This window comes from Sporosarcina ureae, assembly GCF_029267015.1.
Lineage (GTDB): Bacteria > Bacillota > Bacilli > Bacillales_A > Planococcaceae > Sporosarcina > Sporosarcina ureae_D.
In genome coordinates this window covers 1-95,461 of record NZ_JARIEA010000001.1, presented here as the reverse complement: position 1 = coordinate 95,461, position 95,461 = coordinate 1, and the positions used below count along the sequence as shown (strand labels likewise).

Annotated in this window: 73 protein-coding genes, 3 pseudogenes and 2 riboswitches; of the genes and pseudogenes, 19 read left to right on the top strand and 57 right to left on the bottom strand. The window is 38.7% G+C overall.

Going from position 1 to position 95,461, the window contains the following annotated elements; translation table 11 throughout:
* From Q7P97_RS00375 to Q7P97_RS00345, 7 genes and pseudogenes are all read right to left on the bottom strand, one after another.
* A pseudogene (locus Q7P97_RS00375) lies at positions 1–238 on the bottom strand (Zn-dependent hydrolase); the annotation flags it as partial.
* A 260-nt stretch (positions 239–498) separates the two neighbouring features.
* A complete protein-coding gene (gene rbsB / locus Q7P97_RS00370) occupies positions 499–1,434 on the bottom strand; it encodes a ribose ABC transporter substrate-binding protein RbsB (protein WP_303964904.1) in 936 nt (311 codons plus the stop codon).
* Between the two features lie 15 nt (positions 1,435–1,449).
* Positions 1,450–2,391: a ribose ABC transporter permease gene (rbsC, locus tag Q7P97_RS00365; RefSeq protein ID WP_303964902.1), complete on the bottom strand. Its 942-nt coding sequence runs from the start codon at positions 2,389–2,391 to the stop codon at positions 1,450–1,452.
* Positions 2,378–3,874: a sugar ABC transporter ATP-binding protein gene (locus Q7P97_RS00360; protein ID WP_303964899.1), complete on the bottom strand. Its 1,497-nt coding sequence runs from the start codon at positions 3,872–3,874 to the stop codon at positions 2,378–2,380. Before Q7P97_RS00360 ends, rbsC begins: the two co-directional genes overlap by 14 nt.
* Before the next feature lie 16 nt (positions 3,875–3,890).
* Positions 3,891–4,280 carry a D-ribose pyranase gene (rbsD, locus tag Q7P97_RS00355; RefSeq protein ID WP_303964895.1) on the bottom strand — a complete coding sequence of 130 codons (390 nt, stop codon included), beginning with the start codon at positions 4,278–4,280 and terminating at the stop codon, positions 3,891–3,893.
* On the bottom strand, positions 4,277–5,155 hold the full coding sequence (gene rbsK / locus Q7P97_RS00350; protein WP_303964892.1) for a ribokinase: 879 nt from the start codon (positions 5,153–5,155) through the stop codon (positions 4,277–4,279). The genes rbsD and rbsK overlap by 4 nt, the downstream gene beginning before the upstream one ends.
* On the bottom strand, positions 5,155–6,132 hold the full coding sequence (locus tag Q7P97_RS00345) for a LacI family DNA-binding transcriptional regulator (protein ID WP_303964889.1): 978 nt from the start codon (positions 6,130–6,132) through the stop codon (positions 5,155–5,157). Before Q7P97_RS00345 ends, rbsK begins: the two co-directional genes overlap by 1 nt.
* A gap of 596 nt (positions 6,133–6,728) precedes the next feature.
* On the opposite strand from Q7P97_RS00345, the gene Q7P97_RS00340 reads away from it, so the two are divergent.
* Positions 6,729–7,058 (top strand): GRAM domain-containing protein, encoded by a 330-nt coding sequence (locus Q7P97_RS00340; RefSeq protein ID WP_303964885.1) that lies wholly within the window; start codon positions 6,729–6,731, stop codon positions 7,056–7,058.
* Positions 7,059–7,186: 128 nt separating this feature from the next.
* On the opposite strand, the gene Q7P97_RS00335 is transcribed toward Q7P97_RS00340, so the two are convergent.
* Both Q7P97_RS00335 and Q7P97_RS00330 read right to left on the bottom strand, forming a co-directional pair.
* Positions 7,187–10,243, bottom strand: a complete 3,057-nt coding sequence (locus tag Q7P97_RS00335; protein WP_303964881.1) for a YhgE/Pip family protein — start codon at positions 10,241–10,243, stop codon at positions 7,187–7,189.
* Between the two features lie 39 nt (positions 10,244–10,282).
* Positions 10,283–10,852 (bottom strand): TetR/AcrR family transcriptional regulator, encoded by a 570-nt coding sequence (locus Q7P97_RS00330; RefSeq protein ID WP_303964878.1) that lies wholly within the window; start codon positions 10,850–10,852, stop codon positions 10,283–10,285.
* A gap of 185 nt (positions 10,853–11,037) precedes the next feature.
* Positions 11,038–11,137, top strand: a riboswitch (TPP riboswitch).
* Between the two features lie 84 nt (positions 11,138–11,221).
* Between Q7P97_RS00330 and Q7P97_RS00325 the strand changes: the two genes are divergently transcribed.
* From Q7P97_RS00325 to Q7P97_RS00315, 3 genes are read left to right on the top strand one after another with little or no spacing between them, the layout of a single operon-like run.
* Positions 11,222–11,992 (top strand): ABC transporter ATP-binding protein, encoded by a 771-nt coding sequence (locus Q7P97_RS00325; RefSeq protein ID WP_303964914.1) that lies wholly within the window; start codon positions 11,222–11,224, stop codon positions 11,990–11,992.
* Positions 11,989–12,741, top strand: a complete 753-nt coding sequence (locus tag Q7P97_RS00320) for an ABC transporter permease (RefSeq protein WP_303964876.1) — start codon at positions 11,989–11,991, stop codon at positions 12,739–12,741. The genes Q7P97_RS00325 and Q7P97_RS00320 overlap by 4 nt, the downstream gene beginning before the upstream one ends.
* Positions 12,738–13,778, top strand: coding sequence for an ABC transporter substrate-binding protein (locus Q7P97_RS00315; protein ID WP_303964873.1), 1,041 nt, complete (start codon positions 12,738–12,740; stop codon positions 13,776–13,778). The genes Q7P97_RS00320 and Q7P97_RS00315 overlap by 4 nt, the downstream gene beginning before the upstream one ends.
* A gap of 66 nt (positions 13,779–13,844) precedes the next feature.
* Here the strand turns inward: Q7P97_RS00315 and Q7P97_RS00310 are convergent, their stop codons facing one another.
* A complete protein-coding gene (locus tag Q7P97_RS00310) occupies positions 13,845–15,359 on the bottom strand; it encodes a S8 family peptidase (protein ID WP_303964871.1) in 1,515 nt (504 codons plus the stop codon).
* Between the two features lie 288 nt (positions 15,360–15,647).
* Between Q7P97_RS00310 and Q7P97_RS00305 the strand changes: the two genes are divergently transcribed.
* Entirely contained in the window at positions 15,648–16,727 is a 1,080-nt protein-coding gene (locus tag Q7P97_RS00305) for a YARHG domain-containing protein (RefSeq protein ID WP_303964868.1), read from the top strand.
* Positions 16,728–16,806: 79 nt separating this feature from the next.
* On the opposite strand, the gene Q7P97_RS00300 is transcribed toward Q7P97_RS00305, so the two are convergent.
* Both Q7P97_RS00300 and grpE read right to left on the bottom strand, forming a co-directional pair.
* Positions 16,807–18,030, bottom strand: a complete 1,224-nt coding sequence (locus tag Q7P97_RS00300) for a tetratricopeptide repeat protein (RefSeq protein WP_303964865.1) — start codon at positions 18,028–18,030, stop codon at positions 16,807–16,809.
* An 84-nt stretch (positions 18,031–18,114) separates the two neighbouring features.
* The gene (gene grpE, locus Q7P97_RS00295; protein WP_303964862.1) at positions 18,115–18,705 is read right to left on the bottom strand and encodes a nucleotide exchange factor GrpE; all 591 of its coding nucleotides are present in this window, start codon (positions 18,703–18,705) and stop codon (positions 18,115–18,117) included.
* Between the two features lie 287 nt (positions 18,706–18,992).
* A riboswitch (Lysine riboswitch) is annotated at positions 18,993–19,170 on the top strand.
* Positions 19,171–19,287: 117 nt separating this feature from the next.
* Here grpE and dapA point away from each other — a divergent pair.
* The 4 genes from dapA (at position 19,288) to Q7P97_RS00275 (ending at position 24,882) form a co-directional block, all read left to right on the top strand.
* Positions 19,288–20,181: a 4-hydroxy-tetrahydrodipicolinate synthase gene (gene dapA, locus Q7P97_RS00290; protein ID WP_303964859.1), complete on the top strand. Its 894-nt coding sequence runs from the start codon at positions 19,288–19,290 to the stop codon at positions 20,179–20,181.
* A 191-nt stretch (positions 20,182–20,372) separates the two neighbouring features.
* On the top strand, positions 20,373–22,094 hold the full coding sequence (locus Q7P97_RS00285) for a sigma 54-interacting transcriptional regulator (RefSeq protein WP_303964857.1): 1,722 nt from the start codon (positions 20,373–20,375) through the stop codon (positions 22,092–22,094).
* 121 nt (positions 22,095–22,215) lie between these two features.
* On the top strand, positions 22,216–23,391 hold the full coding sequence (locus Q7P97_RS00280) for an iron-containing alcohol dehydrogenase (RefSeq protein ID WP_303964853.1): 1,176 nt from the start codon (positions 22,216–22,218) through the stop codon (positions 23,389–23,391).
* 33 nt (positions 23,392–23,424) lie between these two features.
* The gene (locus tag Q7P97_RS00275) at positions 23,425–24,882 is read left to right on the top strand and encodes a CoA-acylating methylmalonate-semialdehyde dehydrogenase (RefSeq protein ID WP_085428241.1); all 1,458 of its coding nucleotides are present in this window, start codon (positions 23,425–23,427) and stop codon (positions 24,880–24,882) included.
* 148 nt (positions 24,883–25,030) lie between these two features.
* Here the strand turns inward: Q7P97_RS00275 and Q7P97_RS00270 are convergent, their stop codons facing one another.
* From Q7P97_RS00270 to Q7P97_RS00260, 3 genes are all read right to left on the bottom strand, one after another.
* Positions 25,031–26,314 (bottom strand): GntP family permease, encoded by a 1,284-nt coding sequence (locus Q7P97_RS00270; protein ID WP_085428240.1) that lies wholly within the window; start codon positions 26,312–26,314, stop codon positions 25,031–25,033.
* Positions 26,315–26,440: 126 nt separating this feature from the next.
* Positions 26,441–27,955: a CoA-acylating methylmalonate-semialdehyde dehydrogenase gene (locus tag Q7P97_RS00265; protein WP_303964841.1), complete on the bottom strand. Its 1,515-nt coding sequence runs from the start codon at positions 27,953–27,955 to the stop codon at positions 26,441–26,443.
* A 33-nt stretch (positions 27,956–27,988) separates the two neighbouring features.
* Positions 27,989–28,897, bottom strand: coding sequence for an NAD(P)-dependent oxidoreductase (locus Q7P97_RS00260; protein WP_303964838.1), 909 nt, complete (start codon positions 28,895–28,897; stop codon positions 27,989–27,991).
* A 246-nt stretch (positions 28,898–29,143) separates the two neighbouring features.
* Here Q7P97_RS00260 and Q7P97_RS00255 point away from each other — a divergent pair, with 246 nt between their 5' ends.
* Both Q7P97_RS00255 and Q7P97_RS00250 read left to right on the top strand, forming a co-directional pair.
* A complete protein-coding gene (locus Q7P97_RS00255) occupies positions 29,144–29,755 on the top strand; it encodes a TetR/AcrR family transcriptional regulator (protein ID WP_303964835.1) in 612 nt (203 codons plus the stop codon).
* A gap of 213 nt (positions 29,756–29,968) precedes the next feature.
* Positions 29,969–30,893 (top strand): annotated as a pseudogene (locus Q7P97_RS00250) (zinc-dependent alcohol dehydrogenase); the annotation flags it as partial.
* Positions 30,894–31,423: 530 nt separating this feature from the next.
* Here Q7P97_RS00250 and Q7P97_RS00245 read toward each other — a convergent pair.
* From Q7P97_RS00245 to Q7P97_RS00160, 18 genes are all read right to left on the bottom strand, one after another.
* Entirely contained in the window at positions 31,424–32,950 is a 1,527-nt protein-coding gene (locus Q7P97_RS00245; RefSeq protein WP_303964832.1) for a lipopolysaccharide biosynthesis protein, read from the bottom strand.
* A gap of 70 nt (positions 32,951–33,020) precedes the next feature.
* Positions 33,021–34,184 carry a glycosyltransferase gene (locus Q7P97_RS00240; protein ID WP_303964829.1) on the bottom strand — a complete coding sequence of 388 codons (1,164 nt, stop codon included), beginning with the start codon at positions 34,182–34,184 and terminating at the stop codon, positions 33,021–33,023.
* A 50-nt stretch (positions 34,185–34,234) separates the two neighbouring features.
* The gene (locus Q7P97_RS00235; RefSeq protein ID WP_303964827.1) at positions 34,235–35,512 is read right to left on the bottom strand and encodes a glycosyltransferase family 4 protein; all 1,278 of its coding nucleotides are present in this window, start codon (positions 35,510–35,512) and stop codon (positions 34,235–34,237) included.
* A 49-nt stretch (positions 35,513–35,561) separates the two neighbouring features.
* Positions 35,562–36,827, bottom strand: coding sequence for an O-antigen ligase family protein (locus tag Q7P97_RS00230; RefSeq protein WP_303964824.1), 1,266 nt, complete (start codon positions 36,825–36,827; stop codon positions 35,562–35,564).
* Positions 36,828–36,914: 87 nt separating this feature from the next.
* On the bottom strand, positions 36,915–38,147 hold the full coding sequence (locus Q7P97_RS00225) for a glycosyltransferase (protein WP_303964822.1): 1,233 nt from the start codon (positions 38,145–38,147) through the stop codon (positions 36,915–36,917).
* A gap of 417 nt (positions 38,148–38,564) precedes the next feature.
* Complete coding sequence (locus Q7P97_RS00220) at positions 38,565–39,839, bottom strand: glycosyltransferase family 4 protein (protein WP_303964818.1); 1,275 nt, start codon at positions 39,837–39,839, stop codon at positions 38,565–38,567.
* 271 nt (positions 39,840–40,110) lie between these two features.
* A complete protein-coding gene (gene wecB, locus Q7P97_RS00215) occupies positions 40,111–41,244 on the bottom strand; it encodes a non-hydrolyzing UDP-N-acetylglucosamine 2-epimerase (protein WP_303964815.1) in 1,134 nt (377 codons plus the stop codon).
* 2 nt (positions 41,245–41,246) lie between these two features.
* Positions 41,247–42,356: a capsular polysaccharide biosynthesis protein CapF gene (locus tag Q7P97_RS00210; protein WP_303964812.1), complete on the bottom strand. Its 1,110-nt coding sequence runs from the start codon at positions 42,354–42,356 to the stop codon at positions 41,247–41,249.
* Between the two features lie 15 nt (positions 42,357–42,371).
* Positions 42,372–43,409 carry a polysaccharide biosynthesis protein gene (locus tag Q7P97_RS00205; protein WP_303964809.1) on the bottom strand — a complete coding sequence of 346 codons (1,038 nt, stop codon included), beginning with the start codon at positions 43,407–43,409 and terminating at the stop codon, positions 42,372–42,374.
* 10 nt (positions 43,410–43,419) lie between these two features.
* Entirely contained in the window at positions 43,420–44,628 is a 1,209-nt protein-coding gene (locus Q7P97_RS00200; RefSeq protein ID WP_303964806.1) for a glycosyltransferase family 4 protein, read from the bottom strand.
* A 28-nt stretch (positions 44,629–44,656) separates the two neighbouring features.
* The gene (locus Q7P97_RS00195) at positions 44,657–45,598 is read right to left on the bottom strand and encodes an ATP-grasp domain-containing protein (RefSeq protein WP_303964802.1); all 942 of its coding nucleotides are present in this window, start codon (positions 45,596–45,598) and stop codon (positions 44,657–44,659) included.
* Complete coding sequence (locus Q7P97_RS00190; RefSeq protein WP_303964799.1) at positions 45,591–46,295, bottom strand: metallophosphoesterase family protein; 705 nt, start codon at positions 46,293–46,295, stop codon at positions 45,591–45,593. The genes Q7P97_RS00195 and Q7P97_RS00190 overlap by 8 nt, the downstream gene beginning before the upstream one ends.
* A 67-nt stretch (positions 46,296–46,362) precedes the next feature.
* Positions 46,363–46,950 carry a sugar transferase gene (locus tag Q7P97_RS00185; RefSeq protein WP_303964796.1) on the bottom strand — a complete coding sequence of 196 codons (588 nt, stop codon included), beginning with the start codon at positions 46,948–46,950 and terminating at the stop codon, positions 46,363–46,365.
* Positions 46,951–46,954: 4 nt separating this feature from the next.
* Positions 46,955–48,172 carry a DegT/DnrJ/EryC1/StrS family aminotransferase gene (locus tag Q7P97_RS00180; RefSeq protein ID WP_303964794.1) on the bottom strand — a complete coding sequence of 406 codons (1,218 nt, stop codon included), beginning with the start codon at positions 48,170–48,172 and terminating at the stop codon, positions 46,955–46,957.
* Positions 48,173–48,252: 80 nt separating this feature from the next.
* A complete protein-coding gene (locus Q7P97_RS00175) occupies positions 48,253–50,085 on the bottom strand; it encodes a polysaccharide biosynthesis protein (RefSeq protein WP_303964911.1) in 1,833 nt (610 codons plus the stop codon).
* A 467-nt stretch (positions 50,086–50,552) separates the two neighbouring features.
* Entirely contained in the window at positions 50,553–51,254 is a 702-nt protein-coding gene (locus tag Q7P97_RS00170) for a CpsD/CapB family tyrosine-protein kinase (RefSeq protein ID WP_303964791.1), read from the bottom strand.
* Positions 51,238–51,972, bottom strand: a complete 735-nt coding sequence (locus Q7P97_RS00165) for a YveK family protein (RefSeq protein WP_303964788.1) — start codon at positions 51,970–51,972, stop codon at positions 51,238–51,240. The genes Q7P97_RS00170 and Q7P97_RS00165 overlap by 17 nt, the downstream gene beginning before the upstream one ends.
* A 414-nt stretch (positions 51,973–52,386) precedes the next feature.
* Positions 52,387–53,091, bottom strand: a complete 705-nt coding sequence (locus Q7P97_RS00160) for a hypothetical protein (protein WP_303964785.1) — start codon at positions 53,089–53,091, stop codon at positions 52,387–52,389.
* 1,165 nt (positions 53,092–54,256) lie between these two features.
* Here Q7P97_RS00160 and Q7P97_RS00155 point away from each other — a divergent pair.
* A complete protein-coding gene (locus tag Q7P97_RS00155) occupies positions 54,257–54,481 on the top strand; it encodes a hypothetical protein (RefSeq protein WP_303964782.1) in 225 nt (74 codons plus the stop codon).
* A gap of 61 nt (positions 54,482–54,542) precedes the next feature.
* Here Q7P97_RS00155 and Q7P97_RS15545 read toward each other — a convergent pair whose 3' ends face one another.
* Positions 54,543–54,695 (bottom strand): YARHG domain-containing protein, encoded by a 153-nt coding sequence (locus Q7P97_RS15545; protein WP_369684277.1) that lies wholly within the window; start codon positions 54,693–54,695, stop codon positions 54,543–54,545.
* A gap of 41 nt (positions 54,696–54,736) precedes the next feature.
* On the opposite strand from Q7P97_RS15545, the pseudogene Q7P97_RS00150 reads away from it, so the two are divergent.
* Positions 54,737–55,212: pseudogene (locus tag Q7P97_RS00150) on the top strand (MBL fold metallo-hydrolase); the annotation flags it as partial.
* Between the two features lie 119 nt (positions 55,213–55,331).
* On the opposite strand, the gene Q7P97_RS00145 reads toward Q7P97_RS00150, so the two are convergent.
* The 4 genes from Q7P97_RS00145 to Q7P97_RS00130 form a co-directional block, all read right to left on the bottom strand.
* A complete protein-coding gene (locus tag Q7P97_RS00145; protein ID WP_303964780.1) occupies positions 55,332–56,258 on the bottom strand; it encodes an LCP family glycopolymer transferase in 927 nt (308 codons plus the stop codon).
* A 463-nt stretch (positions 56,259–56,721) separates the two neighbouring features.
* Complete coding sequence (locus Q7P97_RS00140; protein ID WP_303964777.1) at positions 56,722–57,489, bottom strand: tyrosine-protein phosphatase; 768 nt, start codon at positions 57,487–57,489, stop codon at positions 56,722–56,724.
* A 57-nt stretch (positions 57,490–57,546) separates the two neighbouring features.
* A complete protein-coding gene (locus Q7P97_RS00135; RefSeq protein WP_303964775.1) occupies positions 57,547–58,266 on the bottom strand; it encodes a CpsD/CapB family tyrosine-protein kinase in 720 nt (239 codons plus the stop codon).
* Complete coding sequence (locus Q7P97_RS00130) at positions 58,244–58,990, bottom strand: YveK family protein (RefSeq protein WP_303964773.1); 747 nt, start codon at positions 58,988–58,990, stop codon at positions 58,244–58,246. Before Q7P97_RS00130 ends, Q7P97_RS00135 begins: the two co-directional genes overlap by 23 nt.
* 128 nt (positions 58,991–59,118) lie before the next feature.
* Here Q7P97_RS00130 and Q7P97_RS00125 point away from each other — a divergent pair, with 128 nt between their 5' ends.
* A complete protein-coding gene (locus Q7P97_RS00125) occupies positions 59,119–59,598 on the top strand; it encodes a VanZ family protein (RefSeq protein WP_303964771.1) in 480 nt (159 codons plus the stop codon).
* A 39-nt stretch (positions 59,599–59,637) separates the two neighbouring features.
* Here Q7P97_RS00125 and Q7P97_RS00120 read toward each other — a convergent pair whose 3' ends face one another.
* From Q7P97_RS00120 to Q7P97_RS00070, 11 genes are all read right to left on the bottom strand, one after another.
* Positions 59,638–60,390, bottom strand: a complete 753-nt coding sequence (locus Q7P97_RS00120) for a hypothetical protein (protein ID WP_303964768.1) — start codon at positions 60,388–60,390, stop codon at positions 59,638–59,640.
* Between the two features lie 109 nt (positions 60,391–60,499).
* Entirely contained in the window at positions 60,500–61,726 is a 1,227-nt protein-coding gene (locus Q7P97_RS00115; protein ID WP_303964766.1) for a Zn-dependent hydrolase, read from the bottom strand.
* A gap of 15 nt (positions 61,727–61,741) precedes the next feature.
* Positions 61,742–62,929 (bottom strand): hypothetical protein, encoded by a 1,188-nt coding sequence (locus Q7P97_RS00110; RefSeq protein WP_303964763.1) that lies wholly within the window; start codon positions 62,927–62,929, stop codon positions 61,742–61,744.
* Positions 62,930–63,096: 167 nt separating this feature from the next.
* Positions 63,097–64,530: a YfcC family protein gene (locus Q7P97_RS00105; protein WP_303964760.1), complete on the bottom strand. Its 1,434-nt coding sequence runs from the start codon at positions 64,528–64,530 to the stop codon at positions 63,097–63,099.
* A 195-nt stretch (positions 64,531–64,725) separates the two neighbouring features.
* The gene (locus Q7P97_RS00100) at positions 64,726–65,322 is read right to left on the bottom strand and encodes a pyroglutamyl-peptidase I (RefSeq protein ID WP_303964757.1); all 597 of its coding nucleotides are present in this window, start codon (positions 65,320–65,322) and stop codon (positions 64,726–64,728) included.
* Positions 65,323–65,553: 231 nt separating this feature from the next.
* Entirely contained in the window at positions 65,554–65,940 is a 387-nt protein-coding gene (locus Q7P97_RS00095) for an STAS domain-containing protein (protein ID WP_303964754.1), read from the bottom strand.
* 14 nt (positions 65,941–65,954) lie between these two features.
* Entirely contained in the window at positions 65,955–67,649 is a 1,695-nt protein-coding gene (locus Q7P97_RS00090; protein ID WP_303964751.1) for a methyl-accepting chemotaxis protein, read from the bottom strand.
* Complete coding sequence (locus tag Q7P97_RS00085) at positions 67,650–68,075, bottom strand: ATP-binding protein (RefSeq protein WP_303964748.1); 426 nt, start codon at positions 68,073–68,075, stop codon at positions 67,650–67,652.
* A gap of 15 nt (positions 68,076–68,090) precedes the next feature.
* Positions 68,091–69,215 (bottom strand): fused response regulator/phosphatase, encoded by a 1,125-nt coding sequence (locus tag Q7P97_RS00080; protein ID WP_303964746.1) that lies wholly within the window; start codon positions 69,213–69,215, stop codon positions 68,091–68,093.
* A 255-nt stretch (positions 69,216–69,470) separates the two neighbouring features.
* Positions 69,471–70,238, bottom strand: coding sequence for a hypothetical protein (locus Q7P97_RS00075; RefSeq protein ID WP_303964744.1), 768 nt, complete (start codon positions 70,236–70,238; stop codon positions 69,471–69,473).
* A gap of 487 nt (positions 70,239–70,725) precedes the next feature.
* The gene (locus tag Q7P97_RS00070) at positions 70,726–72,465 is read right to left on the bottom strand and encodes a sulfatase family protein (RefSeq protein WP_303964743.1); all 1,740 of its coding nucleotides are present in this window, start codon (positions 72,463–72,465) and stop codon (positions 70,726–70,728) included.
* A 257-nt stretch (positions 72,466–72,722) separates the two neighbouring features.
* On the opposite strand from Q7P97_RS00070, the gene Q7P97_RS00065 reads away from it, so the two are divergent.
* Positions 72,723–73,607, top strand: a complete 885-nt coding sequence (locus Q7P97_RS00065; RefSeq protein WP_303964742.1) for a DMT family transporter — start codon at positions 72,723–72,725, stop codon at positions 73,605–73,607.
* Positions 73,608–73,911: 304 nt separating this feature from the next.
* Here Q7P97_RS00065 and Q7P97_RS00060 read toward each other — a convergent pair whose 3' ends face one another.
* The 4 genes from Q7P97_RS00060 to Q7P97_RS00045 form a co-directional block, all read right to left on the bottom strand.
* Positions 73,912–75,678, bottom strand: coding sequence for a leucine-rich repeat domain-containing protein (locus Q7P97_RS00060; RefSeq protein ID WP_303964741.1), 1,767 nt, complete (start codon positions 75,676–75,678; stop codon positions 73,912–73,914).
* Positions 75,679–76,042: 364 nt separating this feature from the next.
* Positions 76,043–78,313, bottom strand: a complete 2,271-nt coding sequence (locus tag Q7P97_RS00055; RefSeq protein ID WP_303964739.1) for a YeeR family protein — start codon at positions 78,311–78,313, stop codon at positions 76,043–76,045.
* A 48-nt stretch (positions 78,314–78,361) separates the two neighbouring features.
* Entirely contained in the window at positions 78,362–78,529 is a 168-nt protein-coding gene (locus tag Q7P97_RS00050; RefSeq protein ID WP_303964737.1) for a hypothetical protein, read from the bottom strand.
* Between the two features lie 281 nt (positions 78,530–78,810).
* Positions 78,811–79,230: a hypothetical protein gene (locus tag Q7P97_RS00045; protein ID WP_303964735.1), complete on the bottom strand. Its 420-nt coding sequence runs from the start codon at positions 79,228–79,230 to the stop codon at positions 78,811–78,813.
* 374 nt (positions 79,231–79,604) lie between these two features.
* On the opposite strand from Q7P97_RS00045, the gene Q7P97_RS00040 reads away from it, so the two are divergent.
* Positions 79,605–81,416 (top strand): WG repeat-containing protein, encoded by a 1,812-nt coding sequence (locus Q7P97_RS00040; protein ID WP_303964733.1) that lies wholly within the window; start codon positions 79,605–79,607, stop codon positions 81,414–81,416.
* A gap of 171 nt (positions 81,417–81,587) precedes the next feature.
* Here the strand turns inward: Q7P97_RS00040 and Q7P97_RS00035 are convergent, their stop codons facing one another.
* Positions 81,588–84,146 (bottom strand): S8 family serine peptidase, encoded by a 2,559-nt coding sequence (locus tag Q7P97_RS00035; protein ID WP_303964908.1) that lies wholly within the window; start codon positions 84,144–84,146, stop codon positions 81,588–81,590.
* Positions 84,147–84,362: 216 nt separating this feature from the next.
* Between Q7P97_RS00035 and Q7P97_RS00030 the strand changes: the two genes are divergently transcribed.
* Positions 84,363–86,069 (top strand): Ig-like domain-containing domain, encoded by a 1,707-nt coding sequence (locus Q7P97_RS00030; RefSeq protein ID WP_303964731.1) that lies wholly within the window; start codon positions 84,363–84,365, stop codon positions 86,067–86,069.
* Between the two features lie 135 nt (positions 86,070–86,204).
* Positions 86,205–86,981 (top strand): hypothetical protein, encoded by a 777-nt coding sequence (locus tag Q7P97_RS00025; RefSeq protein WP_303964729.1) that lies wholly within the window; start codon positions 86,205–86,207, stop codon positions 86,979–86,981.
* Between the two features lie 73 nt (positions 86,982–87,054).
* Here Q7P97_RS00025 and Q7P97_RS00020 read toward each other — a convergent pair whose 3' ends face one another.
* Both Q7P97_RS00020 and Q7P97_RS00015 read right to left on the bottom strand, forming a co-directional pair.
* Positions 87,055–90,876: a S8 family peptidase gene (locus Q7P97_RS00020; protein WP_303964727.1), complete on the bottom strand. Its 3,822-nt coding sequence runs from the start codon at positions 90,874–90,876 to the stop codon at positions 87,055–87,057.
* A 405-nt stretch (positions 90,877–91,281) separates the two neighbouring features.
* Complete coding sequence (locus Q7P97_RS00015) at positions 91,282–92,880, bottom strand: WD40 repeat domain-containing protein (protein ID WP_303964725.1); 1,599 nt, start codon at positions 92,878–92,880, stop codon at positions 91,282–91,284.
* Positions 92,881–93,302: 422 nt separating this feature from the next.
* Between Q7P97_RS00015 and Q7P97_RS00010 the strand changes: the two genes are divergently transcribed.
* Complete coding sequence (locus tag Q7P97_RS00010) at positions 93,303–94,400, top strand: integrase core domain-containing protein (protein ID WP_303964723.1); 1,098 nt, start codon at positions 93,303–93,305, stop codon at positions 94,398–94,400.
* Positions 94,401–94,641: 241 nt separating this feature from the next.
* On the opposite strand, the gene Q7P97_RS00005 is transcribed toward Q7P97_RS00010, so the two are convergent.
* Positions 94,642–94,995: a hypothetical protein gene (locus Q7P97_RS00005; RefSeq protein ID WP_303964721.1), complete on the bottom strand. Its 354-nt coding sequence runs from the start codon at positions 94,993–94,995 to the stop codon at positions 94,642–94,644.
* Positions 94,996–95,461 lie beyond the last annotated feature (466 nt).

The window sequence follows — 95,461 nt, the reverse complement described above, 5'->3', positions numbered from 1 at the left end:
AAGCTGGTGCATCATTTGCTAATCCGTCCATTCTGCCAATTAAGTTTCCAAAATGATCAATCGTTGTATGCAATCCTATTCCATCCATATACTTTTTAACATGTAAGACAGCTTGCTTATCTTCAGGTGAATGTGCGAGTCTTGATACCCCTGTCGAACCGATTTTCCCTATCTCTGCTAAACTTTGAAGATTATCATTTAATCTACCTGCATTAATCGACTTTGATAACGCTTTCATTTCAACACTCCTTCAGCCTATAATTCTTTTCCTGCTCTATTATTGATTATATATTCAAATCTGTCTATGCTCACTTGACAAAGTGTAAATATTTCGAATATAAAGGCATACAAATAGTCTAGTCTTTTTATTTTTAAATAAAGTCTATTTTTACAAGTAGAGTAGTGTTTAAGACAGTGAGGGATCAAAGCAGAGATGGATATTTTTTTCGCAAAAAAGCTCCCCAGCCATAATAGCTGAGGAGCTTCTCTACTCTATACTTACTCTTTAATTAACTCTAACTCAACTGGAATGTCCGCGTCTACGTCCTCGCCATTTAGCATAGCAACTGCCGCTTCCATTGCCTTCTTCCCAATTTCCTCAGGCTTCTGTGCAATCGTCGCTGACAACTTGCCATCTTTAACAGACTTGACTGCGTCGTCCGTAGCATCGAATCCAATTACTAGAATATCTTTACCAGCCGACTGAATCGCTTCCAATGCACCTAGCGCCATCTCATCATTATGCGCGAATACACCTTTGATGTCTGGATTTGCTTGCAAAATATTCTCCATAACCGTCAAACCTTCTGCACGGTTAAAGTTTGCTGTTTGTTTCGCAACGATATTTACTTTACCTTCTACCGCTTCGTTAAAGCCCGCTCCACGGTCACGTGCTGCCGATGATCCTGCGATACCTTCAAGCTCTGCTACTTGTGCGTTATCTTCGCCAAGTAACTCCAGCATATATTCTCCTGCCAACACGCCGCCTGCTTTATTATCCGAAGCGATGTGGGAAACTACTTCTCCACCTTCTGCACTACGGTCTACTGTAATGACCGGAATGTTCGAACTGTTTGCTGATTCTACTGCTGATACAACTGCTTCAGAATCTGTCGGGTTGATGATCAGTAAATCTACACCTTGTTGAATTAAATCTTCTACATCACTTGCTTGTTTAGATGCGTCATCTTGTGCATCTACTACTATAACTTCTGAACCTGAATCTTTTGCTTGCTCCTTCACTCCATCACTCAATGTTACGAAGAACGGGTTGTTCAGCGTGGATACGGAAAGACCAATCTTATATGCTTTGTCCCCATCTTTCGCTGTGTCCCCTTTGTCATCTGATGAAGACCCTGAACCCGGCTGATCCAATGAACAAGCTGCCATTACGAACACAACTGCCATAAGCAATAACCATTTAATATTCTTCATACACTTCTCATCTCCTTAAGCTGTTTTTTTGCGATCCAAGAGGACTGCGATTAATATAACTGCACCCTTTACGACCTGTTGGAAGAAAGAGGATACGCCAATCAAATTCAAACCATTGTTCAACACACCAATAATCAATGCACCGACTAATGTACCAACAATCCAACCACGACCGCCAGTCAAGCTTGTCCCGCCAAGTACAACGGCAGCGATAGCATCGAGTTCGAACATATTACCAGCTGTCGGTTGCGCGGAATTCAAGCGTGATGTCAAAATTAATGCAGCAATAGCCGTTAATCCACCTGCCAAAGAATACACATAAATTTTGATTCGATCGACGTTAATTCCAGAAAGACGTGACGCTTCTTCATTGCCACCTACCGCATAGACGCGGCGTCCAAACGTTGTCTTCTTCAAAATGAAATACAGCACCGCAAAGGAGATAGCCATCGTAACGACCGGAACGGGGATACCTAGAATATATCCTTTACCGAGCATTTGGAAAGTGAATGAATCACCAAGTCCTGAAATCGGTCGGCCTTCAGTATAGACCAATGTTAATCCGCGGAAAATTGTCATAGTCGCAAGTGTTGCAATAAATGGTGCGACCTTACCTTTCGCAATGATCAATCCGTTAATTGCACCGAGCAGAACACCTAATAATACACCAAGTAGCATAGCCAAAATCGGATCCATACCGCCCGACATCATACCGGCTGTTACAGCACCCGTCAGCGCGAGAATCGATCCTACTGACAAATCAATTCCGCCTGTCAAAATAACAAACGTCATCCCGAACGCAATTAGAGCGTTAATTGAAACTTGACGCAATACGTTGAACAAGTTGTTCATCGTTAAAAAGCTTGGACTCATAACTGAAATTATGACAATGATTAAAAGTAAACCAATGACCGGACCCAATTTCTGTATGGACGATTTCATATTAGTTTTGGACAACTTTGTCACCTCCTGTTGCAAAATGCATAATCCGTTCCTGTGTCATTTCTTCTTTTGGCAAGTCGGCCATCAACTGGCCTTCGTGCATGACGAGCACGCGGTCTGCCATACCGATCACTTCTGGTAATTCGGATGAAATCATCACAATCGCGACTCCACGCTCAGCCAATTCATTGATGATGCTGTAAATTTCTTTCTTCGCTCCAACGTCGACACCTCTTGTCGGTTCATCCAAAAACAGAATATCCGGCTCAATTCCAAGCCATTTCGCGATCACTACCTTTTGTTGGTTACCACCACTCAGCGACTTGACGCTTTGTTCAGGACCAGACGTGCGAACACCGAGACGTTGAGACATCGTGTCATACAACTGATTTTCTTTCGTTCGTTGAATGACTCCTGAGTTAGAAATTCGATTGAAATTGGTCAGGCACATATTTTCGCGAACGGAAAACTCAAGAATTAATCCTTCAGATTTCCGGTCTTCCGTAACGTATCCGATCCCAAGCTTTTTCGCTTGTAACGGATTCGAAATAACTACTTGCTTTCCATCAATGAAAACCTTGCCTGCAGTTGGCTTCTTAAAGCCGAAAATGGATTGAATCACTTCCGTGCGCCCGGCACCCATCAAGCCGGCAATACCGACGATTTCACCTTTTCGCACTTCAAATGATACATCTTCAAAATAGTCACTGCGCGAAAGGTTTTCTACTTTCAATTTCACATCGCCTATTTCACACGCACGTGCTGGGAATCGTTCACCTAATTCACGTCCGACCATCATCTGGACAATTTCTTCAAACGTCGTATCTTTAATATTTCGCACACCGACGTATTGACCGTCTCGCAAAATGGTAATGCGGTCGCACATCGCGAAAATCTCTTCCATTCGGTGTGATATATAAACGAATGAAACGCCTTCCGCCTGCAATGCGCGAACGGTTTTAAATAACGTTTCGATTTCACGATCCGTCAGTGCTGCAGTTGGCTCATCCATCACAATCAGTTCGGCATTAGAAGAAACCGCCTTCGCAATTTCAATAATCTGCTGTTTACCGACAGATAATTCACGCGTGATGGTACGCGCATCCACATTCAATCCTAACTTTGATAGAATCTCTTCCGCTTGACGATTCATTTCCTTCGTCTTCAAAATCCCGGTTTTACCGAATGTCTTTTCTTTACCTAAATAAAAGTTCTCCGCAACGGTTAAGTCAGGTAAAATATTAAGCTCTTGGTGAATAACCGCAATGCCTGCAGCTTCAGCTTCTTTAGCACTCTTGAACTCCACTTTCTTACCTTTGACATAGATCTCACCTGAATCACGCGTATAAATCCCAGTCAAAATCTTCATCATCGTAGATTTCCCTGCACCATTTTCGCCCATAAGCGCATGGATTTCACCTTTCACCACATCAAACTCCACATTATCGAGTACTTTATTCCCATTAAAACTTTTCGATATTCCGCTCATCGCAATCATCTCTGCTCACCCACTTTCAGAATATGACGCCCGACTGCACGATAATATTGGCGTAAGGTGTCGCTTCTCCTGTACGAATAATTACTTTCGATCGACTTGATTGTTCTTTCAATTGCTCATGTGTCAGCTCATCTATCGGACATTCTATTTGTGTGATTTCATTATAAACTGTAGGGTTCTCTACTTTTATTTCATTAGCAATATATACTTTTTCTGCTTGAAAGTCTTGTAATAGTTCAGTTAAAACCTCAGTGAATGAAGGTTTTCCAAGCGTATAGGAAAGGTCGATACATGGAACACCTTCAGGAATTGGTAGACCGCAATCCGCAATCGTCAATTGATCCGTGTGACCCATCTTAGCGAGCACTGCCGCAATATCGCGATTGATCATACCGTGCTTCTTCATCGACTTTCCTCCAAACGCGCTTTTACTTCTTCAAATGAAGGCATGCCACCTTGCGCGCCAAACTTTTCTACGGAAAGCGAAGCCGCCGCATTCGCGAAACGAACAGCTTGTTCTAATTCCATACCCGTTACAATTCCATGTGCAAGCGCTCCGTTAAACGTATCACCCGCGCCTGTGGTATCCACGACATTGGTCTTAAAGCTCTCTACGATTACATGCTTTTCTCCATCAAAGAACCGCGCGCCGTCACTACCTAGCGTAATAATCAAACGGTTCGGATACTTTTCTAATGCACTCACCATATCCATGCCGAAGATCTGCTCACATTCCGTTTCATTCGGCGTCAAATATTTGATGGATGGCATCATATCTAACTCAAAGCCTCGTGCTGGTGCAGGATTTAACATCACGGGAATATTGAGTGCTTGGCATTTCGCCAACGCATAGACAACGGTCGGAATAGGGACTTCTAGCTGAAGCATCACCAGTTTACTACGCTTGATGAGTTCCTCAATTTCGTCAATATAACCAGGTATCAACGAAGAATTGGCACCCGGAACGACAATAATCCGATTATCTCCTTCCGACAGCAAAATATTCGCAATACCGGAAGCTCCTTCAACCACACGAACACCTATGACACCGACTTTGTTTTGCTCTAGATTATTCAATATACTCGTACCGAACATATCATTCCCAACACAAGCCGCCATATGCGTTTCGCTACCTAGTCGCGCTGCCGCAATTGCTTGGTTCGCGCCTTTTCCACCCGGCACCGTATCGAACACATTTCCAAGAACCGTCTCGCCTTGCTCCGGAAAATTCTCCGTGCCGACTACCAAATCCATATTGGCACTGCCAATGACCGTTATCATCACGTCTCACTCCTTGTCGTCTCACGAATGAGCAACTCTGCCGGAATTAGTACTTCACGCTCCGTCAGCTCGTGCCCTTCAATTAATTTTATAAGCATTCTTGCCGCCATCGCACCAATTTTGTATAAGTCCTGAGCAACCGTTGTTAGGCCTGGCGTCAATTGGCCCGCTAGCATCGTTCCGTCATACCCTACGATTTGAAGCTGATCCGGTACATGCATGCCTAAAGAATACGCAGCCTTCATTGCACCTGCCGCGGTGACATCACTACTCGCAAAAATCCCATCGATCGGCACGTCTTGCAACACCTTCTTCACCATCGTCTCAGCTACTTCAAACTGGAATGGACATTCAATAATATGTGTTTCTATATCTTTCCCGCTCACAGCATCATTGAACCCAGCAAATCGATCATCTGCAGGACCTAATCCCGATGGCCCCCGCATACAAAGAATATTTTTACAGCCACTCTGTAGTAAATGCTCCGTTCCAATGCGCGCACCTTCACGGTTATCCGTCGCAATATACGGAATCGACGAATGAATTCTGCGGTCAATCGCTACGATTGGAACGTCCAAACCGGTGTAATGTTCAGCCTCTACATGACTAGTCGCCACAATAAAACCGGCTACATATTTCTGCTGAAGCGTTCGGACATAATTAATTTCCTTTTCCAAGTCTTCATCTGAATTGCATAGGATGACAGTGTATCCATACGCTAACGCGATATCTTCTATCGCGCGTGCAAGTTCCGGGAAAAATGGATTGACGATATCTGGCACAATCAACCCAATAAACGTCGATTGCTTCGTGCTGAGAGAACGCGCGATCATGCTTGGCTCATAGTTCAATTCCTCGATCGCTTTTGAAATAACTCGTTTCGCTTCTTCACTTATGTATCCTTTATTATTTAAATAACGTGAAACAGTCGCTACTGAAACCCCTGCATGTTGCGCGACATCCCGTATATTAGCCAACTATTCCACCTTCAATCTATTGATGTGTAACCGGTAACATATTTGCATGTGGTACCGGTTACACACAATGATAACAGACAAGGTTTTTTAGTGTCAATAGGGAAGTGGTTGTGGGTTTTTATGGGCGGATGGTTGGTGGGATAGAGCGGTTGTGGACTTTGATAGAGCGGATAACGCGGTGGATAGAGCGGTCGCGGACTCGTATAGAGCGGATAGCGTGCATGATAGAGCGGTCGTGGGCTCGCATAGAGCGAATAACGCGGGCGATAGAGCGGTCACGGGCTCGCATTGAGCGAATAACGCGGGCGATAGAGCGGTCACGGACTCGCATAGAGCGGGTAGCGCGGCGAATAGAGCGGTCACGGACTCGTATAGAGCGAATAGCGCGGCAGATAGAGCGATCACAGACTCACATAGAGCAGATATCACGCATGATAGAGCGGTCATGGACCAGCATAGAGCGGATACCACACCGAATAGAGCGGCTAGCCCCACTCATCTCTTCGCTAAAAGAATCAACATCACTTGTTTATACATATTTATATAGGTAAAATGGAAATGGAGTCTTCGTTACTATCCATAAAGGAGAGGTCGGTATGATAGTTTCTCATGAAAATGAAAATGTCCTATATGAAATCCCGGTAGATTTACGCAAAAGCATAGATTACGTTAGTGGGAACTTATTTATTACAGATCAACGCTTTATTTTCCAGCCAAGAAATATGCATTTCAAAAGAGACGCGATGGAATTTACTATTCAGGATATCAATAATATTGATTCGTCATATGTATTAGGCATTGTACCGAATGGTATTACCGTAGAGTTGAAGGACGGCACTACGAATACGTTCGTGTTGGAGAGCACACTGTTCGTCAAGTGTGATGATATTATCAAAACCGTTTGGAGTTTAATGGAGAACAAGTAAACATGAGGATTGCCGTGCCGATTAGTGGACAACTTTTTAAGAAGTTGCTACTGAATAGCGCGGTTTTTTTATATCAAAAAACCGTACGAAAAGTTAGAATACTAACTCTCCGTGCGGTTACCATTTCATCACATCACAATATTACTTTCCTTCGCTTTCTCAATAAACTTATCACTCGATTTATTAAAGAATTTCTTCAATCCAATTCCCACACCTAGTGATAATGCGAAATAGATGAACAGGTAGAGAATTTGTTTCCAAGCTACTGCCCAAATAATGCCTCCAATGGATTCACGCAATAAAGTGATCGCATGGGTAAACGGCATGAATGCAGAAATGCGTTGGAAGAATTCGGGTGCCATCTGGATTGGGAATGTTCCGCCTGACGCACCGAGCTGCATGACCATCAATACAATCGCGATGACTTTTCCGGTGTTACCAAATACGGATACGAGTGTGTAGACAATAGTAACGAATACAACACTAATAATTACACCGAATATTACAAAGGGCACCTTGTTCACGACGTAGACATTCATGATGAATATCTCTCCTAGCGTGACGATCAATGATTGAATGGTTCCAATTCCAGCGAAGATGATTAACCGTCCAATATACGTTTGGTAGCTCTTGAACCGTGTCTTCTCACGAATGTCCACTTTTAACGTGGAGACCATTAACAACGCACCGACCCATAATGATAGCGTCGTATAGAACGGGCTCATCGCGGAACCGTAGTTCGGAATTGGATAGAGCTCGTGCTCATCCAATACTACCGGTTCAGCGAAAAACTTACTAACACCAGTAGGATCTGTTGCGAGAACATCCAATAATCTATCCAAGTCGCCGTCTTCTTCTAATTTACGGATCTTCTCCGCCATTGTTTCAATCGTTTCACGCGCTTCTGGGAAGTACTTCTCCGCTTTCGCTAAATCCGTTTTCCCTAGCGCAACCCCTGCTTCTGCTTTTTCAAGTGCCGTACGCAAACGTGGAATCCGTCCATTCACTTCATCCAATACGTCGGACACATCATATAACGCATTCGTTGCGTCACGCATCGCCGACTTATACTTTCTTGTCAAATCACTGTTGACGAAATCAATAGCTTCCCCAACCGAGTGATCCAATTCTCCGGATACGCGATCAACTTCAGCTAAATGTTTCTTTCCATTCGCTTTTGATTCATTGATTCGACCAACCAATCCGTCTACAGATGAATTGGCAGATGATAAACTGTCTTGCACCGTTTTGATGCGTTCAATTTCTCCTGAAAGCTTGTCGGAATGAATGAACTTCTCTAAATCTGTTAGTCCACTTGTAATTGATCCAATTGCAGACAGCCCATTATCGATACGATCCACCATCGTTTGAAGTACGCCAATCGTAACCTTTGGATCTTCTGCTGTCTCTAACAATCCTGCAAGCTTCTCGTCAATTTCTGTCTTGGAGGCTTGGAGTTCATTGAATCGATCACGCAATCCTTCATCAAAAATCTGGAGTTGTTCAATTGCATCTGTAATCGCCTTTTGGCTATTCGCATCAAATTGATTTCGCGCATCTACAATCTTTTGCTCGCTAGCTTCCAACTGTCCTTTTAGTTGATTCAACAACTCAAGACTTGGCTTTTCGCCTTTATTGATGGCGGCTTGCACTTTGTCAATGACTTGTTTAGTCGATACTAACTGTTCTCTTAATGAAACAAATTTTTGTCCCAAACTAGCAATTCTATCACTACCGGTTACTTTTCCAGCGGCTTCAAGAACTGAAATCACTGTATCCGTTTTAGCGATTTGATCTTCAATGGCAGTGGACATACTGTCGAGCTGTTCTTGGAATTGGCTGAAATCGATTGACTCCCGCTTATCAATTAAGCCTTGCACAACTTTCTGCGCATTCGTATTTACTTCCGTTGCACGGTCAAGCAAGCTTGTAATATTCACAGAAAGCTCTTTCAACTGCTTCATCAACTTTTCCGTTTGAGGAGACAAGATATTTTCATAATTACCTTTGATTTTATCCATATCTTCAGCGAGTTTGTCTGACAGCGCCTGTGTTTGCGTGATCAAATCCGTCGCTGGATTCTTACCACTCTGTAAATCAGAAATAATAGTTTCCAAGTTCTTTTTCAAACGACTTAAATCCGCCACGCTGTCGCTCAAAGAACTCTGCAAGTCTTTAATATTGGATGAATCTTTTAAATTCTGATCCTGTTTCTTCAAATAATCATAAATATCATCTAATCTAGCATTTGTATCTTCCAATTTACCTTGCTTATCGCGTAGCGAATCGACGATACGATCTACATCTTCCCCTTTACCTGACAGTTCACTCGTCAGATCAGGCACTTTACGGAATGCGGTTTGCGCACTCTCCAAGTTAGATGTAATGACCCGCAATGTATTATCCACGGTCTTTTCATTCTCTTGCAACTTGCTGATCAATCGTGCATTCAGTTTTTTCGCATTCGCATGCACCGCATTGACATCATCCAGCACCACATCCACACGATCAATAGAAGAATCCGCGAAATTCAACCCTTTATCCACTAGCTGCAATTTCGAATAAATGTCAGGAATATCATATTCCAGTTGATAAACTAAATCGCGTAGCTTTTCGATATTGACACGGTTGTTTTCCAGTTCCACTCCTAGATTATTAAATACTTTGATCACGGCTTTGTTCGCTTGTTCAACGAATGTGCTATCGATATTCTCTACTATAGAAGATGCGCCCTTGCCTGCTACTTTTGGAGAAATCGCATTAATCTTTTCATTGATATAATAATCCAATGTCGGTTGTTTAATGTCGTCTGTAACGATACTGCTTAAATTTTCCGAGAAGTTCTTAGGTATGATAATCGCAGCGTAATAGTCTCCGTGCTTAACACCTTTTAAGGCTTCGTCTTTCGTCACGAACTGCCAGCCGAGATCATCATTCTTGGTCAGCGAGACGATTACTTCATCTCCGACATTGAATTCCTTACCCTCAATTTCTGCGCCTTCATCTTCACTGACAATTGCTACTGATACGCCTTTCGTATTGGAATATGGATCCCACGAAGCCAGAATGTTCATCCAGGCATAGAGCGACGGTAGAAATGCAATGGCCGCAATGACGATGAGCGCCGCTTTATTCTTGAATATATTCCGGAGATCTCGTTTGACTATAAACAATATTTTATTCATGTAGTATAAACCCTCGCTCTGTATTCCGACATTCGCACATTACACCAATAGACTAGAGAAAATCGTATAGTTCAACACATCTGTGATTTGCTCCTCAGTCAGCTGGTCATCATGCGTTTTCGACCAATCCACTACTAGCGCCAAATAAGATTTGAATAATAAATACGCGATCAATTCGCTATTACAGGGCTTCAATTCACCTTTGGCAACACCGCGTTCAATCTTACTAGCAATAAACTCCAATATTTCTTTCTCTATAGAAGTTAACACTTCCCCGACAGCGGGTGTGCGTAATTCTTTCTCCTCTTCAATTAGCTTTATGAATAACTGATGCGACTCACGAAACTTCAATAATTGCATAATACGCGCATGGGCATTTTCTTGAAAAGATGCTCCTTCAATGGCCGTTCTTTCCGACGCCTCTTTCATCTCACTCACCATATTCCAAACAATCGAATGAAACAATTCTTCTTTATTCGAGAAAAAAGTATAGATAGTACCTTTCCCTACATTCGCAATTTTCGCCACTTGGTCCATTGTCGTCGCCTTATAACCAAACATCGTAAACGATTTTGCAGCCGCCAACATGATTTCTTCCCTACGATCCATTATGACACACCCTTCGAAATTGACCGTAATACTATTTCGGTCTGATAGTCATTATACTACATAAATTTTCAAAGAAATGCAAGATACTTGTTATTAATGAATGAAAAGAATTGTTTTATTGACATTCAAAATATTTACTGAATTAAAGTTGACTACTTTACTAGAATATGAAACGATAAGACATGGATAAACACTAGGGGTGCTTATGCTGAGAGAGGCTTATTTGCCTTAACCCTTAAACCTGCTCTAGATAATGCTAGCGGAGGGAAGTGGACATATGACCGGTCTTGGCCGAACTATGCAACCGCTTCGCACCAAAGAAGTGGTTTTTTTGTGTGGATTTTTGAAGAAAAGAGAAGTGAAAAGAATATGCCCAATAAAATTTTAGAGTTTATCGATGTATCCTTTCATTATCAAGCAACCAAAGCTTCAAAACCTACTGCTATTTTTGATCAAGTTGATTGGCATGTAAATGATGGTGAATTCGTCAGCATCATTGGACCAAGTGGTTATGGGAAGAGTACGTTGTTCCGATTAGTTACTGGCCTTGAGAATCCTGACAGTGGAGAGATTTCATTGAACGGTAAAGTCGCAACGAAGCGTTTAGGAAAAGTCGGTTATATGCCGCAGCAAGATTTACTCATGCCTTGGCGAACCATTCTAGAAAATGTTCGATTGCCAGTGGAACTCCAAAGTGCCAAAACGACTTCCGATGAGATGATCCAGCTACTTGCGGACTTTGGGCTAGCCGGTGAAGAAAACTCTTACCCTGGCAACTTATCAGGTGGTATGCGTCAACGTGTTTCCTTTTTACGAACGATTCTAACCGGTTCTGATATTTTATTGCTGGACGAGCCTTTTAGCGCGCTCGACGCCATTACCCGCTTGACGATGCAAGAGTGGCTAATTGATCAGTGGAAGAGGCTCGATAAAACCATTGTCTTCATCACCCATGATATCGACGAAGCATTATTCCTATCTGACCGTATCTTTGTACTTGCTGAAAAACCTGTGAGGACCATCCGCGAAGTAGTCGTTCCTCTTGGTCGACCACGTACGATGAGAGACTTAGCACGCCCGGAACTGGTTGAATTAAAGCAGCAACTCATCAGGGAGCTACGTTCGGAGGGGCCACTATGAAAAAGATTACTTCTTATAGTAGCTCCATACTTTTCGTCGCGATCTTACTTAGCATATGGGAAATCGGAGCGCGTCTATACGATAAAAGCTTCTTATTCCCGTCCCCATCTGCGATTCTACTCAGGTTATGGAAACTAAAGTCAGGGCTGTTTATCCATCATTTACCTCCGACAGCAGCAACAATAGTAATTGGCCTAACTATTTCGATACTTATCGGATCGGCACTTGCGATCGCGATGTACAGCAAGAAGCCTATCGAGCAAGCGTTTTATCCACTTTTGATTGCGTCACAGACGATTCCCGTCATTGCGCTTGCACCGATTTTCGTGCTGTGGTTCGGCTACAGCATATGGGGTAAAGTCGCAGTCACTGTACTGATCACATTTTTCCCCATCACTGTCAGTGTATTCGATGGTTTGCGTTCATCGGATAAAAACTTACGTGAATTAATGCTAACGATGGGTGCGTCTGCAAAGGATATTTTCTTTAAACTGGATCTTCCTTCCGCCCTTCCTTCCTTTTTCTCTGGACTCAAAGTGGCGGTCACACTCAGCGTGATCGGTGCTGCAATCGGAGAATGGCTTGGCGCACAGGCGGGTCTTGGATATTTCAGCAGAAGAATGATGACCCAATTCGATAGTGCGGCTGTATTTGCACCAATCGTTTTACTATCTGCTGTAGGCATTATCTTCTTTCTACTTGTCGTTTTATTGGAAAAATACTTTTTACGATGGAGGAACTACGAATGAAAAAACGATTGCTACTTGGCGTGACCTTTCTTCTTTTGCTAGTCGCTGGCTGCAATAATGATGCAACCTCAGTAGATACGGAAGAGTCACAGAACGATGATAAGAAAAAAGTCAGTATTATGCTCGACTGGTACCCGAATGCAGTACATAGCTATATTTATGTGGCACAGGAAAAAGGTTATTTCAATGATGAGGATGTCGAAGTTGATATTCAATTCCCTGCCAACCCAACTGACCCAATGAATTTAACAGCGGCAGGAAAGGTGACACTAGGATTGTACTACCAACCTGACGTCATTTTGGCTCAAGCGAATGAAGATATTCCTATAAAAGCGGTCGCATCTGTCGTACGTGAACCACTGAACTACACGGTCATGCTGGACGACAGTCCCATTCAATCGCCGAAGGATCTAGAAGATCTGACGATTGGTTATCCTGGGATTCCACTCAACGAAGCTTTGATCAAAACAATGATCACAAATGATGGTGGCGATTACGACAAAGTGAAAATGATTGATGTTGGATTCGAACTAGAATCTTCATTAGTTTCTGAACGTGTTGACGCCGTGACGGGAACATTCATTAATCACGAAGTGCCTGTTATGAATGCTAAAGGGTTCAAAACACGCTACTTTAACCCCGTAGAATACGGTGTTCCAAACTACAGTGAAATTGTTTTGTTAACGGGTAACGATACGTGGGAGAAGGAACATGACGCCATTCTAGCCTTTTGGAGAGCCGCACAAAAAGGCTATAAATTCATGGTGGAACAGCCTGAAGAAGCACTGGATTTGTTGCTTAGCAACCAAGATCAAGCGAACTTCCCACTCGACAAAGCCATTGAGAAGGAAAGCTTGAGTATTTTATTACCGAAGATGGATACAGGTGGAGAACCCTTTGGCCAGCTTGATGAAAAGTCATGGGAAGAAGTACGCGATTGGCTTCATGAGATGGAGTTAATCAAAACGAAACCAAATGCGGAAGATATGATCATAGATATCAGTTCTAAAGAAATATTTTCTAACGTAACAAAGTAAAATAAATAAAAGGCTATTGCGTAAGTCTACATGACTTATCGCAATAGCCTTTTTGGGTCTATAGAATTAATCCGGCATGACCGTAAACTTCACAACCACTGATTTCTTCAGCGCCACACCTTTTGTATTCTTCAATCCTTGATCCACGCGTAAATAATGAACACCTAATTGCCATTCATTATGGGGTGTGACAAGTAATTGCTGAGGATCTGTAGGATTCAATTTTGCGGTAAAACCTTCTATGCGTTCTGTGCTATTTGGTAGATGTGTAATATAAATATGCCCGCTGTAGTCTTTGCCAAGTACTAGTTCATTAGTAAATTTGATTTTGAATACCTTGTTCTTTTTCACAACTAAGTCAGGGAAATCACCAACAAAATCCTTTGGCTGATTTGGATTGGCGGCAGTTGGCAACGCATAGCTAAGTCGTTCTAAATTTAATAGTCCTGACCCGAAATAATCATCTTTACCCGGAAGCCCTAAGTCTGTCGCAGTCATTTCAAGTAACTCTCTGATTTCAGTTGGTTTGGCTTCCGGTTGCAAGGACTTCACCAAAGCCGCTGCACTTGCCACCATAGGTCCCGAGAAAGAAGTTCCACTCACTGATTTATACGTGTTATTAATGTACGTGGTAGATATTACCGCGCCTGGCGCAACCAAGCCGACTTGAGAATTAAAGTTTGAAAACGAAGCCCTTTGATTTTTGCTATCGGTTGCTCCCACTGAAATTACGGAAGGATAGGATGCAGGAAACATCACGGAATTGCCTTTTTCAGCGTCGTTTCCTGCAGATGCCACGACTGTGATTCCCGACTCGAGTGCTCGTTGAATCTCTTTCTCTTCTAGTTGGGACGGCTGGCTACTACCATAACTCATGTTGATCACATCGACTTGTTTCATAATCGCATAGTCAATCGCTTTGATACTATCCGATACTTTGCTAGTTCCATTCAAGTGGGAGATTTTCAATGGTAACACTTTCGTGTCGTATGTTCCCGCAAGACCTGCTACACCTATGTGATTCCCTGCCCTCGCAGCAATGACTCCCGCTACAGCCGTTCCGTGTCCATTGACGTCCTGAACATTCGTATTGTTAGCGTAAAAGTTATAGCCTCCTGGCTGAATTCTTCCTTGCAGATCTTCATGTCGGATATCAATACCTGAATCCAAAACTGCCACAACTGTATTCTTCTTTTGTTCTGTCACTCTTGACCAAATTAACTGTGGTCTCAGTTGCGGTATCCACCACTGCTTCACAAAAATAGGATCATTGAGGTCGATATGTGAATAGCGCTCGTAATTTGGTTCAACATGTAACACATTGGGATCCTCAAGTAATTGTTCTTTCATTAAAAGCATCTCTGCGGAATCTGTAAAACTCCATAATTCCACTTCGTCTGATATCGTTTCACGACTTTCAACGGCTGGTAGCCCTTCATCTATAGAAAACGATTGTCGACTTTCTTCGTACTCAACCAATAGTTCATTGGGTACTACATCCGCACTGACCACTCCTTGAAATCCAAGTACCGTTAACCATACGATACAAAAAACCAACACGACATGCCGCTTCCTTCTCATGTGCATCTCCTTCTCTTCCCTGGCCCCTACTTAGCTAATACAGGATTCTTTTATACTATTATAGCTTGTACATTTCTAATTATATACAGCAAACGCTGAATATAGTACTAGATAAAAAACATAACTTGAAATTCAGATTTCCTAAATATGCCATTCGTTCACTATCCTTGTATAACAACTTTCCTTACGTCTAGAATAATCCGGCCAATCATAGTATAATCTTGACTACATTGGTATCTACTCTAGTTTCCAAAAGAGAGAGCCATAGCATGAAGTAGGAGAATTAAAATGAAAAAATGTCCAATTTGTAATGAAATGAATGATAAGCAGCAAGAGTTTTGTACAAACTGTAAAGCATCTCTTGCGTCACGTCGTTTGAATAAAAAACGTTCTATATGGAAAACACCACACTACCCAATTGTATTAATTGTTGTCGTGCTTGTAGCGATCATGGGCTACTACACTATTGAAAGTAAATATGGAAGGCATGCTACAACAGAGAAATTCATTACGGCATTGATCGAGCAGGACCGCGATACATTGAAAGAATTGATTGTACCGAAAGACAGTCGGATTGCGATTAACGCAGATAGTGTGCAAGCATTGCTAACGTTGGTCGAGAAAAACCCTTCCATCGTACAAGTAGTGGAAAACCACTTACACGAAAAATCCGAAGACGGTATGTTTTCCATACGTGCAGCTGGTAAACGATTGGGTCTTTTCCCGCGCTACACAATCAACCCAGTAGGCTATATCGTTAAAGTACAATCGATCGGGGACGAAACGGTATTGTCCATCCATGATGCAGAAATGGGCTATATCAAAAAGCGGAAAGAACATGCTGAATTTGGCCCTTTCATGGCGGGAATCTATCCAATAAAAATGACAACGACTTTGGATGACGATACAGTACGTGAAGAAATTCAGGCGAATGTCTTTGGGGCGAAACAAACTGTTCATCTAGATTTTGATTCCATTAAAGAATTGGCTATCGCGGCCAACACAGATGTAGAAAAGGATAATGATCTGCCCGTTGTTCAAAACGACATTGTAAAAGAAGAACCTGTCGAGACGATCATTGTCAAAGAGATTATTAAAGAAGTCCCAGCTGACGTTCCAAAGGATCATTTCATCATTTCATACAGCGGAGACGTGTACCTCGATAAATCCGATTTAAAAGGATTATCTAAAGACGACTTGCGTTTGGCGCGCAATGAAATATACGCGCGACACGGCTATGTCTTTGAATCAAAGGAATTACAAAACTACTTTGGTTCGCAATCTTGGTATACTCCCGATCCATCGTTCAATGGAAAGATGGCGGAATGGGAGAAGCACAATGTGGAACTGATTAAGTCGCATGAATAAAAACAGGAGCAATCGAAAGAGTCGGATGACTTCCTTGATTGCTCCTGTTTTCCGTAGTTAAGTGCGGACACAAGCCAGTTTAGCTCGCTTGTTCCATGTCTTCACTACTCTCACCTTCTTCTATTAACTTCTTCATCGCTTTCGCTTCATACGTAACCCAATCGACATTCGGTTTGCTAATTAATTCATCTAGAATGACCGTTGCCTCAGCATTCTTATCAAGCTGCCATAATGCGCGACTCTCTTGCAAGCGCATCCCTTCTCGATAAGGGGACTCTTTATAATGCTCACTTTCTTCTTTATAGAAAGCTTTCGCAGCATTGACGACTTGTTCATACTTCTGCTCGCGTAAATAACTTGATGCTAAGAAGTACGACGCATCGTCTGTAAAGTAATCACTATCTTCAGTGCGCACAGCATACTCTAAATAAGCCACTGCCGCAGGGAAATCTTCATTCAGATACTGCTTATATCCTTCGTTATAATACATTCTCGCATCTTCATTCGATACGAATTCAGGTTCAGTTTCCTCTTCAGGTTCTGGTTCTGCAGCAGGCACTTCTACTGGCTCTTCTTTCACCGGTTCAGTCTCTGTTATGGCTGGTTTCTCAACCGGCACAGTAGTCGGCAACTCACTAGCTGTATCGGGCTGCGCCAGTAAGTTGGCAATTAACCATACGACGAAGACTAATAAAACCGTTGCAATGCCGGCGAATAAAGCCGCAGCACCCTTTTTCAACTTGCGTTTCGGCTTCGGTTTTGGCACTGGACGAGCAATATCCGGACGTGGAGGCTCTGCCGCCACGACACGTTTGATGGTCGGATCATCGAGTACATGCAAAGGTAATCCAACCGTATAGCGTGATAGGGTACCTGCTTCATAACGTGCCACCAGAATGGTTTTCATACGATATAATTCAATTGGAATCGGCATTTTTCCTGCCATTTCCATGGCGTTATCTACTATATGTAGGATGTTTTCGGTATAGCCCAATTCAATTTCAGATACAGCGTAGTTATACTCAGCGATCACCTTTGTATAGGTGTCCCAATTACTAAGAATTACTTCTTCTAGCTTAGCAACATGAGGCTCCTCGCTATCGAGTTCTTTCAAGTACGCCAATGCCACATGCAGATTGCCGACTTTACTCTCAAGCAACGCTTTATGCCAGAGTATTTGCTTTCGGTTCACACTCAGCTTTTCAAGTTCTCGGATCGTATCAAGCGCCATCGTGTAACGCTTCTGGCGTATCTCCTGTTGCATTTGCTGAATCAACATAGGAATGTTAGTGAATGAACTCATCGAATCACCTCCACCTACTTAATGGGCAAACGCAGTGACTGAGCCATTGATCGTTTGTATTGCTTGTCATACACGTTCCCCCTTTTACATAACTGTTTTCACGAGTGCATCTTGAATAACTTGTCCTTCTATTGAAAAGGCTCTGCGAAATACAGCCGCTACTTTGAATCGCTCAATCCCTGGTGCATCTTCAGCAGGTATAGTGCCGACCGCTTCCATAAAGCTTTCATCGAAATATTCATCATAAACCGGTAACTCTTGTATACCCATCTCCTCAAGCAAACGATGCGCTTGGTCAATTACGGTATCCAATTGTGAGACTAAATCGATCGACTCCGGGTCCACCGTCTGACGTACATCTTCGAATAATGTAAAGATCTCTACTGCCCGTTTCGCCATATGTACACGGTCTTCAAACGCTTCGTCCTGCAAACGAGTAATCGCTTCATCAACCGGCAAGACGGCTTGATTGCTTTCAAGCAATTCTTCTAGCGACCGGAAACTCGTTGATGTGAATTGCTGAAACTGCTTCAAATCTTCTTGCGTAACCGGCTTCTCAATAGGATCTACTTCAAAATCTTCAATAGTTATTTTCTCCAGCTGCAATAATTCCTTATCCAATATGCGCTGCAACTCTTCCGGCCTGTTATCCGCGGACTCATGTATAGTACTCATCGAATTCCCCTTTTCGAAAAAACATATGTAATTCTCAATCAAGCAAGAAAAGCCCAGTCTACTCTCAGGCTATTATACTGATAAGATAGCACTTTTTAGGGTCTAACACAATACTGGGCCATGAATTGTCGGAGGAATGGGACGTCTTGCATATATGGGGTGACAGGTTGTTACAATATGTTCCATATGTAGACAGGTAATTCAAATAAAAAAGTTAAGGTTGCTATTTCTTCAGATACCAAGTACAGTAGGGGTAATTAAACTTTCACTTATTTCGATAATTCGGAAATAAGGATAGAGGCGCAAAAACCATTAGTACACAATCAGAGAATCATGAGGTTCTGTGAAGATTGTCGAAAGGGGAATTTGCCGAAGCTGCGAGACGCTCATGATCTCCAAGCTGATTCTGGACTGAACAAGTGCAGGATTGTCATATGGGAAACTGTATGGTGGGCTATCTCGTGCAAAGAAATAATTCATTATTTCAACGCAACAGCGAGCCTTCGTTGTTGCTTTTTGCGTTCAATTACGTATCGCCCCCACCTCTATGTTTTTTAATAAAATGATAGGATGTGGAGAATAATGAATTTTGGATCAGTTATGACAGCGATGGTAACTCCGTTTGATGAAAGAGGAGACATCGATTACCCAGCAACGAAAAATCTAATCAATCACTTACTAGCCAATGGAACAGACGCATTAGTCATTGCAGGCACGACTGGAGAATCGCCTACACTTACAGCAGAGGAGAAAGTAGAACTATTCAAGTTCACCGTCCAAACGGTAGCAGGTAGAGCACCTGTCATTGCAGGAACCGGAACGAATAGCACGAGAGAATCTATCGATTTAACGATCCAAGCGGAAGAAACCGGTGTCGATGGAATTATGCTAGTCGTCCCTTACTACAACAAGCCTTGTCAGGAAGGACTGTACCAGCACTTCAAGACGATTGCACAAACTACGACATTACCTGTCATGCTATATAACATTCCAGGACGTAGTGCAGTCAATATGTTGCCAGAAACCGTTATCCGGTTAGCTAACGACGTGTCGAATATTACGTCCATTAAAGAAGCAAGCGGTGATCTGGAAGCCGTTGCAGCCATCATTGAACATACTGGCGATGATTTCTTTGTCTATACAGGAGACGATGCTTCTACACTTCCTGTATTAGCCATTGGTGGAACAGGCATTGTGTCAGTTTCTGCGCACATTATAGGTAACGAAATGCAAGAGATGGTACAGAACTTTAAAACCGGTAACACAAAGCAAGCAGCAAAAATCTATCGTGGTTTATTGCCAATCATGAAAGCAATGTTTGCTGCACCTAACCCTTCTCCAACAAAGGCCGCACTGAATTTACTAGGCGTACCTGTCGGCGGAGTTCGTTTACCGATGATCGCTTTGCCTGAAAACGAAGTGGCGGCATTGAAGGAATTGTTAGCCCTTGAAGACAATGCTACGATTGGATTGTAAAAGTAAAGAATAGAAAATACGCTGCCTCAGAAAACTACTACTTGTGGATTTTCTGAGGCAGCTTTTTGTATCCACAAGTAAAGCCTGTTTAAGATATGTACCTCCCTTCAAACGAACTCAGTACAAACTATGTAATAGATACGCTATACTGTGTAATAATCGATGAAAATAGATACATCATGGAGGCTTTTATGTTTAACGATTCATTTATTAATACACTCATACAGTTAGAAAATGATAAAAAGTGGATGTCTGTAGCAAATTGGATGAATGAAAATCCCCCAGTTATCCAACTAGATCAGACGTTGCTAGAAGCAGCTAAAGTACTGAAAGAATTGAAAATCGAGATTCTCCCTATCGTTGATCCACAATATAAGCCGGTCGGCATCATTACCGCTAACCATATACTCGAAGCATTCGTCAACGGCCGTAATAAGCACACAACACTGGAGCATATAGTACCTATGCAAGTAGCTACAGTAGACGAACATACATTATTGAATGAACTCCCTTTCGATCCAGACCATACAACTGTCTATGTTGTAAATAACAATCAAGGCATCTTCATAGGTCTGTTAACTCAAAAAGAAATCGTCAAAGGGCTATCTGCATTGATCGAAAGTTATATAAAAAATGAAAAGGTCTCTGATATTTTAACGGTCATTCTAGAAAAAGCATATGAAGGAATTGCTGTCGTCGATGAGTTCGGTATGATCATCGAATTCAATGAAGCTTACAGTAAATTCACCGGTATCCCTAGATCTGAAGCAATCGGACGACATGTCACAGAAGTAATTGAAAATACAAATCTACATGAAACCGTGCAAAAAGGTATGCCAGAGAGAGGCGTTCTCCAAAATATTCAAGGGCAAGATATGGTCGTTCACCGCATTCCCATTTGGAAAAACGGTAAAGTAGTCGCAGCAATCGGTATGTTGATTTTCGAAGGTGTTTCAGACATTTATCGCATTTATGAGCGGTTACAACTACAGAAAATTATGGCCGATACTGAACTTCCTCCCCTATCCCCTGAAGGCTTTTCCAGTCTCAATCAAATTATAGGGACGAGCGAAGCGATATCCGACTTAAAGAGAAAAGCACGTACTGCCGCTCGAACACAAGCTGTCGTTTTATTGTACGGCGAAAAAGGAACAGGTAAAAACGCATTTGCAGAAAGTATTCATCAGTTAAGTCCAATCGCATCCAAACCATTTACAACTATATACTGCAAAGTACAAGCATCGCAAAATGTGGAAGAACAACTTTTCGGCCCGCATGGAATCCTCCATTCGGGAAAACCAAGCACGCTTTATTTACAAGATATAGATGCTTTATCTATGAATATACAGATGGAATTATTGGAGTTTCTAAAACAAGCGCCAGAAGATTTCCCTGTCCAACTAATCATTTCGTCTACACAAGACTTACACGAATTAGCCGAAAGAGATGCTTTTAGTTCCGAGTTATATGCCAAATTAAATCCACTGCAGCTCTCTATTCCTGCGCTTCGTAATAGGAACGAGGACATCCCCTATCTACTGTCACATTATATGCAGGAAATATGTTTCACACATAAAATACCCGAGAAGTCATTCTCTACTACCGCTGTAACGTATTTAATGAATTATCAATGGGAAGGAAATATTGAGGAATTGATAGATGTGCTAGAAGACTTAGTAAGCATTGTTGATTCCGATAGTATTGAGGAGGCTGATTTACCGCAACATATTCTGGATGGACAAAATTTAAGTACGTTAGAAGACTTCAGAGAAAAACAAGATGCAGAAGAAAAAAAGATTATAGTAAATTTATTGGATCAAACAGAAGGAAATAAATCCAAGACAGCTGAACTGCTTGGAATACACAGAACTACATTATATAAAAAATTAAGAAAATTTAATATCTTGACCTGAGTGTAGCGTAGGTGCTACACTCAGGTTACAAAATAAAAGTGTAGCCTTAACGCTACACTTTTTCTTGTTCTACTGTAAAAGACACTATAGTACAGGAAATACAATTTAAGGAGCTGACCTAATGGAAACTTGCAAAACGTTTCAAATGCCCCCTACTATTCTGTATCAACAACATTCGTTTGAACAGATTGGGGAAAAAGCCACACTCCTCGGTAAAAAAGCGCTGATCATTAGCGATCAAATCATGCAAAAACTCGGTTACGTAGAAGAATGCCAACAGAAATTATCTTCTCACACTATTGAAAGCGCTATCTTTCTCGGTGTAGCTTCCGAACCGAATGATCAATATGTAGATGAAGCACTTCAATTATATACAGATGAAAAATGCGACCTCATTATTTCATTGGGTGGCGGTAGTTGTATCGATACGGCGAAAGCGGTTGCAGTAGTCGCGACGAACGGTGGGAACATCGAAGACTACGTGGGTTTGAAGAAAGTTGCGCAGATTGCGCCTGTTCCTCACATCGCCATTCCAACTACTGCAGGTACGGGTTCAGAAGCTACGGACGTAACGGTCATTACGAATTCAGCAACTAAAGTGAAAATGATGATCAAACAACCTGCTTTCATGCCAAATGTTGCGATTGTTGATCCATTGCTAACTCTGTCTTCCCCACAAAAAGTAACAGCTGCAACAGGTGTAGACGCACTGAGTCATGCAATTGAAGCTTACATATCCAAAAAAGCACATCCTATGACAGATATCATGGCCTTATCCGCCATCCAATTAATCTCAAAGAATTTATATAGAGCATTCACGGACGGTCAAGACATTGAAGCAAGAGAAGGCATGTCACTCGCTGCCCTTCAAGCAGGAAGCGCATTTTCAAACGCGTCTGTTTGTCTAGTCCACGGCATGTCCCGACCAATCGGTGCGCTCTTTAATGTACCGCACGGCTTCTCTAACGCGATGCTCTTACCTGCCGTTCTAGAGTATAGTAAAGATTCATGTATCGATAGACTGGCAGATATCGGTCGTATCTTCTCTTCCGACGCGACACAGTTGTCAGATGAAGAAGCGGCAGAAGTGGCTGTGCAATCCGTTAAGGACTTATGTAAAGCACTAGACATTCCGAATCTTGAAACATGGGGTATCCCACGCGAAGAATTTGTAAGCGCTCTCGAAAAAATGTCTAAAGACGCGATCGATAGTGGAAGTCCCGGTAACAACCCAAAAGTTCCTTCAGAAGACAAAATCGCAGACTTGTATCAAGTGTGCTATGAATACCAATTTTAATTTGACACGTAATTACACTAGGAGGTCATATACATGACAACAGCTATTAAAACAGTACAAAACTATATTAACGGTGAATGGGTATCCGCTACGACGGACCAGACAGAACCTGTATACAATCCTGCAACAGCAGAAGTAGTGGCACATGTTCCTATTTCAACAAAAGAAGATTTAGATACTGCCATACAAGCAGCGAGTGAAGCATTCGTAACGTGGAAGGAAGTACCTGTTCCACGTCGCGCACGTATCCTATTCAAGTACCAGCAACTATTAGTTGAACATTGGGATGAACTTGCCCGCATTATCACAGTTGAAAATGGCAAAAACTTTACCGAAGCGCATGGTGAAGTGTTACGTGGGATCGAATGTGTGGAATTCGCAGCTGGAGCACCTACTTTAATGATGGGAGATAACTTGCCATCTGTCGCAACGGGTCTAGAATCTGGAACATATCGCTACCCAATCGGCGTGATCGGCGGCATTACACCGTTCAACTTCCCGATGATGGTACCATGCTGGATGTTCCCGATGGCAATCGCAACAGGAAACACATTTGTACTTAAACCATCCGAGCGTACACCGATGCTAGCAAACCGCCTAGCTGAACTACTTGAAGAAGCCGGCTTGCCAAAAGGTGTATTCAATATCGTACACGGTGCACATGACGTAGTAAACGGCATCCTTGATCACGAAAAGATTGCAGCGATTTCATTCGTAGGATCTCAGCCTGTTGCAGAATATGTGTATAAACGCGGTACAGATAATCTAAAACGTGTTCAAGCACTGGCAGGAGCGAAAAACCACTCGATCGTATTGAAAGACGCAAACTTGGACAACGCGGCTACACAAATCATCAACGCAGCATTTGGATCCGCTGGAGAACGTTGCATGGCTTGTTCTGTCGTTGCAGTTGAAGACGATATCGCAGACGAATTTGTTGAGCTATTACTTAATCGAGCAAATGAACTGACAATCGGTAACGGTTTGGACGAGGGAATCTTCCTAGGGCCTGTCATTCGCGATGCGCATAAAGAACGTACAGAACAATACATTGCAACTGGAGAAAAAGAAGGCGCTACAATGATTCGCGACGGACGTACAGATGATGCTGCGAAAGAAAAAGGATACTTTGTCGGACCTACAATCTTTGACAACGTAACGAGCGAAATGAAAATTTGGCAAGACGAAATTTTCGCCCCTGTCCTCTCCATTAGCCGCGTCAAAGACTTAGATGAAGCCATCCAGTTATCCAATAAATCCAATTTCGGTAACGGCGCTTGTATTTTCACAAGAGACGGTGGAAATGTACGCAACTTCCGCGAAAACATCGATGCGGGCATGCTCGGATTAAACATCGGCGTTCCAGCTCCGATGGCATTCTTCCCGTTCTCTGGTTGGAAAGATTCATTCTACGGAGATCTTCATGCGAATGGTAAAGACGGATTGAACTTCTACACGCGTCAGAAAGTACTTACGGGGCGTTGGGAATAAGCAACAGACTACTTGATTCGTTTACAATTAAATAGCACTTCAAAAAGACTTCTAACCCAATTGGATTAGAAGTCTTTTTTCTTTGTGCATTATTAATTAGATAACGATCATACAGAAACCTATTCTGTCCGTACTTCAAGAACTACTATCAATTAATCCCCATAATCCCAAGTGCGATCGCAGGGATCAATGATAGCATAGGGAATACAATTGCAATGACACCCATCTCTTTGTAAGACTCTTTATGCGTCATTCCCGTTACAATTAAAATCGTTATAATCGCTCCATTATGTGGCAAAGAATCTAACCCGCCCGAAGCAATCGATGCTATCCGGTGAAAGGCCTCTGGAGATGGGCCAGTAGTTGTCGCAATTTCATAATAATGCGAGCCTAGCGCTTCCAACGTAATACCGAGTCCACCTGAAGCAGAACCTGTAGCCCCTGCAAGAACGTTTACAGCTATTGCTTCAGATATCAAAGGATTGGCATTAATGCCCAAAATAGCATCGCTCAACTTTTCAAATCCTGGCACCGATCGCACAATAGTTCCAAAACCAACAGCAGCACTCGTATTGATCATCGCCATAACAGAATCACTCGCCCCGCTATTGATTGCTTTCGTAAAGCCTTTAAATTCCTTGAAAGAAATAATTAATATGAGAACAATACCTGTACCTAACGCGAGAACGATATCCCACTTTAAAAAGTTCAACGTCACGATTACAGCTAATAAAGGAAGTAGAGACAAGATGACATGTGGATAACTAGTTCTTTCTTCCATATTCGCATCTTCTTTACGCTCTTCGAATCCTTCCCCCGCTTCTCTCAATACGCGCACACGTCTATTCAAGTACAGTATGGAGCAAACGATCATAACAGCTGATGAAACGAGACCGATAATCGGTGCAGCTGCAGCAGTCGTATTAAAATACTGCGTCGGGATCAGATTTTGGATTTGTGGAGTACCCGGTAATGCCGTCATAGCAAACGTCATCATCCCTGCTACTATCGTTCCTGGAAGGAGTCGTCTACTAATATTTGCTTCCCTGAACATGTTCACTGCCAAAGGGTACACAGCAAATACAACAACAAATACACTAACACCACCATAAGCCAAGACACTTGCTGCGACAATTACGCCGATAATTGCACGCTCTTTACCAAATACACGTGAAATCCCAATAGCTACAGAATGAGCCATTCCGCTAGACTCCATCAGTTTTCCGAATATCGCTCCCAACATAAACACGGGGAACCATTGCTTCGCGAAGTTCACGAAACCTGTCATATATGTATCTGTATACGCATCTAATAAGTTCAATCCACCAAATAACGCGACGATCCCTGCACAAACAGGTGCAATCCAGATGATCGACCAACCTCTATAAGCCAATACCATAAGTAACACTAAGCCTATGAATATCCCTAACATCTTACCCCTCCTCTATTAGGCTATACACTCTACAAGAATTTCGGGCTTATCTTTTCATAACGAATGCATTCTAGAAAGAAAGCAGGATCGGAGTTTAATATTCACTACGATCCTGCTTATGGTTAATTAGCTACTTGGGAAGTCGAAATCTGTTTTGCTTTCTTCATTATAAGCAGTATCAAACCATCTCTCAGAAATAGTTTTTGTTTTCGTGAAGAAACGTACAGTATCCGGACCAAACATTTGCCCTTCTCCGAATCTTGAACGTTTCCATCCGCCAAAGTTATGGTAGCCAACCGGAATTGGAATCGGAACATTGACGCCTACCATGCCTACTTCAATTTGATCTGTGAACATTCGCGCTGCTTTACCACTGTCCGTAAAGATCGTTACACCATTACCATATTCATGCTCATTGATCAGATCAATGGCTTCTTCAAGCGTATCTACTCTAACGACAATTCGTGCAGGCCCGAACACTTCTTCTTTATATACATTCATATCCGTCGTCACATGATCAAGCAATGTCGGTGCCAAGTAATAGCCGTTTTCATTGTCTACTTTAGGGTTACGTCCGTCCGCCGCAATCACAGCCCCCTCTTCTACTGCCAAATCAATAGACTTGATGACACTTGCCTTTGCTTCTGCACTGATCACCGGGCCAAAGTCCGCGTCTTGATCGTCGAACTTTCCGACTTTCAATTCGTTCACTTTTTCCGTCAACTTCGCAACAAATGCATCAGCCGTCTTCTGGCCTACAGGAATTGCAGTGGAAATCGCCATACATCTCTGTGATGCAGCACCGTACGCTGCGCCTAGGAATGAATTTACTGCTGTATCGATATCTGCATCCGGCATGATGACCATATTGTTCTTTCCGCCACCAAATGCCTGTACGCGCTTATGGTGTTTCGTTCCTTTTTCATAAACCGCTTCCGCTACTCTTGTCGATCCTACAAAACTTACTGCCATAACGTCTTTGTTCGTCAGTAATGCATCCACGGCCTCTTTATCCCCATTGACCACATTCCAAACACCCGCCGGCAATCCTGCTTCAGCCCATAGTTCAGAGAGAATCAACGCAGAATGAGGAACCTTTTCTGAAGGTTTCAAAATCATCGAGTTACCAACTGCGACAGCCATTGTACTCATCGCTACAGGTACCATTACTGGAAAATTGAATGGAGATATACATGTCACAACACCTAAAGGTTTGTGCATAGAATAAGAATTAATTTCTCCTCCTACATTCACTGAGTGCTCACCTTTCAACAAGTGTGGAGCTCCAAGTGCAAAGTCCACTGACTCAATTCCACGTGTAATTTCGCCTGCAGCATCAGAAAGCGTTTTTCCGTTTTCTTCACCTATCGCGCGTGTTAATCGATCCGTGTTTTCTACAAGTAGCGCTCGGAACTTATGAAGAACTTCCATTCGCTTGCCGACTGAAATCTTCGACCACTTAGTAAATCCTTCTTTCGCTAATTGCACGGTTTCATTCACTTCTTCTGTCGAAGCTAGTGGTACTTCAGCTATTTTCTCTCCGATAGAGGGATTAAAAACATCTCCAAATCGTCCACTCTTTCCTTCTACCATTTCACCGTTAATAAAATGAGTCAACGTCTTTACACTTGTTTTTTGCATAGTATTATTCCTCCTAGTTTATAGTCAATTTTATTATGAATTTTGTTTTTGTTTAGTTAACTTATCCTGGAGCATCAAGTAAGAAGATGACATATCCTCATGCGCATGACCTTTTTCTACTTCCGCTTCATAGTACTCTATTAACTGTGACGCGATCGGTAACTCGCCATCAAGAGAATCGGACACATGTTTTGCAAGCTTCAAATCTTTTAATAATAACGAAGTAGTGAATGCACCATTATTGTACTCATCTTGTGAAATATACGTTTTGTAATTTCGAGTAAGAATCGTACTTGCACCTGAACTCACATTGACAATGTCATAGACGATATCCTGATCCACACCGGCAAGCTTTGCTAGTGAAAGTGCTTCTGCCACGGCTTGATTGTGAATACCTGCCATCATATTATTAATGAGCTTAACGATTGTACCGACACCTGGATCTTCGCCTACATGGAATACGTTCGATCCAATAGCTTGTAGATAAGGCAACACGGATTCAAAAGTTTCTTTCTTACCACCGACCATGATCGATAGCGTAGCATTCACCGCTCCACTGACACTACCGCTAACTGGAGCACCTAAATATTCTAGCCCTTGCTTCAATGCTTCTTGCTCAATAGTTCTATTTAATTCAGGCGAGATGGTACTCAAATCCACTAAGACCAATGGCTTGATCCCGTTAGGAACAATACCGTCCTCGCCTAAATAAACACTTTCAGCAATAGCAGGAGTAGGTAGACTAGTGAAAACTAGATCTACTTCTTCCAATAGTGAAGCAGTTGTCAGCCCTACATGCCCACCCAGTTCCGCAAATCGTTTTTCAGAATCCTTATTAATATCCAACGCATAGACTGTGTACCCGTTTTTCAATAAATTTTCCGCCATCGGGAAACCCATATTCCCGAGACCGATAAACCCAATCTTTTTTTCGTTCGTCATACATACTCCTCCTTTTAGTTCGCTGAAAATGAAAGCGTTATCATCTAGTGCAAAAAAATATAAAAATCTATTGGACAATATATAAATCTCTAGTACAGTATGAATAGACATTTCACATACCACGGTCACATACTGCAGTCACTTAAGAATACCGATGAATTTCAAAATAGTCAACCAATTCATTGAAATTCTTTAAATATGCTATCATAGTACTAATTAACAAGCATTGTAGAGGAGGATTAGAATATGACAGATCTAACATCTAGACAAATAAAAGCATTAGAAACTAAAAAAAACCTCCTTGAAAAAGGCTTGGAGCTTTTCCATGAGAAAGGTTTTGATAACGTAACGGTTGAAAGTATTGCCAAAGCATGCAATGTTTCAAAAGGGGCATTTTATGTTCACTATAGTTCGAAATACGACATTTTCCTAGAGAAATTTAAAGACATCGATAATTTTTATTTATCCTTTGTCCCTAGCATTCCAACTGAATTAAGCGCTTCAGAAAAAATCATTCATTTTTATAAAGGGCAAATGACGTATTTACGGGATATCCTGGGGAAAGATTTTATTCAAACGATCTACACAAGCGCACTCGCCTTAACAATCGACGACGATCACTATTTAACGAATCAAAATCGTCAACTTTATCAAATCATCCACTCCTTTGTCGTAGAAGGAATAGAACGCAATGAATTCAGACAAGACTTTTCAGCTGATTATATATCCATGCTCGTCACACGTTGCATGCGCGGGACGATTTATGACTGGATTATATTTAGAGATCGTTTGGATCCTGTAGTAGAAATTCAGAGTATGACTTCTGCTGTGTTGGATGGGTTAAAATCTACTAACTAAAACGAGACCTCAAACCATCAATGGTACCAGGTCCCTGTGCAATTTGCACACAATTCTGCTACGACACAATACGTTTTCAACATCTGTACTTATCCCCCTTCCCCAACATATAGATAGTCAGTAAGAGAAAAGGGAGGAATCATTCATGAAGTCAGCAATACAAAAAAAAGCAACGCATGAGGTACTACAAAACAGACCACAACGAAAGCAGCGATCGTTAAAGAATTCCAGACAAAGTTGTATATCAAAGACACACCAAAACCGACACTAGGAGCCAGTCAGGCATTAGTTAAACTAGTGGCATGCGGCTTTTGTCATACAGACTTACACGTAACGAACGGTGACTGGCCTGTCAGGCGTAAGAATAGTAGAAGCTGTTGGACCGAACGTCACTTCTGTAACAATTGAAGACTGTGTCGGTATACCTTGGTCCTACTCTGCATGTGGTGAGTGTGATTATTGTCTACCGGGGAAAGAAACACTGTGCCATAGTCAAGAAAATGGCGGCTATTCAGTAGACGGGGGATACGCAGAGTATTGCATCACAGCTGCAGATTACGTCGCGGAGAACTCTGAAAATCTAAGCTCTGTTGAAGCCGCACCAATTCTGTGTGCAGGCGTGACAACATATAAAGCGCTGAAAGTTTCTGGCGCAAAACTAGATGACTGGATCACGATTTACAGCATTGGTGGATTTGGCCATGTAACGTTTCAGTATGCGAAGGCTACGGGGCTCAATATAGTAGCGGTAGATATTGCAGATGAAAGATTAGATCTTGCGAAGAAATTCGAAGCCGACATTATAGTGAACGGCAAAAATGAAGATCCTGCCGAAGCAATTCAAAAGCAAGTCGGTGGCGTACAGGCAGCTATTAGCGTTGCTGTATCCCAAGTGCTATTTGATCAAGCATATCGTTCAGTTAAACGTAGCGGTACACAAGTCGCAGTTGGACTTTCACACGAAGATTTACCGATTCCTCTCTTTAATACGACTCTCAACGGCATTACTGTAAAAGGTTCTATCGTTGAAACACGAATCGATATGAAAGAAGCGTTGGATTTTGCTGCGCGCGATAAAGTAAAGGTGCAGATTGAAACGGCTCACTTTTCTGATGTGAATGCAGTTCTTGAAAAAGTGCTAGTCCACTGTTTTGATATTCATCGATTTTTGCAGAACAGTATGCTTCTTTTTCTTTTTTCTTCAAATAAACACCCCAAAAATATGTTCTATGGGAGTATCTCACGAATCTACTTCTATTAATATGTGTTCACTGTTTGACGCTTACCTTGAAAAGATGGAAAAAGGGCAAATTAATGATAGTCTTGTGTTGTTGTTATGTTTGATTGATTGTGAGTTGAGTATACGTGCTAATAAACTCTTGAATGATATGGTTACATAGGGAATGAAGAGAATTATTGCTCATTCCTGTCCAAGAATATGAAAACGAATTTCAGCGTCAAAAAAAGACTTCAAACTGATGTTCTGTTTTGAAGTCTTTTAAATGAACAAATTTGTATATTTAATTTACTTAACACAATTTACACAGTTACTTTTATCAAGAATGCAATCAGTTTATTCATTTTTATGGAATACAAATGGTTATACGTAACTCTTTATAAAAGATGATACTTCACCGTAACTAAATCCAACGTGAAGTGTCATCTTTACTACAAATACTTAATTTTCTTTCTAATAAGTAGACTATAGCCACTAAATATAGCTCTCTCTGAACTGTTCAAACCTATTATAAAGAGTAAAATGATATACGTTATAGCCACTAAAATCATTTGTATTAATAACATTAACCAACCTTGTCCGCCCATACTGTTCATAAATTGTCCAAGTACAACGGTTATAATAACAGTTGGAAGTATACCGTTTAATGTTTCTTTAAAGAATCTCCAAACATTAATTCCAATTTTGTATTTATAATACCAATTTATCACTATAATTTGAAAGACAATGATAGAGGCTGCCATAGAAATTCCAATCCCGAGAGGACCGTATATCATTCCTAACCAAATTGATAACGGGATATTCAAGAGCGCCATAACTAGATAGGATTTGGCTTCAAATCTATGCATGCTTTTAACCTGTAATATCACACCCGCAAGAGTTTGGAACATAGGAACTGTCACGGGTATAAAAATTAGTAAAGTAATCCAATATACGTCACGATATTCCCCTCCTGCCCATAATTGTATGAAAGAACGCCCTGTTACCATGAAACCCGATAAGACAATACCCAATATCACAAATTGAATACGCCCAATCCTAATCATTAAATCGGTTAACATCTCTCCACTTGCCCCTTCACTAACCATGTTCGATACTTTTGGCATAAAGACATTCGAGATTGCCAACGATAGTTGTTGATAGTAGATTACAAGAGTGATAGATAAAGCATATATTGCTACCGAAGCAGTACTGCTATAAATACCCAATGAAACTTGACCAATCCTCCAAAAAAGCTGGTTCACAATTGCCGTTATGAAAATATAAAATGAATAATTCATAATTTCTTTAATAAAATCTTTATCGAACACATAAAGTTTGATTTTGAGTTTAAGGTACCTAAAGCAATATATAGCGTAGACAATTCCGATTCCAATATTTAAAATGGTATCTATTATGACAATGGCAATTGATTTATAACCCAACAACAAAAGAGCGATAAGGACACTAATACGTAAAAATATTCTAATAATGCCTATTGTATTCACAAAGACAAATCTTCCATAACCATTGGCGATAAAGTGAAATGCACCCAGGGGAAGTGATAACGTTAAATTAAAAACTAAAATAGCAGCCATGATCTTTGCTTTGGCGAACTCGGATTCCGTAAGCGAATGAGCAAAAAAGATATCCAAATTCATGACCAGTATCGTGCCAATTAGTAGTACCAAAAGAGAAATTACACCATAAATTAAAAATGTAGTAGCTAAGAAATTCTCTTGCTTAATATAATTTTTCTCACTTTGATATTTTGAAATAAATCGATACATAGTATTGTGTAAACCGAAATCCATAATTGCAATATAACCTACGATTGATCCGATTAACATATATAATCCATATTCAGATTGACCAAGTTGCCGTAGCAGGAATGGTGTGAATAACAACCCGCTAAAGGTAGTCAAAATAATATTGATATATGATAGAAGTGCTCCTGATTTTATTTGTTCTTTGGCCATACACACCACTCCTACTTTTTACTGCTTCAGCTCTTATGATTTTTTAGAATAGGAGCTCAACTTATCAAATCTAATATATATACTTATGTGATATTATTTCTGACTGACTGCAGGGACCTTGTTCATATTCAAGTTGCACTCCGTCAAGTAAAGACTCAAACAAAGCTATCAATCGAGTTGTTGCAAATCTTGCATTCCATGTTTCATATAATGTGTTGTATGCTTCAGTGCCCAATTTTTCTGCAAAATAACTATTGTCTAATAAACTAGTAACACATTTGTAAAGATGATTTAAATCACCATTTTTATAAATCAATCCATTTTTATTTTGTTCGAGCAAAAATGGCACGGAACCAATGGCATGACTTGCAACTACGGCACACCCACTATTCATTGCTTCATTTAAAACTGCTCCCCATCCCTCATTAAAGTCACTAGTGAATAAATAGATATTTGCTTTTTCCATATGAATTCTAACTTGTTCAGGCTTCATGTTACCTAGCACCTCTATATGACTAGTAAGTTCATATTTCTTTATCATTTCTTTCAACTCATTTTCCATTTCTCCTGAACCGATGATATCCATGTGAAAAGAATAATCGCTAGCCTTTAACATAGCAGCTATCTTTACAGCCTGTTCTGGATGTTTTAATTCTAATAATCTTCCTACCCATAATATCTTAGGAACTATATTTTTTTTCTTTTCCATTAATATTTTTAAATCATGCTGCTTTACCTCAGGAAAATATCCCCATTTAAAAGCCTTTTTCTTGTATGCCCTAACTAATTTAAAATCTGCAGCAGTATATGCACTGGCACATAGCATATAAACATTTTTATTCATATAACGCGTATGGTCCCTTACTAAAGGAATGAATGACCTTGGACTTATAATTCTATAACGTCCTCTTTTAAAAATCCTCTCAGAGTATCGAAACGTTATTTTGTTCTGTTTCAATCTCTTATTAGTAAAGATAGCTGGCGCGGAACCAATAATAACAATTTCACTGTCTTCTCCTAACTGAAGAGCTTTGTCATAACTTTCTTCATTCGTATAAGCGTTTAAGGAAAAGGGGTACTTTTCACTCATATCTTCATATCCTAACTCTAATCGCTCTTCATGTATCGGCTCTGTCGCAACAAACTTAAAGTCCTTGCCTAGCTTTTCATACATTTCATTGCAAAATGGTAACTGATGATGACTCAAAAAATTTGAGTAGAATGTAACTTTCATATTGTTACCCCATTTCTTATTCGTGGTCTGTGTCAACAATTCAACAAGTACTATTGTAGGTCCATTTCTGTATTTACCATATCTGTATAAATATTAATAACTTTTTTATAAATCTGGCGATGATCATGAAGTTTATTAATCTCTTCTAAGGCATTGATAGATAACCTAGATGCAAACTGTTCATCGCGGAATATTATACTAATATATTCAGCTAGCAATTCATATTCTTCAAATCGATAAAGTAAAGCATTCTTTTCATGTGAAGCATATTCAGGTATCCCTCCAACACTGCTAGCTATACACGGGGTTCCAACCATCATCGCTTCTTTTAATGTACTAGATTGATTTTCTATAGCAGAAGACAATACAAAGACATTCACTTTTGACATTCTTTTAGCCATTTCTCGAGGTGTAACTTTTCCGGTAAATTCAATGTTATCGGAAAGTCCCAGTCTTTCTATTTGTCTCTCAATATATTTCATATAGCCAGACTTTTTCAACTTACCTTTTATGCTTTTATCACTGATCATTGAATTGCCCGGAACAGTTAACCTCACATTTGGATACTCTTGCTTCACCAAATATAACGCCTCTAAAATCATGTGTAACCCTTTTAAGGGATACCCCGATGCATTACACATGATAGTATGGGGCTTAATAGCTTTATGTATCCATCGATACTCACTGAATACGTCATTGATATTTAAAGGACAGTAATAAACTTTGATATCTGAAATAATTTCTTTACAGTTTGCAACTGTCCACAAGTTCTCACTAATTATATTCCCAGAAAGCTTAAGCAACTCTTTCTCGTAATTACTATTCTTCAAGTATTTATTCTTTTGAGAAAGCACTGAATCACCTTTTATAATATCTCTGATCGTCCTATTCTTTTTTAACTCTTTGTAATTAATACCCGCCTCGTAATATTTAGCTATTGCCGCTAATATACCTTGTATAAATATTACTGACGGAATATTTGGAGCAACTCGTAACGCAGCCAATCCATGGGTGTATTCACTTCCCCAAACCTGTATTATATCTGGCTTTTCTTTTTGTATTAACCTCTCCCAGTCCATCATATTTCTTTTGTTTTCATGATTATATTCAAATGGATAACCACCTGGAAAGATATAATATTTAACATTCTTTTTTTCCAAGTAGATATGCTTCTTATTTCTGCCCGTTGTAACTATAAGTAATTCATGTTCTCCTTCACTTATAAAATCTTTGAGTAGTGCGTCCATCCAGAACCCATTGGATGCTCTCCCATATAACATTTGATGAATTGAACCAATAACAATATTTGTAATCCACATGATCTTCATAATCTGAGCCTCCTTTAATATAACAACGTAATTGTATGTTTCTCAGAGATTACAACCATTTGACTGGATAGGCTTCTATAAATTTATCATTAGTAATATTTCTTCTATAACCTAGATTATTTCTTTGCATCATACCGACGATAAAACAAAATATATTAAAGTAGGTAAACCATCCTTGAATAATAGGTTCCACCATGAATGTTATAAAAAACGCAGTAATTATAGTTAATACTAGTCCCTGTAAAATAAGAGGGTGTTTATATTTCTGGAATTGAACTAATGAAATAATAGAAATTATAGTGAAGATAATTAATAAAGCGAATGGGAATATTCCACCTTCAAATGCTACATCTAACCATAAATTATGTGCATATGTTATTGATATCGACGTTTCTTTGCCACCCATAGGATTTACAACCAGCCCATTTAGTGTGTCTAACCAGGTAGTAATTCTAGAATCTGAACCAAGTTCAGCTGATTCTAACCTTGCATAGAGAAGTGTAGTCTCCCATGCTGATCGAATTCCCAATATATCTTTATCAAATCCTATTTTCATAATAAAAAAAATAGTTACAGACGTCGAAATTACCAATATTTTCTTTCCGTTATTGTGGATTAAAAAAAAAGCTACTAAAATGGATAATATAATTATTCCTAATCCTGTTCTATTGCCAAGCTGAATTACACAATACGTTGATGCTAAGAAGCTTAAAAAAGCAATTACTCTTACAATATTACTTTTTTTATTCCCTTTGTCTTTTAAAAATATTATAGGTAACATCGCTAGTCCAAAAGATAAACTGGTATTTATTCCAGTAGCTGAAATGAGGCTGTTATCCCATATATTCATTACTAGTCTTCTTCCTCCAAATGCTTGGATCGCGTTAGTCATGTCACCATAAATTGAAACAGTATTCATCAAGCTCAGAAATCCTACTAAGGTAAAAGAAACAATAATTACAACTAGATACTGGTACATTTTCTTGCTTTCCCCACGTGTCACTATATAACCAAGAACATATAAAGTGATAGGGTATGTCAAATACATAATAATAATACCTTTTGAACTAAAGTGATAAAAATAATGTACGACAGCATAAACGACACAAAACCCTGTTAACGTTAGTAACGTAAGAGTAAATTCCGGGTTGTATTTAAGAGCAAATAAACAAATGAGTATTATAGGGAAAATTGCGAGAGGTATATAAATTCCTTTGTTTAAAAAGTTCATACAATACAACGCTAAAATCAACATGCCTATAAAATCAAAGAAACTATTTCCTCTACCTCTGCCAATACTCTTTTCTGATTTCATAGTATCCCCCCCTTTTCTTAACCTGAATTTACTTGTCTTTAATTTCAGTAAAGAGTGAAAGGTATTTATATTATAAAAACTTGCAATTTATGTTTTTATGCTTTTTAACATTTCTACAATCTTCTTTGCTTGTTTATAACTATTCTTTTCTTCTAATACAAATTGTTTCGCAAGAAACCCTTTTGTATACAATTCTCGTTCAGACTTTTCTAGAGTTTCTTTTAAGACATCAAATAGGCTATCCTCATAATCGTCCACACTATACATGTATCCATAATATTCTTCAGGTATTCCATCTAGTTCATATGAGATGACAGGTGTTCCGGAAGACATATACTCTAGAATTTTTGAAGGAAAGCTGTACTTTGTATATTCTTCATTATTTGGTCTCGGATTAATTAAAATACTGGATGCTTTTTGTAAATCCAATACTTCTTCCCTAGGCAACTGTCCTTTGAAAATGATTCTGTTATCCCTTTTACTGGCTTCAATAAATTCATCCTCTAACTCACCTGTGCCACATATGATCAATTCATAGTTCGGATTATTTAACCTCTCGAATGAACTCAACAAATTGAGCACACCATACCTTTCCATTAAAAGTCCGCTATAAAGAACCGTTTTTCTATTTTGTACTTTTTCACTATATGAGGAATCACCAGATGTTTTAGTAGAGATCCCTTCTACTACTGCACTTGGAACAGTGATTTTTAAAGCTTCACGCATATGTTTTGTCAATAATACATAGCTGTCAATATAGTGCAAATCTTTATTTAATAGATCCATTTCATAATTTTTTAATAAATTATACAAAGCATTATTATTTGATTTTGTTGTATTCATAAATTGAGGAAGATCAGGAACTATTAAGCACGTAACAATATTTTCATCAAGACTCTTTACGTATCTAAGTATTCTAGTGAAAGGCATAGTCATAGCATAGGCAATCACTACTTTCTTTCTATCACTTTTCTGACTAATCCACCTCTTTACTTGAGGTTTCAAAGTTAAGTATCTACTTACATGTTTAATACCCGATAAATTAATAAACCCTATGTTTATATCGTTCGAACCTTTAGAATGAGAGAATTCAAACGTATCAATTTTAATTTTTTTATACCTCTTCGGAAAAGAACCTACGTAATACGAATTTAATATTTTGGGTTTATATACAAGATTGGCATCTAGTCCCTCTACAATGCTCCATTGTAAATTGTTGGCAGCATTCTGGATAGCTCCTTTAGAATTTTCAAGTATCTCTTTTTCCTTTTCCTTAGGAAACAGTCCTGCCAAGAAAAGGATATCTAAGTTATTCTCCATTCCATTCCCCCCAAACATTTCTTTTTGAATAAATTGGTACCTTCAATTAATCCCCATTACAATAGATATATACGTAATATAATCTCTTACTTCTAGATTAACTGTTACACTCAAGTGGATTTTAATTCCACTTACAATAGATTGAATGTTTCCATTATTATACTACACAATATTATTAATACCTACTTTTTTTGTAGTTTGACAACACATTCACAAGATGTGTTGGTATGTTTTATCGAAATATAAGATTATTCATGCTCAAAGTTTTATTTTTTTATACTTTTATTCTTAATAACTATAATATTCATTTTAAAAATGATACTAATCACATATGTTTTGTTAGTATTATTTATCATTCCATCATACTCTCTCTATACCTTTATTAAACAATGTTACTATTATTTTCGGTGTCAAAGTTCAACTCTCTAATATCTCTTCATATATTTTAATAAGTCTTTTTGTGTTTTCGTTTATATTATAAATGTCCTCTGCTTTCCTTCGTGATTTCACGGAGAATTCCAGGGCAATCTTTTCATTTTTAAAAACTTCCGATATATAATGCGCTAACATATATGGTGCATCAGATTGATAAATAAATCCGGTTTCTAAATGCGTTAATAAATCCTTAACCCCACCAACATCTGATGATATACACGGTACGCCAAGAATCATCGCTTCGCCTAATGAATTCGGCAAATTCTCTATGGATGATGGACACACAAATACATTAGACTTCAAATACCTTTCACACATTTGTTTTTCGTCTAATGTCCCTAAAAATACGACATGATTCCAAAGCTTATACTTCTTAATGAGCTCATTAAGATACTTACCATAAGTAGTTATTTTTAATTTCGATTTTATACTGTCTAATTTTGTAATATCAGGTCCACCTATATATACTTTAGCCCTTGGGAAATTTTTAACTAGTAAAGACATCGCTTCAAGCATGTAATGAAGTCCTTTTAATGGATATGCTCCCTGACTGATAAAAATAGAGTGTTTCTCACACTCTTCCAAGCTCCATTTGTTTTGATAAAACTCAGTTCGTAACATTTCATTGCAGTGATAGTATGTCGCATCTGGATTGATAATGAATGTACAAGCTTTATCCCAGGTCGTCCGTCCCATAACATGTTCGACTTTCTTCAATGATTCTATTTCATATTTACCACGTTCAACAAACTTTTTTTGTTGTTGCATTATATTCTCTCTTTTTAGTAAATCTCTAAATGTGGATTGACTTTGTATGTTCGTAGGTAGTGATGCCATATAATGATTAGCAATGAACGATATTAACCCTTGTATCCATATTGTCACATGGATATTCTTTATTCTGCACATATTGACCATAGCAAGCGTATGAATATATTCAGTTCCATAAATATGAACAATGTCTGGTTTTATTAATTCCACCATTTCATTAAAGTCCTTATTCTTTTCTACTTCCTCTTTATCTAAACTCATGGAATTATCTAAATCGGGAAAAGCTATATACTTAACATCTTCCCCCTCAAATACTTCAATATTCCTTAGACCTTTTTGGGGAAAAGCTATCCATAATTCAATATTGGGGTTTGATGAGATCGATTTAGACGCATTAATCAGCCATCCACCAAAAGGTGTAGGTACTTGATTCATTAGTAAACTTGCCTCTGGTAACGGTACATTAGCAAGCCAAAGTATTTTCATCGCATTCCCTCCTCTGTGTATTATTCGATTGGTTAACACAACTATTAGAAATACGATAGCTAGTAATATTTCCTTTCTAGTTACAAATATACTTAAATCAGATTTGACGTTATATTCTACTGGATCACTATTAAATTCAACTACTTATTCAAACATCAAATTAAATATTTACTCAGATTATCGAACATATTTACAACTAATGTTATTTACTTAATTTTTAAATGGAAGTTTATACTCCCCTGAAAGGAAATACAGAGATATCATTACATAATCACGTGTAAAACTTTCTCCAGACAACACGATTCACATAATCCGTATAAGACAAAATAATCCGCAATACCTTATCAGAAACATTCGGCATACTATAATCTTCAACAAGACGCATGCTTCCTTTTTCTTGAGTCTCCAGAACTTCCAAACCCTGTAAAATTCTTTCCTTCTTTAAGCCAACCATCATTACGGACGTCTCTTCCATCGCTTCAGGCCTTTCGTGTGCCTGTCGGATATTGAGTGCTCTAAACGCTAGGATTGAAGACTCTTCACTAATCGTCCCACTATCACTAAGCACTGCTTTCGCATCTTGCTGAAGTTTTACATAATCATTGAATCCTAGTGGCTTGATCGTTTTCACTAAAGAGTGAAATTCAATCACCTTATCTTCAATCATGTTCTTTGTTCGTGGATGTGTACTGACGATCACCGGTATATGATACTTCTCCGCTATCGCATTCAAGCTGTCTACCAAATCTAGAAAATTCACTTCGGAATTGATGTTTTCTTCTCGGTGTGCAGATACCACGAAATAGTTTCCTTTTTTAAGTTCGAGTCTTTCGAGTACATTCGAGCCATCAATATCATCTTTTCTAGAGTTAATCACTTCAAACATTGGGCTACCTGTCTTAATAATTCTGTCAGCCGGTAATCCTTCTTTCAAAAGGTATTCTCTTGCGATATCACTGTAAGTCAAATTAATATCTGCTATATGATCGACAATCTTTCTATTCGTTTCCTCAGGTACTCGTTGATCAAAACATCTATTGCCCGCTTCCATGTGAAATATAGGAATTTGTTTTCTTTTAGCTGCGATGGCACTGATGCAACTGTTTGTGTCTCCTAGAACTAAAAACGCATCTGGTTGTACTTCCTCAATAATAGGATCTATTTTCACCAGTATATTCCCGATAGTCTCCACTGCAGTACCGTTCGCTGCATTAAGAAAGTAATCAGGTTTTTTCAATTTAAAATCCTCAAAAAACACTTCATTTAATTCATAATCGTAGTTTTGTCCAGTATGAACGAGCGTATGTTCAATAGCAACTGAGCTTTCCAACTTGTTGATGACCGCGGATAATCTTATGATTTCAGGTCTCGTTCCAACGACTGTCATAACTTTTAATTTTTTCATCATTAAACCTCCAAAAAGTATGTGTCAGGATTTTCGGGATCAAAGCATTCATTTGCCCACATTACGGTCACTAAATCACTTTCCCCTGTATTCATAATGGAATGTGTATAGCCTGGTGGGATGTCGATGGGCTGGAACTTTTCCCCACTCACTGCATACTCTATAACTTTATGGGAATCCATTCTCCTGAAACGAATAAGCCCTTCGCCACTGACCACTAAGAACTTCTCAGTTTTAGTGTGATGCCAATGGTCCCCTTTTGTAATACCTGGCTTCGATACATTAACAGACACTTGTCCTCGTTCAGTACTTCTTAAAAACTCTGTAAATGACCCCCGGTGATCGCTATGCATGGTCAATTCATAGGAAAATTGATCTTCTGGTAAAAAGCTTAAGTACGTACTATAAAGTGCTTTAGTTAGAGTATCTTCCATATTAGGAATGAGTAAATCCTGCCTACTGTCCTTGAAACTACTCAACAAATCAGCTAGCTCACCAATCCGAATACGATGAGTTACAGGTACTGTATAAAAATCACTGGAGCTGGTTGGACTTCCTTCTAGCGCCCGCATGAACTCATCTACTACATCGTCTATATAACACAAAGTCAACTCTGCACTTGGATCATTGATTTTAATTTCTATGTCTCTGGAAATATTATGACAAAACGTAGCTACAACCGAATTGTAGTTAGGCTTACTCCACTTCCCAAACAAATTTGGGAGACGGTATACGTATACTTTGGCATCCGTAAGATGAGCGTATTGCACTACGAAATCTTCAGCCACCTTCTTACTTTTCCCATAAGGATTGTCTAATTCAGCCTGAATGGAGGAAGTGACCAAAACAGGTGCTTCGTTATGATGTTTCCTTAACATGGTTAGTAACTCTGAAGTCAGGTCTGCGTTGCCTTTCATAAACTCTTCTTCATCTCTCGGTCTGTTGACACCTGCCAGATGAAATACAAAATCACATTCTTTCGTATAGGTAGCAAACTGCTCAGAATTACTATCACGTGTCAATTCAAAGATTTCACTATAGCCATTGTTTCTGAGCTCTGCAATCAAGTTCCTTCCTAGGAATCCATTAGCTCCGGTGACTAAAATTTTCATGTGTCAGACCCCCTTTTAATTCAAAATCGGGAAGGTTCTTTTCCATTGTTCTAACTCAAAACGCACATACTCCAATTCAAGCAACCTTTCCTTAATTTGCTCAATGCTTAAAATTTCTGTATTGTCCGAATTGTATTCTTCAATACTGGAAAGTTCCCGGTCACCTTCTTCAAAATACTTATCATAGTTCAACTCTCTTTTATCCGCAGGCACTCTATAGAAGTTTGGTAAGTCCTCAGACTTCACATATTCTTCTTTAGTTAGCAACGTTTCATACCGTTTTTCTCCATGACGGGTTCCAATGATTTTTATTTCATTGTCTGCATTGAATAATTCCTTAATAGCTTGTGCCAGTTCACCTATTGTGCTCGATGGTGATTTTTGGACCATGATGTCCCCTGCTTCTGCATTATGAAAAGCAAACACTACAAGTTCCACTGCTTCTTCAAGACTCATTAGGAACCTTGTCATACTTGGGTCGGTAACAGTGATAGGTTGTCCACTTTTTATTTGGTCGATGAACAATGGAATAACCGATCCGCGAGAAGCCATTACATTTCCGTATCTTGTGCCGCAAATTAAAGTTTTGTCGGACGAAACGGTTTTTGACTTTGCGACAAACACTTTTTCCATCATCGCTTTAGATATTCCCATGGCATTAATAGGATAAGCGGCTTTGTCAGTTGACAAACAGACTACTTTTTCAACTCCGTAGTCGATTGCTGCTGTTAAGACGTTGTCTGTACCTAAAATATTTGTCTTTACAGCCTCAAGAGGGAAAAATTCACAGGATGGCACTTGCTTTAATGCAGCAGCATGAAAAATATAATCTACACCATGCATAGCATTTTTTACACTAGCTAAGTCCCTGACGTCCCCAATATAGAATTTCAATTTATTGTTTTTATTGAACTTGCGCATATCATCTTGTTTTTTTTCATCACGGGAAAATATTCGGATTTCCTTTATATCACTATCGAGAAATCTTTCCATTACCGCATGCCCGAAAGAACCAGTTCCGCCAGTAATCAATAATGTTTTGTCTTTAAACATAATTCGCACCTCACTTTTTGAAATGGCCTTCTAATATCTCAACCGAACGGTGTACTTTAAAGTTTTCTTCCAAATAGATACGTCCATTTCTCCCCATTACATGTAACCTTTTGGAAGTAGACATTTCCTTCGCCTTATTTATAAAAGTATCTACATCACCAGACCAAACCCATTCACCACAATCCGCGTCTTTTATGAGGTCTTTTAAGTCCGTTACGTCATCCGTAGCTGCAATGACTGGCTTGCCATACTCCATATACGATAGAATCCTAGACGGGAAGTTAGGTATAGAGAAGCGAGGATCCAATACGATTAACCCCACATCACTTTCTTTGGTGATCTGTTCATATTCATTCCTTGGAAGATTTTCAATGATACGCGCATTTTTTATAGACTTTTCTTCTATTTCCTTCTCTAATTTCACTCGGTCAGTCCCCCTGCCGACGAAAAGGAAATACATATTTCCTTCATCTTTACAGCCGTCAATGACTTGGCATAAAAAATCAATATACTGTGGTTTCCCCATGTTTCCTCCAAACAAGAACACGCAAGAATCTTTTGGAATACCTAGCTGCTCTCTCATCGAGTGAGGATGCATTCTGAGTACATTATTTGAATTACTGATCTTTTTAGTATTAGGGAATATTTCAATTCTTGATGATTCAATCCAGGAATTATGTGCACGAATGTATTGCAAGTTTGCATTAGACATACAGCCGATCAAATCAGCCGTTTGTAATAATTTATGTTCTTTGGATTTAAAGAAATGATAAATCAAACTTGTTCTTTTCATCATTCCTAAATCAATTGCATTTTGAGGAAATATGTCCTTGAGCATTAAGTAAGCAGGACAATTAAATTGCTTCTTTGCCCATGAAATCAAGTCTGCATTAGTAACAGGAGGTGCTTCAAATAGTATAAAATCAAATATTCTATCTTTAAGATGTTTAGTGATTCCCCGTTTCATCAAAACAGGAATCTTTAAAGTCGTAATACCTTTTTCTATTAGTCCCACATCATAGTAATTTCCTGTCACGATGCGCAAAACGTCGAAACCTCTTTCTTGCTTGATCTCTGTAATACGCTTATTTTTGGCCTGTTCAGAAACAGCGACTGTAACTTCATGACCAGCCTCATGCAGGGCTTCTGCTAAGTCAGTATATATAGTCGCACCCTTGGATGGTTCTGGAAATGAAGTAGCGATATATAATACTCTCACTATGGTCATTCTCCTTAATAGAACATTTTTAATTTAGCAGAAGAAACTTTTCATTCATTTCTCTTATGCCAATCGCACTTTTATATTCATTTAGATAGGGTTTTACTTCTTTCTGATCAAGAATATCCAACCACCATCGAACATCATCGAAACCTAACATGTGCCTAAAATTTACGGTTCCTGATATTCTCGGGTTAATTTCAAAGATATAGTTTTTCCCATTACTTTTCCTCAATTGAATATTGAAACTTCCAACCAAGCCTAGCCCTTGTGCTGCGATGATGGCATCTCGTGTAATCGATGAGTCGTCCACGAGCCTAACAAATTTTGTATACCCACCTTTGAGTCTCCTTTGAAAAGCAATGACCCTAATTTCATGTCCATCACTGAATACACCGACAGTATATTCTTGATCTGACTCATCTATATATTCCTGGATAATGAGTGGTTCAGAAACACTAGACCTAATTTTATTTAATTCTTTTTGAGTGGTAATAACTGTTAGTAATTTAGATCCACAAGACTTTCTGAATTTCACCATATACTTTCTTCCGTCAGAAACAAATTCATCTTCAGTGAAATAGTCTGGAATATCCAATCCGAGGTTTTCTAATCGTTTCGCTGTAAGATACTTATCTAGACACGTGTCGACTATTTCTTTTGTGTTAATTAATACCTTTACATTCAATCTTTTGAATACATCTAAATGTTTAATTATCTTTTCTATTTCATGTTCACTGACCGGGATTAAGTGAGTTACGTTAAATATTTTACATTTGTTTGCGATTTGAGAAATGTAATCCTCGTTTCCGACTGGAAGTGAAGAGAAAAATTGATCTACCACATCCAATCCAACTGGATGTGAATCTATATCACATCCTATTAATACATCGGACTCGCTAGTAAGACATTTCAATATACTATGACCTACATCTCCACCAATTGCCGTAACCAAAATGACTCTATTCATAATTCGTCTCCTCATTTCTAAACAAAATATCTATCAGTTTTTGATTACCTTTATCATATTTCTCAATATCCCGTATCAATAGTCTTCGATCAAAGATGATTTCATGAAAATCTATTTTTCCATTCGGAAGTGTAAGAGTGGCGAAACTAAAACCATTTTTATCTCTTGGTTGCCCAATAGATCCAGGATTCATAAGGATCGTGGAATCAATATGTCTTACCATTCGATAATGCGTATGCCCATGAATCACGTAATCATATTGTTCATATCCATCTGTCATACATAATTCAGTATCAGGATAAATTCGACCATTAATGGGATTCTGTAAACTTCCATGAAATACGCCAACTGTCTTCCCTTCCAACTCTAGTACCAAGTGATCTGCCATATTTTCTATGAATACTTGGTTCTCGTTTGAAATTTGCTGAGTAATCCCCCTATAGGCATTTCCGTATCGCCTTACTAGCTGATCCTCGTTTTCATTAGTAGAGTAGAGATCTAAATAGTATTGATCATGATTGCCTTTAACCGTGTACAAATTCTCTATGTTTCTTAACTTAGATATAATTTCATTTTGACCGTAATAATAGCCAAAGACGTCTCCGCAAAAGATATATTGATCAATATTCATCTGCTCACTTTGCTTCATGAATTCTTCGAATGCATAGGAGTTACCGTGTATATCGGAAAAAAACAAATTTTCATGCCCTCACCTCTCTCACATACAATTTTCACAATACTTAATAACCAAAAATTCAGTTATTTTATTCGTTGTATACATGCTTACGTTGTGTTAGAAGTAGGATCGTTCTATAAATGATTTTTACATCTAATCGGAAATTTAAGTTGTCGACATAGAACACATCATTTTCAAATCTGTTCTTCATAGAAATCGAATTGCGGAAATATGCTTGGTTATATCCCGTAATGCCAGGCACTATATCTAACTTTCTAGCCTCTTCCCCCTCATAGACAGATAACATTTCCACTAAATCGGGTCTCGGACCAATTAGGCTCATTTGCCCGAATAAAACATTCAATAGTTGCGGTAATTCGTCTATGCTTGTTTCTCTAAGGACTTTACCGATTTTTGTTAACCTTGGATCACTCGCAGAACAAAATGTTGAACCATCTTCATTACGAATGTCTGCAGCATGTACTTTCATCGTTCTAAATTTGAACATGTGGAATGGTGTACCATTCTTTCCTAGTCTGTCAGCTCGATAAAAAACAGGACCTCGATCTTCAAGTTTTATTAGTAGGCCCACGATCAAGATGATTAGTAGTAAAAAAGGTAGTGCCACTAAACTGACTATAATATCGACAATTCTCTTGCATATATGCTTATACATCTGATCACCTACCCTTTAAAGCGTTTTCAAAATGCTTCACAATATAACTGACATCCGTATTACTAAGTGCCGTATGAAGTGGAAGAGTAACTTCATTCTCATACTGGCTATACGCATTCGGGTAATCGTCAATGTCAAATCCTAAATTCTTATACGCTGTAAACATTGGTAAAGGTTTATAATGCACATTACAAGCAACTCCAGCTTCAGCCATCTTTGTAATGATCTTATTTCTTCCTGTTTCACAAATACCAGGTATTCTGACTAAGTACAGATGCCCTGAAGAAGAGAAACCTTCACCGTAATGTTGTAGAATATCGAGCCCTAACGACACTAACGCTTGATCATATAGTTCGATAATCTGCTTACGTCTTCCTAACATACTTTCATAGCGATTTAGCTGAATTAGTCCAAAGCCTGCTGAGATATCTGTCATATTACATTTATAAGCCGGAAAGATAATGTCATATTCCCAGCCACCTATTTTTGTTTTTGACAAGGCATCTTTTGATTGACCGTGCAGACTGTATAGCATGTATTGCTTATAAAGCCATTCGTCATCAAACCCGAGATCATTCCGCCAAACCGCGGCGCCCCCTTCTGCAGTAGTGAGGTTTTTGACTGCGTGAAAGGAGAAACAAGTAAAGTCAGCGACCTGACCACATTTTCGTTTTTTTCTCCTAGCTCCAAAAGCATGTGCTGCATCACTCATGACTGCTATTCTATTTAATTGTGATTGAAGCTTACCGGCAGCTTTAAACAAGTGCTTTTTACTTTCTACAATTGTATAAATCGTGTCATAATCACACATTTTCCCCGCCAAATCCACAGGTATGATTGCTTTTGTTCTTTCAGTTATCGCATCCGCTAGCTGGTTATAATCCATTTCAAACGAATTAGGCGCAGTGTCAACTAATACAATCTTTGCCCCTACATGTTCAATAATAGAAGCAGACGCTGTATAGGTATATGCTGATGTAATAACCTCATCTCCAGGTCCAATTTCTAATATTCGAAGTGTGAGTTCCATTGCTGCAGTTGCGGAATTCAGGCAAACTGCTTTACTCACACCTATATATTCGGCAATTCTTCGTTCCAGCTCTTTTGTTTTGGGTCCTGTAGTAATCCACCCTGATTTCATAATATTCATTACTTCATTAATCTCCTCATCCGTTACATCCGGTGTAGAAAAAGGAATATTTCTATATCTAATATCGACCATGTTAATCCACTCCTAGTCTTCACTTTTTGCTTATCAGATTGATATTGTATGGATCGAGATCTGTGAATATGAATAACTGCTTATACTGCTTCCACTTCTTGTGTTGGAACTTCCGGAAATTTCCGATTTGCTAGTCCGACTAACGTATCTTTTATCTCTATGTTTGTCATATTCAATAACTCATCGAGCACACGACTCTGTTCCATTTCGGGAATAGGTGTAGCTTTTCCGATATGAATTTTTGGGAATACGGAATCTGTTTGCCTTTCACTCTCATTCATCAGTTCTTCGAATAATTTCTCTCCTGGTCTAATACCTGAGTAGTGAATTTCAATATCGTCCTCTTCATACCCGGATAATTTAATAAGGTTTTTAGCCAAGTCTACAATTTTTACTGGTTCCCCCATATCCAGTACAAAAACTTCTCCACCCTTAGCGAGAACACCTGCCTGTATAACTAACCGAGACGCTTCAGGTATCGTCATAAAGTATCTAGTCATTTCTGGATCTGTGACAGTGATCGGTCCACCTGCAGCAATTTGCTTCGTGAATAATGGAACGACACTACCACGCGATCCTAATACATTCCCAAAACGGACAGCTGCAAATTTCGTATCACTATTCTTCGCCAAATTTTGCACAATCATCTCAGCAAACCGTTTGGTCGCCCCCATAATATTTGGAGGATTAACTGCTTTGTCTGTCGAGACGAAAACAAAATACGATACGCCGAATAAGTGTGCGGCTTCTGCAATGTTCTTGGTACCAAATATATTATTTTTTACTGCTTCCATTGGATTGCCTTCCATAAGCGGTACATGTTTATGCGCAGCAGCATGGTAAATGACATCTGGTTTCAATTCGCTAATGATATCGAATATCCTAGTACGATCTTGTACATCAGCAATAATAGGTATAATCTCTATAGCAGGTGAAAGCTTTTGCCGTAGCTCCATATCAATGGTATAGATCGAGTTCTCTCCATGCCCTAGCAAGATCAACTTCTTTGGCTTGAACTCTGCCACTTGCCGACAAATTTCAGATCCGATAGAACCACCCGCTCCGGTAATCAGAATAGTTTTACCTTTCAACTTCCCTTTAATTGCCTGTAAGTCTAGCTTCACTTCATCACGTCCGAGTAGATCTTCAATTTTCACGTCTCGTACATCTTGAATAGATACCTTCCCCATGATCAAATCTTCAATCAGCGGAATCGTCTGTGTAGTGACTCCAGTATTTACACACTTTTTCATTAGTGCAGCCATCTCTCGCTTATCCATTGAAGGAATCGCTATTACTATTTTATCTGCTCTATACATGTCCACATATTGTTGAATACGTTCTGTCCCACCGCACACTCTGATCCCGTAAATTTCCAACCCTTGTTTCATAGGATCATCATCTATAAAAGCGACAGGTTGCATGCCGTGTCTAGGATTATTCATGATTTGTCGAGCAATCATGATTCCGGCCTGACCCGCTCCAATAATAATTGTGCGATTCATCTGTACGTCCCGCGCTTTTACCACCCTAGCACCAACGACTCTCCACGATAACCGTGACCCCCCAATGAGCAAGACATGTAGCATCCAGGTGATAACTAATGCCCGTATTGAAACATTTTGAGTAAGAACATACTGCACAGCAGCCACTACTAAAATGGACAAAGTGACAGCTTCAACAATTGACTTCAATTCACCTATCGAAGCATACGCCCAAGCTTTCCGATAAAGTCCAAAACGCCAAGCAAAAAAGTGATGTGAAACTTGTATAGTGATGGCACTGACCAGTAGTAGCTTGCTGAAGAATATCCCGATGAACGGTGTTAGTATAAAATAACCAATATAGATTGAAAACAATACAATTATTGAATCACTGACAATGAGCATGGTCATTCTTTTACGAATAGTAATATCAAGCTCCCCCTTTCAATAATAGTTATGTGGTTAATTCAAAACTCTATTGTGTAGTTTAACCACACATAATAAGCGTAAGTTCTTCTTTTTCACTAGTATACTACAGGTAGAATAGTATATTCAACACATTTTGTAGTTATACTACACATTAATCCGATTATTCTATTTATTTTGTAGTTTTACAACACATTTTCTTTTGGTTTAATGCATAGTAATTCCAGACCTACGTATTGTTAAGGTCTTTATAACTAAACATCAACACTCATAATTCCCCTCAAAAAATGAACCTTTGGAATTATCTTTTATACATTTGTATTATTATAATGATGATAAAAAATACAAACTATAAAGAAGTAGTTAATAATAGTAATTCACTGTAACGTGCGACTGTTTTCGCACACATACTTTATCCCGGCATTCTTAAAAATGAAAAGACCGAATTCTCTCCACTGTATATTCACATACTATCGATAATAATGATAAGTGTTTTGCACAACAAAGTTGTTAAGGACAGTACCTATAATATTTGCTTGAGAGGAATGCAACGAACTTTTCGCTTTTAGCACACTTTCTTTTTCTGTTTTCCTTGCATTTAACACAAGAATTGTCCCTTGACATTTATGGGACAAAATCTGCGCATCGGTTACAGACAATACAGGTGGTGCATCGAACAAGAGCATGTCGTATTGACTACTTAATTGTTCAATTAGTTGATCCATCAACTTCGATCCAAGTAACTCCGCGGGATTGGGTGGAATAGGACCACTTGTTATCAAATCAAGATTTCTTATACTCGTCTTCTGAATAACGTTATTCACCTCGTACTGACGAGATAGTAGCGTAGATAACCCCTTTGTATTCTGGCAATTAAATGTATAATGTGTAGTCGGTTTTCGCATATCCGCATCGATCAATAACACCTTTTTACCTTGTTGGGCGAAAACGGTTGCTGTATTCGCGGAAATTGTCGACTTTCCTTCACCAGGCGTAGCAGATGTAAACAAAATCGTTTTCAGTTCTTGATCAGGCATAGAGAAGTTGATATTTGTTCGAAGTGTACGAAACTGTTCGGAGACAATAGTATTTGAATCTAAATGAGTAATTAACTTACATGCGATGGATCTTTTTGATTGTCTTTTCTTCTTATTTTTAAACTTCTTTAACATGAGCATCAAACCCCTTTTTTGCAGTATCTACTACAGCTACTTCCTTATCTGATATCGTACTGACTAGCCCTAAAATTGGTAAGTTGAGTAATTCTTCAATATCATACTCCGTCTTCACTGTTGTATCTAAGTATTCAAGCAAAAATGAAATTCCCACGCCGACTAATAAGCCTATAATTATCGCTATAGCCATGTTTAATTGTTTATTAGGCCTTATTGGGGAAGGATTTTCTGAATGCATAGCAGGTGATAAAATATGTACATTATCTACCTGCATGAGATCAACAATTTTCCGTTGAAATACTTGTGCAGTTGTATTTGCAATATCAACCGCTTTGTGCGGTTCTAAATCTTGAACAGTCAGATTCATAACTTGTGAATTCTGCTCACTACTAACAATTAACTGCGAATATAAGTCAGATGGTTTAATTCCCAAATCTAAACTCTCTACCACATCCGATAAGATCACTGGACTTTTAATAATGACGTTATAAGTATTTATGAGTTGTAAGTCTGTTTGTATAGCCAACGAATCTAATTCCGATTCTGCTTGTTGCTGCGTGACTAGTATTTGTGTGGATGCTTGATAAATTGGTGTTAATAAAAAGTGATTTACCATTGCAGTAAATAGAATTGCTATAGAAACAACACCAATAATTAGCCATTTTTTCTTTTTTATTATTGCAAATAATTCCTGTAAGTTAATATTTTCATTCATAATTCTAATCGCCCCTTTTTTATGACTTTATTTATAAAGCAAAGTCACTTCCCTCAATAATTTGATTCATTCGGTATATTAGCATTATTATTTACTGTTATGCTTTACTGAAGTTACCGGAAAACAATTCGCTAGGTCTAACGTATTCATCAATATCATTGATTGACTTATTTTCTCTAGACAAACAAATGAGCAGTAACCGCTCATTTCATCACTGCGATATTTTCCGCCTAACAAGGAAGTTAAGTTTTCAAGTTGGTTCTCAATGTCTAAGGAGACTACCATTTTTTATGATGTAAATAACCATTATTGCCTTTGATCTATTAGGATTTTTGATTGTCTTTATATATTCATTGTTTATCGAATTGAAGATGAGATGGGAAGTATTCAGTAGAAGTCATTTTGAATAATCTTTCATTTTGTAATAGCCTTATTAAGAACTTTCTTACGGCGTAATTCCTGATGTATTTCATATTCATCTCGAAAACTTTTCGAATACGCTTTATTAAAGCCATTAGTTTCCAAACTTTTCTCCAGTGAATCCATGATGCCATTGAACATGATTGAGTTTTGTTCTTCCAAGGCATCTAACGCTTTTAGGTACTTATTGTACATATAAGGGTAGCTGGAACTTTTCCCATTTTGCTTCTTTATACTGTATTCTTCTCTTGCGTGATTGACTAAATAATCCATCTTGTCGTCTATTTTACTTTGGAGCTGCATAATGGCTGGATCATACTTTCCTTTTATTTCGGCAACAGTTACTCTTTCCATGTAATTAGAAGTCGCTGTATTTACTTTCGATGATTTGATATTAGAAGGGGTGTCACTTTTATTGGAATTGAGCATATTCCCTACCTTATCTCCATTTCCACTTAATTTATTTGCTGAAGGTTTAGGGTAGTGTTTAATTAGTTTACTTTTTCCACTTTTTTCATTTTTCATTATCAGACTTGTACCATTTGGCAACTGTATTTCATATGGTGTTTTTATCTTGTTTTCTAATTCATCATCTGTCATATCATACTGTTTCATGTAAAATAAATAGAAGAGATAGCTACTACATAAAAGAAATAGTATAAATATTCCATATAACACCATTTTCCATTCTCGCTTCATATGACTCCACCTCCGAAAGCACTTTGTCGTGTTTCTTGACTCACTGTATATTTCAAAAGAAAATAGCACCTTAAATATATCTAGTATTTTTTCTATTTCTTTCTGTATATTACTTACTAAGAGATAGCTAGAGTTTTAATTCGCCCGCTAAATATTTTAATACAATATATATATTCGAATTTCTATTATGAGTATACGAAGCCATCTTAATAAATTATATTTCCTTCTAGTCAACCCCTTCCTTAATCAATAATTAAAGATTTCATATCCAATTCCACTTCACTGAATAAAACTAAAGTAATATTAAAGCTACATAATTCCCTAACTATTAAGTTAATCTAACGAAAATTCAACTTACCTAACCATACTCTGCACATTTTTCTTGCTTATCAAAACCTTAAGACTTGACCATTGTTTATAAGTTTTAATTGTATGGAAATAATTACATATATACATAGCGTGAAACAACACATTATAACCTATTTGTGAGGTACTACTACACATAAAGTATAGCTGGTATTTTAACGAATTACTAGTCTATTCTCAATTTTCTAACTAAAAAATATTAATATAGCGAAGATTTTTATCTAGCTGAAATATATTGGTTTTCAAGACCCTAGTAATATAGCCGGATATAATAGGGACTAACTAGACTAATCCATTGTTCAGCTATAACATTTGTCTATGAAATGTGAATATATAAATTTTGTTGTTTCCTATTTTCCCTTTCGCCCTAACTTTACCTACAGCAAAAGGTTCTATCATGAATTCATTATTTGATATTAAAGATCTTTTGGTTTTACTATCCATAAAATAAACGCACTAATTAATGGAATTACATTCAAAAAAAAAAAAAAAAAAAGACCGATTATTCACTTGTTATTACTACGTTGAAAAGAAAATTACCGTGTGCTTTCCTTTCATACTGATTATTCATCAAGAATACTATGTCAAAAACTTAAACTGTTTCAAGGGTATCTTTTATTGTATGAAAGCCAAACAACTTTATTCTTTCAATCATTCGCTAAATCAGAGATACCCTCTCCAAATCACTTCCATGCAGCCAAAATATATAGTAAGTATTTTATTATTAACGACAACCGTGTGTATTACATTACATCGTCTTGCTAGTGGTTACATATAGTACAGCAAGGAGGTGAAGTTTATGTCGAAATATGAACATGTAAGCAATGAATGGCTTTTCTTCTTCGGGATTATAGCTGGATATGCTTTGCTCGGCTTGTTTTTGATTGTGCCTAGTTTATTAATGGGTATTGGAAACGTGCTGTTATTAGCCGTTGCCGTGATTATAGTGATCATCATCGTGTTATTCGCCTTGGCGATCATTCTGAAAGGACTGACCCGGCTGTTTCATTGTCGTAAACACTAAGAAATAACTACAGTCGCAACGTTAGAGGTGGCGGCTGTACGTACATATTAAACTATACAACCTACTCTACAGACCGAATCAACGTAACATTATGCTGCTCTACATCTGTTATTTCGCCATCGGATGATTCATTCGCAACATACCACGTCTGTGAATCAAAATAAGCCTGTAGGTCTGCTGATTTGAAAACATATCCATTTCGTGCCAGTCGCAAATCCGACTTCGAAAGACCATTTGGAAAGTGCCCATGTATGAATTAGAGTACCGTTTTTAACCGGAGTATCCAGTTATCCAGACCCTGATACCAGTGTAGAAGGTGGAATGATTTCCAAAATGTTTTCTAGTTTTCCAACTGATCCTATTCAATTGGGAAGTCATATTAAAAGTTTGCCGCCAGAAGGCAGTGTTCCTTTCTTGCAAGAGTTTAAATGGATACACACACCAGTTCATTCACCGGGTCATATATCATTCTTCAGGCAGAAGGATATGGTGTTACTTGTCGGAGATGCATTTGTTACGGTAAAGCAGGAATATCTATATAAAGTGCTTACGCAAGAACAAGAAATAAGTGGTCCGCAACGCTATTTAACAACAGACTGAGAGGCTGCTTTGGAATCTGTAATCAGACTAAAAGCCTTACAACCAGCTATCACGATAACGGGTCAAGATTAGTCAATGAATTTGAACGTATCGCCATTCCGGATTATGGTAAGCTTACTGACAAAAAATAGATATTAAATGTACAATAGGCATCCGTGGATTTCACATTAGTAATAAAAAAGTGTCTACCAGCGCATTATCGCTCATAGACACCTATTAGCACAAAACAAGTAAAATATAATAAAATAACTTATCCACCGTACTCTCGAATCATTTCAGTTGTCTTTGCCTTTTCTTCATCAGGCACTAACAAATACCAAATGCCATCAATCACTTTGTTCTCACCTGTCATTTGATACGACGATACATTACTTCGTACATCTTTATAATTTTTATATAACATCTGAATTTCATCAAACTCTAAATTGGTGACAATGTTTTTCCCAAGTATACCAATCAACTTATTGATTTTCGTAATCGAAGTGATATTCGATCCTTTGTCAAGAACCGCCTGGATCACTTGTCGCTGTCTTTCATTACGACCTACATCACCTTTCGGATCATTTTTACGCATACGTACATACGAAAGAGCTTCTTTACCGTTCAGCGTGATTTCACCTTTTTTAAAGGTTCGTCCTCCTTCAGTAAACTCAAAATTATTGTTAATCGTAATGCCATCAACAGCGTCTACTAAATCCTCTAACCCTTCCATATTCACTCGCACATAATAATCCAAGTCAATATCTAAAAACTTTTCAACCGTCTCAACAGACATTTCACTACCGCCAAATGCGTACGCATGATTGATCTTGTCCTTTACACCTATTCCGACAATTTCCGTCAAAGTATCGCGAGGGATACTCACCATTTGTGCTCTAGAATTGTCCGCATCTAATGTCATGACGATCATCGTATCAGAACGGCCTTTATCTCCAGCTCGCTCATCCACTCCCATTAACAAGACATTCAAAGAATCACGCTTTGCCACTTTTTCTTTCGTCACTTCTGTGTCAATAGCTTTAACAGGCTCATGAGTGTCTTTATTCACGGTAGATTTAACAGAGCCGTACACAGTAAATAAATAAATTCCGCTAGCAGCTACTAGAATTACGATCGTTATGAGGGTAATCCATAACCATTTCAACGTTTTCTTTTCCTTTGTTTTCAATCCACTCATCTCCTAAGCCGATATATTTTACAAAGTATGCATTCTATAAATTTATAGAATGTATGACTCAATTTATTATACTACTATTTGTACTGTTTGATTTATTTCTATTTTCTTAATATTAAAGATGAAAACATAAAACAATTAACATACTCTATTAATTAAAATTTAGTCGAAGACCTTACCAAAGAATTGTTATATTCAGCCATAGAAATAGAAAATGCCCCGAAGAATCTTTATGGACGATTCTTTTGGGGCATTTTCTTTTATGTGAAACAACGTGTTCATTTTTTGACGCTTACTTTTATTAAAGATTATCGAAGTGAATGGATGAAGTATAAAGTATCCGATATAGATCGACAATAATAGAATCGGTTGCTATCAGCATGGTCATTCGTTTGCGTATAGTCAAAGGATGCTCCTCCTTTGAATCTAGATTTCTCTTAGACCTTCGTTCATATGGTGGTTTAACCTACCCAATCACTTGCCACCATTTTTTAGCGACAGGAGTTTCGGGTTCATAGATCGTCAGCAATTTATTATCAATAATTTGTTGATTATTCAACAACAACATATCGACCGTTTCCATATCTACTTTCTTTCCAAGAACTTCTAATCCTTTGCTGAATAAGAATGGACGATTGCCCGTATTATGAGCATCTGATCCGTACGCATGGATCAAGTTCGCTTCTATTAGTTGAAGAGATAACTTTTGAATATTTTTACCGAAGTGACCTGCTAAACTACCTGCTGTCACTTGTGCCAATGCACCGTGGCGTACTAGCTGCTCCAACCGTTCAGGTTTTTCAGCTATACCTTTATTGCGTTCAGGATGTGCAATGATCGGCACGATGCTTTCTTCAAGTAAAGACTGGATGATTCGAACTGTGTAGGCTGGAACGTTTTGTGTAGGCAGCTCCAATAGTAAATAACGAGAGTTCGCTATAGTAAGTATGTCTTGATTTAATAAATTGGCGATGAGATGTTCATGGATTCGCACTTCTTGTCCTGTCAATAGCGTCAGGTTACTATTGGCTGCTTCGATGACATCTCTCATCATTCGAACTTGGCTTTCTACTTCGTCTACAGGTACGTGATATTGCGGGCTATAGGCATGTGGTGTGACGACTAGCTGCGTAATTCCTTCTGACGTTGCCTCTTCTATCATGCGCACGCTACCTTCAATTGTTTCCGGTCCATCATCCACCCCAAACAATAGATGGCTATGTATGTCAACCATGTAGATCCTCCTTACGTTTTACTACACTAAAGAAGAGCGAAAAGGTAAAAGGCCCTTTCACTCATCGTTTCCATAATACTGATAGTAATAATGGTCTTTTGGCAGTATAAAGTTATTTAAAATGGTTCCTAGTATATTTGCTTGAGAGGATAGAAGCGCCTCTTTTGCTTTGAGTATACTATCCTTTTCCGTAGTGCCTGCATTCAATACTAAGATCGTGCCTTCCGCTTTGTTTGATAAAATTTGCGCGTCTGTCACAGACAAAACGGGTGGCGCGTCAAATATGATCATGTCATATATATTTGCTAATTCTTCTATCAGCAAGTCCATCGTTTTAGAACCTAGCAACTCCGCTGGGTTCGGTGGAATGGGACCGCTCGTAATTAAATCGAGTCCTTCTACGTCTGTTTGCTGAATTACGTCTTCTAGTTTCCATTGACGCGTAAGTAAATTCGATAGACCGGTCGCATTCATACGAGAAAATGTATAATGGGTAGTCGGTTTCCGCATATCCGCGTCAATGAGGAGCACTTTCTTTCCTTCTTGTGCAAAGACGACTGCGGTATTCGCTGATGCTGTAGACTTCCCTTCTCCTGGTGCTGCCGATGTGAACAAAATCGATTTCAAATCATGATCCGGCATTGAGAAGTTGATATTCGTCCGTACTGTACGGAATTGCTCGGATACGACCGATTTCGGGCTGATTGCTGTGACTAGTTTACGTGCTACGGATTGCTTATTTTGTTTGTTCTTTTTAAATATGCGCTTTTTTGACATGTGGACTTGACCCTTTCTGCGGTGCATCAGTTGCCGTGTTAACATCTTTTCTGGAGATAGGACTTACTAACCCAAGAACCGGTAAACCGAGCAATTCTTCAATATCACTTTCTGTTTTCACTGTCGTATCTAAGTATTCTAGTAAAAATGCTATCCCTACACCGATCATCAGTCCGATGACTGCCGCGATAGCTACGTTCAGCTCTTTGTTCGGCTTAACAGGCTTCGGATCTTCCACGTAAACAGCAGGCGATAGAATATTTACGTTATCGACTTGCATTAAGTTGACAATTTCTTTCTGGAATACTTCCGCAATGGTATTTGCGATATCGACCGCTTTATATGAATCCGGATTTTGCACAGTCAAATTGACAACTTGTGAATTCTGTTCACTGTTTACCGTAAGCTGATTGCTAAGTTCTGCCGGCGTTGTATCCAAGTTCAAGTTTTCTATAACTTTAGATAAGATGAAGGGCGTTTTAATAATGACATTGTACGTATTAATAAGTTGTAAGTTCGTTTGAATATCTTGAGAGTCAAATGATTGTTTCTCTACTTGTTCTTGATTGACCAATATCTGTGTGGAAGCTTGGTAAGTAGGGGTTAAATAGAAATAACTTATAGCCGCTGCTATGATGATCGCCACTACTGTTGTTCCTATAATTAAACCAAAACGTTTTTTTAACGTTGCGAATAACACTTGGAAACTGATTGTTTCTTCCATATTGTAAAATTGCTCCTTTTCGGAAAACTTGTGCGTATTATAGCATAGCATAACATATATCCAGAATAAAAAGCGCTCGATTTCTAATTAAATCTAGTGTTTTTCCCTATTAATGATATACTTTCCATATGAGAAAAGTCTTAAGTATTATCATTATCCTATGTATAATCGGTAGTTTATTTGTCTCTTCTAGCCAGACATACGAACAACAATCGTTAATCCCTACCTTAGAAAATGTATTACCTAACAAACCATTTGAAGCTGCACTCTCCGCCTTGTATATCCCATACTGGGATACTACGATTTCCATTGAAGGACGTGGATATTATTATTTCGTAGAATTTCTACTACGTAAAGGTGCACACTTTGTATTGTTTGGCTTACTTGCGGTCGGAGTTTTCCTATCCTTACCATCCCGTTTACCTAGATTCATGATTGCAAGTATCTTCACGTTGCTACTTGCCTGTGCAGATGAACTAAAGCAATACCTCACTGGTGGACGGACCGCTACTTTTCGCGACGTCTTATTGGATATGGCAGGTGCGCTGACGTTCTTGCTCATTTTACAATCCATCAGATGGTCTCGTTCCCAAAAAGAAAACGACTAGTCTAAGGGGATATTCTTTTAGATCAGTCGTTTTTTCTAGTTAATTTCCCATAATCTCACTTTGCATACTATCGCGACGAGCACTTTTTTTCGCTTCGTATTCATCACGAAGGCTTTGCGAATTTGATTTGTCATAACCATTGGCCTGTAGATCTTTTTCAAGCGAGCTCATGATGCCATTAAATGTGGAATCCGTCTGCGCTTCTAGTCCTGCTATAGACGACATGTACTTGTTATAGAAATAACCGTAATCCACACTTTCCCCATTTGCTATTTTCGTGCTGTACTCTTTTTTCGCACTATTGATTAGTGAGTTGAGCTCGCTATCCACTTCACTTTGTAGGTTATTGACAGTTAGTTGATATTCACTTTTAATCTTTGCTACTGATTGCTTCTTACCTGGTTTTCCAGTTTGTGCATTATCTGTCACCGGTTTTTTTGTTGTATTTGAATTAGGGTGCTTCACGTCATTCGTTTGCTGATCAACTGACGGCTGGCGTCCCGTTGTACCCGCATCGTTTGCTTTCGTGTTGGAACCGGAAGTTGTCTGTTCACTCCCCTTAGTAGAAGACGATCCACTCGTACCCTTTTGACCTTCCTGATTTTCTTCCCCTTCAATAGTCAGTTCGCTTTCCATAGGTAATGTAGTGTCAGACGGACTTTCTATCGTCTGATTTGCTTCTTTGTTTGCGACCTCTGACTCTTTGATTTGGAAGTGGTACACACTATAGATCCCACCGAAAACAATTACGGATACTGACGTGATGAAGAAAATTTTAAGTTCTTTATTCATATGGACCTCCCTTTCCTTTTGTTATTCACTTTATTTTAAAACAAAACCTCAAACCTTTTATCGGCTTGAGGTCCATTCATCATTCACAAAATCGCTTCTACGCAAAACCTTACATAACCAACCGCTTAATCGTCTCAAACAAAACAGCTGTACCATCCGCCAAATCGCCAGCATCCGACCATTCTTCCGGACAATGACTAAGTCCATCTTTACTCGGAATAAATAACATGCCACACGCTGTAAAATCAGACAGAACCATCGCATCATGTCCTGCCCCACTACTCATGGAACAATACGGGATCGACAACTCATCACTCGCTTCTTTCAACAAACGACGAAGTTCAGGATCCAATTCTTTCGGCTCAATAAACAGCTGCTCTTCAGCAGATATCGTGATACCATCCACTCCATTATGAGCGGATAATAATTCATCTACTTGCTGTCGCGCTTGGCTAATCTGCTCTTCTTTACCCGAGCGAATATCAACCGAAAAGACTACTTTATCCGGAATTACATTGGCGCCGTTTGGAAACACTTGTAGACGACCTGTTGTAATAACCGTTCCATTGCCTGTTTCCTTTGCAATCTGTGGAAACGTTGCTATCAATTTGGCCGCAGCGACAAGCGCATCCGAACGATAATCCATTGGCGTTGTGCCGGCATGCCCCGCACGCCCCTGCACAGTTACTTCTAGATGATTCAGTCCAACGATCGCTTCCACAACACCGATGCGAATTCCTTTCTCTTCTAGAATCGGACCTTGTTCGATGTGAAGTTCAAGAAACGCTTTAATAGTTTCAGGTGATCTCACTTTCTCCTTAGAGTAATCCAGTCCGATCTCGGACATGGCATCCGTAGCGAGAATACCGTCTTTATCGGCTAAATCATAAAAGTCTGCTTCAGATAATAAGCCCATCATGCCCCTTGAGCCCATCAAACCTCCACCAAATCGAGATCCTTCTTCTTCGACCATCGCAATGACTTCTAGTGGATATGTAGGCTTCAGTTGTAACTCTTGGAATAGTGCCGCCACTTCTAGTCCAACGACCACTCCCGCCGTTCCGTCATAAGCTCCTCCGTTAGGTACTGAGTCAAAATGTGATCCGACTATAACGGAAGGCGCGTCTGATAACGTCCCTTCTAACTTTCCAAAAATATTACCAAACCCATCCTCAGAAACAGCAAGTCCATACTCGATCATTTTTTCTTTAATATAATTCCGTGCTTGTAAATCTTCTTTACTGTATGTCAATCTCGTCACACCTTGTCCAGGCGTCGCTGTAAATTGTTTTAGTGCGTCAATATGTTGCTCGATTCGCTCTTTATTTGCTGTCATACTATTTCCTCCTTATTATAAGAATCCAACGAAAAGACCGGCTAAGATCACAGAAACAACCGTTACGCTGACAAATCCTCCGACAAGCATCGGTGGCAGCATATGACTAGTTAACGCTTCTCTCTCTTTTTCATCATCCGTCAATGAATTTATGACTTCATTGGTGATAATATAGTCCGCCGGGAAGCCATACAACGCGGTTAGCGAAACGGCAAACGCCATTTCCTTGCTCACTTTCAGTACTTTTCCAATAAAGAACGAGAAGATATACATTCCGACAACGGCTATTGCGATACAGCCGACAAGCGGATACAAAATCTCCATCATCATTTCAGGTGTTGCCTTCTTCAAGCCATCCAATACATACAAGATCAATGCAAGCATCGCAAAACCAAAGCCATTTCCTTTTTCAAGTACTTGTCTTTCCAAGAAACCTACACTTGTTGCAAGAATCCCAAATAATAAGCAAAGAACATATGGACTGATGATGACGATTGGCGCAAGGAGTGTAGAAGCGCCGTATGCGAGAAAGGCAACAAAAGCTAAGCGGAAAAACTTAAAGTAATTAGTATTATACTTTTCCGGCATATTTCGGAACATTTTCGGTTCAGCATGCGTAATCGGCTCTTCTCCAGGAGAATATTCCTTCATTTCTAGTTCTCCCTTACGATATTTACTAAGCAGCATCTTACCCTCTTTTTTCAACACAACTGAAGTCAAAGGATACCCCGCAAAACCTTGCATGACGTAAATAACTACCGCAAAAACGGACAAAGTAGCTAGGCCTGCTTCAGTTGCACCTTCAGACATGATCAAGGCTGAAACAATTCCTCCAACTAATGGTGGTATTGCGACCAATATTGTTTTTATATCAAATAATAGTAATCCAATAGTGAATAGAAAAACGATAATACCTACTATTCCCGATATCGAAATTAATATCGTCTTCCATTGCTGTTTCAACTGCTGAACAGAGAGCAATGTCCCCATATTTGTAATTAGTAAGTAAATCAATAATGAAGCAACGACTGGCGGTATACCCGCAGTAGCTACCATTTCCTCAGGGAAAAATGTCCAATAACCGAATAACATTAAAACCGCACAGACAAAAATTGATGGAATCCATGCTTTTGTACGAACTGCAATAAAATCTCCGATGAATAAAATCCCTGCTAAAATAACGAAAGCAAGCATCTGTGGCATATCATCCACTCCTCTTTAGTTGTATAGACGTTGACTAGTTTAGTCATAATATTTGTCGAATAGTAGGATAGGTTGTAATAATCTGACTAATTTAGTTAGATCCATTCGTTCAGCCGCCACTATAAAATGGCGGCTGTCTATACATATATCGAATCTATTGCTCGATATTATACCGGTCCCCATCCAATCATGACCGCAAACGTCAACATAATCACAGCGATCACTGTCCAGATCAACAACAGTGGCAACATCCACTTCGCCCATTTCAACCACGCCACACCCGCAACAGCCAAACTTGCCATGAGCGGACCTGATGTAGGGAAAATACTATTCGTGAACCCGTCACCAAACTGATAGGCCTGAACTGCGACTTGTCGAGTTACACCAATCATGTCCGCTAAAGGCGATAGAATCGGCATAGCAATAATTGCTTGGCCACTTCCTGAAGGTATGAAGAAATTCATCACACCATTAGCAACAAACATTCCAAGCGCGCCAAATACAGGAGATAAACTTGCCAATGGCACAGAAAGAGCTTGGACAAACGTATCCAAAATCTGAGCATTTTCCATTACAATCAGAATCGCTCTTGCAACCCCAATAATTAAAGCACCATACACAATATTTTTACATCCATCAAGAAACGTTAACGTAATTTCATTGTAATTCATTTTAGCAATGATACCCGAGCCTATACCGATAATAATGAAGAATGCAGCCATGTGATCAATAGACCACTGGAATTTAATCGTTGCGAAAACAAAGAATGCTAAACATAGGCCAACAAAAGATAAGATTATTTTATGTCTTCCTGTAAAAGGGGCTATCAAATCTTCTGCAGAAGCGTTCGGATCACTATCATCCAGTACACCGATTAGACTCTTCGATGGATCATCTATAATCTTTTTTGCATAACGCCACGTATATAAAATAGTCACACCAACAATTACGACAAACGCTACAATTCGTAAAAGCATACCTGAAAACAGTGGAACGTCTGCAACAGTTTGTGCAATTCCTACTGTATAGGGGTTTAGGAACCCAACGTTAAATCCAGCAAATGTAGCACCGAATGTAATCGCCACCGCTACAATCGCATCGAGCTTTAGCGCTCTTGCGATAATTACACCAATCGCGACAAACGGGATAATCGAGTTGGCAACAGCACCAACTGCTCCCCCAAGCGCAAATAAAATCGAAACGAGCGCAATCAATAAAAACTCTTTACCTTTCGTTTTATCGACCGCTCTCAAAATCCCACCTTTAATCGCTCCGGAGCGCTCTACCACTTCAAATGCCCCACCCGCGAACAATACTAGAAAGATTAAGCCGCCAGATTGAACCATCCCTTCTTGCAACGCCAAAAAGATATCCATAAATCCAGTAGGATCTTTGTCAGCCTGCGCGTACGTATTAGGAATGACTCTTTCCACTCCCTCAATCGTTTCTCTTTCAAATGAACCAGCCGGTACTATGTATGTCGCTGCCACTGCCACTAGTAAGACTAAAAATAAAATTACATATGTATCTGGCATTTCCAACTTCCACTTTTTTCTCTCGTTCGGCTGTGGGTTATGTTCTTTCTCTCTCGATGTCACCATATACAGTCGATCTTCCTTTCTTATACTGAAATTGTATTGCTCCAGTATATCTGATATTGCATACCAATAGTGCACTATGTTCTAAATTTTCTATTTAAATAATAAAAATAGTATAATAGCAATATGAATATTCCGTAAAATTCAAATAAAGCCTTCCTAATCGGTTTATCGATTAGGAAGGCTTTATTTCTTTTTTTACAATGTTTCCAAGCAAATCCGAACACTTTTCACTAGATCATCCAAAGACCAACTCGGTAATTTCTTATTTACTAAGGCTAACTCATGAGAAGCCGGTATATGAATGAAACCTGCGCGATAGGACGTCTCTTGTTTTTGCGCATAATTTAAAGCGGCATACATGATATTATTACATAGATATGTACCTGCAGTATTAGAAATAACAGAAGGTAATCCCGCTTCTACTAGTTGATTAGTCATTTCTCGAATGGGAAGCGTTGAAAATATTCCATCAGCGCCTGCAGGATCAATCGATTCATCAGATGGTGCGTATCCTTCATTATCCAAATCTCCATCTTTTACATTAATCGCGATTCTCTCAGGAGTAATTTTAGAACGCCCAGCCGCTAAACCTAACATCACTACCACATCAGGATTCGTCTCTTCGATTGCTTTTAATAACTCTTTTTCTGAGTGATTAAATCTAACAGATAATATCTTAGGTATAATCTCTAATCCTGTGATTCCTTCGGAGATAATAGCTTTCACTACTTCTTCCGTAGGGTTTATTGGATAATCTAGAAATGGTTCAAAACCTGTTAACAATACTTTCAAGTAATCATATCCTTTCTGTTTAAAAAAAGATTTCCCTTCGTTCCTCTATAGTTGTAAAAGCATTTCCTATGTTAACATACAATCCACTTTATATAATCAAACAAATCTTAACAGTTAGATATTTTTTCCGGAAGACAGTAACTGCCTTCTACATACTGAAGTCTACTTCTATGAAAAACAAACCTCCTGAACTTAATCAGAAGGCTTGTTGAAATTATTTACTAGTAAAACTCAATAATCGTTAACAGACAACTCCGTCTCAACTGACTGCTTAATAACCTCTAATGCCGCTGCTTCGCTGTCGACAATTGGGAATATTTTATCACATTGGGATATAGAGAATAACTTGCGGACGAATTCGTCGACGATAATAATGACGATTTTTTCGTTTTTTAAAGAAACCTTTTTGGCAAAATTGACGATCATACCGAAGCCTGTGCTGTCGATATTTTGCACTTTACTCATATCCAAAATGAAGCTGCGACCTTCTTTAAATGGTGTCGTCTGTAGTCGTTTTTTCAACTCTTCAATCAACGCGTATTGCAAATGGCCCGAGAATTCGAGAATCATATACGTATCTTTTTCCACAACTTGCAATGCTGCTGTTTTCTGTTCCATACTCGTAACCTCCATTACATTTTAAACTTATTTACTTCTTCACGTAAACGATCTGCGACTTCTGCCAAACTGGTTGTATTATCGGCAATTTCAGCCACTGTTGCATACTGTTCTTCAGATGAAGCGGCAATTTGCTCTGTCGCTGCGGCAGACTCCTCAATGATGGCTGAAATGTTTTGGATAGCGTCTTGGACAGTAAGTGAATTGGAATTCACTGCGTTGAATGCATCTTTCATCTGCACGACACCAGACTCTGTCACACTTACTTTCTCTACTATGAGCTTAAGTGCTTCTCCGCCTTGGTTAATGATGACCACTTGTTCCTCTACTGCCGTTAAATTACTTTCCATTGTCCGCACGGTTACTGAAGTCTCTGCTTGAATATCTGTAATTAAATCCGTGATTTGCTGGGCAGCTCCTGTTGATTGTTCAGCTAGTTTACGAACTTCTGCTGCAACGACCGCAAATCCTTTTCCATGCTCCCCTGCTCTGGCTGCTTCAATTGCCGCATTTAGCGCAAGGAGGTTCGTCTGTTCTGAAATTGCGGTAATAACGGTAATAATACCGCCGATTTCTTCCGAACGCATACCTAGTTTTTGAATCGAATCAGTCGCATAGCTTACCGTTTCTGTGACTGTGCCTAAATGTGCAATCGCTTTACTAATTGACTGCTCACCTTCATGCGCTATGACTGTAGATTCCTGTGCATTCTTTAAGCTCTGTTCAACATTGTCTAAATTGCCTTCTACTTCTACGATCGTATCGCGCATCATGCCTGCGATTCGTTCCGCTTGTTCAGATTGATTCGTCACGCCTGACGCAATTTCGTTCATCGTGGAAGCGATTTGACTAGCCGTTTCATTTGTCTGCTGGGAGGATTCTGCCAATGTGACCGATGAATTAGCGATTTCATTGGCATTACGCGCAACGTTTTGCATCGTTTCCGTCAGTTGCTCTTTCATATTCCGAAACGCAACAGATAGTTCGGCAATTTCGTCCGTTCCTTTCGCTTCATATAGCTCGACGTTCAAATTTAAATCAGCCAATTCATTTGCATTATCACGCAATCGATTAATAGGCTTAATCAGCATACGCTGGATGATAAAGCTCACGATGAGAATGATGAGTAGCGCAAGCACTAGCGAAATAATAATTGTCTGCATAGTGGAAGAAGTTGCGATCTTTATGTAAGGCGCTGTCGGAACAGCAACTGCGATAATCCCGATCACTTCTCCGTCTTTATCAAGTATCGGATCATAAGCTGCTTGGAATGGCTTGCCAAGTACATCTGCAGTGCCAAGAAAACGTTCTTTTTTACCGAGTACGACATCTCCCACTTCAGCTGCTACTTGCGTCCCTAAACGTCGTTCCCCATTTTCTATAATATTTGTCGCAATCCGTGTATCGCCTTGGAATATAGACATCGTATTTCCATCTGTCAATTCGCCCAACTGATCGGGAATCGCGTACGCTTCATACATATCCATTTTGCCTTTATGCAATGAATCATTCGTAATGGACCAGTCGCCCGGCACAGAAATTTCCAGCAATTCCAAGCTCAGAGTCAAATCGGAAATGAGCTTAGCTTCTGCTGCCTTCAATAAATTACCTTTTGTCGCATTATAATTCAAGCCACTTAAAATGCCTGATAGTAGTAATATCGCTAGTAAAATAACTGCATTAATCTTTTTCCCAATCGTCCACTTCATTTACTTTTCCACCGCCATCACTAAATTTTTCTTCACGCCGACTAAAAACTGTTGATCAGACAGTTGTTCAAACCACAGCTGATCAACCATATGCTGAATGAACAAAAACCCGCGCCCCCGCTCACAAAAGCTCTCACTGTCTATAGTTGCATCAAGCACCACTGGCCATTGTTCTTCAGGTATCCCTTTCGCAAAATCAGACACTGTAATGTGCAGATGTTGTTCATCATTTCGCATATGTACTTCAATCGACTCTGTCCGTCCTTCTTTCTCCATTGCCTCCACTGCATTAATGACCAGCTCGTGCGTCACAAAACAAATTTCTGTTGCAAATGGAATCGAATACAGTGCCATGTAACTTTCCATTAATTGATCTATCAACTGAATCGACTGTTGATTGGGTGTAATCGTGAACTTAAATTCCATACATACTTCCCTCACTTATAACGAAGTGGTAATCGAAACCACTGTAATATCGTCTTCCAATGGCAAATGTGATAATCCAAACTCTTCCGTAAACTTCCGCAACATGACGCGACTATTTTGTGAACTGTGCGAATGAAAAAAGCTCCAGTCAATTTTCTGATCAGGATATAACGTCCCCAACCCGTCTGTGTACAAAATAATACGGTGCCACCCCGTCAAACGAATACTCTTCGCCTGCACTTGAATCGATGGGAACAAACCGAGAATGGGAGAATTCGCATGCATCATTACAGTTTCTCCATACTTCCCGAACATGACACCTTCTGGATGTGAAGCATTTACATACTGCAGTGTACCGTTTTTCTTATCTATAACCGCATAAATGGCTGTCACTAAAAATGAATCCAGCCCATCAGTAGAAAACAATTCATAAATTTTCCGGTTCACTTCTTTTATTACACTCACCGGATCAATCAACTTCATGATAATCTCCTTGAGTAAGGAACGAATCGACATCGTCACAAGTGACGCCGCCACCCCATGCCCCATCACATCAAACAGCATGACCGCCGTTAAATGTTCATCGAGCTGAAACCAGCAATACATATCTCCGCCAAGAGAGTGGGAGGTGAAATAAATCCCATCCACCTCAATATGCGGTAGCGACAACGCGGGAGTCAACGCACTTTTCTGGACGTTTTTTGCTATCGCTAAATCTACCGCAAGCTGATACTCATGCTCTTTCCGCTTTTTCGTTTCCTCATAATAGGTAAGCGCAATTCGAATTCGCGTCTTGAGCTGAAAAAAGTCAAATGGCTTTAGAATAAAATCAAAAATCCCAACTTCCAGTAAGCGCTCAAAGATAATCGGTTTCTCATAAGACGTCGACAACAAAATCGGCACATCCCGCCATACACACAGTGCCTCAATTTCCCGACAATGCGCTTCACAGTTATCTGCATCCAAATTCGCGTCATAGATGATCAGCTTAATTTCTTCTTTTAAAAACAAATGTTCATATTGAATCGCTGTATAGGCACTTTGAAATACATGAATCGTATACAGTCCCAGTTGTTGCAAGTTTTTTTGAATTTTAAGGACATCATTGCCTACGTCACCGATAATTAGAATCGTCATCATTCAATGTCCCCTTAAAATTAGTAATTTACTGGTTCTTATTGATTATACGATATGACAATGTATAAAGATACAGGCTCTTTTATAGAAAAAAGTCTTTCACATCGTTTTTGCGATTGAAAGACTTTCTCTCTTATTATAATAGGGTTAAATACTTCTCATTACGTTATATCCATTCGTCCTCATTCCCATGTAGTAGAACTGCCTTACTTAATTGTGTATGACCAAGTGCTCTGCCAGGGTAGCATATTAGTATGTCTACTCAATAATGATCGTATCGCTTAATGACCATGGTAGAACGATTCCTTTCTTAGAAGATAGCTCCCCATTAATAGTGATTGTTTCATCTAAATTAATATTTATTAAATTATCTCTCTCTTCCTTTGCTATAAAGGCAACGACATCACTGATAAATGTCGTGTTTTTAATTTTCAATTGAATACTGTCTTTTGTGACTTCCGTAACGGTTCCTGTCCATTGAACACGCTTTCCTTTTACATCTTTCCAGAATGCTTTTTTCTGGATATCTGTCATATCCTCATATGGCTGATCGAATGATACAAAGTCGGTGCTGATTGGTTTTTTCGCTTCGGCTTCTGCTCTAGCAAGTTCTTCAGATTCCGCTTTTTCCTTTGCTGCTTTTTCTTTAGCAGCCTTTTCTCTTGCGATTCTTTCTTTTTCCGCTTTTTCTTCATTTTCTTTCTTAGCTAGAGCTTCTTGCTCTACCTTAACTTTATTCTCTGCTTCGACCTTTTCGGCTTGTTCTTTCCCATGATCTTTACTTACTTCTTCAGTAGGCGCTTTTGTCTTGTCATCAGAAGCTACCGTTTCCACAACGGTGGGTTTGTCCGATGCCACTTCCTCGTCTGAATCTACGAAGTTTCCTGTTATGATAAAAACTAGAAAACATACAACACCTATACTAAAGTTTCTTTTCGCAGTTCCATTCCTCTTAAATAACGACACAAGCCACATTATACTAAATCCTAACCAACCAAACATGGCCAATACAAAAATAACAGACATCATCCTGACCCCCATCACTAGTAGTAAGTGTCATTCATTTTACCTGCACAATAACACCGGTTATACTATTTCTTATTTTATGTTGCAAAATAATAACGGAACATATGCCATGAGTACACTATTGTCTAAGGCGCCTGTAACCAAAATCGGCATAATTCGGCATTCCCTTAAAATTAGCAATTTACTGATTCCAATTAATTATACGATAACGCAAGGTATAAAGATACATAATTGTGTGGGGACCTGTCACCTTCTTTCAATAGATGTTTCTGTTTCTACTTCGAACACATGGATGAAGTGATAATCGCCGTACTCTTTATACAGCACATCCTTGCCCTGCGAAGGATTTTAAAGGTACCAGGTCCCGATACAATTTAGAATTGCGTGGGGACCTGGTACTCTGTTCTAAGGATTATAATGTATAAGTGAAAACTTGGCGGAAACTTCAAACTCTGAGTCCTGCAGTGCACGGCTTCTAGTCATGCACCTACTGCTTTCTTGGAAGTAATCGTTTCTTACCACGCTCATCCGCCAACATCTGTTCCAATTTACAACGGATCAGTTCTGATTTCTCCGATGCATGGGCAGGATCAGCTAAGTTGTTCGTCTCTTGCGGATCTTTTGTAAGATTGTAGATTTCAAATTGATCGCCAACCGGTTCAGTTTTGATGCTTTCTACTAAGCATCCATCTTCCTTAACCAATGTGGTATCACTGACTATTGGATCCGTCCAAAATTGTGGGTTGTCGAAGTATCGGGCGAATTTCCAAATTTCATACTCATTGTTGCATCCCGTTTGAAGTAAGGCAATGACAGCTTCGATTGAGCTTGGTTGGACAACTTGTTCATAAGGACGCCCGGTAATCGGGTTTGTTTGGTTGAGCCCTTTGAAGACATTATCTTCTGTCATGAAATACAACGGTTCATTTGCCCGAAAGAACTGGTCACGGCCGTAAAAGAGCGGTGTTAGATTCCTTCCAACGAGCGGTTGTGTTTCTGTATGATCGCGAGATAGTTTGCGTTGTATAGACACAGTGTCAATTCCGGCTAATCCTAAAAGAGTAGGCAGTATATCGACGTGACTCGTTAGCATGTTGGTAGATTCTGCTTTAGTGAAATGTGTTGGGCTTTGAATGATGAGAGGAACATGAATGGATTCTTCGTACATCGTGTACCATTTCTGATACAAGCCGCCATGTGCACCCAGTTGCTCACCATGATCCGAAGTGAACACGATTATCGTATTATCAAAAAAACTAGACTGTTGGAGAGCGGTCAGGACTTTGAGGAGTTCGTTATCCACTTCTTTTTGAAGACTGTAATAAAGCTGACGGTAAAAATTATTATCATGTATGGGCTGAAGCCCTTTTGGATACGTTTGCCGATAACTTTCCTGTACAGACGGTTTCGACTGCAATGATTCGTTAACAGTTGGGGCGGGAGGGATGAAAGGTAGTGTTGAATCCACTTCGAAATGAAAGTTGGGAGAAATGGCAGAAAACATACCATACAATGCGATATCATGCGGGTTGACGAATGAACATTGAATAAACCAAGGGGTATCCTTTTTATCACAATGTCTATCTTTATCTAATTGTTTAATCAGTTTCACGGTATCCGCTGCATACACTTCATCGCGCCCACTCGTTCCAGTGCCTGCAGATGAAGCTGAATTTCTGGGATCCGCACCATGCGGATCTGGGCCAATCCACTCAGAAAAGCCGTATTCATTCAGTCGGTCTGCTTTTCGATACAATCTCTCGTCTTGTTTATTAGGCACCCCCGTATTTGGATCATAACTGGGCAATGAATTTTTTGTTCCCGGAATGAGGATATCAGGTTCCGACGCATGCCATTTCCCTTTCCAAAATGTTTTGTAGCCCGCAGCGCGGAAGTAATCCCCTGTAGTTGGAACTGTATTCGGATCCAGCCAGAATAGATCCGCGTCGAAAGAGCCCTTTGCAGCACCGGGTGTTTGCGTGACACCATGTAATGAAGGATAGTGCCCTGTATATAATGACGTCCGGCTGGGAGAGCAAGCCGTACTCGCTGCATAATGGTTCAAAAATGAAAGACCATTTTTTCGTAATAGGTTCTGCGCAACTAAATTCTTTCTTCTCCACTTTTGTATCGCCTTGGTTTCATAAACAGGCGGAAATCGATCCTGGTCCACCATTAAAAATAGAATGTTCGGTCGTGACTCTCCATAATGGAATTCGTTTGTCATACATCATTCCCCTTCCTACATTTAGCAATGCTTTTATAGGGTATGTTGGGAATAGGAATATGGGTGAATGAATTCTTTGGATAGGATGAAATTTGATGATGCACTATGTATGGCATGCGATGGATGGATTTGAAAACTACTTGTGTGGCGCATAAGTAAGGTTACCTGAATTGTGTGGGGACCTGGTACTCGCAATGAAGAAAACTAAAAGAAGTTATGGTAACATACATACCGAATACAAAAGATTGGTGGTTACTATGTCAAATCGAAACAAAGGAATTATACTTTTATTACTATCAGCATTCGGTTTTTCTATCATGACATTATTCGTTAAATTATCAGGAGATGTACCGACATTGCAAAAGACCATTTTCAGAAATGGTGTATCGATGGTGATTTCATTTTTCTTTGTAATTTATTTCAAAGAACGTCTTTTTGGTAAGAAAGAAAACCAGCCTCTTCTGCTACTGCGTTCAACCCTCGGCATGATCGGCATCGTTTTACTATTTTACGCAATTGATCATCTAGTTCTTGCCGATGCAGATATGCTCAATAAAATGAGTCCATTCTTCACTATCATTTTTGCAGCATTCTTCTTAAAAGAATATGTGAAGCCTTATCAAATTTATAGTATCATTATTGCTTTTCTCGGCACCCTTTTCATCATAAAGCCTTCTTTCTCGCTGGATATCGTGCCCTATGCAGCGGGAATCTTATCCGCTGTTTTTGCAGGCGCTGCCTATACAGCGCTACGTGCACTTGGTAACCGAGAGCAATTTTACACAGTGGTATTTTACTTCTCAGGATTCACAACAGTAGTACTCTTACCGTTTGTCATCTACGGCTATGAACCGATGACGATGCAACAAACGATATACTTACTCCTAGGCGGCGTTTTTGCGACGGTCGGACAATTTGGCATCACACTCGCTTATAAATTCGCACCTGCGAAAGAAATTTCTGTCTTCAACTATTTCTCGGTCGTGTTTACAGCATTGCTTGGATTAGTATTTCTTGCGCAGATACCTGATCGCTACAGTATCTTAGGCTATTTCATCATTTTCGGTGCGTCATTGTATATGTTTATTAAAAATAAACAAGTAGATAAGAAGCGTGATAATCTGTTGCAGCGACCTCGATAAAAGCACTATATTCTTTTCATAAAACAAAGAGTCATCTAATCACTTTTGGATTAGATGACTCTTTGCTTATAGTTCAATTACTGATTTTCATCGTACATAAAATGTTTTTTGATAGACTTATTTAACGTTTAACCAGGTTTACTCTTAATCGCTTTATCAATAAACAGCGTATATTTCTCGCCTGTTTGATAGGATTGCATCATAATCACTGAAGCCCGTCACTTTTTGCTCGGGCTCTCCCACAAGATCTTCTTCATCTTCCGTTTGCTCTAAGAGTGCATAGACCGCTGCATAAGAATTCTCTTTATTTCATCTTTTGAAGTTGTTGGTCAAAAAACTTTATTCGATTAGGTATGGTGTTTTTAATCACGTCTGCCATTTCCTTATGGATTCGATTTGGATTCTGCCTAATAGCGTAATACAATAAAAACGATTCAGCGACATCCTCCCTGTCAGGAAATTCCTTTGCGTAACTGGAAATTGAATTTTCATCATATCTTTGTGCAGCCTTCCAATCAGGATGATGGCTATATAACGAATCAAGCGATGTATGTGTAGCTTCATGGAATAGAACTTCTTCTAGTACTCCAAGTTCTGTATACTCATCAGCTTGCTCTGTATGAATCAGAATATTGTTATTTCCACCACCAAACAGTTCTGTCCCTTTATGAATCCATACAGTCAAAACATTTTCTCGCAAATAATTAGGTAGTTGCCCAATAGGATGTGCAAAACGAAGCGCTTGCGACTCTGCTTCTGCAATACTTGGAAATTCAGGATTCACTTGAATTTCAATAGGATGACCATCGGAATATTCTGCTTGGAATAAGTATGGAAATGTCTGTATCCAACTTTCACTTCTTCTATCATACATAGTTCGATTACCCATTCCTTTGTAACGTAACGTTGTAAAACTAGAAGAATCATTCGCTGTAATAATATTGGGATCTACGAAAACTGTTCCATGATACGGAGGAATGGTAAAGGAAATTACTTCGTCATGAGAAACACCGACACCTCTTGCTCTAAGTGTCTCTACGACATGATTAGCCCCATACTCCAAAGGGTTTTCAGTTAGCCATAAATACTCAAGACTTTTTGTATTCATAGATAGCAACGAGTCTACTGTAGTAATTTTATTATTTTTCAAACTCAACCAATTAAAATTAGGAATATCCACTAAGGGATCTATATTCGTAATTCGATTACTCTGAAGATCCAATCCTTGTAGACTTTTTAAATTTCTAAGGGCATCTATAATGGATATTTGATTGCGATTCAACCAAAGCAAACTCAATTGACCCATATTAGATAAAGCACTAATATCGCTCAATCGATTATCCTCTAAGCTTAACTCGGTTAAATTAACCAAGCTCTCAAGAGGCTTAATATCCGAAATCAAATTATGTTGCAGGTATAATCTTTTTAGATTGATAGCATATTCTAAGCCAGTCAAACTTCTTATTTGTTCATCTACTCCGACTAAATTTTCTAAACTCAACATATCAGCAGTCGTTATATTTCCAGTCGGTTTACTTAATGTAGTTCGTATTACATTTTCTAAAGCAGGATCGGTTATTTTTATGTCTGTATTTTGCTTTGGTCTATATGTAAATTGCTGATAAACATCTTTACCTAATTGAATACCTTTATAGTTGTCTATATTCCTTTGAATCATTAATGTATATGTTTGTCCCTCTTCGTATGGAAGTATGGGTGTAAGAACAAGGCCTTTAGAATTCAAAGATACATCTGCAACAAACTCTGTTCCTACATGATCTAATATTTTTACTTTATATGTATTCTCTTCTGTAATATTAATTGGCTGATTAAAAGTTATTCTCCAAGGTTTTAATGGATCGTCAATTAACTGTAAAGGTTGCCATTGTGTTGCGAATTGCAAATTTGGCAGCAAACGTACTGTTTGAACTTTCGTAATCATAGACGTTATGTTTTCGCCACTTGCATATCTTGATTGATCTTTAATAGAAGATGTTGCAGATACATGTGGAATGGTTGTAAAAATTAAGCATGATAGTACCAATGGGACAATCAATAGTTTTTTATACATAATTTCCTCCTCAGGTCTGGTAAGTATAACCATTATAGTGGAAATAGACTAGAGTAAGCAATAGTAACTAGAACATATTGATCATGTGCTTAGGTTGTTTGAATTGAATGGTGTACTTCACAGGTCGGCTCTTTAAATCAACATTTACGTTTTAGTGTGTTAGTAAATAGAAAAGCTCCTCAGCTGATTACTCAGTCAAGGAGTCTTAACATTCAATACTTAAACATGTTAGGATTACACAATCATAAGTACTGCATTCATGAAAATTAAGTCATTTAATCGTATACAAAATCAATAATTTTTCGAAGGATTATTTGTATTAACTACTTATAACAGTGCTGTAGTTATGTATTGCAAAAACACTTTACAGGCAAGGCTCTTCCTCAGTAACCCTCAGCGCTTCATGCTCGTTCTGCAGCATGGAGTCCATACTCTTCACCGCTGGCCGCGCTTTCAGGATTGCGATGAAGTATGGATCAAGCCAGTCTTCCACGTATTCTTCTTTATCGCTGACTTTATACATTTCCTTCAGTCGCTTCGACAATTCTTTTGTGAATACATAATCTGCAATAAAGTTCACTTCCGGCTGTGTGAATGCCAATTCTTCGGCTGATTCGGCTATCTTTTCCCTAATCATTAAGACCAGTGCATCCGCATCATCTGCCGCCACTGAATCAATTACCTTACCTGATACTTTGCTCCCAATCACTCCGCCTATGAATCCGCCTATCCATGTACCAACCACAGGCACAACAGAACCGATGGCCGCACCCGCTACTGCACCGCCCACTCCACCGCCAGTCTTTCCAACATTCTTCATAAACTGGGTACTAGATATCCTGCCGTTTAGAATGTCATAGATGCTGCCCGCTGAAAGTACAGTTGTCGTGATGGTCATCGTCACGATATTCCCGCGCATCAGCTTAGATAGATGATTCAATGCGGCTGCGCCATAAATTGGAGTCTGACTCGCACTGCGGAAGAATGTATTGACGATCTGCGCAGTCGTTTTGCTACCGATCATCTGCTTTACTACATAATCTGTCATCGGCCGCATACTCTGCTCGATAGTGGTTCGGCTAATCTGCTGGGTCAGTGCGTGTTGTACTAAATGTCTGCCGAACACTTTACTACCATCTTCGATCGCTGCACCAAGTGCCTCATCTGCAGAACCGCCCCGCCAAATCAAGAGTCCGAATGAAACTGTTGCAGACACACCGAACGTCGTGACTCCTGTTACCATGCCTTTACCAATATCATAGCCAATGCCTTCAATCGTCCCCGCTTTTGCAATCCGCTGCGCCGTTTTATACGTTACATTTCCTTTACGTATTATCGTTTTGGCTTCCGCTGGATCCGTAATTCCCAGATCCTTCATGTCCCCTCGGGAAATCCGATCCTGCATGGACTGCACCGCCTGGTCGTACTGATCTTTTGGCACCTCAATCTGCATTGGCTGATTATCTGCCGTCACATATCGGAACTGTCCCTTGTCAAAGCACTCGCTGATGGACCTGCCGCCAGTCGAACAATACTTTGTCTGAATGAAATCTCCGTCGACAATGCGGTCAGCTCCATTTTTTGCATTGTCATCACCTATGATTTCTGCATCACGGCCCAATACTCTGTCTACCAAGTCATTGGCTTTTTCAGCCGCAAATCCATGTCCCCGGGTGCCACGCATTTTAATATTGTCCGCATAAATTTCTGCCGCCTGATTCATACTCACTCCAAGAAGCCCTGTCTGAATGAAACTCGCATCCAATTTTTTCTCATTACGCAGTGTAACAGGAGTTTCTTCAGGCTGTATATTGCTCCAAATCAAATCCGTGTGATACATCACATTCAAAGCAAAGAGCAGCTCCTGGATATTTGACTCATATTCTGCCAAATAAGCCTTGCGCAGATGGTTCTGTAAAGCATGAATATATATTTCCTGCAACACCCTACGCTCACTGGAAGTCATACGCCTGTTCGAACTCAGAGTTTCAGTATTTGGAAGACATCCGGCGGGCTTTGCTAAAATCTCCCATTGAAACTTAGCTTTACCCGCTAGTGTCTGTCTTTCAAAAGTATGGAGGCCTAAGATTGTATTCTCTTTGGGCTTCTCTTCATTCATCTCCAGTGCTATCATTTCACCGTCCCACCGCTTAAATGCCGATTCAATCTGAAGTATATAAGGCTCTTTCACTTCAAACGGCTCTTGCATCGTTGGAAAGGAGAAATCAGGACTGAAGTCCACTTCCAAACCCCAAATTTCACTGATCTTTTGATCTGCATACTCTTCAAACGTTTTAGGGGAATCTGCTAGCCCCAGACGATATCTATAATCAATAGCATAATAATACGCCTGCAACAGAATACGTAAGCTTATAGAAAGCACAGTAAGGTCTTGTGCTGAAATCAGCTCCTTGATCTCATTTATCACTTCTAAAGAAGCATACATTTCATTCCTAAACTCTGTATAAACAGATCCAATTTCATCTGGCTTATTTTCAGTCCATATTGCAAGTCGCTCCTGAACCTTCTCTGAAAAGATCATAAATGCTCTGGATTCAATGACTGACAAATTTTCATTTGCTGCATACTCACTATCAATCATTAGTCTCATAGATACACTATTGTAATGGTTCATCATACAACCCCCAATTCTCTGTCTTAATAATGCCAGGCTAGTTTTATTCTACACACTCTTTTTAATCTGACTGTATAGCAGTTTCAGCTCTTCATCAGTCATGACATCTAGATCTTCTGCTAGAAATGCTACAGAATTACCGAGAAGATCCGCTCCTGTATCAACTGCCGCCATCGCTAAACCACCAAGCGGAATAAACCGAAGTGCAGTCTTCACTTTGAATATGCCTCCCGAAATCCTATCGCTTGCAAGATCTTCAGCATCCATTTTTACAAGCATGGCTTTGAAGCGCAGCTGTGTTGATAAGTTGGGAATTAGGCTCATCGCAATTAAGATTATCCTTTGTATTTTTCTTGTTATTCCCGAATTAGATATTTCTAGAATTATTGTTTCGCGCTCTGTCATAGTTGTTCACGCTTCTTTCGATAAATTTATCATCGGCTATACAAGTTGAATCGTTCGATGCGCAGGTAGATAATTTTTTCACAGACAGTACTTCATAACACCGTAGGGTCGAGTTTTACCTGGGAGCGCATATACTTTATGTATCGGATTGTTTCAGATAGCAAATAGTACCAGCTGACCAATATGTTTTTCAAAAGCAATATACCAATTACTAATAACGATCCTATTAACGCCCCTACTGCAAACGCACCATCGCGCCGTCCGAAGAGACTATCCAATATTGCAGCAAAAGCGACTGTTGTAATACCGGCCGCAGCAGCTCCGAGTATAGGTTTCGCAGTAGTATAACGAATGATAAACAATACAAATGAAGCTAACCATGTAAACGTGACGGTGTTGATCAACAGATCCGGCCGAATACTGCTCGGTAACCCCTCAAAAATACCTAGCAAAATGAAAGATATCAAACCAATTGCAACCAAGCCCCATCCGTATTTAACAGACCACTTCAATATGTCCTCCTCTGTTTCTGCTTTGACGGAACTTAAAAAGTATTTGAATACTATAAACCAATTCCTCCTTTTAGACGATTGATTTCCTTTCTTCTCAATTGTATTTTCTATCCCAATAATATGATTCGAATTAATCATACCTTAGTGAAATATTTTTTCCTATACCATTTGTTGTATTGTGGGATTTTTTTATTGTATAGCTGGAGAAGAGGTTTATTCTATCATCTTTTTCATGATTACTTGACGTACAAGGGTTTATGTAATGCATATATATGACTTAAATACAAAGCACTCTTTTATACCTATTAATATTGAAGATACTGGTATACTATAAAGGTTAGAAATATACACAAAAAAAGAGGAGACGTTATAAGTTGAAGAAAAATTTTAGAGTATTGTTTACTGTTATGTGTTCATTATTTTTAATCAGTACCACAATTCCCGCCAATGTCTATGCCGTTGAAGATATTGACATGAATGAATTTTCTTATACTGAAGTCATATCACCGCAATATGATGATGCAAAAACTTTTTCGGAAGAGTTAGCTGCAGTAAAACGTGGTGATAAATGGGGGTATATTAATGAGCTAGGAGAAGTTGAAATAGGTTTCCAATATGACCGTGCTTATAGTTTTTCAGAAGGAAAGGCTTTAGTTGAGAAACATGTAAATGAAGACGGTTTTGTAAATCGTTATTACTATATCATTACTCCAGACAACCGATCTGTGCAGTTAAAATCTTGGGATCGAAACTTCTATAATGGGGATTTCTATTTTAAAGACAATGGCGGATGGTTAGAAGAGATGGACGATACTACTTTTTACAATGGATACATCCTAGTCCCTGCAGATTCTCCTAATGGAACATTTGTATTTGATCAATATGGCCAATCATTCGATGACTCTGCGTTTTTGCCGACAGAAGGCACTCTATCTAAATATAATCATTATTCGGCTATAGACCAAGATAGCTATGTGTCTTTATACGAAGAAATCGGATTTATCAGCGCACGTCCGTTTAATCAAGGAATGGCACCTGTCGTCTTTGAGGATTCGAAAGATAAAAACGGCCGGTATCTATCCTTTTTGAAGAAAGATGGAACTCTTTGGTCCGGCCCGAGATTTTATGATTATTATGTGTATGACATCCTTGCATCTTATCAGGTATTTAATGATAATTCATTAGCTAGCATCATGAATTCTGAAGGAAAGTGGGGAGCTATAAACAAAGAGGGTAGAACTATAATTCCTTTTGATTACGACGTATTAAAAGTATTTACAGAAGGAGTTGCTTCATTTTCGAAGAATGGAAAGTATGGATTTATTGATATACATGGCAAAGAAGTAATTCAAGCACAATTCGATGATACTTCAATATTTAAAAATGGATTAGCTGCAGTTCGCCAAGGAAATTCAGCTTATATCATTGACATGAAGGGAAATAAAGTAAAAGGGACCGAGAGTTTACCAGTAAACGCCTATTTCAAAAGAAATGGTGTTGGAAACTATATAGTAACCACTCCATCTAAGTATGTTGTGATTACTAAAAATAATAAATATGGGATTGGTAGAGTTGAGAATGTTGAGAAAGTAACAAACGTAACTGGAGTAAGCTTAGATCACACAAAATTGGAATTAAAAAGTGGTGAAGTAGCCAAATTACCAGTGACTGTATCCCCATTGAACGCAACGAACAAAAAATTATCTTGGTCAAGTAGTAATGAAAAAGTAGCGGTAGTGGATGCGTATGGATATGTAACAGCCCAATCAGCAGGAATAACTACAATTATAGCCACAACAGAGGATGGAAAGCATACAGCTACTAGCGAAGTACTCGTCGGAGGATCAACGTCTGTACCAGATCCTTATAAAGAGTATTCAGTATGGGGTAAGTCACTAACACATAATTCAACAAATCATAGTTGGACAATAAAATTAAATATGAATGTGGATGAAAATTCAGTGGATGATGTAAGTGTATATATTGTCGACAAAGAGTACAATAAAGTAGACTTTATTCATGCAGAAACTAAAAATAGTGGCATCCAAGGTCAAATCATATTAGAAAATAACGGTAATTTTAAAACTGGTGAAGAGTATTGGATTATTATTGAAGATACTGTAAAGTCTATTGATGGGAAAAAGCTGAAAAAAGGATTGAAAGCTCCATTTACGATTACTAATTAAATGATACTGATACAAAGTTGTAGGTAGAAGAACCCTTCTATCTACAACTTTTTTTGTTACATGTGGAATTTAATTCTTAGACATGAATTGTATAATAGGTAGTCGCTCAAGGTGAGTATTTCACAGTCAATACTCCACAACACTCTAAGTTTTAGATAGCTTAATTTTTATTTACCGTACTTCTTCTAAAATACGCATGTAATTTCTTGATTCTTTTGACGCACTACGTCTTTGTATTACATCAAACTTCATACGCACGTCTTTATTTAGTGGAATAAGATTTTCATTCTGTAAAGTTTTCTTGATTGTCAAATAATGCTTCCCTTCGTTCCAATTAGTAGTGGGCATGACTAACAATTTTTTAGGGGCAGATGGATCAACTCTTGCAATAAAGTTCGTTAGACGATTAATACCGTTTGGATCACGGGAGATTAGTATATCTTTGCTATAATCTTTATCTACTTGTAAGTTTTGATTAAAAGTAATAGTAAATACTTTAGCAGAGTTTACCGTCTTCTCTGGGAAATCACTTTTAAATTCTGGCTGTACTACGCCACCAATTACGCTAACAGTTGTTTTAGCAACCAAGTTTCCATCTGTTGTAATTATAGAAACGACTGTTGTTCCTGCCTTTTTACCTGTAACAATTCCATACTCATCCACTTCTGCAACTGCTGAATTTGACGAAGACCACGTTACCGACTGATTGGTCGCATTGATTGGTAGAATATTTTCAAATAACGCTACGGAAGCTGTACTATTTGTACCTGATACTTTCACCTTAGCTTCCTTTGACGTAGTAGCGCTGTTATAACGAATTGTAGTGGCACCGCGACTAATTGCACGCACTACACCATCTGAACTTACTGTAGCAACTTGCGAGTCTGTTGAAGTCAATTTAGCTGTTGCTTCAAGGTTTTTCACAAAAGATTGATACTGACCTATGCTCATAAATGCTTCATTAAAAGAAAATACTGGTATTGGCTCTGGCTCAATTACTTGATTCGGCGTGAATAGCGTAGAGATAATGTATTGTTCATCTAAAAATAAATACTTATAAGGTGAATCTTGAAACGCTGCAAGATAGTAATTACCCTTCTCTAACTGACCAGAATAATACATCGCTTCCGTACCATCTGTTAATCTATCCAATTGCGCTACACCTATTAGAACTTTTTGGCTATTATAAATTCCAACTCGTAGATATTGATTATCCCGATGATCTACATACTCGGAATCAAGCCATCCAGCAAGTAGCGAAAATCTTCCTGAAGAATTTACGTTAAACGAATAATAATCTATATCATAGTAATTATCCGTAATCGATCCAAACATGCCTGTTCCAAGCGTTAAAGGATTAGCTGTGGTAAAGGTATCGTTACGCTCTCTTTCATAATTAATATCAGCTTGTATATGGTTCTGTTCCAAATCCCTTAAGTCTGGTGATGAAACGATTGCGGCATTTATCTTTTTATCTAAATCAATAGTGAGCACATCAGTATTTAGTGTAATACTACGTACAGGAATAGCAGGCTTTGAGTCAACTAATGATGTGTTTAAATTTTCTAAATTCAATGCGCCTGTTCCATAGTATTTATCTCTACCGATAGGGCCTAAGTCAGTGGCGGTTTCTTCTAACAATTGCTTAATTTGTGAAGGCGTCGATTTCGGCCGTTGGGATTTTATTATAGCAGCTGCTCCTGCTACCATTGGCGAAGAAAACGATGTGCCACTTACTTTTTTATAGCTATTATAATTACTCGTAGTAAGTATATACAGTCCTGGTGCAACTATACTTACATAATCATTATAATTAGAAAAATTAGTACGCTCATCATAATTATCGATAGCACCTACTGAGATTACATTTGGATAGGATGCAGGATAAGAGATAGGGTTGCCCTTCATAGCTTCGTTTCCTGAAGACGCTACAACTGAAATTCCTGCTGTAATCGCACGTTGTACTGAGTCATTAAAAATACTAGAATTATTAGGTCCTCCTAAGCTTAAGTTAATAACATCAACATTATTACGGACTGCATGATCCACTGCCTGAATTAGCTTAGCCGTCGTAGTATATCCCGTACTATCAAATACTTTTATCGGAAGGATTTTCATATTATAAGGACCTGTTACACCAGTAATGCCTATGCTATTTCCTGCAGTAGCAGCAATCACCCCTGCGACTTGTGTGCCGTGCCCTTCCAAGTCTGTCACATTTGTATTATTGTCATTGAAATTATAGCCACCTGATTGAATACGCCCTCGCAGGTCTTCGTGATTAGTATCTATGCCAGAATCAATTACTGCTATAACTACATCTTTCTGCTGTTGATTCACATTTGACCAAATAGAGTATGGCTGAATATGCGGAATCCACCATTGTTCGTCTAAATAGGGATCACTCATTACAGTATTGGTATATAATTTATAAGCATAGTTTGGCTCAACACGTGAAACACTTTTATCTTCCATCAACTTCCGCTGAATGCTATCCATGTCAGCTTCCTCACTAATAGTCCATAACTCAACTTGCGCTGTTATATTCTCCCTTTCTTTAACACCTGACACTATTTGATCATTAGAAAATGAACGATATCCTTCCTCATACTCGACTAATAACTCTGTTACTACTTTATCATTTTGAGTCTCTGCATTAACGACCAGGGAACTAAATCCTATTACTCCAAAAACTACGAATAAACCCCCGCCTATAAGTCTATTTTTCATTCCCAATAGATCACTCTTCTCTAGTTTTTTATAATCTAATAATAACACAATATTACATTTTTGTAGATTTAAAGTTGCGCTGTCATACTTCAAAAAAAGTACTAGCTCAGTTATGTTTTCTCGAGACATTAATTTTATATTACAGTTATAAATGACTATGTATTAGATGTCATTCGCCATAGTATAATAGTTCAATAAATGAAAATGAGGTGTATTATGTTATTCCGAAAGTACTTATTGATTACTATGTGTTTCATCTTCATCATTACACAGTTCCCCATTCACCAAACTGAAGCGGCCAATTCAGACTGGCTACTCCTTCCCGAAATAGTTGATGTCCCAGTTGACAAAACTTTCACGGTTACTTTCAATAATGAAGTCACATTAGGTGATATTGACGGTATGGTGATTATTCATCAAGGTGCATTCTTACCTGTAACTATTAAAACAAAAGGGCGACAAGCTTTCATCACTCCAGTTGAATCGCTAACTGCTGATGAAGACTACGAAGTTCGCGTTTTCATCAGTAATAAGAAATACAAAATGAACTTTAGAACTATCAAGCCCGATCCTACTAAACAGTTAAGCTATCAAGGTAAGGTCGATGTTAAGAGTAGAACAGCGAACAATCAGGTTGTAAAAAACATTAATCATTATATCGCCAGACCTACTGCAGGAAACCCTATCAATATTTATGTAACGGATGATTACGAGAATAGATACGGTAAAGGCTTTGCCTATGAAGAAACTGCTGATATTGTAAATTCGATCATTGCTGAACGTAAAACGAACCCCCTTCTTTCGGCTGACGGATTATTGGATATATTCTTCTACACAAATGAGTCAAATACTGTATTGGATAAAAATGTCCAAGCATTAATTGATTGGGGCCAGCATTCTAAGTATGGCCCCGCCGTATCTTCAGAAATGCTAATGAATGGAAGTACTATGCCTTACGATTTCAGAAGCTCATACGTACATGAATTCGTTCATTTCTTCGATTTTCATAGTTTTATGTTTATAGAAAACTATAATCGACCATACGTAAATTATTGGGGACAAAATTATAATTCCTGGTTAATAGAAGGTGGAGCTGAATACGGCGGTTATTTCTTCTATGACTATCCTCGCAATAACTATAATGGGCTTACAAAGGATTTTGTTCGACCAAATAGAGAGTCGATTTTGAGCTACGCAAAACAACAAGGTGGTAACAAAAAGAATCTATTGTATGACGTGGAATTGAATTCTTTCGATGATATTCATAAGTCTGGTAGTAACAATTATGGGATTCATTTGGCGCTATTTTGGTATTTATCGGAGACATACGGCTATCAGCACATTTATGATTATGCAGAATACGTTGGTAAAACATTCAAAAACATACCAACCATCACACAAGCAGATAAAGATTCTACCGCTATAAAATTCTTTAATAAAACAGAAGAAGAAATATTAAAAGACTGGTTGATTTACTTTAATTACTTTGACGGAAAACTTCAACCCTTTAAAGAAACTACTACTGCAACTGCTACTCATATTTTCCAGCATAATCAACCATCTGTTCCCGAATCAATATCAAAAGGTTTAGGTTTTGATGAAAACGGAACGTATAAATTCCTCGTCAATACTGCTGATTGGATACAGGAAGCAGGACAAGAGCAGTCACAATCTTTTAAAAGCACATCCACTTTTCAATTTGAACTCAGAGCGAGCGGTCATAAGCCTGTAAAAGTTACCCGTAATTATTTATCGCAGACGGGACCTACGCAGAGTGGAGATTGGATATACGGATTCGGATTCGACATCTCTCCTAGTGAAGTGAGTAAATTAGACAAAGGCACTAACTATACGTTGCATCCTGTTAATAATCATCCTATCTATAAATGGATTATTCCTGAAAGCATTCCGTTTATTTGGTAATACTGTATTTAATTTAAATATAGTAAGTATTTTATGAAATGAAGTTCGTCGCTTAGATATAGAGTCTCTTAACCAGCTATCACTCGAATATTCCGTTATTTTTTGTTATACTAATAAACAGAAAGGATGATTAGTTTGAAGATTAAATTTGCAATCGCAGCTTCTAGTTTAGCTTTATTATTATCAGGCTGTTTCGGTGGAGACACAGAATCAGATGAAGAAAAAGAAGCTGGTACAGTGAGTCCTGGCAAAGAAAACACGACTGAGCAAGCACCAGTTGAAGAGTCTGATGTAGAAGTCGATAAAGAAGAAGATGCTACAACAGAGGTCGATAAAGAGACAGAAGCAAAAGAAGGCGACCGATATAATTACTCAAGACACGGAAGTGCAATTGACGTGAAAGATAGAGTAGCTATTAAAGAGGAGCAAGCTGAGTTTCAAAAGAATGAAAGCGTAGAAGCTGTTGAAGTATTTGAGCAAAACGGAACAGTGTTCGCTGAAATGAACGTTAAGAAAGACGTTACAGAAAAAGAAGTGAAAGAACTAACTACGACTACTGTAGAAAAGCTTAAAAAGCAACATCCTAAGAAGCCTATTACAGTGACTGTTGTGAAAGACGAAGAAAAAGTCTCAGATACTAGCGTAGATGTTGATAAGAAAAAGGCAGCTAAAACGGTTGGGTCAGTAAACGGTTTATCTGTCTTGGATCCTATTTTACAAACGTATATTATTAGAATCGAAGCAGCTGAAGTTCCTGATGCAAAACCTGAAGATGCTTTAGTCATGACAGTTAACGGTGTAGAATATGTAATGGAATACGATAAAGAACGTGATCTTTATCAAAATTCAGTTGTAGAAGCTGATGATGTAGAGCAAGTTAAGAACGCAACTTTTGTTATTAAATCTAAATAAGTAAAAAGCAATCTCCGATTTAAATCGGAGACTGCTTTTTTACTATTTATTATTGAATAGAATTACCTACATGTTATTTTAAAGATTGAATAGCTTTTAAAGTATCCAATAAACCCCATCCGTATTTCAAATCATAACCAGCCTCACCCAAATCTACATGATAATCTGAAATCAAAGCGAGTGCCCAATCAGAGTCCATATTCTGAGAGGATGAGTATAACAAAGCAATTTGAGCAGCAGCATAAGGCGTTGCCATTGAAGTACCTGATGCGTACATTACCTCACCGCTTGTTACAAGGCTTGGTATTCCTTCACCTGGCGCTACTAAATCTATCCCTATTCCATAGTTTGAAAAACCCGCTAAGACACCATCACTTGTTGTTGCACCAACAGAAATTGTATTTTCAGAAGAAGCAGGATAAGATAAACTTCCATTACCATCATTACCTGCAGCTGCAACTACTGTAACTTGATGTTGTACAGCATAAGTAATAGCATTCTCAATTGTTTTTTCTTTCGAACTGGTTCCAAGACTTAGATTAATCACTTGTGCGCCATTATCCACTGCATGAACAATTCCACGAGCAATATTTATAGATGTACCTCTTCCATCCTGATCAAGTACTTTAATAGGAATAATTTTGGCATGTTGATTTAATCCAGCCATTGAATAGCCGTTGTTAGACCTTGCTCCAATTATACCTGCTACGTGCGTGCCATGATCATTATCATCCATAGCATCTATATCATTATTTACAAAATCATATCCTTTGTCTACTAAAACAATATTTTTGAAATCAGCTAATTCGTAATTCACACCTGTATCGACTACTCCTACGATTACATCCTTCATAGCATAATTCTTAGTTCCATTTATAAGCGATTCATATTGTAGATCTCCACCCACTACTGCATTACTATTCGCAAGCGGCCATTGATAGGAGTAGTTAATATCTGTAGTCTGAATCGTATAGGATTGATTAAGCTGAACGTATTCAATAGCACGTGTATTTTCCAGCTCTCCTATCAGTTGGTTTAATTGATTAGCATTTTCCACTTTAACTACAAATGTATTCGCTAACTTTCCGCTAGCATCCGCATAAAGCGACTCTACTTGAAGCGCTGCATTTTGCGCTGAATAAGTAGTAGTAGATACAATCGATTGAACTTGCTCTAAAGGATTTTTCGAAACATCCCCGTCCTTTAACTTTATAATTATTTCATGTGATAAATCAAATTCATTTACAACACCCATTAACTTGGATCCTTCAAGAAAAGTATTCAGTCTCTTATTAGCCATACCTTGAATATCCATTTCTCTTTGCATTTCTTCTAATTTCTCAACTTGTTGTTTGGGAAGGTAATCCTTTACTGTTTCTAAAATATTTTCTACAGCAACGGCTTCTTGTTCAGTAATAACATATGATGTTTCTTTTCCTTCAGCGACTTTATACAACTCTATGATTAATTTATCTATACTCTTCAAGTCATTTAATAAATTACTTCTAAGAGTCGAATTTTTCATAATGCTCCATACTAATGTTGGAGATAATTTATTGTATAGATGTACGATATTTTCTCCCTGCTCAGTTTTCACTAAAAACTCATCACGGATATACTGTAAACTTCTTATGACATTTCTATCTGTAGTAGTAGTTTCAACAGCACAAGCCCCTCCATTTGGATGATCTTGTGGTGCTTCAGTTTCATAAGTTGGATCCGCTTGAAATTCTCCTTCAGATTTAGAAGTTACCTTAATATAATAAGGCCCTTCAAATGCCAAAGGCACTTTAATATAATCTGAAGAAACTTGATACGGCTTATCTTTCTCTAAATTTTCAGGGCTTGTATACAGTGAAGCCTGTACGGCAATATCACTCTCAAAGCCGATCATAGCATGCGTATGAGTCTGTAAATCCTCTTTCGAAGGAACAAATTTAAATATACTTTCTTTATCCGGACTGATTTTACGAGTAATACTTTCTCCCATACCTATTCTATCTATCAAGTCGCCATTATCCACTTCTCCATCTATTCCTATGATTACTAATGGAAGTGATTTCTCTATTTCTGTATGAGTCGTTTTATATTTCATGATGATTTGTGAATTCGCCCCTGATTTTATCCTGTCGGTCACTTTTACATATCCACGAGAATCGACTTCAATACCTGGATTGGTAGATGAAAAACTAATAAAATCATGTGGTAAAAGGAAATCGAGTTTGCTTCCATCTAGTAAATTACCCTCGATAGCTATTTTCTTCTGACTACCAACTTCCATTTCCATCTTTTTTTCTGAGAAATTCAAATCGCTAAGCTCACAGTTTGAGAATCTAGCTAACGGAAAATTCTTATCAATTATTTCATAATCCTTTTTTAATAGTTTTGCACTCATATCATAGTTTAATGATGCTCCGAAGTCATAGCAATACTGTTCAAGGTCTGCTGTATCGAATAGTTTACCTGCTTCTACACCGATATTAAACGTTCCTACGTTTTGCAGTGATGCTAAATCCCATTGTAGAATGACTCCAGCTACATCTACTTGTAAACCTTTACTCATACCTAAATGTCCTTTAAGTTCTTCTACTTTAAATACCGGATCCATTATTTCAAATTTACTGTACGGCTCATACTGTCCTTTATCTGTGAGATTAAGCCCTGTTCCTGTATGATATTCTTGACTAACCCTGAAATGCGCTTCGCCACCTGCATCATACTCCATCAGTAAAAACAATCTAATAAACACACCTGCTTTAGCAAATTCAGGACCTTTAATGGATGCATATGGAACTGGAATATCTGCTAAAGGAAACTTCATGTCTACATTTGCCTTACCATACATCTCTGCCGCTAATTCTAATTTTTGTTCCGCTTCAAATCCTATGTTACTGACTTTTGGAATTGAGAACCAGTTTTTCATTTCCATATCCAATGTTGTTATTGCGTTATCAAAATCAATTTTACCACTTATTTTAATGCCACCTTCTCCGCTTATGGTGACACCATCCATTGGTTTTTCTTCCTTTTCGAACTCGTAACCCACATCTTGTAATTGAATGGAAAAACCATTCTCAATCTCAACTATTTCAATCTTTGGTTTTAACAAGCCGAATTGCTCAACAAATGAAGCAGAGAATTGTCTATCTAGTAACTTATCTGAAGTTATTACATCATTAGCTTCTACTTCGACTTTCTCTGAGATATCAAACTCGGTAATAACTTCTTCAAGCTCAGGCTCTTCTATTTTCAGTTCAAATCCTCCTGGAATCGATTGAACCGACACCACTTTCGCAGCAAATCCAAAGGGATATTGATCTGTGGGTGGAAGTATAATAATCTCGCCTGCGGTATATGAATTGGAAGAATCCACACGAATCATGTGTGAATCATATTCTTCAGTCAATACGGTATTTTCTTTAAGTACAGTTAAATCTTCTTCTAATAGTACTCTGTTAGTTGAATCTTTACGCTCTATAAACTGTTGTTTTGGAGTAAATGTTGTACTGGTTGTAAAAGGCTTTCTAATAGTCTTATTCATTTTCTTCTTATCTTTTGATTGCAAGCCTTCTTCGATTATAAGAACGTAATCAGAATTGGGATCATAACCACCAGTTGGAGCTTGCACATGAATTTTTTTTAGTAGCCCATCATAAAACACTTTACTGTTTACTTTCGCACCGTCAGAATTTACAACATAAATAAAATCATTCAGCAATAGTCCTTTATTTGGCTCTTGCGAAAATGTTATTGTCCACTCTTTGTCTAATTCAACATGTGTAGATTTCTCCCAGTCATTCGTGTTATTGTTCTTTTTTGCATACACTCTTGAAGTATCGCCCCAAACACTAAACAAAAGTATACTTACTAACAGAAAACCCAGCCACTTCTTCATTCCATTCACTCCTAAGGTATAGTACATAACAGGTTCAATTTTTACATTTTAAAGATATTATCCACTGTAATTGTATCATAACCAATGAACTATACTAGAGAGAAATCAGAATGATTTATTTATCTTTTTTACAAGGGAATGTATTAAGCAATAAATTATGTCCCAAATGCAATATAAGAAAAAGAGCATTCGATTGAATGCTCTTAAGGTTATTATTTCCACTCGATATTAATCTAATAAAAGTATCTTTAAAACTTGTTGCCATTATTGCTTAAACTGATTTATATTTTCTTGCTGTACATAATATTTGAGTTGCATTTAAATTACTATTCCGACTAATACTTTCTCTATGTCACGGCTTTTTATAGAGTGTTTATTACCTTTATGATACTCGAATACTGAATGTTATTTAATCGTTGTGAAGTCCATCTTTGTATATTTTTTGATGGGATTACCAGATGCAGAATCAACATCCTTTATCCAAAGCGTATAACTCTTCCCCATTGCATAATCTTTTAACGGAATGACCTGAACATTTGTCTCGTTTCCACTTTGCACATAGTACAGCATAGGGATGATCACGTCATTTTCATCCGTTACATAAATGCTTCCATCTTTGATAGTTTGCACATTGACCGGTGCACTAAATCTAATATTCCATATTTTATCTACAGGTACATTATTCTTTTTTTCAATTATTTTATAATCTTGTACTTGAATGTTAACAGAAACTTTAAACCCGTCATGCTCTGCTGTTATTACCGTTTCTCCAAGTGCCACCGCTTCTAGTTTCCCATATGAAAACTTAGCCACTGACGGATTAGAAGAAAACCACTTGATTGCGGATTGATCAATAACCTTAAAGGTGTTATCACTATATTCTCCTATTGCTTCAATTGTCTGTATTTCTCCGGGTGACATATATTTTGATTTTTGTTTGAGACTGATATTGTAAAGTTTCCGATCAGGCAAGACAGACGTATCGTAAATCACATTACCTGCGACTAGCCGATTGTTATTATGGCTGAAAGTAATACTTGAGCCACCATAAGATCTAAGAACTTCTTTACTAACGATTCTTTTTGTAGTCGTATCAAATACTCCTAGATAGGTGGTTCCATACGAGCGAGGATTATACGCTGCAACATATTTGGTATTAGGACTAAAACCAAAGTTCTCCCATTCAATAAACTCAGTAGTGTCACGCTGATAGTCATTTTTCTCAAATTCAACTATTTTATAGCCTTGCTGAACTTCAGCAGCGAAAACCTCTCCGGGTTCATTGTAAGGCCTGCCATACTTGGAATACCCCCCGCCAAATAAAAACTTATTGTTGGCAGAATAGTTTAACCTGCTTAGCTTGTAATCGAAAGTTTTACTTTTTGGTATTTGCACTGATGTTATATAATCTCCCGTCTCAGCATCACGTATGCTCACGTTCCCATCAATCAAACCAATTGCGAGATGGTTATCTACTAAGTTATAAGCTAGTGAAAAAATATTGTTTGTCATTATCAACTCTTCTATTTTTTCCATTGTATTTACATTCCAGAGCACGACAGTTGAGTCATCATATGCGGCGTATAAAATAGTTCCGTCATCATTTAATATAATATCAGAAATATTATGTACGGAATTTTCTAATTTAGCTTCAAGATAACCAGTATGAACATCCCAAATGCTCAGTTCGTTTTCAGTGGCTGAGACCATTTTCTGTCCGTCTGGGCTAAAGATTACTTTTATTACTGCATGGGATTTATCGGATGTCTTCCAATTTGTCACCAATGTACCTGTCGCCGCATTCCAAACAGAGATAAATCCTTCACTATCACCAGTGACAATAAATTTGTCGTCTTTACTGAACTCGGCCGAATTGATTGTTGCAGTAGTTTTCAACGTAGCTATCGGCGGTAAATTAATCAGACCTTCGTCTGCAATTGCCACAAGTGCTGTTGAACTAAATGCTATTAAAAATATAATTATAAAACTAAAGTAGTTTTTCAATCCAATCGCTCCCTAGTAAAATTTCTTCTTTCAATAAGCTATCCCTTACAATCTCACACCCTACTAGGCGAAAATAATAGAGCTAATCTGAAGGGCAGGTATCCGATGTTTAGCTCGCACGAACCGTTTCACCTCATTTTCAGTTAACTTTAGCATAGCATCATTTTAGTGAAAATTAGAATAACAATGTGGTTCAATTACTGTTTAGATAACTACAAATACCAACACAGAAAAACTCCGGTACCGATTAAAAGGTCAAGGGGCTATATTCTTTAGTGTCATTCACCATTGTCGGAATAGCACCCGAGTTATGTAAGCGTCTATGGTCATCCGAGATCCAGTCTATCAGGCTAGTAGAGTATCAATACTCATTTGTATACAATAGATGGTAAATGTATTCAACCTAATAGGAGGAGATCATAATGACTTTTATTCGTTCAGCATATGCGTACTTCGAGGAATGGTTCAAGCATCTCGGACAACTTTTAATAACTTACATGAAGTCTAGGCATGCTGACAAAATGGAAATCATTGCACTAAGAAGTCAGTTAGCCGCTTACATTCAACATTATAAAAAAGAGAATCTTCCCAAACCAAGACCGACTCGGGCCTTCAAACAGCTTTGGGTATTCTTATCAAAGTACATGGACAAATGGAAAGAAGTCTTGCATATTGTGAAACCAGATACAGTCATTAGATGGCACAGAACGGCCTTTAAGTTCTACTGGAAACAAAAATCGAAGAAAATGGGACGACCTAAAATTACTCCTGCAACAATTGACTTAATCAAAAGGGTACATAAAGAAAACCCATTGTTGTCACCTGAAAAGATTCATGAAAAGCTTCGAATTCTTGGCGTTGATAAACCACCTGCTCCTAATACGATTGCAAAGTATCTTCCAAGCACACGCAAACCACCTTCTGAAAAACAAATTCAATCGTGGAAAACGTTCATGAAAAACCATCAACATGAAATATGGGCAACTGATTTCTTCACCATTCCTACACTTTCCTTTAATATCCTGTACGGATTAATCATTATTCATCATAAAACCCGTGAAATTATTCACTTTGGCGTGACAACAAACCCTACAGCCGAATGGACAATTCAGCAATTCAGAAATGCCACGCCTTACGGGGAAGTACCAAAATACCTGGTCCACGACAACGATCCAATTTTTCGCTCCAAAGCATTTCAAGCATTTTTAAAATCGTCTAGTATTATATCAAAAAGAACCACCCATAGATCGCCGTGGCAAAATCCATATGCTGAAAGAGTTATCGGGACGATTAAAAGAGAATTATTGGATCTAGTCATTCCGCTAAATGAACGACATCTACATAATCTGCTTCTAGAATATATTAACGATTATTACAACACTGACCGAACACATCAAGGAATTAATGGTGATACGCCTATTCCTTCAATAACATATATTCCTACTGCAGCGGAAAATACAACATTGGAAGATACTCCTGTATTAAATGGGCTTTATCATACCTACAAGAAAGTGGGCTAAGTTTATAAGTAAATATTTTTTCAAGCCTTTAAAATGGCTTTTTTGGCATGCCTTTTTTTATGAGTTCTCTATCCTGGTTAATTGTATTCTGAGATTTTAAAGAAAGTCAACAAATTTATTGGGAAATAAAATATCCACCCAACGAATTTCACGAGAAAATTCGTCGGATGGACTTTTTGAAGGCGACAACCCAAATCCTTAAGGGAGCAGTCTGAATTTTATGGTAAACATGTTATCATTATTATTTATATTTGATTTGCGATCCAATATCCGTAGTAGCGTCTGCTATCTCAACTTGAATTTGAATATTATCCGTCAGGTCAAGAGTAGTTGGCATTACAATATCAAATGTTGTAATCCCGTTCACTGTTGGTGATAATTTTGGAGCAGTAGTTGGGTCACCAGTTCCACCGATATTTGTGTGATCAGCAATTGTATAGTCAACGTTATTTACTTTATACGTTTTCCCACCAGATATTTGTACTTCATAAGTGAATATATAACCATTTAGACTAATAGGGTCACTATTACTGTCTCTGGTAGTAACTGTTACAGTACTCGTCTGTCCTGCAACCAACGGAGTATTTAATTCCACCGAAGTTTTCATCGCGTCAAAAGGTAATCCACCGCTATTCCCTTCTTATACCACACAATTTCCCATGTAGCTTTCGATCAGGGCCTACACCATACGTGCGGCTTTTACCGCATACGGCGTGTCATCAGCAATATCCTTACAAATTAGTAGAAAAATAGCCGATCCAAGCATTCACCTGAACCGGCTACTGTTTCTATTGCACTTATTTTAGGGAAATAAGTTGTAAGACTACCACAGACTGGGTTCCTTCGCTCCTGCTAGTTTTCTCCTTCTCGTAGGTTACCCATACAAGTCCAAACGGCTAGCGATCTACACTACTATGAACCCGCTGCCATCTTCTCGGCTTCACTGGTTCTATCCAACCTCTTCCGAAAAGACTTCAAACGTTCCATCATGCGTCTCCCTTATTTTGATGACCGTAGGCTTCCACTATTCAGGAGTGGGCATGATCCGTTTAACAGTTCAA

What these genes read in the sequence shown, in the direction of transcription:
- rbsB (WP_303964904.1), bottom strand. Translation starts at nt 1,434, where the DNA reads ATGAAGAATATTAAATGGTTATTGCTTATGGCAGTTGTGTTCGTAATG.
- Q7P97_RS00360 (WP_303964899.1), bottom strand. Translation starts at nt 3,874, where the DNA reads ATGATTGCGATGAGCGGAATATCGAAAAGTTTTAATGGGAATAAAGTA.
- rbsD (WP_303964895.1), bottom strand. Translation starts at nt 4,280, where the DNA reads ATGAAGAAGCACGGTATGATCAATCGCGATATTGCGGCAGTGCTCGCT.
- rbsK (WP_303964892.1), bottom strand. Translation starts at nt 5,155, where the DNA reads ATGATAACGGTCATTGGCAGTGCCAATATGGATTTGGTAGTCGGCACG.
- Q7P97_RS00340 (WP_303964885.1), top strand. Translation starts at nt 6,729, where the DNA reads ATGATAGTTTCTCATGAAAATGAAAATGTCCTATATGAAATCCCGGTA.
- Q7P97_RS00335 (WP_303964881.1), bottom strand. Translation starts at nt 10,243, where the DNA reads ATGAATAAAATATTGTTTATAGTCAAACGAGATCTCCGGAATATATTC.
- Q7P97_RS00330 (WP_303964878.1), bottom strand. Translation starts at nt 10,852, where the DNA reads ATGGATCGTAGGGAAGAAATCATGTTGGCGGCTGCAAAATCGTTTACG.
- Q7P97_RS00325 (WP_303964914.1), top strand. Translation starts at nt 11,222, where the DNA reads ATGCCCAATAAAATTTTAGAGTTTATCGATGTATCCTTTCATTATCAA.
- Q7P97_RS00320 (WP_303964876.1), top strand. Translation starts at nt 11,989, where the DNA reads ATGAAAAAGATTACTTCTTATAGTAGCTCCATACTTTTCGTCGCGATC.
- Q7P97_RS00315 (WP_303964873.1), top strand. Translation starts at nt 12,738, where the DNA reads ATGAAAAAACGATTGCTACTTGGCGTGACCTTTCTTCTTTTGCTAGTC.
- Q7P97_RS00310 (WP_303964871.1), bottom strand. Translation starts at nt 15,359, where the DNA reads ATGAGAAGGAAGCGGCATGTCGTGTTGGTTTTTTGTATCGTATGGTTA.
- Q7P97_RS00305 (WP_303964868.1), top strand. Translation starts at nt 15,648, where the DNA reads ATGAAAAAATGTCCAATTTGTAATGAAATGAATGATAAGCAGCAAGAG.
- Q7P97_RS00300 (WP_303964865.1), bottom strand. Translation starts at nt 18,030, where the DNA reads ATGAGTTCATTCACTAACATTCCTATGTTGATTCAGCAAATGCAACAG.
- grpE (WP_303964862.1), bottom strand. Translation starts at nt 18,705, where the DNA reads ATGAGTACTATACATGAGTCCGCGGATAACAGGCCGGAAGAGTTGCAG.
- dapA (WP_303964859.1), top strand. Translation starts at nt 19,288, where the DNA reads ATGAATTTTGGATCAGTTATGACAGCGATGGTAACTCCGTTTGATGAA.
- Q7P97_RS00285 (WP_303964857.1), top strand. Translation starts at nt 20,373, where the DNA reads ATGTTTAACGATTCATTTATTAATACACTCATACAGTTAGAAAATGAT.
- Q7P97_RS00280 (WP_303964853.1), top strand. Translation starts at nt 22,216, where the DNA reads ATGGAAACTTGCAAAACGTTTCAAATGCCCCCTACTATTCTGTATCAA.
- Q7P97_RS00275 (WP_085428241.1), top strand. Translation starts at nt 23,425, where the DNA reads ATGACAACAGCTATTAAAACAGTACAAAACTATATTAACGGTGAATGG.
- Q7P97_RS00270 (WP_085428240.1), bottom strand. Translation starts at nt 26,314, where the DNA reads ATGTTAGGGATATTCATAGGCTTAGTGTTACTTATGGTATTGGCTTAT.
- Q7P97_RS00265 (WP_303964841.1), bottom strand. Translation starts at nt 27,955, where the DNA reads ATGCAAAAAACAAGTGTAAAGACGTTGACTCATTTTATTAACGGTGAA.
- Q7P97_RS00260 (WP_303964838.1), bottom strand. Translation starts at nt 28,897, where the DNA reads ATGACGAACGAAAAAAAGATTGGGTTTATCGGTCTCGGGAATATGGGT.
- Q7P97_RS00255 (WP_303964835.1), top strand. Translation starts at nt 29,144, where the DNA reads ATGACAGATCTAACATCTAGACAAATAAAAGCATTAGAAACTAAAAAA.
- Q7P97_RS00245 (WP_303964832.1), bottom strand. Translation starts at nt 32,950, where the DNA reads ATGGCCAAAGAACAAATAAAATCAGGAGCACTTCTATCATATATCAAT.
- Q7P97_RS00240 (WP_303964829.1), bottom strand. Translation starts at nt 34,184, where the DNA reads ATGAAAGTTACATTCTACTCAAATTTTTTGAGTCATCATCAGTTACCA.
- Q7P97_RS00235 (WP_303964827.1), bottom strand. Translation starts at nt 35,512, where the DNA reads ATGAAGATCATGTGGATTACAAATATTGTTATTGGTTCAATTCATCAA.
- Q7P97_RS00230 (WP_303964824.1), bottom strand. Translation starts at nt 36,827, where the DNA reads ATGAAATCAGAAAAGAGTATTGGCAGAGGTAGAGGAAATAGTTTCTTT.
- Q7P97_RS00225 (WP_303964822.1), bottom strand. Translation starts at nt 38,147, where the DNA reads ATGGAGAATAACTTAGATATCCTTTTCTTGGCAGGACTGTTTCCTAAG.
- Q7P97_RS00220 (WP_303964818.1), bottom strand. Translation starts at nt 39,839, where the DNA reads ATGAAAATACTTTGGCTTGCTAATGTACCGTTACCAGAGGCAAGTTTA.
- wecB (WP_303964815.1), bottom strand. Translation starts at nt 41,244, where the DNA reads ATGAAAAAATTAAAAGTTATGACAGTCGTTGGAACGAGACCTGAAATC.
- Q7P97_RS00210 (WP_303964812.1), bottom strand. Translation starts at nt 42,356, where the DNA reads ATGAAAATTTTAGTCACCGGAGCTAATGGATTCCTAGGAAGGAACTTG.
- Q7P97_RS00205 (WP_303964809.1), bottom strand. Translation starts at nt 43,409, where the DNA reads ATGTTTAAAGACAAAACATTATTGATTACTGGCGGAACTGGTTCTTTC.
- Q7P97_RS00195 (WP_303964802.1), bottom strand. Translation starts at nt 45,598, where the DNA reads ATGAATAGAGTCATTTTGGTTACGGCAATTGGTGGAGATGTAGGTCAT.
- Q7P97_RS00185 (WP_303964796.1), bottom strand. Translation starts at nt 46,950, where the DNA reads ATGTATAAGCATATATGCAAGAGAATTGTCGATATTATAGTCAGTTTA.
- Q7P97_RS00180 (WP_303964794.1), bottom strand. Translation starts at nt 48,172, where the DNA reads ATGGTCGATATTAGATATAGAAATATTCCTTTTTCTACACCGGATGTA.
- Q7P97_RS00170 (WP_303964791.1), bottom strand. Translation starts at nt 51,254, where the DNA reads ATGTTAAAGAAGTTTAAAAATAAGAAGAAAAGACAATCAAAAAGATCC.
- Q7P97_RS00165 (WP_303964788.1), bottom strand. Translation starts at nt 51,972, where the DNA reads ATGAATGAAAATATTAACTTACAGGAATTATTTGCAATAATAAAAAAG.
- Q7P97_RS00160 (WP_303964785.1), bottom strand. Translation starts at nt 53,091, where the DNA reads ATGAAGCGAGAATGGAAAATGGTGTTATATGGAATATTTATACTATTT.
- Q7P97_RS00155 (WP_303964782.1), top strand. Translation starts at nt 54,257, where the DNA reads ATGTCGAAATATGAACATGTAAGCAATGAATGGCTTTTCTTCTTCGGG.
- Q7P97_RS00145 (WP_303964780.1), bottom strand. Translation starts at nt 56,258, where the DNA reads ATGAGTGGATTGAAAACAAAGGAAAAGAAAACGTTGAAATGGTTATGG.
- Q7P97_RS00140 (WP_303964777.1), bottom strand. Translation starts at nt 57,489, where the DNA reads ATGGTTGACATACATAGCCATCTATTGTTTGGGGTGGATGATGGACCG.
- Q7P97_RS00135 (WP_303964775.1), bottom strand. Translation starts at nt 58,266, where the DNA reads ATGTCAAAAAAGCGCATATTTAAAAAGAACAAACAAAATAAGCAATCC.
- Q7P97_RS00130 (WP_303964773.1), bottom strand. Translation starts at nt 58,990, where the DNA reads ATGGAAGAAACAATCAGTTTCCAAGTGTTATTCGCAACGTTAAAAAAA.
- Q7P97_RS00125 (WP_303964771.1), top strand. Translation starts at nt 59,119, where the DNA reads ATGAGAAAAGTCTTAAGTATTATCATTATCCTATGTATAATCGGTAGT.
- Q7P97_RS00120 (WP_303964768.1), bottom strand. Translation starts at nt 60,390, where the DNA reads ATGAATAAAGAACTTAAAATTTTCTTCATCACGTCAGTATCCGTAATT.
- Q7P97_RS00115 (WP_303964766.1), bottom strand. Translation starts at nt 61,726, where the DNA reads ATGACAGCAAATAAAGAGCGAATCGAGCAACATATTGACGCACTAAAA.
- Q7P97_RS00110 (WP_303964763.1), bottom strand. Translation starts at nt 62,929, where the DNA reads ATGCCACAGATGCTTGCTTTCGTTATTTTAGCAGGGATTTTATTCATC.
- Q7P97_RS00105 (WP_303964760.1), bottom strand. Translation starts at nt 64,530, where the DNA reads ATGGTGACATCGAGAGAGAAAGAACATAACCCACAGCCGAACGAGAGA.
- Q7P97_RS00095 (WP_303964754.1), bottom strand. Translation starts at nt 65,940, where the DNA reads ATGGAACAGAAAACAGCAGCATTGCAAGTTGTGGAAAAAGATACGTAT.
- Q7P97_RS00090 (WP_303964751.1), bottom strand. Translation starts at nt 67,649, where the DNA reads ATGAAGTGGACGATTGGGAAAAAGATTAATGCAGTTATTTTACTAGCG.
- Q7P97_RS00085 (WP_303964748.1), bottom strand. Translation starts at nt 68,075, where the DNA reads ATGGAATTTAAGTTCACGATTACACCCAATCAACAGTCGATTCAGTTG.
- Q7P97_RS00080 (WP_303964746.1), bottom strand. Translation starts at nt 69,215, where the DNA reads ATGATGACGATTCTAATTATCGGTGACGTAGGCAATGATGTCCTTAAA.
- Q7P97_RS00075 (WP_303964744.1), bottom strand. Translation starts at nt 70,238, where the DNA reads ATGTCTGTTATTTTTGTATTGGCCATGTTTGGTTGGTTAGGATTTAGT.
- Q7P97_RS00070 (WP_303964743.1), bottom strand. Translation starts at nt 72,465, where the DNA reads ATGACAAACGAATTCCATTATGGAGAGTCACGACCGAACATTCTATTT.
- Q7P97_RS00065 (WP_303964742.1), top strand. Translation starts at nt 72,723, where the DNA reads ATGTCAAATCGAAACAAAGGAATTATACTTTTATTACTATCAGCATTC.
- Q7P97_RS00060 (WP_303964741.1), bottom strand. Translation starts at nt 75,678, where the DNA reads ATGTATAAAAAACTATTGATTGTCCCATTGGTACTATCATGCTTAATT.
- Q7P97_RS00055 (WP_303964739.1), bottom strand. Translation starts at nt 78,313, where the DNA reads ATGAACCATTACAATAGTGTATCTATGAGACTAATGATTGATAGTGAG.
- Q7P97_RS00035 (WP_303964908.1), bottom strand. Translation starts at nt 84,146, where the DNA reads ATGAAAAATAGACTTATAGGCGGGGGTTTATTCGTAGTTTTTGGAGTA.
- Q7P97_RS00030 (WP_303964731.1), top strand. Translation starts at nt 84,363, where the DNA reads ATGTTATTCCGAAAGTACTTATTGATTACTATGTGTTTCATCTTCATC.
- Q7P97_RS00020 (WP_303964727.1), bottom strand. Translation starts at nt 90,876, where the DNA reads ATGAAGAAGTGGCTGGGTTTTCTGTTAGTAAGTATACTTTTGTTTAGT.
- Q7P97_RS00010 (WP_303964723.1), top strand. Translation starts at nt 93,303, where the DNA reads ATGACTTTTATTCGTTCAGCATATGCGTACTTCGAGGAATGGTTCAAG.